Origin of the sequence: Acidovorax sp. M2(2025), from assembly GCF_049330835.1 — a bacterium.
GTDB lineage: Bacteria > Pseudomonadota > Gammaproteobacteria > Burkholderiales > Burkholderiaceae_C > Acidovorax.
This window is the reverse complement of the sequence record NZ_CP186262.1, coordinates 2,014,483-2,126,237: the sequence shown is the minus strand read 5'-3', so window position 1 is coordinate 2,126,237 and position 111,755 is coordinate 2,014,483. Positions and strand designations below refer to the sequence as shown.

At 67.9% G+C, this 111,755-nt stretch carries 100 protein-coding genes, 5 tRNA genes, 1 pseudogene and 2 riboswitches (2 of these 108 only partly in view); of the genes and pseudogenes, 27 read left to right on the top strand and 79 right to left on the bottom strand.

The window, feature by feature from the left end; all coding sequences use genetic code 11:
- Positions 1 to 235, top strand: partial view of a group III truncated hemoglobin gene (locus ACOYR3_RS09880; RefSeq protein ID WP_422846257.1) — the 3' portion only. Its footprint begins 230 nt before the window's first position; only the last 235 of its 465 coding nucleotides appear in the window; its start codon lies off the left edge, out of view; the stop codon is at positions 233 to 235.
- Positions 236 to 290: 55 nt separating this feature from the next.
- Here ACOYR3_RS09880 and ACOYR3_RS09875 read toward each other — a convergent pair whose 3' ends face one another.
- The 4 genes from ACOYR3_RS09875 to ACOYR3_RS09860 all read right to left on the bottom strand — a co-directional run bounded on the left by ACOYR3_RS09875 (position 291) and on the right by ACOYR3_RS09860 (position 1,634).
- Positions 291 to 461, bottom strand: a complete 171-nt coding sequence (locus tag ACOYR3_RS09875) for a LiaI-LiaF-like domain-containing protein (protein WP_422846256.1) — start codon at positions 459 to 461, stop codon at positions 291 to 293.
- A 118-nt stretch (positions 462 to 579) separates the two neighbouring features.
- On the bottom strand, positions 580 to 792 hold the full coding sequence (locus ACOYR3_RS09870; protein ID WP_422846563.1) for a DUF3820 family protein: 213 nt from the start codon (positions 790 to 792) through the stop codon (positions 580 to 582).
- A 15-nt stretch (positions 793 to 807) separates the two neighbouring features.
- Positions 808 to 1,170: a translation initiation factor Sui1 gene (locus ACOYR3_RS09865; protein ID WP_422846255.1), complete on the bottom strand. Its 363-nt coding sequence runs from the start codon at positions 1,168 to 1,170 to the stop codon at positions 808 to 810.
- Entirely contained in the window at positions 1,167 to 1,634 is a 468-nt protein-coding gene (locus tag ACOYR3_RS09860; protein ID WP_422846254.1) for a DUF2721 domain-containing protein, read from the bottom strand. The genes ACOYR3_RS09865 and ACOYR3_RS09860 overlap by 4 nt, the downstream gene beginning before the upstream one ends.
- 209 nt (positions 1,635 to 1,843) lie before the next feature.
- Between ACOYR3_RS09860 and ACOYR3_RS09855 the strand changes: the two genes are divergently transcribed.
- Positions 1,844 to 3,157, top strand: a complete 1,314-nt coding sequence (locus ACOYR3_RS09855; RefSeq protein WP_422846562.1) for a DEAD/DEAH box helicase — start codon at positions 1,844 to 1,846, stop codon at positions 3,155 to 3,157.
- A gap of 130 nt (positions 3,158 to 3,287) precedes the next feature.
- A complete protein-coding gene (locus ACOYR3_RS09850) occupies positions 3,288 to 4,547 on the top strand; it encodes a sensor domain-containing diguanylate cyclase (RefSeq protein WP_422846253.1) in 1,260 nt (419 codons plus the stop codon).
- A 54-nt stretch (positions 4,548 to 4,601) separates the two neighbouring features.
- On the opposite strand, the gene ACOYR3_RS09845 is transcribed toward ACOYR3_RS09850, so the two are convergent.
- From ACOYR3_RS09845 to ACOYR3_RS09835, 3 genes are all read right to left on the bottom strand, one after another.
- Positions 4,602 to 6,269 carry a methyl-accepting chemotaxis protein gene (locus ACOYR3_RS09845; RefSeq protein WP_422846252.1) on the bottom strand — a complete coding sequence of 556 codons (1,668 nt, stop codon included), beginning with the start codon at positions 6,267 to 6,269 and terminating at the stop codon, positions 4,602 to 4,604.
- Positions 6,270 to 6,374: 105 nt separating this feature from the next.
- Positions 6,375 to 6,602: a SlyX family protein gene (locus ACOYR3_RS09840; protein WP_422846251.1), complete on the bottom strand. Its 228-nt coding sequence runs from the start codon at positions 6,600 to 6,602 to the stop codon at positions 6,375 to 6,377.
- Positions 6,603 to 6,608: 6 nt separating this feature from the next.
- Positions 6,609 to 7,799: a PLP-dependent aminotransferase family protein gene (locus tag ACOYR3_RS09835; RefSeq protein ID WP_422846250.1), complete on the bottom strand. Its 1,191-nt coding sequence runs from the start codon at positions 7,797 to 7,799 to the stop codon at positions 6,609 to 6,611.
- A 108-nt stretch (positions 7,800 to 7,907) separates the two neighbouring features.
- Here ACOYR3_RS09835 and ACOYR3_RS09830 point away from each other — a divergent pair, with 108 nt between their 5' ends.
- Both ACOYR3_RS09830 and nth read left to right on the top strand, forming a co-directional pair.
- Positions 7,908 to 8,387 carry an AraC family transcriptional regulator gene (locus tag ACOYR3_RS09830; protein ID WP_422846249.1) on the top strand — a complete coding sequence of 160 codons (480 nt, stop codon included), beginning with the start codon at positions 7,908 to 7,910 and terminating at the stop codon, positions 8,385 to 8,387.
- 73 nt (positions 8,388 to 8,460) lie between these two features.
- Entirely contained in the window at positions 8,461 to 9,099 is a 639-nt protein-coding gene (gene nth / locus ACOYR3_RS09825; protein WP_422846248.1) for an endonuclease III, read from the top strand.
- Positions 9,100 to 9,503: 404 nt separating this feature from the next.
- Here nth and ACOYR3_RS09820 read toward each other — a convergent pair whose 3' ends face one another.
- The 6 genes from ACOYR3_RS09820 to ACOYR3_RS09795 form a co-directional block, all read right to left on the bottom strand.
- A complete protein-coding gene (locus tag ACOYR3_RS09820; protein WP_422846247.1) occupies positions 9,504 to 10,250 on the bottom strand; it encodes an aspartate/glutamate racemase family protein in 747 nt (248 codons plus the stop codon).
- Positions 10,251 to 10,268: 18 nt separating this feature from the next.
- Positions 10,269 to 11,033, bottom strand: a complete 765-nt coding sequence (locus ACOYR3_RS09815) for a GntR family transcriptional regulator (RefSeq protein ID WP_422846246.1) — start codon at positions 11,031 to 11,033, stop codon at positions 10,269 to 10,271.
- 12 nt (positions 11,034 to 11,045) lie between these two features.
- Entirely contained in the window at positions 11,046 to 11,939 is an 894-nt protein-coding gene (locus ACOYR3_RS09810; RefSeq protein ID WP_422846245.1) for an ABC transporter permease, read from the bottom strand.
- 1 nt (position 11,940) lies between these two features.
- Complete coding sequence (locus ACOYR3_RS09805; RefSeq protein WP_422846244.1) at positions 11,941 to 12,855, bottom strand: ABC transporter permease; 915 nt, start codon at positions 12,853 to 12,855, stop codon at positions 11,941 to 11,943.
- Positions 12,856 to 13,123: 268 nt separating this feature from the next.
- The gene (locus tag ACOYR3_RS09800; RefSeq protein ID WP_422846243.1) at positions 13,124 to 14,437 is read right to left on the bottom strand and encodes an ABC transporter substrate-binding protein; all 1,314 of its coding nucleotides are present in this window, start codon (positions 14,435 to 14,437) and stop codon (positions 13,124 to 13,126) included.
- Between the two features lie 60 nt (positions 14,438 to 14,497).
- A complete protein-coding gene (locus tag ACOYR3_RS09795) occupies positions 14,498 to 15,550 on the bottom strand; it encodes an ABC transporter ATP-binding protein (protein WP_422846242.1) in 1,053 nt (350 codons plus the stop codon).
- 210 nt (positions 15,551 to 15,760) lie between these two features.
- On the opposite strand from ACOYR3_RS09795, the gene ACOYR3_RS09790 reads away from it, so the two are divergent.
- Entirely contained in the window at positions 15,761 to 16,894 is a 1,134-nt protein-coding gene (locus tag ACOYR3_RS09790) for a GGDEF domain-containing protein (protein WP_422846241.1), read from the top strand.
- Between the two features lie 23 nt (positions 16,895 to 16,917).
- On the opposite strand, the gene cobT is transcribed toward ACOYR3_RS09790, so the two are convergent.
- The 17 genes and pseudogenes from cobT to ACOYR3_RS09705 form a co-directional block, all read right to left on the bottom strand.
- Positions 16,918 to 17,976 carry a nicotinate-nucleotide--dimethylbenzimidazole phosphoribosyltransferase gene (gene cobT, locus ACOYR3_RS09785; protein WP_422846240.1) on the bottom strand — a complete coding sequence of 353 codons (1,059 nt, stop codon included), beginning with the start codon at positions 17,974 to 17,976 and terminating at the stop codon, positions 16,918 to 16,920.
- A 101-nt stretch (positions 17,977 to 18,077) separates the two neighbouring features.
- Positions 18,078 to 18,839, bottom strand: coding sequence for a 5,6-dimethylbenzimidazole synthase (gene bluB / locus ACOYR3_RS09780; RefSeq protein WP_422846239.1), 762 nt, complete (start codon positions 18,837 to 18,839; stop codon positions 18,078 to 18,080).
- Between the two features lie 46 nt (positions 18,840 to 18,885).
- Positions 18,886 to 19,076: riboswitch (cobalamin riboswitch) on the bottom strand.
- A 22-nt stretch (positions 19,077 to 19,098) separates the two neighbouring features.
- On the bottom strand, positions 19,099 to 20,589 hold the full coding sequence (locus ACOYR3_RS09775; RefSeq protein ID WP_422846238.1) for a cobyric acid synthase: 1,491 nt from the start codon (positions 20,587 to 20,589) through the stop codon (positions 19,099 to 19,101).
- Entirely contained in the window at positions 20,586 to 20,978 is a 393-nt protein-coding gene (locus tag ACOYR3_RS09770; protein WP_422846237.1) for a DUF3037 domain-containing protein, read from the bottom strand. Before ACOYR3_RS09770 ends, ACOYR3_RS09775 begins: the two co-directional genes overlap by 4 nt.
- Positions 20,965 to 21,777, bottom strand: coding sequence for a HipA family kinase (locus ACOYR3_RS09765; RefSeq protein WP_422846236.1), 813 nt, complete (start codon positions 21,775 to 21,777; stop codon positions 20,965 to 20,967). The genes ACOYR3_RS09770 and ACOYR3_RS09765 overlap by 14 nt, the downstream gene beginning before the upstream one ends.
- Positions 21,774 to 22,853 (bottom strand): aminotransferase class I/II-fold pyridoxal phosphate-dependent enzyme, encoded by a 1,080-nt coding sequence (locus tag ACOYR3_RS09760; RefSeq protein WP_422846235.1) that lies wholly within the window; start codon positions 22,851 to 22,853, stop codon positions 21,774 to 21,776. Before ACOYR3_RS09760 ends, ACOYR3_RS09765 begins: the two co-directional genes overlap by 4 nt.
- On the bottom strand, positions 22,853 to 23,863 hold the full coding sequence (cbiB, locus tag ACOYR3_RS09755) for an adenosylcobinamide-phosphate synthase CbiB (RefSeq protein ID WP_422846234.1): 1,011 nt from the start codon (positions 23,861 to 23,863) through the stop codon (positions 22,853 to 22,855). The genes ACOYR3_RS09760 and cbiB overlap by 1 nt, the downstream gene beginning before the upstream one ends.
- Before the next feature lie 47 nt (positions 23,864 to 23,910).
- On the bottom strand, positions 23,911 to 24,480 hold the full coding sequence (gene cobO / locus ACOYR3_RS09750; protein ID WP_422846233.1) for a cob(I)yrinic acid a,c-diamide adenosyltransferase: 570 nt from the start codon (positions 24,478 to 24,480) through the stop codon (positions 23,911 to 23,913).
- Positions 24,481 to 24,509: 29 nt separating this feature from the next.
- Entirely contained in the window at positions 24,510 to 28,709 is a 4,200-nt protein-coding gene (gene cobN, locus ACOYR3_RS09745) for a cobaltochelatase subunit CobN (RefSeq protein ID WP_422846232.1), read from the bottom strand.
- A complete protein-coding gene (locus ACOYR3_RS09740) occupies positions 28,706 to 29,068 on the bottom strand; it encodes a DUF2149 domain-containing protein (protein ID WP_422846231.1) in 363 nt (120 codons plus the stop codon). Before ACOYR3_RS09740 ends, cobN begins: the two co-directional genes overlap by 4 nt.
- Positions 29,069 to 29,129: 61 nt before the next feature.
- The gene (locus tag ACOYR3_RS09735) at positions 29,130 to 29,597 is read right to left on the bottom strand and encodes a hypothetical protein (RefSeq protein WP_422846230.1); all 468 of its coding nucleotides are present in this window, start codon (positions 29,595 to 29,597) and stop codon (positions 29,130 to 29,132) included.
- Positions 29,598 to 29,614: 17 nt separating this feature from the next.
- Positions 29,615 to 30,421: an ABC transporter ATP-binding protein gene (locus tag ACOYR3_RS09730; protein WP_422846229.1), complete on the bottom strand. Its 807-nt coding sequence runs from the start codon at positions 30,419 to 30,421 to the stop codon at positions 29,615 to 29,617.
- Complete coding sequence (locus ACOYR3_RS09725; RefSeq protein ID WP_422846228.1) at positions 30,418 to 31,443, bottom strand: FecCD family ABC transporter permease; 1,026 nt, start codon at positions 31,441 to 31,443, stop codon at positions 30,418 to 30,420. The genes ACOYR3_RS09730 and ACOYR3_RS09725 overlap by 4 nt, the downstream gene beginning before the upstream one ends.
- A gap of 146 nt (positions 31,444 to 31,589) precedes the next feature.
- Positions 31,590 to 32,489 (bottom strand): annotated as a pseudogene (locus tag ACOYR3_RS09720) (ABC transporter substrate-binding protein); the annotation flags it as partial.
- Positions 32,489 to 33,091, bottom strand: coding sequence for a bifunctional adenosylcobinamide kinase/adenosylcobinamide-phosphate guanylyltransferase (locus ACOYR3_RS09715; protein WP_422846227.1), 603 nt, complete (start codon positions 33,089 to 33,091; stop codon positions 32,489 to 32,491). The gene ACOYR3_RS09715 and the pseudogene ACOYR3_RS09720, both read right to left, overlap by 1 nt.
- Complete coding sequence (locus ACOYR3_RS09710) at positions 33,088 to 34,458, bottom strand: cobyrinate a,c-diamide synthase (RefSeq protein WP_422846226.1); 1,371 nt, start codon at positions 34,456 to 34,458, stop codon at positions 33,088 to 33,090. Before ACOYR3_RS09710 ends, ACOYR3_RS09715 begins: the two co-directional genes overlap by 4 nt.
- Entirely contained in the window at positions 34,455 to 36,338 is a 1,884-nt protein-coding gene (locus ACOYR3_RS09705) for a TonB-dependent receptor domain-containing protein (RefSeq protein WP_422846225.1), read from the bottom strand. Before ACOYR3_RS09705 ends, ACOYR3_RS09710 begins: the two co-directional genes overlap by 4 nt.
- Positions 36,339 to 36,423: 85 nt before the next feature.
- Positions 36,424 to 36,661: riboswitch (cobalamin riboswitch) on the bottom strand.
- Positions 36,662 to 36,697: 36 nt separating this feature from the next.
- Here ACOYR3_RS09705 and ACOYR3_RS09700 point away from each other — a divergent pair.
- The 3 genes from ACOYR3_RS09700 (at position 36,698) to ACOYR3_RS09690 (ending at position 38,505) form a co-directional block, all read left to right on the top strand.
- Entirely contained in the window at positions 36,698 to 36,931 is a 234-nt protein-coding gene (locus tag ACOYR3_RS09700; protein WP_291484167.1) for a DUF904 domain-containing protein, read from the top strand.
- On the top strand, positions 36,928 to 37,272 hold the full coding sequence (locus tag ACOYR3_RS09695; RefSeq protein ID WP_422846224.1) for a cell division protein ZapA: 345 nt from the start codon (positions 36,928 to 36,930) through the stop codon (positions 37,270 to 37,272). The genes ACOYR3_RS09700 and ACOYR3_RS09695 overlap by 4 nt, the downstream gene beginning before the upstream one ends.
- Before the next feature lie 417 nt (positions 37,273 to 37,689).
- Complete coding sequence (locus ACOYR3_RS09690) at positions 37,690 to 38,505, top strand: sulfite exporter TauE/SafE family protein (protein WP_422846223.1); 816 nt, start codon at positions 37,690 to 37,692, stop codon at positions 38,503 to 38,505.
- 33 nt (positions 38,506 to 38,538) lie between these two features.
- Here the strand turns inward: ACOYR3_RS09690 and ACOYR3_RS09685 are convergent, their stop codons facing one another.
- The 4 genes from ACOYR3_RS09685 to hemN all read right to left on the bottom strand — a co-directional run bounded on the left by ACOYR3_RS09685 (position 38,539) and on the right by hemN (position 44,619).
- The gene (locus tag ACOYR3_RS09685) at positions 38,539 to 40,986 is read right to left on the bottom strand and encodes an EAL domain-containing protein (protein ID WP_422846222.1); all 2,448 of its coding nucleotides are present in this window, start codon (positions 40,984 to 40,986) and stop codon (positions 38,539 to 38,541) included.
- Complete coding sequence (locus tag ACOYR3_RS09680; RefSeq protein ID WP_422846221.1) at positions 40,983 to 42,290, bottom strand: HD-GYP domain-containing protein; 1,308 nt, start codon at positions 42,288 to 42,290, stop codon at positions 40,983 to 40,985. The genes ACOYR3_RS09685 and ACOYR3_RS09680 overlap by 4 nt, the downstream gene beginning before the upstream one ends.
- Before the next feature lie 212 nt (positions 42,291 to 42,502).
- Positions 42,503 to 43,231, bottom strand: a complete 729-nt coding sequence (locus ACOYR3_RS09675; protein ID WP_422846220.1) for a sulfite exporter TauE/SafE family protein — start codon at positions 43,229 to 43,231, stop codon at positions 42,503 to 42,505.
- 5 nt (positions 43,232 to 43,236) lie between these two features.
- Positions 43,237 to 44,619, bottom strand: a complete 1,383-nt coding sequence (gene hemN / locus ACOYR3_RS09670; protein WP_422846219.1) for an oxygen-independent coproporphyrinogen III oxidase — start codon at positions 44,617 to 44,619, stop codon at positions 43,237 to 43,239.
- Positions 44,620 to 44,804: 185 nt separating this feature from the next.
- Here hemN and fnr point away from each other — a divergent pair, with 185 nt between their 5' ends.
- Positions 44,805 to 45,527, top strand: coding sequence for a fumarate/nitrate reduction transcriptional regulator Fnr (gene fnr, locus ACOYR3_RS09665; RefSeq protein WP_422846218.1), 723 nt, complete (start codon positions 44,805 to 44,807; stop codon positions 45,525 to 45,527).
- 129 nt (positions 45,528 to 45,656) lie between these two features.
- On the opposite strand, the gene ACOYR3_RS09660 is transcribed toward fnr, so the two are convergent.
- From ACOYR3_RS09660 to ACOYR3_RS09620, 9 genes are all read right to left on the bottom strand, one after another.
- On the bottom strand, positions 45,657 to 45,950 hold the full coding sequence (locus ACOYR3_RS09660) for a hypothetical protein (RefSeq protein WP_291484159.1): 294 nt from the start codon (positions 45,948 to 45,950) through the stop codon (positions 45,657 to 45,659).
- Between the two features lie 53 nt (positions 45,951 to 46,003).
- Positions 46,004 to 46,285 carry a FixH family protein gene (locus ACOYR3_RS09655; RefSeq protein ID WP_422846217.1) on the bottom strand — a complete coding sequence of 94 codons (282 nt, stop codon included), beginning with the start codon at positions 46,283 to 46,285 and terminating at the stop codon, positions 46,004 to 46,006.
- 72 nt (positions 46,286 to 46,357) lie between these two features.
- Positions 46,358 to 47,803 (bottom strand): cytochrome c oxidase accessory protein CcoG, encoded by a 1,446-nt coding sequence (gene ccoG / locus ACOYR3_RS09650; RefSeq protein WP_422846216.1) that lies wholly within the window; start codon positions 47,801 to 47,803, stop codon positions 46,358 to 46,360.
- Between the two features lie 163 nt (positions 47,804 to 47,966).
- The gene (ccoP, locus tag ACOYR3_RS09645) at positions 47,967 to 48,869 is read right to left on the bottom strand and encodes a cytochrome-c oxidase, cbb3-type subunit III (RefSeq protein ID WP_422846215.1); all 903 of its coding nucleotides are present in this window, start codon (positions 48,867 to 48,869) and stop codon (positions 47,967 to 47,969) included.
- Between the two features lie 24 nt (positions 48,870 to 48,893).
- Positions 48,894 to 49,031, bottom strand: a complete 138-nt coding sequence (locus tag ACOYR3_RS09640; protein ID WP_422846214.1) for a cbb3-type cytochrome oxidase subunit 3 — start codon at positions 49,029 to 49,031, stop codon at positions 48,894 to 48,896.
- A gap of 12 nt (positions 49,032 to 49,043) precedes the next feature.
- Positions 49,044 to 49,676, bottom strand: a complete 633-nt coding sequence (gene ccoO / locus ACOYR3_RS09635) for a cytochrome-c oxidase, cbb3-type subunit II (protein WP_422846213.1) — start codon at positions 49,674 to 49,676, stop codon at positions 49,044 to 49,046.
- A gap of 19 nt (positions 49,677 to 49,695) precedes the next feature.
- Entirely contained in the window at positions 49,696 to 51,135 is a 1,440-nt protein-coding gene (ccoN, locus tag ACOYR3_RS09630) for a cytochrome-c oxidase, cbb3-type subunit I (protein ID WP_422846212.1), read from the bottom strand.
- A gap of 65 nt (positions 51,136 to 51,200) precedes the next feature.
- Positions 51,201 to 51,338: a cbb3-type cytochrome oxidase assembly protein CcoS gene (gene ccoS, locus ACOYR3_RS09625; protein WP_008906189.1), complete on the bottom strand. Its 138-nt coding sequence runs from the start codon at positions 51,336 to 51,338 to the stop codon at positions 51,201 to 51,203.
- A complete protein-coding gene (locus tag ACOYR3_RS09620) occupies positions 51,338 to 53,791 on the bottom strand; it encodes a heavy metal translocating P-type ATPase (RefSeq protein ID WP_422846561.1) in 2,454 nt (817 codons plus the stop codon). Before ACOYR3_RS09620 ends, ccoS begins: the two co-directional genes overlap by 1 nt.
- Before the next feature lie 107 nt (positions 53,792 to 53,898).
- Here ACOYR3_RS09620 and ACOYR3_RS09615 point away from each other — a divergent pair, with 107 nt between their 5' ends.
- Positions 53,899 to 54,342 carry a universal stress protein gene (locus ACOYR3_RS09615; protein ID WP_422846211.1) on the top strand — a complete coding sequence of 148 codons (444 nt, stop codon included), beginning with the start codon at positions 53,899 to 53,901 and terminating at the stop codon, positions 54,340 to 54,342.
- 123 nt (positions 54,343 to 54,465) lie between these two features.
- Here the strand turns inward: ACOYR3_RS09615 and ACOYR3_RS09610 are convergent, their stop codons facing one another.
- The 6 genes from ACOYR3_RS09610 to ACOYR3_RS09585 all read right to left on the bottom strand — a co-directional run bounded on the left by ACOYR3_RS09610 (position 54,466) and on the right by ACOYR3_RS09585 (position 60,292).
- Positions 54,466 to 55,179: an ABC transporter ATP-binding protein gene (locus ACOYR3_RS09610; protein ID WP_422846210.1), complete on the bottom strand. Its 714-nt coding sequence runs from the start codon at positions 55,177 to 55,179 to the stop codon at positions 54,466 to 54,468.
- Positions 55,176 to 55,940, bottom strand: coding sequence for an ABC transporter ATP-binding protein (locus tag ACOYR3_RS09605; protein ID WP_338794990.1), 765 nt, complete (start codon positions 55,938 to 55,940; stop codon positions 55,176 to 55,178). Before ACOYR3_RS09605 ends, ACOYR3_RS09610 begins: the two co-directional genes overlap by 4 nt.
- The gene (locus ACOYR3_RS09600; RefSeq protein ID WP_422846209.1) at positions 55,937 to 56,827 is read right to left on the bottom strand and encodes a branched-chain amino acid ABC transporter permease; all 891 of its coding nucleotides are present in this window, start codon (positions 56,825 to 56,827) and stop codon (positions 55,937 to 55,939) included. The genes ACOYR3_RS09605 and ACOYR3_RS09600 overlap by 4 nt, the downstream gene beginning before the upstream one ends.
- Positions 56,828 to 56,839: 12 nt before the next feature.
- Entirely contained in the window at positions 56,840 to 57,715 is an 876-nt protein-coding gene (locus ACOYR3_RS09595; protein ID WP_422846208.1) for a branched-chain amino acid ABC transporter permease, read from the bottom strand.
- A gap of 93 nt (positions 57,716 to 57,808) precedes the next feature.
- Complete coding sequence (locus ACOYR3_RS09590; protein WP_422846207.1) at positions 57,809 to 59,029, bottom strand: ABC transporter substrate-binding protein; 1,221 nt, start codon at positions 59,027 to 59,029, stop codon at positions 57,809 to 57,811.
- A 30-nt stretch (positions 59,030 to 59,059) separates the two neighbouring features.
- A complete protein-coding gene (locus ACOYR3_RS09585; protein ID WP_422846206.1) occupies positions 59,060 to 60,292 on the bottom strand; it encodes an amidohydrolase family protein in 1,233 nt (410 codons plus the stop codon).
- Positions 60,293 to 60,539: 247 nt separating this feature from the next.
- Here ACOYR3_RS09585 and ACOYR3_RS09580 point away from each other — a divergent pair, with 247 nt between their 5' ends.
- Entirely contained in the window at positions 60,540 to 61,553 is a 1,014-nt protein-coding gene (locus ACOYR3_RS09580) for a LysR substrate-binding domain-containing protein (protein ID WP_422846205.1), read from the top strand.
- A 156-nt stretch (positions 61,554 to 61,709) separates the two neighbouring features.
- On the opposite strand, the gene ACOYR3_RS09575 is transcribed toward ACOYR3_RS09580, so the two are convergent.
- From ACOYR3_RS09575 to ACOYR3_RS09545, 7 genes are all read right to left on the bottom strand, one after another.
- On the bottom strand, positions 61,710 to 62,459 hold the full coding sequence (locus tag ACOYR3_RS09575) for an NYN domain-containing protein (protein WP_422846204.1): 750 nt from the start codon (positions 62,457 to 62,459) through the stop codon (positions 61,710 to 61,712).
- 163 nt (positions 62,460 to 62,622) lie between these two features.
- The gene (locus tag ACOYR3_RS09570; RefSeq protein WP_422846203.1) at positions 62,623 to 64,179 is read right to left on the bottom strand and encodes a malonate--CoA ligase; all 1,557 of its coding nucleotides are present in this window, start codon (positions 64,177 to 64,179) and stop codon (positions 62,623 to 62,625) included.
- Positions 64,180 to 64,244: 65 nt separating this feature from the next.
- Complete coding sequence (locus tag ACOYR3_RS09565; protein WP_422846560.1) at positions 64,245 to 65,054, bottom strand: enoyl-CoA hydratase/isomerase family protein; 810 nt, start codon at positions 65,052 to 65,054, stop codon at positions 64,245 to 64,247.
- A 201-nt stretch (positions 65,055 to 65,255) separates the two neighbouring features.
- Positions 65,256 to 66,257, bottom strand: coding sequence for a Bug family tripartite tricarboxylate transporter substrate binding protein (locus ACOYR3_RS09560; protein ID WP_422846202.1), 1,002 nt, complete (start codon positions 66,255 to 66,257; stop codon positions 65,256 to 65,258).
- Positions 66,258 to 66,381: 124 nt separating this feature from the next.
- On the bottom strand, positions 66,382 to 67,869 hold the full coding sequence (locus ACOYR3_RS09555; RefSeq protein WP_422846559.1) for a malonyl-CoA decarboxylase: 1,488 nt from the start codon (positions 67,867 to 67,869) through the stop codon (positions 66,382 to 66,384).
- A complete protein-coding gene (locus ACOYR3_RS09550; protein WP_422846201.1) occupies positions 67,869 to 68,537 on the bottom strand; it encodes a GntR family transcriptional regulator in 669 nt (222 codons plus the stop codon). The genes ACOYR3_RS09555 and ACOYR3_RS09550 overlap by 1 nt, the downstream gene beginning before the upstream one ends.
- 450 nt (positions 68,538 to 68,987) lie before the next feature.
- Positions 68,988 to 69,920 (bottom strand): LysR family transcriptional regulator, encoded by a 933-nt coding sequence (locus ACOYR3_RS09545; protein ID WP_422846200.1) that lies wholly within the window; start codon positions 69,918 to 69,920, stop codon positions 68,988 to 68,990.
- A gap of 81 nt (positions 69,921 to 70,001) precedes the next feature.
- Between ACOYR3_RS09545 and ACOYR3_RS09540 the strand changes: the two genes are divergently transcribed.
- Positions 70,002 to 70,955 carry a DMT family transporter gene (locus tag ACOYR3_RS09540; protein ID WP_422846199.1) on the top strand — a complete coding sequence of 318 codons (954 nt, stop codon included), beginning with the start codon at positions 70,002 to 70,004 and terminating at the stop codon, positions 70,953 to 70,955.
- A 75-nt stretch (positions 70,956 to 71,030) separates the two neighbouring features.
- Here the strand turns inward: ACOYR3_RS09540 and lgt are convergent, their stop codons facing one another.
- Both lgt and ilvD (ACOYR3_RS09530) read right to left on the bottom strand, forming a co-directional pair.
- Positions 71,031 to 71,861: a prolipoprotein diacylglyceryl transferase gene (lgt, locus tag ACOYR3_RS09535; RefSeq protein WP_422846198.1), complete on the bottom strand. Its 831-nt coding sequence runs from the start codon at positions 71,859 to 71,861 to the stop codon at positions 71,031 to 71,033.
- A gap of 147 nt (positions 71,862 to 72,008) precedes the next feature.
- Positions 72,009 to 73,868 (bottom strand): dihydroxy-acid dehydratase, encoded by a 1,860-nt coding sequence (gene ilvD, locus ACOYR3_RS09530; RefSeq protein WP_422846197.1) that lies wholly within the window; start codon positions 73,866 to 73,868, stop codon positions 72,009 to 72,011.
- Between the two features lie 248 nt (positions 73,869 to 74,116).
- Between ilvD (ACOYR3_RS09530) and ilvD (ACOYR3_RS09525) the strand changes: the two genes are divergently transcribed.
- Positions 74,117 to 75,820 carry a dihydroxy-acid dehydratase gene (ilvD, locus tag ACOYR3_RS09525; RefSeq protein ID WP_422846196.1) on the top strand — a complete coding sequence of 568 codons (1,704 nt, stop codon included), beginning with the start codon at positions 74,117 to 74,119 and terminating at the stop codon, positions 75,818 to 75,820.
- A 122-nt stretch (positions 75,821 to 75,942) separates the two neighbouring features.
- Here the strand turns inward: ilvD (ACOYR3_RS09525) and ACOYR3_RS09520 are convergent, their stop codons facing one another.
- The 5 genes from ACOYR3_RS09520 to ACOYR3_RS09500 all read right to left on the bottom strand — a co-directional run bounded on the left by ACOYR3_RS09520 (position 75,943) and on the right by ACOYR3_RS09500 (position 80,367).
- A complete protein-coding gene (locus ACOYR3_RS09520; protein ID WP_422846195.1) occupies positions 75,943 to 77,130 on the bottom strand; it encodes a YncE family protein in 1,188 nt (395 codons plus the stop codon).
- Positions 77,127 to 77,891, bottom strand: a complete 765-nt coding sequence (locus tag ACOYR3_RS09515; RefSeq protein ID WP_422846194.1) for an ABC transporter ATP-binding protein — start codon at positions 77,889 to 77,891, stop codon at positions 77,127 to 77,129. The genes ACOYR3_RS09520 and ACOYR3_RS09515 overlap by 4 nt, the downstream gene beginning before the upstream one ends.
- 24 nt (positions 77,892 to 77,915) lie before the next feature.
- A complete protein-coding gene (locus tag ACOYR3_RS09510) occupies positions 77,916 to 78,746 on the bottom strand; it encodes an ABC transporter permease (protein ID WP_422846193.1) in 831 nt (276 codons plus the stop codon).
- Positions 78,747 to 78,761: 15 nt separating this feature from the next.
- On the bottom strand, positions 78,762 to 79,880 hold the full coding sequence (locus ACOYR3_RS09505) for a glycosyltransferase family 4 protein (RefSeq protein WP_422846192.1): 1,119 nt from the start codon (positions 79,878 to 79,880) through the stop codon (positions 78,762 to 78,764).
- A 244-nt stretch (positions 79,881 to 80,124) separates the two neighbouring features.
- Entirely contained in the window at positions 80,125 to 80,367 is a 243-nt protein-coding gene (locus tag ACOYR3_RS09500) for a TIGR04438 family Trp-rich protein (protein ID WP_422846558.1), read from the bottom strand.
- Positions 80,368 to 80,479: 112 nt separating this feature from the next.
- Here ACOYR3_RS09500 and ACOYR3_RS09495 point away from each other — a divergent pair, with 112 nt between their 5' ends.
- Positions 80,480 to 80,785, top strand: coding sequence for a c-type cytochrome (locus ACOYR3_RS09495; RefSeq protein WP_422846191.1), 306 nt, complete (start codon positions 80,480 to 80,482; stop codon positions 80,783 to 80,785).
- Positions 80,786 to 80,893: 108 nt separating this feature from the next.
- On the opposite strand, the gene ACOYR3_RS09490 is transcribed toward ACOYR3_RS09495, so the two are convergent.
- Together ACOYR3_RS09490 and acs are read right to left on the bottom strand one after the other, a co-directional pair.
- Positions 80,894 to 81,388, bottom strand: coding sequence for a LapA family protein (locus ACOYR3_RS09490; protein ID WP_422846190.1), 495 nt, complete (start codon positions 81,386 to 81,388; stop codon positions 80,894 to 80,896).
- A gap of 180 nt (positions 81,389 to 81,568) precedes the next feature.
- On the bottom strand, positions 81,569 to 83,563 hold the full coding sequence (gene acs, locus ACOYR3_RS09485) for an acetate--CoA ligase (RefSeq protein ID WP_422846189.1): 1,995 nt from the start codon (positions 83,561 to 83,563) through the stop codon (positions 81,569 to 81,571).
- Between the two features lie 202 nt (positions 83,564 to 83,765).
- Here acs and ACOYR3_RS09480 point away from each other — a divergent pair, with 202 nt between their 5' ends.
- On the top strand, positions 83,766 to 84,368 hold the full coding sequence (locus ACOYR3_RS09480; RefSeq protein WP_422846188.1) for a YqhA family protein: 603 nt from the start codon (positions 83,766 to 83,768) through the stop codon (positions 84,366 to 84,368).
- 393 nt (positions 84,369 to 84,761) lie between these two features.
- Positions 84,762 to 85,907: a DNA topoisomerase IB gene (locus ACOYR3_RS09475; protein ID WP_422846187.1), complete on the top strand. Its 1,146-nt coding sequence runs from the start codon at positions 84,762 to 84,764 to the stop codon at positions 85,905 to 85,907.
- 159 nt (positions 85,908 to 86,066) lie between these two features.
- Here ACOYR3_RS09475 and fumC read toward each other — a convergent pair whose 3' ends face one another.
- On the bottom strand, positions 86,067 to 87,452 hold the full coding sequence (gene fumC, locus ACOYR3_RS09470; protein WP_422846186.1) for a class II fumarate hydratase: 1,386 nt from the start codon (positions 87,450 to 87,452) through the stop codon (positions 86,067 to 86,069).
- 292 nt (positions 87,453 to 87,744) lie between these two features.
- Between fumC and ACOYR3_RS09465 the strand changes: the two genes are divergently transcribed.
- The 3 genes from ACOYR3_RS09465 (at position 87,745) to murI (ending at position 90,877) form a co-directional block, all read left to right on the top strand.
- The gene (locus ACOYR3_RS09465; RefSeq protein WP_422846185.1) at positions 87,745 to 88,089 is read left to right on the top strand and encodes a hypothetical protein; all 345 of its coding nucleotides are present in this window, start codon (positions 87,745 to 87,747) and stop codon (positions 88,087 to 88,089) included.
- Between the two features lie 135 nt (positions 88,090 to 88,224).
- A complete protein-coding gene (locus ACOYR3_RS09460) occupies positions 88,225 to 89,778 on the top strand; it encodes a fumarate hydratase (protein ID WP_422846184.1) in 1,554 nt (517 codons plus the stop codon).
- 190 nt (positions 89,779 to 89,968) lie between these two features.
- Positions 89,969 to 90,877 carry a glutamate racemase gene (murI, locus tag ACOYR3_RS09455; RefSeq protein ID WP_422846183.1) on the top strand — a complete coding sequence of 303 codons (909 nt, stop codon included), beginning with the start codon at positions 89,969 to 89,971 and terminating at the stop codon, positions 90,875 to 90,877.
- 65 nt (positions 90,878 to 90,942) lie between these two features.
- Here the strand turns inward: murI and ACOYR3_RS09450 are convergent, their stop codons facing one another.
- The 13 genes from ACOYR3_RS09450 to ACOYR3_RS09390 all read right to left on the bottom strand — a co-directional run bounded on the left by ACOYR3_RS09450 (position 90,943) and on the right by ACOYR3_RS09390 (position 103,815).
- Positions 90,943 to 91,476 (bottom strand): M48 family metallopeptidase, encoded by a 534-nt coding sequence (locus ACOYR3_RS09450; protein WP_422846182.1) that lies wholly within the window; start codon positions 91,474 to 91,476, stop codon positions 90,943 to 90,945.
- A gap of 82 nt (positions 91,477 to 91,558) precedes the next feature.
- Complete coding sequence (locus tag ACOYR3_RS09445; protein WP_422846181.1) at positions 91,559 to 92,194, bottom strand: DUF6806 family protein; 636 nt, start codon at positions 92,192 to 92,194, stop codon at positions 91,559 to 91,561.
- A 35-nt stretch (positions 92,195 to 92,229) separates the two neighbouring features.
- A tRNA-Leu gene (locus ACOYR3_RS09440) sits at positions 92,230 to 92,322 on the bottom strand.
- Positions 92,323 to 92,476: 154 nt separating this feature from the next.
- Positions 92,477 to 92,552 (bottom strand) — tRNA-Gly (locus ACOYR3_RS09435).
- A 170-nt stretch (positions 92,553 to 92,722) separates the two neighbouring features.
- Positions 92,723 to 92,796 (bottom strand) — tRNA-Cys (locus ACOYR3_RS09430).
- 57 nt (positions 92,797 to 92,853) lie between these two features.
- Positions 92,854 to 92,929, bottom strand: a tRNA-Gly gene (locus ACOYR3_RS09425).
- Between the two features lie 90 nt (positions 92,930 to 93,019).
- Positions 93,020 to 95,452, bottom strand: coding sequence for an endopeptidase La (lon, locus tag ACOYR3_RS09420; RefSeq protein WP_422846180.1), 2,433 nt, complete (start codon positions 95,450 to 95,452; stop codon positions 93,020 to 93,022).
- Between the two features lie 301 nt (positions 95,453 to 95,753).
- Complete coding sequence (clpX, locus tag ACOYR3_RS09415; protein ID WP_291484944.1) at positions 95,754 to 97,019, bottom strand: ATP-dependent Clp protease ATP-binding subunit ClpX; 1,266 nt, start codon at positions 97,017 to 97,019, stop codon at positions 95,754 to 95,756.
- A 100-nt stretch (positions 97,020 to 97,119) separates the two neighbouring features.
- Entirely contained in the window at positions 97,120 to 97,728 is a 609-nt protein-coding gene (gene clpP / locus ACOYR3_RS09410) for an ATP-dependent Clp endopeptidase proteolytic subunit ClpP (protein WP_422846179.1), read from the bottom strand.
- Between the two features lie 138 nt (positions 97,729 to 97,866).
- Positions 97,867 to 99,180: a trigger factor gene (gene tig, locus ACOYR3_RS09405; RefSeq protein ID WP_291484942.1), complete on the bottom strand. Its 1,314-nt coding sequence runs from the start codon at positions 99,178 to 99,180 to the stop codon at positions 97,867 to 97,869.
- Positions 99,181 to 99,254: 74 nt separating this feature from the next.
- Positions 99,255 to 99,341, bottom strand: a tRNA-Leu gene (locus tag ACOYR3_RS09400).
- Positions 99,342 to 99,445: 104 nt separating this feature from the next.
- Positions 99,446 to 102,616: an efflux RND transporter permease subunit gene (locus ACOYR3_RS09395; protein ID WP_422846178.1), complete on the bottom strand. Its 3,171-nt coding sequence runs from the start codon at positions 102,614 to 102,616 to the stop codon at positions 99,446 to 99,448.
- Between the two features lie 11 nt (positions 102,617 to 102,627).
- The gene (locus tag ACOYR3_RS09390) at positions 102,628 to 103,815 is read right to left on the bottom strand and encodes an efflux RND transporter periplasmic adaptor subunit (RefSeq protein WP_422846177.1); all 1,188 of its coding nucleotides are present in this window, start codon (positions 103,813 to 103,815) and stop codon (positions 102,628 to 102,630) included.
- A 371-nt stretch (positions 103,816 to 104,186) separates the two neighbouring features.
- Between ACOYR3_RS09390 and hpnC the strand changes: the two genes are divergently transcribed.
- The 7 genes from hpnC to ACOYR3_RS09355 form a co-directional block, all read left to right on the top strand.
- Positions 104,187 to 105,023 (top strand): squalene synthase HpnC, encoded by an 837-nt coding sequence (hpnC, locus tag ACOYR3_RS09385; protein ID WP_422846176.1) that lies wholly within the window; start codon positions 104,187 to 104,189, stop codon positions 105,021 to 105,023.
- Positions 105,024 to 105,416: 393 nt separating this feature from the next.
- Complete coding sequence (locus tag ACOYR3_RS09380) at positions 105,417 to 106,826, top strand: L-serine ammonia-lyase (protein WP_422846175.1); 1,410 nt, start codon at positions 105,417 to 105,419, stop codon at positions 106,824 to 106,826.
- A 117-nt stretch (positions 106,827 to 106,943) separates the two neighbouring features.
- Positions 106,944 to 107,783, top strand: a complete 840-nt coding sequence (gene hpnD, locus ACOYR3_RS09375) for a presqualene diphosphate synthase HpnD (RefSeq protein ID WP_422846174.1) — start codon at positions 106,944 to 106,946, stop codon at positions 107,781 to 107,783.
- Between the two features lie 93 nt (positions 107,784 to 107,876).
- The gene (gene hpnE, locus ACOYR3_RS09370) at positions 107,877 to 109,181 is read left to right on the top strand and encodes a hydroxysqualene dehydroxylase HpnE (RefSeq protein WP_422846173.1); all 1,305 of its coding nucleotides are present in this window, start codon (positions 107,877 to 107,879) and stop codon (positions 109,179 to 109,181) included.
- A gap of 114 nt (positions 109,182 to 109,295) precedes the next feature.
- Positions 109,296 to 110,315: a Bug family tripartite tricarboxylate transporter substrate binding protein gene (locus ACOYR3_RS09365; protein ID WP_422846172.1), complete on the top strand. Its 1,020-nt coding sequence runs from the start codon at positions 109,296 to 109,298 to the stop codon at positions 110,313 to 110,315.
- Between the two features lie 265 nt (positions 110,316 to 110,580).
- On the top strand, positions 110,581 to 111,249 hold the full coding sequence (locus tag ACOYR3_RS09360) for a response regulator (protein ID WP_422846171.1): 669 nt from the start codon (positions 110,581 to 110,583) through the stop codon (positions 111,247 to 111,249).
- A 55-nt stretch (positions 111,250 to 111,304) separates the two neighbouring features.
- Positions 111,305 to 111,755, top strand: partial view of a sensor histidine kinase gene (locus ACOYR3_RS09355; RefSeq protein WP_422846170.1) — the start only. It continues 938 nt past the right edge of the window; only the first 451 of its 1,389 coding nucleotides appear in the window; its start codon is at positions 111,305 to 111,307; the stop codon falls past the right edge of the window.

The following is a 111,755-nucleotide window of genomic DNA, read 5'->3' as shown; positions in this document are numbered from 1 at the left end:
CCGCGGCGATGTGTTCGGCAAGCACATGGCCCTGGAAGGCGTCACCCCCGCGCATTTCGCCGCATGGGTGGGGCTGTGGCAGCAGCACACGGCGCGCCTGTTTGCGCCGGAGGTGGCCCAGGACCTGCAGGTGGCGGCACATGGCATTGCCCGCAACCTGTTCCGCGGCTATTTCGGCAGCGACCCTGCCTTCGTGCGCCCCAACATGCACGGGCACGGCGCTGCGGATATGTGAGCGCATGCCGGCGCCCTGAGGGCTTCCCGCAGGCCTTGCCGGGCCTCACCGGTCCTTACCGGCCTTTGCCGGGCGTGAAGAACAAGGCCACGCCCAGGGCAATCAAGCCCACGGGCCACCACACGCGCAGCAGTTCACGCAGGCTGATGCTGATCAAGCCCAGATTGGTGAGCAGAAAGAACACGCCCAGCAGAACCAGGACGATCGCCGCAATATTGCCCCTCATGGATTTCCCTCTCGATGAATGAATAGCAGGATAGCCGTTGGTGAACCAGCGACCAGGCAGCGGGCGGTGCGCTGCGGCACCCAGCTGCCGTGGCGTGCCACCGGCGCGAGCGCGCAGCTTACCGCCGGCGCAGCGGCTCCAGCAGATGCGCCAAGCCGTTGTGGTCAATCTCGTGCATCAGCGCCAGCAACCGGCCCAGCTCGCCCCGCGGAAAGCCTTCGCGGGCGAACCATCCCAGGTAGTTGCTCGGCAGATCGGCCAGCACGGTGCCCTGGTGCTTGCCGTAGGGCATGGGCAGCGTCACCAGGCGCTGCAGGGCATCGGGGTCGATGGGCGCCATGGGCCCTCACCCCCCGGCCCGCTTGACCTGGTAACCCAGCTTTTGCAGCGCCTGCACCACGCGGTCCACGTGGTCCCCCTGCACTTCGATCACGCCGTCCTTCACGGTGCCGCCGCTGCCGCAAGCGGTTTTCAGCTGCTTGCCCAGGTGCACCAGGGCCGCTTCTTCCAGCGGTACGCCCTTGACGAGCGTCACGGCCTTGCCGCCGCGGCCCTTGGTCTCGCGAGAAACGCGCACGATCCCGTCGCCCGCCGGCGCCGGCTTGTTCTTCTTGCACTCGCACTGCGCCACCGGGCGGCGGCAGCCGGGGCACATGCGGCCCGACTCCGTGGAATAGACGAGCCCGCCGAGCTGTGCCAGCGACTTCATGAGTGCCCTTCCATTTCCTGCTGCAGCAGATGGAAATCCAGGACGCGCGTGGCCAACAGCGTCTCGGTCAGAAAGCAGACCAGCGCCAGCAGAAACGAGGCCACCCCGGCCAGAAAGCCGCCCACGGCGAGCCGGTTGGGCTGGAAGCTCGTGGTTTCGCCGAGGAACAACAGGATGATGGTGATGCCGATCAGGACGGCGCAGAACGTGAGCAGCCCGATGCAGCCGTTGGCCAGGCGCCCGCGCACGCGCAGGTCGGCCAGCTCGATGTACGCCCGCGCCACCAACTCCGGATCGCCGCTGGCCCGGGCGCGGTCTTCCACGACACGGCCGCGGTCGATGATGCGCGCCAGCCGCCCCGCCACGGCGCCGATCATCCCGGACACGGCCGTGAGCAGGAACACAGGGGCCACCGCCAGCTGGATGCCGTGGGTGATGGCGGAGGAATCAAGGGGCAAGGCCATGGGAGCGTGAAGGCGAAGGGGAATCAAGGCGGACAGCGCCGCCACAAGCGCCAATTATCGCGGTGCGGGGAATCGCCGCCATGAAATCGGGCGGAACCGGGGCGCACGGCACGCCACTGGGGCGACAATGCACGCTCGCCCATCCTTCCATCCCGTCGCCCTCCCGCGGCCCACGCAACGTTGCGCCGGCCGCGCCTCCCTCCATGCCCATGCCCTTTGCCGCCCTCGGTCTGTCCCCTGCCCTCGTCCACGCCGCGGGCGAGGCGGGCTTTACGGAGCCCACGCCGATCCAGGCCGCCGCCCTACCGCCCGCCCTGCAAGGCCGTGACGTGGTCGGCGCAGCCCCCACCGGCTCGGGCAAGACCGCCGCGTTTGTGCTGCCCCTGCTGCAGCAACTGCTGCCCGAGCCGCACGGTGGCCCGGGCGGGCGGCGGCGCACGCGCGCCCTGGTGCTGGTGCCCACCCGCGAGCTGGCGGCCCAGGTGGGCGACGTGGCGCGCAGCGTGGCCCAGCACCTCCAGCAACCGCCGAAGGTGGCGGTGGTGTTTGGCGGCGTCTCCATCAACCCCCAACTGCTGGCCCTGCGCGGCGGGGCCGACGCGGTCGTGGCCACGCCGGGCCGGCTGCTGGACCTGGTGGCGCACAACGCCTTGCACCTGGACAGCGTGCGCCACCTGGTGCTGGACGAGGCGGACCGGCTGCTGGACCTGGGGTTTGCCGACGAACTGGCCCGCGTGCTTGCGCTGTTGCCGCGCGCCCGGCAAAGCCTGTTTTTCTCGGCCACCTTCCCCCCCGCCGTGCAGGCCCTGGCCGACGGCCTGCTGAACGCCCCGGTGCGCGTGGAGGTGGCAGCCCCGCCCGCACCGGACGGTGCGGCCATCGTGCAGCGGGCCATCGCGGTCGACGCCGCGCGCCGCACCCAGCTGCTGCGGCATCTGGTACAGCAGCAGGGATGGTCCCGCGTGCTGGTGTTCGTGGCCACCCAGTATGCGGCGGAGCATGTCGCCGAAAAGCTCTACAAGGCCGGCATTTACGCCACCCCGTTCCACGGCGGGCTGAGCCAGGGCGCACGCACCCAGATACTGCGGGAGTTCAAGGAAGAGCGCTGGCAGGTGGTCGTGACCACCGACCTTGCCGCGCGGGGCATCGACATTGCCCAGCTGCCCGCCGTGGTGAACTTCGACCTGCCCCGCTCGGCGGTGGACTATGTGCACCGCATCGGCCGCACCGGCCGCGCAGGCGAAACCGGGGTGGCCGTGACGCTGGTGACGGCCGACGCCGAGGCGCACTTCCGTCTGATCGAAAAGCGCCAGCAGCTGCGCCTGCCCCGGGAGGTCGTGCCCGGCTTCGAGCCCACGGAACAGCCACCCGAGCGACCCCAGGGTGCCGGCGGCATCAAGGGCAAAAGGCCCAGCAAGAAGGACAAGCTGCGCGCGGCCCAGGCTGCCGCCGCGCCGGGCCGGCCCGAGGATGCGGCGCCGCCCCCCGCGCCCGCGAAGCGCCCGCCCGCCGCGCAGCGCTGACGGCGGGCCCACGCAAGCGGGCAGGCCCGCCTGGGCCGGGCTTGGTGCGCGCGGATGCCTGGGCGACAGCCCGGATTCCCATGCCTTCATTCCGGTGCCACAATGCGTCCTTACCTTTGGTTACCGCCCCATGTTCCACGACCTCCGTCTGTTGCAGGCGCTGCCAGCGGCAGTGCTGGTCACACAAGAAGGCGCCATCCGGTTTGCCAACGCCGCCGCCGTGGAACTGCTGGAAGCGCCGGACACCGGGGCGCTGATCGGCCGGCTGTCGGCCGACTTTGTGCACCCCATCGACAAGAGCCGCTCGTCCCGCCGGATTCAGCTGGTGGCGGGCCCCGAGCAGGCCGGGCGCCCCAACAAGTCGTCCGAATTCCGCATCCGGACCCAGGCCGGCAACCTGCGCATGGTGCTGATCAGCAGCGTGGCGGTGGACTGGGAGGGCGCGCCCGCCGTCCTGATGTGCGGGCTGGACATGACGCACCAGAGCGAAATCGAGGCCCAGCTGCGCGAAAGCGAGCAGAACTTCCGCCGCCTGTTCGACAACATGCAGGACGTCTACTACCGCACCGACGCCCAGGGGGTGGTGCAGCATGTCGGGCCGGGCGTGCGGCGGGTGCTGGGGTATGAGCCCCATGAGATCGAAGGCCGCACGGCGGAGTCCTACTACCCCCAGAGTTCCGACCGGGACGCCTTCAAGGCGGCCATCCTGGAAAAGGGCGAGGTGTCCGACTTTCCCGGCCAGATGGTGCGGCGCGATGGCACGGTGATCGACATTTCCATCAGCAGCCACGCGCTGTACGACCAAGCCGGCAATTTTGCGGGCGTGGAAGGCATCTACCGCGACGTGACGCAGCGCAAGAACCTGGAGCGGGACCTGCACCGCCTGGCCACCACCGACATGCTCACCGGCATGGCCAACCGCCGGGCCTTCCTGGAATGCGCCGAGTCGGCCTACGCCCGCTCGCTGGGCAGTGGCGAGCCGCTCACGCTGCTGATGCTGGACCTGGACCATTTCAAATCCATCAACGACCGCTTTGGCCACCTGGAGGGCGACCGGGCGCTGGTGGAGTTTTCGCGCGCCGCGCGCGGCCAACTGCGGGCCAGCGACGTGGTCGGGCGGCTGGGCGGCGAAGAGTTCGGCGTGCTGCTGCCGCTGACCACCCTGGACGAGGGGCTGGACGTGGCCCGGCGCATTCTCGACAGCCTGCGCGCACTGCAGCTGCACGGCGATGCCGGCCAAGCCTACACGCTGACCGCCAGCCTCGGGCTCAGCACCTTCGACGCCCGCGACCGCAGCGTGCGCGACCTGCTGGACCGCGCCGACCAGGCCCTCTACCGCGCCAAGCACCAGGGCCGCAACCAGATCGCGGTGCAGGAGCCGGCCGGGTAGCGGCCCGCCCGTTCTGGCCACCCGCCAGCCCCTCCGTTGGGGCCGCGCTGCGGCCTACCGGCGGGCAGCGACCGGCACGCTTGGGCCGGCCGGCAGCCGCGGGGGCGGCGGTGCCCGCAGAATACGTTCGCCGCCCGCCAGTCCCCGGGCCAGGCCCGCGGGGGCCGGCGCGTGTGCCGCCGCCAGCTGGAAGCGGTGAATCACCCCCAGCAGGCTGCGCGCCTGGTGCTTCATGCCCAGCGATGCCGAGGAGCTGTCCTCGACGAGCAACGCGTTCTTTTGCGTGGCCGCGTCGAGCTGCCGCACCGCTTCGCCGATCTGCGCGATGCCGCGGGCCTGCTCGCGGCCGGCGTCCTTGATCTGGCTGATGAGGTGCACCACATCCTCCACCCGCACCACCGTGTGGCCAAAGCGCTCGCCCGCCTGCGCCACCAGCTGCGCGCCCCGCTCGACCTCCCGCACGCTGGCGGCGATCAATCCACGGATCTCCTGCGCTGCCGCGCTGCTGCGCTGCGACAGGCCGCGCACTTCGCCCGCCACCACCGCGAAGCCGCGCCCGAGTTCCCCGGCGCGCGCGGCCTCCACCGCGGCGTTGAGCGCCAGCAGGTTCGTCTGGAAGGCGATGTCGTCCATCACCTTGATGATGTCGGTGATCCGCTGCGACTGGGCCTTGATGTCCTCCATCGTCGCGACCACGTCGCGCATCACGCCTTCCCCTTCGTTGGCCACCTTGCTGGCCTCTTGCGCCAGCTCGGTGGCGCGTTCGGCGTTGTCGGTGTTGTGCTGCACGGTCACCGTGAGCTGCTCCATCGAAGCCGCGGTCTCCTGCAGATTGGACGCCTGCACCTCGGTGCGCCGCGCCAGGTCTTCGGTGCCGCCCGCGATCAGCGCGGCCTCGTTGGCAACCGCCTCGGTGCTGGCACGCACCTCCGTGATCACGCGCACCAGCTGCTGGTTCATCTCGCGCAGCGCACCCAGCAGCTCGGCGGTCTCGTCCGCCCCGCGCACTTCGATGCGGGCGCTGAGGTCGCCGCGGGCCACCGTGTGGGCCAGCGCCACCGCCTGGCGCAGCGGGCGCGAGATGGAGCGCGTGATGACCCAGGCCATCAGGGCCCCCACCGTCAGCGCCAGCGCAGTGGCGGCCAGCATGCCGCCCACCAGCAGGCCGCTCATCGTGCGCGCCCCCTCGAACTCGGCGGCCGCCGCCGCTACCTGCCGCGCCACCAGCTGTTCGATGGCGCCCTGCACCTTGGCGGCGTTGGGCCGGATCTGGTTGATGTACAGCTCGGAGCCATCGTCGTATTTGCCCGCCACCAGGGCCTCTGCCGCGGGCACCAGTCCTTGCTGCAGGTACCGGTCGTTGGCCTGGGCGAATGCCTGGGCCAGCGCGCGCTCTTCGGTGTCCAGCGGCTTGGCGGCGTAGGCTTTCCACAACGTCTGGATGCGCTGCACGTTGGCGGACAGTTCACCGTGGCTGGCTTGCAGGTTGCTGGTGCCGGGGTCCATCAGCATGTCCATCACCAGCACGCGGTTGCGCTGCGTGAGGTGGCTGATCTCCGCCAGCGTGCCCAGCGGCACGGTGCGGTCGGCATACAGCGTTGCGCTGCGCTCCGTGAGGCGCCGGGCGCCATGAACGCCGCCGGCCGCCAGGGCCATGATCAACAGCAAGAGCACGGCAAACGCCAGCGCGAGCCGGGTGCCGATCCTGATTTTCTGAAGCATGTAAAAGCCATCTCCCTGCCTGCACACGGGCAGTCTGGGGAGATGCTATGCCCCGGCGATGACAGGGGCGTGACCCGCCGGCCCGCTTCCGCTCCTGGAGCCGGATCAGTAATGGGGCGGCAACTCGTCCCGCAGGTCGCGCGGCCCGGACAGGCCGCCTTCGGGCACCTGCTGCCGCAGCTGCAGGATTTCGCGGGTGAGGCGGTCGATCAGGCCCTGCTGCTGGTAAATGGTCATGTTGAGCTGGTCCAGCAGGTCTTCGGTAAAGCTGGCCTTGATCTCCAGGCTTTCCAGGCGCTGGAGGACGCTGTCGAGATCGGTCGCTTCAGCCATGGGCGGTCACAGCGCCTGGGCCAGGCGCGCCACGCCTTCGCGGATCTTGTCCACGTCGGCCGTGGCGAACGACAGGCGCAGCGTGGCGTGGTCGGGCTGGGCGCAGAAGAATGGCGTGCCGGGCACAAAGGCCACGCCCTTGTCGATGGCGCGCTTGGCCAGCACGTTGCCGTCCGCCACCTTGCCACCCGCACCGGTCAGGCGCGCCCACACGAACAGGCCGCCCTGCGGCTGCACGAACTCGACGGCGTCGCCCAGTTCCTTGCGCAGCGCGTCGCCCATGGCCTGGGCGCGCTCGGCATACACCTTGCGCACGCGGACCAGGGTGGCGGGCATGCGGCCGGCCTTGAGGTACTGTGCGGCCGTGGCCTGCGCAAATGTGCTGGTGTGTGCATCGCTGAACTGCTTGCACATGGTGGCCTTGGCCAGCAGCTCGGCCGGGGCAATCATCCAGCCCACGCGCAAGCCGGGCGAGAGCACCTTGCTCAGCGAGCCGCAGTGCACCAGCAGCTCGCGGCTGCCGGGCACGCTGGCCGACAGGTTGAGCAGGCTGGGGGGCGGCGCCTCGCCAAAGTACAGGTCGCCGTAGGGGTCGTCCTCGACGATCAGGGTGTTGTGCTTGACGGCCATCTCCAGCACGGCCTTGCGGCGCTCCAGGCTCAGCATGGCGCCGCTGGGGTTGCCAAAGGTGGGGATGAGGTAGACGAACTTGGGCTTGTGTTCGGCGATGAGCTTTTCCAGTTCATCCGTTTTCACGCCATTGCCGTCGATGGGGGCGCTGATCAGCTCTGCGCCGTACAGGCGAAAGCACTGGATGGTGGCCAGGAAGGTGGGGCCTTCCACGATGACCTTGTCGCCGGGGCTGATGAGCGTTTTGCCCAGCAGGTCCAGCGCCTGCTGGCTGCCGGTGGTGACGATGAGGTTGTCGGCCGCCACGCCCTGGGCGCCCTTGGCTGCCATGAAGGCGGCCAGCTGCTCGCGCAGGGGGTTGTAGCCCTCGGTGGCGCCGTACTGCAGCGCGGCGCCCGGCTCTTCGGCCAGCGCGGCATTGCTGGCGGCGCGGATGCCGTCCACGTCGAACATGGCGCTGTCGGGGAAGCCGCCCGCAAAGCTGATGATGCCGGGCTTGCCCAGCAGCTTGAAGAGCTCGCGGATGGCGGATGTTTCTACGTTGTTCAGGCGGTCGGCAAATTGCATGGCGTCAAGAGGATGGGTTGGCAACAGACGCAGCATTGTCGCCAATTGCGGCGCAGGATTCATGCGGTGTCATTAAACTGAACCTTTTCTCACCAACGGCACGCTACCATGCCCCTGTCCATCCGCACCCTGCCCCGCATGCGCCTGGCCTTCATGCGCCACACCGGCGCCTATGGCCACCCCGGGCTCACCGAGCTGTGGGAGCGGTTCGGCGCCTGGTGCGCCGCCAATCGCCTGACCGAGCCCACCCCGAAGTTCTACGGCTTCAGCCACGACGACCCGGCGTGCGCGCCGCCCGGGCAGTGCCGCTACGACGCCTGCGTGCAGATCGGCGTGGGCCTGCGCACCGGCCCGGACGTGCAGGTGATGGACTACGAGGGCGGTGACTACGCCTGCCTGCATTTCGTGGGCACGGGCCCCGAGATCGCCGCCGCCTGGGCGCAAATGAAGGCTCCGGGGCAGATTCCCGAAGGCTGGGAATGGGAGCCGCGCGCAGCGCTCGAAATCTACGAAGAGAACTTTGCCGTCGACCCCGCCACGGGCCGGTTTCCCTGCTGGCTGTGCGTTCCGGTGAAGCGCCGCCACTGAACGCCTGCACCAGGAGCCCGGGCCGCCGGGCCTGGCATGGGAGACAATCCGCCCGCCTCCCGACGAGTCCTTCATGAAAACCGCCGACATCGAGCCTTTCTTCGCCGCCCTGAAAGCGGCCAACCCCACGCCCAGCACGGAGCTGGAATACACCACCCCGTTCGAGCTGCTGGCGGCCGTGCTGCTGTCGGCCCAGGCCACCGACGTGGGCGTGAACAAGGCCACGCGCAGGCTGTTTCCGGTGGCAGGCACGCCGCAGGCCATCCTGGCCCTGGGCCTGGAGGGGCTGGAGGGCTACATCAAGACCATTGGCCTGTACCGCACCAAGGCCAGGAACCTGATGGAGACCTGCCGCATCCTGGTGGAGCGCCACGGCGGCCAGGTGCCCCGCACGCGCGAGGAACTGGAGCAGCTACCGGGTGTGGGCCGCAAGACGGCCAATGTGGTGCTGAACGTGGCGTTCGGTGAGCCCACCATGGCGGTGGACACGCACATCTTCCGCGTGAGCAACCGCACGGGCCTGGCACCCGGCAAGAACCCGCTGGCGGTAGAGCTGCAGCTGATGAAGCGCGTGCCCGCGGAATACGCGGTGGACTCGCACCACTGGCTGATCCTGCACGGCCGCTACGTATGCCAGGCGCGCAAGCCGCGGTGCTGGGAGTGCGTGGTGGCGCAGTACTGCGATTACGAGCCCAAGACCCCCGCGCCTTGAATTGGCGGGGTGATTGCTCCATTTTTGATAGCCACTCACGCTTGCCAGTAAAGCGCGAGCGGTACATTTCAATCAAAAAAAAGCAAGAGGCGTTCGAAGCCTGCGCGCTCTCAGACGCAACTGCCGCCGTCAATCGGCCAATTGCCGCAATACGTTGCTGCGCGTAGCCATGGTGTCTTGTGCCTCCCGCAACTGCGCCCCGCTATCGGGCGCGTGAGCACTTAACAGCAGGCTGCTGTCGGGACGCTCGCGCAGACAAATCGTGTCTCCGACTCCCACATGCAGGCGAGACAACAAGTCCTCCGGAAAGAGGAGCGCCACTGAATCCTCGGTCGGGACAAGGGGCAGGACGTAGTGCTTCGCTGTAGTCATGACGAGCACGCTGGCGAGACGTGTTCTGGATGTCAACCGTCCCCTCCGCGGCTCAGCGCTGCCATTTCACCCGACAGCCCCACCCACGCCACATCAAACCCCGCCCCTTTGCGTTCGGGCGGCACCGGGTGGACCCGCAGGGCCCAGTGCGCCCCTGCCACCACGCTGTCGATCACCGGTACCGGCACCTGCGGCTGCACCGCTGCAGCCATGCCGGCCAGCCCCGCCCCGCCCAGGATGACCGCCTGCACGCCCATCTGCCGCACCACATCACGGCAGGCCTGGGCCAGCAAGGCGCGCGCGGCCTCCGGGTCGGCGGCCAGCTGGGCGCCCGTGGGCGCCACGGTGTGGATGCCGGCCAGCCCGTGCGCATGCCCGAGCGCCTGCGCCAGGCGCTGCAGCATCGGGCCCCAGCGCTCGCCGCCGGTGACGATGGCAAAGCGGCCGTGGCGCGCGGCCGCGATGAACGAAGCCTCGGCCAGGCCGGTGACGGGCACGGGGCTGCTCTCGCGCAGCGCCATCAGGCCGGGATCGCCAAAGCAGCCGATCAGCACCGCATCCGGCTGCGGACCGGGCTGGGCCAGCGCGCGCGCCCAGGCGTCCAGCGCCGCGTGGGCGGCCACGGCGTAGCTGGCCTCGCAGGCGATGTAGGGCGCACCAAAACGCGCGGTGGCCGTGCGCACGGCGACGTGCAACCCGGCTGCGGCCTGCACGTGCTGCTGGAGCAAGGCGCTGACATGGGCCGACGTGTTGGGGTTGACGACGAGCAGTTGGCGCATGGGCGGAGGGCGGTGGCGTCAGGCGCCCAGCAGTTGCGCCAGGTCCGGCGCGTCCGGAGCGGGCGGCGTGAATTCGAGTTGCGATTCGATGCGCGCGAGGTGCGCCAGCATCAGCCGGGGCGCCTCGCGCGCGTCGCGCAGGCGGATTGCGTCGATCAGCGCCCGGTGCTCGCGGCAGCCGCAGGCCGTGGCCTCCTCGCGGGTCTGCGCGTGGCTGGGGCTGTAGGTCATGAGGATGAGCGAGGTGCGCGAAACCAGCTCGCGCAGGATGCGGCCCAGCGTCTGGTGCCCGGCCGCCTGGGCAATGTGCAGGTGAAAGTCGCCCGAGAGGCGGATGGCGCGGCGCATGTCGCCGCTGGCGCGGGCGGCTTCCTCGTCGTCGATGCAGGTGCGCAGCGCGGCGATGCCGGCATCCGTGGCGTTGGCGATGAACAGCTCCACCAGGCGCGGCTCCAGCAAGCGGCGGGCCTCGAACACTTCCAGCGCCTCCTGCGGCGTGGGCTGGGCAATGGAGGCGCCCCGGTTGGGCGTGAGGGTGACGACCTGCTCGTTGGCCAGCCGCACCAGCACCGGCCGCACCCGCGTGCGCGACACGCCGAAGGCCGCCGCCAGCTTGTCTTCCACCAGCTTGGTACCGGGCGGGAGCTTGTGGTCCAGGATGGCCGAGACCATGCGGTCGTACATGTCGTTGTCGCTGAGCTGGCCCGGCGCGTCAACCTGCGCGGGCGGCTCGGCGACCACAGCGCGCGGGCGCCGGGGCCGGAGGTTCGTGGTGGTCTTCATAGGGCCGCCGTTTTACCCCGAACGCCCCGCGCGGCCGCGGCCCAGCGCCCACACCAGCAGCAGCGTGACGCCCATGACCGCGAACGACACCACGGTGGTGACCGTGCCCAGCGCATAGATGGAGGGCGTGGTCACCGTGCTGGTCAGCCCTTGCAGCTCCAGCGGCAGTGTGTTCACATCGCCAATGGCTTGCGAGGTGCGGGCAATCTCGTCCCAGCTCAGCGTGAAGCCGAACATGCCAATGCCCACCACCGACGGCGCGATCAACGGCAGCACCACATGCGCAAAGCCTTGCCAGGGCGTGGCGCCGAGGTCGCGCGCGGCCTCTTCGTAGGCAGGGTTGAAGCGGTTGAACACCGCAAACATGATGAGCAGGCCAAAGGGCAGCGTCCATGTGAGGTGCGCGCCCAGGGCCGAGGTGAACAGGCCCAGCGAGGTGCCATAGCCCTCCAGCGCGCTTTCCATACCCAACCATTCCAGCGCGGCCTTGATGCCGTTGTCGATCAGCCGGAACTCCAGCCCGATGCCCAGCGACACGATGATGGACGGCATGATGAGGCTGGCCACCACGATGAAGAACAAGGTGTTGCCGCCCGCCAGCCGCTTGCGAAACGCCAGCCCGGCCAGCACCGACAGCACCACCGTGCACAGCATGACGGCCACGCCCAGGCCCAGCGAGCGCCACAGCGCCGCGCCGATGTCCACCACGCCCAGGCCCTCGGCCAGCCTGGCGAACCAGTGCAGCGACACGCCGCGCATGGGAAAGGTGAGCCCCCCTTCCGGCCCCTGGAAGCTCAGGATGAAGATGACGAACATCGGCCCGTACATGAACAGCACGAACAGCGCAAAGACGATGGCCAGGGGCCAGAAGCTGGCGGGGCGGGTTTCGCGGATGCGGGTTGTCATCTCACAGCTCCTTGCGGATATCGACGAGCCGGGTGAGGCCCCAGATGATCATGAGCACCACGGCCAGCAGGATCACGGCATTGGCCGCCGCCAGCGGGAACTGCAGGTACGACGTCTGCACCTGGATGATCTTGCCCACGGACGCAATCTGCTGCCCGCCCATCACGCCGATGGTCACGAAGTCGCCCATCACGATGGTGAGCACAAAGATCGAGCCGATGATGATGCCGGTGCGCGACAGCGGAACGATCACGTTCCACAGCGTCTGCCAGCCACTCGCGCCGCTGTCGCTGGCGGCTTCGATCAGGCTGCGGTCGATGCGCATCATGCTGTTGAAGATGGGCACGATCATGAACATGGTGTAGAGGTGCACAAAGGCCAGAACCACCGAAAAATCCGAGAACAGCAGCCACTCGATGGGCGTCTCGATGAGATTCATGCCCATCAAGGTTTGATTCACCAGCCCATTGCGACCCAAGAGCGGCACCCACGAGATCATGCGGATCACGTTCGACGTCCAGAACGGGATGGTGCACAGCACGAACAGCAGCGTCTGCATGCCCGACGAGCGCACATGGAAGGCCAGGAAATAGGCCACGGTGAAGCCGATCACCAGCGTAATGAGCCACACCAGCAAACTGAACTTGAGCGTGGAGTAATACGTCTTGAGCGTGACGCACAGCCCGTCCGACACGTCGCCGCAGCCCTCGAAGATCGAGACGTAGTTCTTGAACGCGAACCCGGGCAGCAGCTCGTAGTCGTTGAAATCCCAGAAACTGACCATCACGATCAGCAGCAGCGGAATGATGAAGAACAGCGCAAACACCAGCGTGAACGGCGCAGCCTGCCACCAGGCGGCAATGCTGCGGCCGGGGACGGCGGCAGCGGGTAAGGATGGTGTGGTGGTCGTGCTCATGGCAGTCCATTCAGGCAAGGGGGCTCATGGGAGCGTGGCGCTTCATTGGTATGGGTGTGCGGTGGTCGGGTCGATCCATCCACCCCATCCATCCGTTCGGGCTGAGCTTGTCGAAGCCTCGCGCGGCGCTTCGACTGCGCTCAGTGAACGGGTTGTAGGGTCATTGGCACGTCGACAAGCTCAGTGCGAACGGGCGGGGGAAAGTGAGCATCCATCCCCGAACCGTTCGGGCTGAGCCTGTCGAAGCCAGGGCACAGTCCTCAGCCCATCAAGCGGCCACGAATTCGTTCCATTTCTGGACCATGTAGTTGTTCTCATCCATGATCGCGTTCCAGCAGGCAATGCCGCCCATGCGCGATTCATAGCTGCCGCCGTCGCGCACCGCGCCGGCCTTGGCCAGCACGTCGCCGTTGGGGCTTTTGATGTCCTGCGTGGCGGGCTTGCCTTCCATCCAGTAGGCCCATTCGTAGGCTTCCATCTTGGCCTTGGCTGTCTCCAGCACGGCGCTGTAGTAGCCCTGGCGGTTCAGGTAGGCACCGGCCCAGCCGTCCAGGAACCAGTTGATGAACTCATACGCGCCATCGAGCTTGCGGCCCGACAATGTGGTGGGCAAACCAAAGCCCGCAGCCCAGGCGCGGTAGCCTTCCTTCAGCGGTTGGAAGTTGCAGGCAATGCCCTTCGTGCGCACAGCCGTCACAGCCGGGCTCCACATCGACTGGATCACCACTTCGCCCGATGCCATCAGGTTCACCGACTCGTTGAAGTCCTTCCACAGCGCGCGGAACTGACCCTGCTTCTTGGCTTCGATCAGGGTCTTGATCGTGAGATCAATCTCCTTCTTGGTCATGTTGCCCTTGTCGGGGTACTTGTACAGGCCCATGGCCTCGACCACCATGGCAGCGTCCATGATGCCGATCGAAGGAATGTTCAGGATGGCGGCCTTGCCCTTGAATTCGGCGTTCAGCAGCTCAGCCCACGAATTGATGGGGCGCTTGATCAGATCGGGGCGAATGCCCAGCGTGTCGGCGTTGTACACGGTGGGGATCAGGCTCATGAACTGCGTGGGCGCGGTCGCAAACTTCTTGGACTTTTCGCCTTCCAGGTAGATCACCTTCTTGGGCGCCGTGCCCTGGTCGCCCACGGCCTTGCCCGCCACCATGCCGGTGGTGAACAGCGTGGTGATCTTGTCGGCATTCTTGATGCGCTTGGTATCAATGCCCTTGAGGTTGCCCGTGGGCACGATCTTCTTGAGCGAGAAGTACTCGGTGTCGATCAGGTCAAAACTGTTGGGCGCCGTGACGGCGCGCTTGGTCACGTCGTCCGTGGTCACCGCCACGTACTGGATCTCGATGCCGGTGTCGGCCTTGAATTTCTCGGCAATCGCCTTGTCCTGGTTCACGGCCGTGCCCAGGTAGCGCAGCACGATCTTCTCTTGCGCATGCACGGCCGGGAACATGCCAGCGGCCAGGATGCCCGCCGTGCCCTTGAGCAGCGAGCGGCGAGCCACACCAGTGGCTTCACGGACAACGCCAGAGGCATCGGAGACAACGACAGGGGAATCAGCACGGGAAGCATCGGACATGGGAAAACTCCTTGGGTTGCGGAAGGGACGGGTGAAAAAGGGGGGTGCGTAGGGATACGGTCAGGCGGCTACGGACAGCGGATGCGCCTGCTCAGGCGTCCAGTGCAGCTGCACGCCCTGCCCCACCTGGTAGGGCTGCGCGGCAAAGGCGGCTTCTGACACCATCACCGAATAGGCTGCCGTGGCGTTGGCCGACAGAACTGCGCCGTGCTTTTGCAGGCCCACCAGCACGTAGGTGCCCTGGTACTCCACATCGGTCACCACAGCCTGCATGCGCTGGGCACCCCAGGGCAGCTCGGCCTGGGCGGGGGCGATCTGCAGGTGGTCCGTGCGCACGCCCACCTTGCCTTCGGGTGTGTCAATCACGTTGTGGCCGCCCATGAAGCGCGCCACAAACTCGCTGGCGGGCCGGTTGTAGACCTCGTGTGGGGAGCCTACTTGCTCGATCACGCCGTGGTTCATCACCACCATGGTGTCGGCCAGGGCCATGGCTTCTTCCTGGCTGTGGGTGACATGGATGAACGTCAGGCCCAGCTCCTTCTGCCAGCGGCGCAGCTCGGCGCGCATCTGGATGCGCAGGAAGGGATCCAGCGCAGACAGCGGCTCGTCCAGCAGCAGCACCCGCGGCTGGGTGATGAGGGCCCGTGCCAGCGCCACGCGCTGCTGCTGCCCGCCCGAGAGTTCGGCAGGCTTGCGCTCTGCCAGATGGCCCAGGGCCACGCGCTCCAGCAGGTCGCGCGCCTTGGCCTGGCGCTCGGCCTTGGCCACGCCTTTCATCTTGAGGCTGAAGGCCACGTTGTCCAGTGCCGAGAGGTGCGGGAACAGCGCAAAGCTCTGGAACATCATGGCCGTGCCGCGCGCGGCGGCGGGCAGATCGGTGATGTTGCGGTTCTCCAGCAGGATGTCGCCGCTGGTCACGGACTCGTGCCCCGCAATCATGCGCAAGGTGGTGCTCTTGCCGCAGCCCGACGGCCCCAGCAGGCAGCAATAGCTGCCGCTGGCGATGCGCAGGTTGATGGCGTCGACGGCCGGCTTGCCCTGCGCATAGCGCTTGGTCAGGGCGACGATCTCGACGGCCGCCGGGGCCGGTGGGGCGGATGGGGAGGCTTGCATGGCCACGGTGTACGCAAACCCCATGCCAGTTTGTACACAATCAAAAATCCACTTTGCATACAAAACGCACCAACACCGGGCAGCACCGCACCCACACTGTGCTGCCGGCCCCCTGCCCCCCTGGAAAGCCCCCTCCTCCGATGGCCTGCAATGGCTATACTGGGGCGGCAAGATACATTTATTTACGTCCCGCCACCCCAGCACCGACGGATGACGAACCTCGACCCACGCTCGTTGATCGCGATGGCGGGATTCATGTCGGCCGTCATGGCGGTGGTCTTGCTGTTCATGCGGCGCCACTACCCGCCGTGGATCCACGGCGTGGGCGCGTGGGCTGCCGCGCCGGTGTTGTGGCTGGTGTCCACCGTGCTGTTCGGTACGCGCGGCTTTGTGCCCGACTGGCTCAGTCTGATCCTGGCCAACCAGCTGCTGGTGCTGGGCACGGTGGTGTACTACATGGGCACGCGCCGCTTCATGGGCCAGGCCACCCCGTGGCGCCTATGGAATGCCGTGATGGTGGCGACCACGGTGGTGTTCACCCTCCTCACCTACTGGCTGCCCCACTATGCGCTGCGGGTGGGCTTCTTCACCCTGGTGATGGGCGCCATCTACGGCGCGCAGCTTCGCTTCATGCTGCGCCACGGCGGCAACGGCTTTCCGGTGCGGATGGTGGAGGTGGTGCTGGTGCTGCACATGGGCGTGCTGGCCATGCGGCTCGCCTCCATCCTGTCCGGCCATGCGGGTGAGCACCTGATGGAGCCCTCGCTGTTCCAGACGCTCTACATCGGGGCCTACGTGCTCACGGTGCTGATGCTCTCCATCGGCGCCGTGCTGATGGCCACCGACCGCCTTCGCACCGAACTGGAGCACCTGGCCACCCACGACTCGCTCACCCAGACGCTGAACCGGCGCGCGCTGCTGGAGCATTGCGAGGACGAGCTGGAACGCGCGCGCCGCCATGGCCAGGGCCCGTCCATCATGATGGTGGACCTCGACAACTTCAAGGCGGTGAACGACCACGGGGGCCATCAGCACGGCGACGCGGTGCTGGCGCATTTTGCCGAGCGCACGCGCCAGGCGCTGCGGCGCGGCGACCGGCTGGGGCGCTACGGCGGGGAAGAGTTTCTGGTGCTGCTGCCGTTCGCCGACGTCGAAGCCGCCCTGGTGGTGGCGCAGCGCATCCACGCCACGCTGGCCACCGGGCACCCGCTGGACTGCGAGGTCAGCATCGGCCTGACCAGCTGGACGGGCAAGCACGAAACGCTGGACAGCATGCTGTCGCGTGCCGACGCGGCCCTGTACCGCGCCAAGGCCCAGGGCCGCAACCGGACCTGCGTGGACTGAGCGCGCCGGGCTGTGCGGCAGGTTCAGGCCGACGCCGTGGCCACGCCGGCCGATTCAAAGCTCGCCATTTCCAACAGCACCGCGCAGGCCGACTGCAGCAGCGGCCAGGCCAGCGCCGCGCCCGAGCCCTCGCCCAGGCGCAGGCCCAGGTCCAGCAGCGGTTCGGCCTGCATCTGCGCCAGCATCAGGCTGTGGCCCCGCTCGCCCGAGCGGTGGGCAAACACGCAGCGCTGCAGCACCTGCGGGGCGATGCGGCTGGCCACCAGCACGGCCGCGCTGGTGATGAAGCCGTCCACCACGATCACGCGGCGCTCGGCCGCGGCCTGCAGCACCGCGCCCACCAGCGTTGCCACCTCGTAGCCGCCCAGCGCGGCCAGCGCCTCCAGCGGGCCGGTGGCCGCCGCGTTGGTGTCCAGCGCCTGCTGCAGCACGGCACGCTTGCGCTCGATGCCCGCGGCATCCAGGCCCGTGCCGGCGCCCGTCACCTCGGCCAGCGGCAGGCCGGCCAGGCGCGCCAGCAGCAGCGACGCCACCGAGGTGTTGCCGATGCCCATCTCGCCGAGCAGCAGCGCATTGCCGGGCAGGCTGCGCACCACCTCCATGCCGTTGCTGATGGCCTGCGCGCACTGGCCGGCGGTCATGGCGGGGCCGGCCGAGGCGTCCTGCGTCCCTGGCGCCACCTTGCGCAGCAGCAGGCGCGGCTGGCCGGGCGCCGCATCGCGCGCAGCGATCGGCCGGGCCACGCCGCAGTCCACCACCGTGAGGCCCAGGCCGTGCTGGCGCGCCAGCACGCTCACGGCCGCACCGCCGGCCAGGAAGTTCTCCACCATCTGCCAGGTCACGTCGCTCGGGAAGGCCGACACCCCCCGCGCGGCCAGGCCATGGTCGCCCGCGCACACCAGCATCTGGGGGGCGTGCAAGGCGGGGGCTTCGGTGCCAAGGATCAGCCCCAGGCGCAGTGCCAGACGCTCCAGCAGGCCCAGGGAACCGAGGGGCTTGGTCTTGTGGTCCAGCTTGTGCTGCAGGGCCTGGGTGAGCTGCGGGTCGGCAATGTCGGCAATCAGGGGCAAGTGGGCATTCATGGTGTGTTCAACTTTCAATCAAGAGGTAGCGCGACCCGCACAGGCAGGCCCGCGCGATCAATGGCGCAACGGCTGCGGCCGGTCGGCGCGCAGTGGCGAAGTCAGGCGATGGCCTCGCGCCCGCGCTGGGCGGCGGCCTGGTCGCGCTGCAGGTGGGCGATGAGGGGCTGCTGGTCGTCGCGCTGGCCCCATTGGTCGAAATACACGAGGTCCTCCACGGGCAGGCGTGGCAGCCAGCCGACGGTTTCCAGCTCGGGCTTGGCATGGAAGTGGCTCACAAAGCCCACACACAGATAGGCAATGGGCGTGATGCCTTCGGGAATGCCCAGCGCCTCCTGCAGCTCCGCCTGGTGGAAGATGCTGACCCAGCCCACGCCCAGCCCCTCGGCGCGCGCGGCCAGCCAAAGGTTCTGCACGGCGCAGACGCTGCTGTACAGGTCCATCGTCTTCATGTGGGTGCGCCCTACCACCACAGGGCCGGTGCGCTCGCGGTCGCAGGTAACGCAGATGCCCACGGGCGACTCGATGATGCCTTCGAGCTTGAGCTTCTGGTAGGTGGCGCGCCTGTCCCCCTCGAACAGGGCGGCGGCTTCGGCGTGGGCCTTGGCAAAGGCGTCATACACGCGGCGCTTGGTGTCCGGCGAGCGCACCACCACAAAATTCCAGGGCTGCATGAAGCCTACCGAGGGCGCATGGTGCGCGGCGGTGAGGAGGCGGCTCAGAACTTCGTCCGGCACGGGCGTGGACAAAAATTGCCCGCGCACATCGCGGCGTGAAAAGATGGCGTGGTAGACGGCGTCGCGGGCCTCTTGCGTAAAGGCGTGAACGCTCGGCGTGGCTTGCGCCACGGCGCTGGTATTCATGGCAGTTCCCTGTGCTTGAATAGTGGCAGCGCTGCCCGGCCTTGCAGCGCCAAGAGTGGCTCAGGCCGGTCTTCTGGCTTGGAGTCGTCTGCCTGGGCACGCCTTCCCGGCTTGGCAGCCAGTGGCATGTGTGCGCGGCATCGTCCTTACAGCGTTGGGCACGCGGCGGATTTGCACCGCCTTCCCGATTCTCCCGTTGCCATTACGGCAGCGGACACCTGAGGGGCGCGATGATAGCAGCCGGCACTCTGCGGAGTGCTTACGCGATGAGCGCCTCCAGCACGCCGGGTGCGAAATGCCGGGCCACGCCATCGGCCAGCCCATCAAACACGCTGTCCAGCGTGGGCGCCCGGGCGCCAAACAGGGCCTGCAGCACGGCGGCGTCTTCGAACAAACCGTGCAGGTACACGCCCAGCACATTGCCCGCCGGGTTCTGCCAGGCGATGCCGGGCACGATCTCCCGCGCCACGTCGCCCTTGGCGGCCATGGCGGGATGCTGGGCCGTCTGGCCGTGGTGGATTTCATAACCCTCGGCGCGCACGCCCGAGAGCGGGCCCCAGGCGCCAGTGAGCGGCCCGAACGCCGCACAGGTGCGCCGCACCGTCTTGGCGGGCTCGAACACGGTGACCAGCGGCAGCAGGCCCAGGCCCGGCGCATTGCCGTCGATGCCTGCCGTGTCGATCAGCGCCTCGCCCAGCATCTGCAGCCCCCCGCACACGCCCAGCACGGTGCCGCCCTGCCCCGCGTGCTGGGCAATGGCCTGGTCCAGGCCTTGGGCGCGCAGCCAGGCCAGATCGGCAGCGGTGGATTTGGAGCCGGGCAGCACCACCCAGTCGGTGGGCTTGAGGCCCGCCAAGTCGGCCGGGCTGCGCGCCCACAGCAGGCGCACGCCGGCCACGTTCTTGAGCGGCTGGAACTCGTCCAGGTTGCTGATGCGCGGGTAGGCCACCACGGCCACGGTGGTGTGCACGGCACCCGCCGTGGTGCTGCGGCCATCAAACACACCGTCTTCTTCGGGCAGGCCGTGGTGCCACTGCATAGGGATCGTGGCCACGGTGGGCACGCCCGTCAGCTCCTGCAGCATCTGCGGTGCGGGCGCCAGCAGGCTGGCATCGCCCCGGAACTTGTTGAGCACAAAGCCGTGGATGAGCGCGCGCTCGTCCCCGGGCAGCAGCGCCCAGGTGCCGTACAGGTGGGCAAACGCGCCGCCCCGGTCGATGTCGGTCACCAGCAGGCAGCGCGCGCCGGCGTGGCGGGCCACGCGCATGTTCACGATGTCGCTCGCGTGCAGGTTGATCTCGGCGGGCGAGCCCGCGCCTTCGATCACCACCACGTCGTTCTCGGCGCGCAGCGCGTCCAGCGCGGCGGCGATCTGCGGCCACACGCGCTCGCTGCGGCCGCGCCAGGGCAGCGCCGTCAGCTCGGCATGCACCTGGCCCATCAGCACCACCTGGCTTCGGGTGTCGGCCTCGGGCTTGAGCAGCAGGGGGTTCATGCGCACGTCGGGCGTGGCCCGCGCGGCCAGCGCCTGGAAGTACTGGGCGCTGCCGATCTCGCCCAGCGCACTATCGGAGGCGGGCACCACGCGGGCGTTGTTGCTCATGTTCTGCGCCTTGAAGGGCGCCACTTTCAGGCCCTGGCGGCTGTACCAGCGGCACAGCGCGGTGGCCAGCCAGCTCTTGCCCGCGCCGCTGGTGGTGCCCAGCACCATCACGCAGCGGGCCAGCGGGGGAGAAGTCTTTGCGGTCATGGCAGGGGCCGGACCATGCGGTCCAGGATGTGTTCCAGCGCCGCCGCCGCATCGGTGCAGCGGCCGGTGTGCACGGGCGAGGTCTGGATGACGCCGCTGCGCCGCGCCGTGAGCCAATGGAAGCGCGCGCGGTACGGCAGCTGGGCGATGGGGCCGCAGCCCGGCTCGCCCGCGCAGATGGCCACGATGGCGCCCAGGTGGCGGCGCACGGTGTCGAGGTCGGCGCGGGGGTCCAGCGCCCGCAGGCGCGCCTCGTCCAGCGCCATGGCGGCCCGCAGGAAGCCCGTGCGCTGGCACGAGACGATGGCGCCTGCGTTGATGAACTCCTCGCGCTCCACGCGCGGCACCACGCGCACGATGGCGTAGTCGTAGATCTCAGGCGCGTGCATCGGCGGCCTCCTTCAACGCACCTACCCAGGTTTCGCGCCCCGAAAGCCGCGCGCAAAAGTAGTCCACGTAGGCCTGGCGGTGGCTTGCGGGCGCCGACAGCGGTCCTTCCGCATGCTCGGCCCCCGCGAGCTGCAGGAACTCGTCGGGTACCTCGGCCAGGATGCCCGCGACCACCTCGGGCGTGAGGCGCGCGGCCAGTTCGGCATCCACCGCGGCCAGCGCCGTGGCCTGCCCCAGCAGCACGTGTTCGGCGATCGGCGCAAACGGCCGGGCCGGCTGGGCCACGGAGCCGTTCCACGCATGGTGGAAGGTGAGCGCCGCGCCGTGGTCGATCAGCCAGGGCTGGCGGTGCCACACCAGCAGGTTGGTGTTGCGGGCCGTGCGGTCCACATTGCCGACCAGCGCGTCGAACCACACCAGGCGCGAGGCGAAATCGGCAGACACCGCGTCCACCGCCGGGTCGAAGTTGAGCGCGCCCGACAGGTAGTCCAGCCCCACGTTGAGGCCGCCGCTGGCGCGGACCAGGTCCTGGATCTCGGGGTCGGGCTCGGTCTGGGCGAGCATCGGATCCAGCTGCGCCAGCACGATCTCGGGCACGGGCAGACCGAGGGCGCGGGCGATGCCGCCCGCAATCATCTCGGCCAGCAGCGCGCGCACGCCCTGCCCCGCCCCGCGGAACTTGAGCACGTACAGGCCCAGGTCGTCGGCTTCGACCACCGCGGGCATGGAGCCGCCCTCACGCAGCGGCGTGACATAGCGGGTGATTTGGACAGTTCGCACCACAGGGATGTCTTTCATGCAGAAGGGACGGGCATGTTACGGCGGCTTCGCGGCAGGGCACCCCAGGCGGCGCGCAGCGCGTCTTGCGCGGCCGGCGGCAGCACGCCCAGGCGCACCGAGCCGGCCAGGCCGAAGGAGCTGCAGTCGCGCAGCTTGATGCCGCTGCGCCGCAGCGCAGCCAGGGCCTGCTGCAGCGCGGGCAGGTCGCCGGCCGTGTCGGGCTGGGCACAGAAATAGTTGGCCAGGCTGCCGGCGTGGACCGACCAGCCCAGGTCGATGCACAGCGCCTCCTGCCGCGCCTTCCAGCTGCGCAGGGTGTCCAGGCTGTACACCCGCCACCGCTGCACGCTGGGCCGCACCCAGGCCTGCAAAAGCGCCACGCCGTGCGCGCCCACCGGCCACGCGGGCGCCAGCGCATCCAGCGCCTGCACCTGGGCCAGGGCATCGTCCCCCGCCGGCGCGATGGCATAGGCCGCGCGCACGCCCGTCAGGCCCAGCGCCTTGTTGGGGGTCCACAGCTGCCAGCAGCCCGCCCCGTGCGCCACCGGCGCGGCCGGCCACACGGTGCCAGGGAGCAGTTGCAGGGGGACGTAGGCGCAGTCCACCACCCGCAACGCAGGCGCCGCTGGCGCCGTCCAGGTGCGCACGACGGGCTCCGCCTGGCCCAGGGGGCTGGACGGCTCGCAGGCCCACTGCAGCGGCGCGGGCGCGTCCCGCCGCAACCGCTCCACGGCCAGGCCCCGCGCCTGTGCGGCCCGCGCATATTCGCCAAACCCGTGCAGCGGCACGGCCACGTGCCGCGCCCCCTGCAGCGCGGCCAGCGCGGTCATGCGGTGGATGAATTCGCTGGCACTGGCCGCCAGCACCACGCGGCCCGGCGCCACGCCGTGGAATGCGCCCAGGGCCTCGCGCAGCGCTCCGTATCCCGGGTCGGGGTAGTGCCGCGGGTCCGCCGACTGCACCGCGTGCAGGGCTTCCTCGCAGGGCCCGGCGGCGTTGCTGTTGGTGGAGAAATCGTGCAGCGGCACGCCGTGCGCATCGGGGCCGCCGTGCACGGCGTGCCCACCGGAATCCACGCCTGCATTCCCGTCCATCATGTGCCTCCTCCATAGGACCACCACGCCAGCCACAGCCCTTGCACCAGCGCCACGGCCGGCACTGCGGCCACCACCACCGCCTGGCCGATGCGGGCCGCGCGGCGAACATCCAGCGGGCCGGCGTGCCGGCCGTGCCCGTGCAGCGTGTACACGCCCGGCTTGGCCAGCCGCACGCCCAGCGCCAGGGCCATGGCCGCCATGGGCCAGCCGCTGTTGGGCGACGGCGTCTTGCGTGCCTGGCGCGCCAGGGCGCGCATCGGCACGCCGCTGGCCACCAGCGCCAGCAGGGCCGCCGTGAGGCGCGCCGGCACCCACGACAGCACATCGTCCGCCCGGGCCGCCCATTTGCCCGCCCACTGCCAGTACCGGCCGCCCCGCATGCCGGGGTAGCCCCACATGGCGTCGGCGGTATTGGCAAAGCGGTAGAGCGCGGCCCCGGGCAGGCCCAGCAGCGCAAACCAGAACAGCGGCGCCACCACGGAGTCGTTGAGGTTCTCGGCCAGCGACTCGATGGCCGACTCGCGCACCTGCACCGCGCTGAGCGCGCTCACGTCCCGGCTCACCAGCCAGGCCAGCTGGGCACGGCCGGCGGGCAGCGACTGGCCCAGCGCCACTTCCACCGCCACCACCTCGTCGTGCAACATGCGCCAGGCGAGCAGCGGCTTGAGCAGCACGCCCAGCGCCAGCCCGGCCACGGCAGGCGGCAGCAGCACCCACACCAGTTGCTGCGCGGCCAGGGCCACTATCAAAACAATAGCTGCCAGCGCACACCAGTAAAGCGCTGCAAGCCAAAAACGCTTGAAATCCTGCGCCACAGGGGCTGGGGGCGCCAGCCGGTCGCCCACCCGCTGCAGCGCCCGCCCCATCCACACCACCGGGTGCCAGGGCGCGGGCGGCTCGCCCAGCCACCGGTCCACCAGCAGGGCCAGCACTGGCGCGGCCATCCACCCCAGCGCGGCGGGCCATCCGCCGCCGCTCAGCAAGGGCGCGAACCCGTACTCAGCCATGGCGCGCCTGCGCCGGGGCAAATGGCCATGCAGGGCGCTGCTGCACGTCAGTCCTCGATGCCGCGCTGCGCGGGAATGCCCGCCTTGAAGGCGTGCTTGACGAGCTGCATCTCGGTCACGGTGTCCGCCAGCTCGATGATCTCGGGCGGGCAGCGGCGGCCGGTGAGACACACGTGCACGTCGCGGGGCCGCTCGCGCAGGGTCTGCAGCACGCCGTCCAGCGGCAGCCAGCCGTAGATCAGCGGGTAGGTGATTTCGTCGAGCACCACCAGGAAGTGCTCGCCCGAGAGGATGGCGGCGCGCGCCTTCTCCCAGCCATCGCGGGCCAGCTGCGCCGAGTGGTCGAGGTCCTTGCTCTTCCAGCTGAAGCCGTCGCCCAGGCCCTCGATGGGCAGGCCGATCTGCTCGAACATGCGGTGCTCGCCAAAGCGCGCGGTGGGCACCTTCATGAACTGGAAGATCTTGACGGCCTTGCCCCGGCCGTGGGCCCGCAGCGCCAGCCCGAAAGCCGCCGTGCTCTTGCCCTTGCCGTCGCCCGTGTTGACGATGACCAGCCCGCGGCGCTCGCCCTCGGCCTTGTCGTAGCGCTTCTCGGTGGGTGGGGTCTCTATTTGCATGGCGTCGATTCTTTCAGAGAGGCCGGGCATCACAGGCCAGCGGGTTGCAGCCAGGGCACGGAGGAGGATGGGCGGCGCGCTTGCCACGCCGCGCCCGCGAGCACCACCAGCGCCATGGCCAACGCGGCCACGATGCGGGCCATGCGCTCCACGGGGCTGCCCTCATCGACGGCGTCGGACGCATCACGTTCCGGCTGCCGTTGCAGCAAAACGCCCACGGCGGGGACGGGGGGTACTGCGGGCGGCACGCCTGCCTGCACGGGTGGCAGAGGCAAGTCCGCAGCGGGGAGCTCAGGCTGTGGCGCCGCCACGGGAGGCGATTGCGGCGTGGCAATGGCCATGCCCACAGGCGCTGCCAGGTCTGCAGGCGCACCGCCAGCGGCCTGTTCCACCCAGCGCCGCACGCCTGGCAGCTCGGCCGCCAGCGGTGCCGCACGGGTCAGTGCCTGGTACATCTGTGCGAGCTGCTGCTGCGTGCCGGCATCGGCCTGCCAATAGCCCTGGCGCTGCGCCTGCACCAGGCGCTCCAGCGACTGGGCGTAGGCCTGCGGGTGCTCCTTGAGCCACTCGGGCAGGCCCAGCTGGTGCTTGTCGCGCACCAGCACGTCATAGAAGCTTTGCCAGTGGTCGCTGCGCACCGTATCGGGCGCCACGGCCTGCCAGCCCCAGGCGAACTGCACGGCCTTGAGCACCTGCAGCGTGCCCGCATAGCCTTCGGCCTTTTGCGCCTGGAGCCAGCCTGGGTGCAGGTAGCGGGACTGCATCTCCAGCGCAATCGCGCGCTGCGCGGTCTCGGTGGTGGGCTCTCCTGCATCCTGCAGCTGGGCCACGTGCAGCTCCAGCCCCTGCGCTCGCCCGGCCACGCGGGCTGCGGCCGAGAGACCGCCCAGGTACTGGAACGGGTCGTCCGAGCTGACCATGGCGTACAGGTGCGAGCTGCGCGAGAGGATGGCGGCATCGGTGCGACGCAGGTGCGCCCCCAGCGCCTTGGCGGCCGTGCCGCCCGCCACGCCCGTCACCGGCTCGCCGTCCAGATAGGGCTGGCTCATGCGCTTCAAAAACATCTGCCCCAGGCGCGCATCGTTGGTTTGCAGCCCGTCGCTCTGCACCGCGTCCGACAGGCCGGTGCCGTAGTCGCCCACTGCGTTGCCGAACGAACGCACGCGCGCCAGCTGCTCGGCCTGGGCGCGGGGCACGCCCTGCTTGCGCAGCTCCTGGCCGATCTGGTCGGTGTTGCGTGCGATCACGTTGCCGGGCTCTGCCATGGCGGCCTGGTCTACCGCGCGGTCCAGCAGCGCCATCAGCGCTGGGAACTGGTCGCGGTACGAGCCGGTGATGCTCATGAGCACATCAACGCGCGGGCGCTTCAGCTCGTCGGCGGGAATGGTCTCGACCCGTGCCGGGCGGCCCGCGTCATCCCACACCGGGCGCATGCCCAGCGCCACCAGCGCCTGCGCCTCCATGATGCCCTGGTGGCGCAGCGTCTCGCCCGCCCACAGCGACAGCGCCATACGCTCTGGCACCCGGCCGCCGTGGCGCGCTTGGTATTCCTTGAACCAGTCGTTGAACAGCGTCTGCGCCACGGCGTAGGCCTGGCGCGTGGGCAGGCGGCTCGGGTCCAGCCCCGTGAGGTTGCGGCCAGTGGGCAGGCTGTCGGGGTTGCGGATGGGGTCGCCCCCGTAGGCGGCACTTAGGTAGCGGCCTTCCAGTGACGCCAGCAGGCCGGGCAGTTCGCCCTCGGTGGCGAGCAGGCGCTCCAGCTCTTGCGCGCGCTGGGCCAGTTGCAGCAGCGCGGGCGTGTCGATGGGCTGGCGCGCGGCGCGGTTGGGCACATGGTCTTCGGCGCGCACCACGTCGGATGCCCCCGCCGTGCCCGGCGTTGCTGCCTGTGCGGGCAGCGCGGGGCGCAGGTCCAGCACGCTCGCGGCCTGCGCATCCTTCAAGGCCACTTCCAGCCAACGGGCGGGGCGTGCGGCCAGCACCGCGTCGTGCTTGATGAGGAAAGCCTCGTCGATGTCCTCGCCCAGCGCTTCGATCAGCGGCTTGCGCAGCGCCTGCAGGATGGTCTCGCGCCGCTGCTCGGGCGCGGGCACACGGCCGAACACGGCCAGGCCCTTGGGCTGGGAGCTTTGCGCGAGCTGGTCCAGGTAGGGGTGCAGGATTTCAAGAAAGCCGCTGAAGTCGGCCGCAATGCGCTCGGCCGTCCAGCCCAGGTCGCGGTGCAGCTGGTGCTCCACAAACTGCGCGACCAATTGCTTTTCGAGCGCACGGCGCGTGGGGCCTTCGTCCACGGTTTCCCATTCGTGCATCACCTCGTGCATGTGGGCCATGCGGGCCTCGAAGCCTGCGGGGGAGAACACGGGGGTGCGGTGGCTCACCAGCACGGCGCGGCCCCGGCGCTTGGCCGTGAGGGCCTCGCCCAGGTTGTCCACGATGTAGGGGTACACCACGGGCAGGTCGCCCAGCGGCAGCAGTGCATCGTCGTGCACATCGAGCGCACGCGCCTTGCCACCGGCCCATTCCTGCGTGCCATGGGTGCCGAAGTGGATGAGTGCGTCGGCCTCCAGCTGCGCCCACAGGTACACGGCCAGGTAGTGGTGCGACAGCGGCGCCTTGCTTTTGTGCATGAAGGGGTTCTGGCCCAGGCGCAGGGTTTCCTCGCGCGGGGGCTGGGGCAGCACCGAGAGGTGGCCCACCTGCAGGCGCGGGATGGCGAACACCTTTTCGCCCTGCCAATCGACCACGTAGCGGCTTTTCTCGGGGGTGCCCCAGTGCGCATTCATGCGACCCTGGACGGCCTTCGGCAGCGTGGCCAGGTGCTGCTCGTAGCGTGCCAGCGGCAGCGCTGCGGCCTGGCCCGACTCGAGCAATTTGCGCAGATCGGAGCCAGGGTAGTAGGCAGCCAGCAAGGGCTTGAGGCCGTCGATCCAGCCCTGCTCGGGCACCTGCTGCGTGCGGTAGCCCGCTTGGGCCAGCCCACCGGACACCTGCTCCAGGCTGCGCGGCACATTGAGGAACGAGGCGCCAAAGTTGGTGCCGCCCGGCGGGTAGTTGTAGACCATGGCCACCAGGCGCTTGTCGGCGGCAGGCTTGGTCTGCAGCGCAATCAGCCGCCGCGCCTTGGCCGCCACGGCCTGGGCCTGGCGTTCGATGAAGCGAAAGTCCTTGCCCTCGGCGCCGTGGGCGGCGACCAGCACCGGATCGATGGCACCCGCCGCCTCGGGTTGCGCCAGGTAGAACGGCACATCGGACAGCGACAGGCCCGTGTCGCTGGCCTCCCAGGCGGCAACGTCGCCCGCGCGGAAAGGCTGCGTGCCCAGCAAGGGCACGCCCCAGCGCGCCAGCAGCGGCTGCAGGGCAGCGGCCTGGGGCACGAGCTGGTGCAGCACCAAGGCCGAGGCATGCAGGCGGCCGGGGCCGGAGCCCCCTTCGGCAGGCAACTCCAGCACCTCGGCCAGCGTCTGCGCCGTGACCTGCTGGCCAAAGGCCGCGTAGGCGAACAGGCCTTGCTGGCGGAAGCTGCGCAGCCAGGCATCGAGCCACTCGGTGCTGCCATCGACAAAGTGGTGGCGGTGCACCAGCACGGCCACGGCGGGGAGGCTGCGCTGCACGGGCTGGCCCTGGCGCCAGGCCTCCAGCGCTGCGGCGTGGGGCAGCAGGCGGGGGGCATCAGGGTGGTAGATGCCACGGGGGGGCAGGATGTCGGGCGCGGGCAAGGTGGGCATGGCATCGCCCGCCACCGTGGCCCGCGCCAGGGCGACGGCGTTCTTCAGGTTGCGCGGACCGCCTGCCTGCAGGTAAGCCACCATGCGGGCGGGAGCGTCCAGTGCCGCCAGATCGGCTGCAGGCGTGCCCGCAGGCACCCACACCACGCGGCCAGGGATGCGCGCGGCCCGCGCATCGAGCTGCGGCCCCGCCATGCGGCGCAAGCGCGCCTCCACACTGGCGTGGGGCGCGTCCACCCACACCATCGCAGCGCCCGCCAGCGCGCGCTCCAGCTCCTGTGCGCCTGCGGCGTCCAGCACTGCCGGTCCCGCGAGGGGGTAGTCGATGCGCGCAAAGCCCAGGCCCGCCTCGGCGGCCAGGCGTTGCACCATGGCCGTGCGGGGGGCGGGGGTGATGTCCGACGCGAGCCAGAGCAGCACCGGCGCAGACTGCGCGGCCTGCACCAGCGGCGCCGCCAGCAGCAGCACGCACCACAGCACCGCGCGCAGGGTCCGCACGCTCATGGCTTTTCAGGCACGGCCGCGCCAGCTTCTGCAGGCGTCGCACCGGTTTCAGGGATGTAGACGATGTTGCCGTCTTCGAGCTTGTAGGCCACGCCCGCACGCACGCCCTGCCCTTGTGCCGCGCTGCCCGCGCCCTTGAAGCGCACTTCCCTGCCCTGCTCGCGTACCACCACTTCCATGTCGGGCCGGCCCGCATTGCGGATGATGGTCACGCTCTCATTCGCGCTGGTCTGGCTCTGCACGGCCACGGCCGTGAGCAGCGCCACCACCAGCACCAGGAACACATCCACCAGGTTCACGGCGGACAGCATCGGGTCGTCATCGTCCTCGGCAAGGATGCTCAGGTGCTTCAAGGTCACAAAACACCTCCGCACTGCGCACTGCGGTGTACCGCTTGCTTGGGGCGGCCCGGCGCGGCGCTCATTGCGCCACCCCGAGCTCCTTGCGCACCAGCAGCAGCTCGGCCAGCAGCCAGCGGCGGCGCACCGAATACACCACCAGGCCCACCGACGCTGCGGCCAGCGCCAGCACCACGCCCGCAAAGGCGCCGCTGAACACGGCCAGGGCCTGCTGGCCATTGCCCGCCGCCACGCTCTGAAGCGCGGGGCCCAGCGGAATCATCGTGGCAATCAGTCCCAGCATGGGCGACAGGCGGCTGAGCAGGCGCACGGGCTCCACCTGGCGCACCAATTGCAGCTCCAGCTCTTCCATCGACACGCCAGAAGCCACGCGCAACGCGCGGTACTGCGGCTGGCGCCAGCGCTGCCAGGCTTCCATCAGCGTGGCCCCCCCCGTCCACAGTGCATAGACGAAGGCCAGGCCCACCAGCGCCAGCACCGGCCACAACAGCATCTGCGCAACCTGCGCAAAACCCGACTCAATGCTCATGCGTCTACTCCCTCAATTCATGTGTCGTTTCGTGGACTGCTCGTACGCAGCAGCGATGGCAGAGCCATCCACAGGCCATCGACATGCCGCACCCGGATGCGGTGGTCAAACACCTCTTCCAGCGCGGCGTGCGTGGCTGGCGCATCGCAGGCACCCTGGTGCAGCACGCGCCCGCCCGCCATCAGCACCAGCTCGTCGGCCTGCAGCGCCAGCGACACCTCGTGCAGCACGCTGACCACGGTGCCGCCGGCCTCCACCAGCGCCCGCACGGTGTGCAGCCAGTCGGTCTGGTGCGGAGGATCGAGGTTGGCCAGGGGCTCGTCCATCAGCAGCAGCGGCGCCTGCACGGCCAGCGCCCGCGCCAGCAGCACGCGCTGGCGTTCGCCGCCCGAGAGCTGCGACAGCGGGCGTTCGCGCCAGTCCCAGGCCTGCGTGGCACGCAGCGCCTGCTCCACCGCGGCGTGGTCGGCGGCACTGGGCGGGGCCAGCCAGGGCTGGTGCGGCAGGCGGCCCAGCAAGGCCACGTCGTAGCTGGACAGGTCGTCGGGCGAGCCTTCGTTCTGCCCCAGCCAGGCCAGCTGCCGGGCGCGTTCCCGCCCGGGCAGCTGCGCCAGCGGGCGGCCGAACAGCTGCACTTCACCGCGCGCGTCCGCGTGCGGCAGCAGCCCGGCCAGCACCTTGAGCAGGGTGGACTTGCCTGCGCCGTTGGGGCCGACGATGCTGGTCCACCGCCCGGCGGGCAGCGCCAGGTCGACGCCGTGCAGGATGGGGCTGTTTCCGATGCTGGCGCTGATGTGGCAAGCGCGGATAGCGATTGAATTCATAGCGCCGTTCCCCGCGCGGTGCGCCGGTGCATGAGCCACAGCAGGTAGCTTCCGCCCAGCGCTGCGGTGAGCACGCCCACCGGCAGCTCCTGCGGCGCCAGCACCCAGCGCGCCAGGATATCGGCCGCCAGCAGCAGCACCGCGCCCATGAGGCTGGCCAGCACGATGTGCCGCTCGTGCGTCACGCGCACGATGGAGCGCACCAGGTGCGGTGCGGCCAGGCCCACAAAGGCGATCAGCCCCGTCTGCGCCACGGCCGTGCCGGTGGCCAGCGCCATGGCCGCCACCAGGCCTGCGCGCATGGGCGCCAGCGGCAGGCCCAGGCTGGCGGCGGTGGACTCGCCCAGGGTCAGGCCGTCGAGTGCGCGTGCCAGCATCCATGCCACCAGCGTGCACAGCGCCAGGGCCCCGGCCATCACTGCGCAGGCCGCCCAGCCGGCAAAGGCGGTGCTGCCCAGCGTGAAGGCCTGCATGGCCTGCAGGATGTCGGGCGAGGCCAGTTCCACCAGGTCGCGCAGCGCCCCCAGCACCACGCCCACGATCACCCCCGCCAGCAGCAGGCGCAGCGTGTGCTGCACCCCGCGCGCCAGGACCAGCGTGAGCATCACCGCCCCCGCCGCGCCCAAAAAAGCCATGCCCGTGATGCCGATGCGCGCCAGCCCCTGCGCCGCCACCGGCGACACCCCGAACAGCGCCATCGCCACGGCCCCGCCCAGCGCCGCGCCGGACGCACTGCCCAGCAGGTACGGGTCGGCCAGCGGGTTGCGGAACAAGCCCTGGGCCACCGCGCCCGACAGGCCCAGCAACGCCCCTGCAAGCCAGGCCCCCAGCGTGCGCGGCAGGCGGATGTCCCACACGATCTGCCAGGCCACCGGGTCGCCCTGCATGTGCAGCACGCTGTCAAAACCCGTGCTGCCCACGCTGGCGCCGCACAGGGCCAGCACCACGCTGGCCAGCAGCAGCCACGCCGCGCACCAGGCGGCACGGCGGCCTTGGGGACGATGGGTGGGGGCCGCAGTCACGTCAAACGCTCTCCGGCGCCAGCACCGCCCGCGGCTGACGCAACCGGCGTGGCCCAGGCCAGGGCGCCCGTGGAACTGGCTTTGCCAGGCCACGGGGTGCGTCCCCCTCCCGCAGGAGAGGGGGAAGGCGCCGCAGGCGACTCAGGGGGAGCCTTTTCTCCCAGGCAACGCGCCATTATGCGCGCGGCCTCTGCCATGCGCGGCCCGGGCCGCACCACCACGTCCGACTCGCCGGGGCCGAACACGCACAGCCGGTTTTCACGGATCGCGCGCAAGGTGGCCCAGCCGGGGTACGGCACCATGGCCTGCATGCTGCGGTTGCCGATCATGATGACGTCGGGGTCGGCGCGCACGATGAACTCGGGATTCAGGCGCGGAAACGGCCCCAGCGACGCCGGCACCACGTTGCGCACGCCCAGCCGGGTGAGCGATTCGCCGATAAAGGATGCCTCCCCCGCGGCGTAGGGCCCGCGGCTGACCTCGAAATACACCCGCGCATTTCGGGCCCGGGGCGGCAGGGACTGCGCCGCCGCGAGCACGCCGGCATCGATCACGCGCCAGAGGCGGTCGGCCCCCTGCGCACGGGGCACGCCCAGCAGATCGCTCAGGGCGCCCAGCACGCGGCGCACGTCGGCATGGGTCTTGGGCTCCAGCTGCACCACGGTGAGGCCCAGCGCCTCCAGCCGGTCGCTGGCGCGCGAGCTGACGGACATCAGCACCACGTCAGGCTTGAGCGCGACGATGGCTTCGATGCTGGGGTCCAGGCCGCCGCCGACCTTGGGCAGCTTGCCGACCACATCCTCCGGCCAGTTGGTATAGCGGTCCACCCCCACCAGGCGGTGGCACTGCTCCAGCGCGCACACGCTCTCGGCCAGCGACGGCAGCAGGCTCACGATGCGCTGCGGCGGGCGCGGCAGCGCAATCTGGCGCCCCCGGTCGTCCTGCAGGCGCACCGGCTGCGCCCGCGCCAGTCCCGCCATCAGCAGGCCCAGCAGCAACAAAATGGCCACGACCCACAGGATGCGGCGCACGGGGGTTGGTTTCATCAGCAAGGTTCTTTCAACGTGAGGGGCAGGCCCGCCGCCATCAGTGTGACGCGCGGGCACACCTGGGCCAACTGCTGGTGCAGCGTGCCCAGCGCATCCACGAAGGCACGCACCTCGCGCCCCATCGGGATGACCCCCAGGCCGATTTCGTTGCCCACCAGAACAACGGGCCCGGGGGATTTCCGAACCGCTTCCAAAAACATAGCTGCCTGCGCTTGCCAGTCAAGGGCCAGGGCCTGTTTTTGCTCAAAATCCATGGTCTCGGCACCCAGCGGCATCGTCCAGTGCGTCAGCCACAGCGTCAGGCAGTCCACCACCACCAGCGTCTGGGCAGAGGCGTGCCGCGCCAGCGCGCCCGCCACATCGCGGGGCTCCTCCACGGTCTGCAGGCCGGGCACGCGCTCGGCGCGGTCGCGCTGGTGGCGGGCGATGCGCTCGCGCATCTCGTCGCCCCACGCCCGGGCCGTGGCCACCAGCACGGCCCGGCGGTCCGCCGATGCGGCCAGCCAGTCCCGCGCCAGCATCTCGGCGCGGCGGGACTTGCCGCTCTTCTGGCCGCCCAGGATCAGTTCGGTGGTGATGCGCTGCGGGGCTGACGTCATTCGCCCCCCTCGCCGCCCAGCAGGTGCGCCACCGCCCCGGGGCTGGACGGAAACCAGGCGTGGAAGTAGCTGGCATGAATGCTGCCGCGCCGGTACAGCGCCTCGCCCGCGTCCGGCGCCGCGGCCATGCCGGGGCGCGCCGTGCGGGCCACCACCGGCGCAGGGCTATCGCTGGTCGAATAGTGGAACGTGTGGCCGCGCAGGGTGTGCCCCGCCACGGTCAGTTGCTGCGGCCCCAGGGCCGCCAGACGCTTTTGCATGGCCACGCGGCCCGGCAGCAGCCCCCACAAGGGTGCAACGGCACCGTCGACCAGCGTGATGGAATCAAACAACGCCATCATCCCGCCGCATTCGGCCCACAGGGGCCGGCCGGCGGCCCCATGGGCACGCAGACTGGCCTGCATGCCGGTGTTCGCGGCGATCTGCGCCGTGTGCAGCTCGGGATAGCCACCCGGCAGCCACACGGCGTCGCAGGGCGGCAGCGCCGCATCGTGCAGCGGCGAGAAGAACACCACCCGCGCGCCCATCTGCTCCAGGCACTCCAGGTTGGCGGCGTACACAAAGCAGAACGCCGCATCGCGCGCGACCGCCACCGTGCGGCCCGCCAGCAGGGGCGGCACCGGCACGGTCTGGGCCGGCGCGGCGAATTCCACCGCCCAGCGCTGCAGGTCGCCGGCCGCCATCTGGCCCAGCGGCGTGGCCTCCAGTGCGTCGGCGGCGGCATCGAGTCGCTGCAGGCTGTCCTGCAGCTCGTGCGCGGCCACCAGGCCCAGGTGCCGCTCCGGCAGCAGGGCGGCGCCCGCGGCGGCCGCCCCCGGTGCGACACGCAGCAGCGCGCCCATCCAGTCCGACGGGTCCTGCAGGCCCTCGCGCAACATGTCGGCATGGCGCTCGCTGCCAACGCGGTTGGCCAGGATGCCCGCCCAGGGCAGGCCCGGGCGGTAATGGCGCAGGCCGAACGCCAGCGCCCCGAAGGTGCCGGCCATGGCCGAGGCATCGGCCACCGCCAGCACCGGCACGCCAAAGCGCCGGGCCAGGTCGGCGGCACTGGGGGTGCCGTCAAACAGGCCCATCACTCCCTCGATCAGGATCAGGTCGCACGCCTGCGCCGCGGCGTGCAGCCGCTGGGCGCAATCGGCCTCGCCGTTCATCCACAGGTCGAGCTGGTGCACCGCGGCGCCGCTGGCCAGCTGGTGCCAGTGCGGGTCCAGAAAATCCGGCCCGCACTTGAACACCCGCACGCGCAGCCCGCGGCGGGCGTGCAGCCGCGCCAGGGCCGCGGTGGCCGTGGTCTTGCCCTGCCCCGAAGCCGGGGCGGCGATCAGCAGCGCCGGGCAGCGGGCGGCAGCGGTGGGTGCCAAAGTCACTGCGGCGCCCACTTGATCCCGACGTACACCGTGCGGCCCGCCGTGGCGTAGGTGCGCGCGAGCTGGTAGTCCTTGTCGGCCACGTTGTCGATGCGCGCGAGCAGCGTGGTGTCGCGGGCGATGCGGGTGCTGGCATACAGGTTGAGCAGCGTGTAGCCGCCCAGCACGTTGGTGTTGGCCACGGTGTCGAAGCGGCGGGCCGAGGCCTGCACTTCAGCCCCTAGCGTCCAGCCCGCCCAGCGGGTGTCGGCGCCCAGGGTGGCGTGGCGCTTGGCGCGGCGCGCCAGCTGCTTGCCGGTGTCCAGGTCGCGCGGGCGTTGCAGGTCAACAGAGCCGTGCAGCGTGACGTCGCCCATCCGGTGCGAACCCGCAAAGGTCACGCCCTGGTACTCGGCGCGGGCGGTGTTGGCATAGCAGCCGTAGTCCGAGACGCAGGTGCCCGGCCCCGCAAACGAGATGAGGTTGGTCAGGCGGTTGCGGAACAGCGTCGCCGAGAAGGTGCTGCTGCCCTGCGCATAGCGCAGCGCCACCTCGGCGTTGCGGCTGCTTTCGGGGCGCAGCGTGGCCACGCCGTACTCGCTGAAGCGGTGGTACAGCGTGGGCGCGCGAAAGCCCGTGCCCACCGAAGCCGTGGCCCGCCACTGCGGCGTGATGGCGTAGCCGTAGGCCACGCTGCCCGTGGTCTTGCCGCCGAATTCGCTGTCGGAGTCATGCCGCACATTGAGCTGCACCGTATGCCCGGCCGCGTTGTAGCCATAGCCCAGGGCCACGGCGTCCTGCGAACGCTTGGCGTCGATGGGCGCGTTCTCCAGGCGGTCTTCGCGGCGCTCCAGCGCGGCCGTCACCAGGTGCGGGCCCTGCCGCCATTCGTTCTGGAAGTAGTAGCCGCGCAGGCGGGTGTCGCTCAGGTACGGCGATGGCCGCGTTTCGTATTCATCGCGCGAGTCGGTGATGGACAGGCGCGTCTTGTAGGCGCTGCTCCACTGCGCGCTCCAGTTCAGGCCCAGCGCGTGCATCTGGTGCAGGCTGCGGTCGTCCTTGCCCAGGCCGTTGTCGTAGCCGCTGTTGGTGTCGTTCACCATCAGCGTGCCTTCGAGCCGGTGCGCGGCATTGAGCTGCACGCCCACCCGGGCGTGGCCTGCGGTGGAGCGGTAGCTGTCGCGGTCGGGGTTCTGCGTGGACACCGTGCGGGCGTTGAAGCCCGTGCTGTTCTCGCGCTCCAGGCCCAGCGCGTAGTCCACCGTGCCGCTGGCGCCGCTGATGCCCGCCTCCACCTTGGCCGTGCCGTGGCTGCCCACACCCGCGCCCACATAGGGGGCGGTGCCCTTTTCGCCGCGCTTGGTGAAGATCTGCACCACGCCGCCCAGCGCGTCAGATCCGTACACCGCCCCGGCGGGGCCGCGCAGCACCTCGATGCGGTCGATCAGGCCCAGCGGGATGCTCTCCCAGGGTGCGCCGCCGGTGGCCTGCGAATCCACGCGCACGCCGTCGATGAACACGGCCGTGAAGCGCGACTCCGCACCGCGCAGATAGACGCTCGTGGTCGTGCCAGGCCCGCCGTTGCGCGCAAACTCCACACCCGGCAGGCGGGCCAGCAGGTCGGCCAGGCCGGTGGCGCCGCTGCTCTCGATGGTTTCGCGGTCCACCACGGAGATGTCGGCCACCAGGTCGGTCAGCGGCTGCGGGCTGCGGGTGGCCGCCACCACGGTTTCGGCCAGCGACGGCGCGCGCAGGTTCTGCGCCAGCAGTTCGCCGCCGGCGGGCGCGGTCTGGGACAAGGCGCTGCAAGCGCTGCCGGCCGCCAGGGCCAGCAGGGCCAGGCGCGGAGCAGCCGGGCGCAGCCGCGCAGCGGAGCGCGCGCGAAGGGTACGGAATTTCATGGGAATCAACGTCAACAAACAACCCGGGCCGGCCTCCCGCCAGCATGTGGGTGATACAGCCGCGAGCCGCTTCAAAAAAGAAGCGCAGGCGACCACCGTGTTGGCCGGTATCCGGGCTGGCGGAACGCCCTCCAACGCCTTCCCAAGCGCTTGTTCAAGGCACTCAGTGGCTTGTGGTTGGAGAGAGAGTCGCAAGGACTCGTCCGCTGACCGTTGCGGGGGCAGCGCAGGCTGGGCCGGCCCTGGTGGGCGAGACCTCCCTGCTTCCCGTTGAACTGCGGCATGTGAACCACACCGCGAGCACCAACGGCGGGATTTTACGGCTGTTTACAGCCCGCAACCCTACAATCGAGGGTTGTATGGCCACACCGTCCCCGTCTACCACCGACCAGATCGCCGAACGCGTGGAGCGCCTGCTGCTGCGCCACGCCGAGTTGCAACGGACCAATGCGCTGCTCGCTGAGCAGGTGGCGGCCTTGACGCAGGAGCGGGATTCGCTCAAGTCCCGCCTCAGCGCCGCACGCGCTCGGGTGGACGCCCTGCTCGAACGCCTTCCCCCGGCCGCCACCCCGGTCACGAAAGAAGCAGAATGAAGCAAATCGAGGTGCACATCCTGCAGCAAAGCTACCTGCTGTCCTGCCCCGAGGGGCACGAAAGCCGGCTGCTGGAAGCCGTGGAGCGCGTGGACACGGCCATGACGCGCATCCGCGACGCCGGCAAGGTGCGGGCGCGCGAGCGCATCGCCGTGCTGGCGGCGCTGAACCTCGCCTTTGAAGTGGCCGACCGCGAGGCCGCGGCCCCTGCGGCGCCGGCCCCCGCCGCAGTCCCGGCATCCACTCCGGAGTCCGCGCTGGCAGACGGCGACGAACAACGCCTGCGCCACTTGGTCCATCGCCTGGACGAAGCCCTGGGCGACGACGGCCGCCTGCTCTGACAGAGCCTTCGCACGGCCCGCTGTTTTTTAACAACCCGGCGGCTGCAGTCAAAGGGTGGCGCTTGCCGCACCTGGCGGCGCGGGTTTCGGCAGACCGGTTCCTGCAAGACGGCTTGCCAGCGCCTACAATGGGCAGGTCTGCGAAGCTGCTGGGCTTTATATTTCCTTGAACCAATGCTCCATGAGCTCGGGCTTGGTACATCGTCCGGTGAGCGTGATCATCTCGCGTCAGATGAACCCAACGCCAGGCTGCCCTCGCCCACCTGAACCCCCGGTTCAGGATGACGGCTCGGTGGCATTCGCAGACACCCTCTTCCTTTCCCTGCCGCCGCAGCTGCCCGGACCGCCATATGGCCCGGCCCGGACAGCGGGCGGCAGCCGATCCGCACTCTCGCAGGCCTTGCCCGTTGTTGCCCCATGCTGGACCCCTTTCTGATCATTGAACTTGGCGCACTGGGCCTGGCCACAGGCTTTCTCGCGGGCCTGCTGGGCATCGGCGGCGGCATGCTGCTGGTGCCGTTCATCACCTACATCCTGGGCGCGCGGCAGGTGGCCCCCGACCTGGCCGTGAAGATGGCCATCGCCACCTCCATGGCCACGATCATGTTCACCTCCATCTCCAGCGTGCGCGCGCACCACCGGCGCGGCGCGGTGCGGTGGGACATCGTGAAACGCCTTGCCCCCGGCATCGTGCTGGGCGGGTTTGTCGCCAGCCTGGGCGTGTTTGCGCTGCTGAAGGGCTCGTTCCTGGCGATCTTCTTCGCCCTGTTCGTGAGCTTTTCGGCCTTCCAGATGTTCCTGGACAAGAAGCCTGCGCCCACCCGGCAGATGCCCGGCGGCGCCGGGCAAGTGGCCGCCGGAGGTGTCATCGGATTTCTGTCGGGGCTGGTGGGCGCAGGCGGCGGCTTCGTGAGCGTGCCTTTCATGACCTGGTGCAATGTTCCCATCCACAACGCGGTGGCCACCAGCGCAGCCCTGGGCTTTCCCATCGCGCTGGCCAACGTGGTGGGCTACGTCGTCGGCGGCCAGCATGTCGAGGGCCTGCCGGCTGCGTCTCTGGGCTATGTGTGGCTGCCGGCGCTGGCGGTCATTGCCACCTGCAGCGTGCTCACGGCCCCGCTGGGCGCGAAGGCTGCGCACAGCCTGCCGGTCAAGCAGCTCAAGCGGGTGTTCGCGTCCCTGTTGTTCGGCCTGGCGGCGTACATGCTCTGGAAGGGCCTCGCGGCACTCTGAGCCCGGGCCGCAGCACCCGCTGCGGCGATGGCCTCACCCCTGCACGGGCCGGCGCCGCCCCTTGGCCTTCACCGGGCGGGGCTGCTGCGCCAGCAGCGCGCGGAATGCATCCGCGGGCAGGCCCGGCGCGCACAGGAACCCCTGGTAGTGGTCGCAGTGCATCTGCTGCAGCACGGCTTGCTGGGTTGGCGTCTCCACCCCCTCCGCCACCACCTCGATGTGCAGCGCGCGGCCCATGCTGACGATCGCGCTCACGATGGCGCGGTCCCCCTCGTCGTCGGGCAGCCCCCGCACGAAGGACTGGTCGATCTTGAGCTTGTGCAGCGGCAGCTTCTTCAGATAGGCCAAGCTGGAGTACCCGGTGCCGAAGTCATCGATGGCCAGGCCGATGCCCAGGCCCGCCAGCACCCGCAGGCGCTGCTCCATCTCCTGCGCGTCCTGCAGCAGCAGGGTTTCCGTCAGCTCCAGTTCCAGCAGCGTGGGGGGCAGCTGGTGCACCGCAAGCAGGCGGGTGATGCGGTCCACGAAGTCGGGCTGACGGAACTCCAGCGCCGACACGTTCACCGAGATCACGATGGGCGTGCCGCCGTGCATCCACACGGCCGCCTCGCGCACGGCCTGTTCCATCACCCAGGCTCCGAGCGTCACGATATAGCCCGACTCCTCGGCCAGCGGAATGAACTGCCCCGGCGACACCGCGCCAAACTCCGGGTCGGTCCAGCGGATCAGGGCCTCGGCCCCGGTGATGCGGCCCGTGAGCATGTTGACCTGGGGCTGGTAATGAACCGCCATGCGGCCCAGTCCCAGGGCCTGGCGCATGGCATGCTCCATCTGCATGCGGGACAGAAGATTGGCGTTCATCTGCGGCTGGTAGAAGCCGTAGCTGCCCCGCCCACGCTCCTTGACGCGGTACATCGCGGTGTCAGCCTGCTTGATGAGTTCGTCCAGCGTGGCGCCATCCTGCGGGTACAAGGACATGCCGATGCTGCACTGGATGGAAAACCCCATGCCGTCGAGCATGAACGGCTTGAGCATGTCGTCGAGAATGCGCCGCGCCACGCTTTCCGCAACCTCCGCGCCGCCACCGTGCAGGTAGATGACGAACTCATCGCCGCCGAGCCGGCACAGCATGTCGGTCTGGCGCAGGCACGCCTGCAGGCGCTCCGCCACCAGTTGCAGCACGCGGTCGCCGAAAGGGTGGCCCAGGGAGTCGTTGATGATCTTGAAGCGGTCGAGATCCAGGAACAGGATGGCGAAGCCGGTATCGCTCTGGCGCGCTCCCTGGATGGCTGTGTCCACGCGCTGCGACAGCAGCAGCCGGTTGGGGAGGCCCGTGAGCACGTCGCTGTAGGCCAGCTCCTCGATGCGCTTCTGGGCGGCATGCTGCAGAGTCAGGTCGCGCATGAAGCCGATGCTCTGCACCAGCCGGCCTTCGTCGTCACGCAGCGCCACCCAGGACAGCTGTACCGCGCAGTACGCGCCGTTGTCCCGGGGAAGCCACAGCTCTCCCTCCCAGAACCCTTCCTGCGCCCAGCCTTCCAGAACCTGTTCCATGAAGGCTGCATCCAGGTTGCCGCCGAACAGCGACGCCGCCATGCGCCCCTCGAAGGACTTGGCCGTGGGGCCGACCAGCCGCTCGCACCCCGGGTTCATCCGCAGGATGCGGTGCTGGCTGTCGGCGATGAAAATCGCGTCAAGGCTGGATTCGAACACGCGGGCGGCCAGCCGCAGGCTCGCCTGGATCTCGGCCTGGCGGGTGATGTCGCGGAACGAGAACACCCGCCCCGCGGGCTCGCCACGGCTGAACTGTGGCACCGTCCGCAGTTCCAGCACGGTGCCGTTGCGCAGGGCGACGATATCGTTGCTTTCTTGCGCGGGCTCGCGGGCCAGGGATGCCAGGCGCTCGGAGTAGGCGCGCTCGTCCTGCACCTGCGACCGCATGTACGCATAGACGGCCGCATCGTCCCGCTGCACCAGCAATTCCTGCGGGAGCCCCCACAGCTGGGCGAGGCGTTGGTTGAAGGCCCGGATACTGCCGTCCAGCCCGCACACGAGCATGCCATCGGCGGCGGAGTCCAGCGTGCCGCGCAACTCCGACAGCAGGGTTTCGAGTTCGCGCTCGGTGGCTTCCTGGACGCTGCGGTCCAGCATGGTCAGCATGAACATGGTGCCGGAAGATGCATCCATCGGCACCCGCACCACCCGCCTATCCACGGGCAGCAGCGACCCATCGGCGCGCAACAGCAAGGTGTGCGAGTGAATGCCCTGCGCAATCACCGCGGCCGGCTCGGCCCAGAACGCGTGGTCCTGCGGGGTCGCAGCCAAGCTGAGCACCGACGCCCCGGCCATGGCCGCAGCGGGCAAACCCGACAGCACCTGCGCCGCGGCATTGGCGTACAGGATGCGCAGGCTGCCCTCATCCACCAGCCACACGGCCTCCTGGAGTCCATCCAGCCAACCGGGGGCCTGCGAAGCCGTCACGGGTGCCCCTCAGACGAGCCGGTGAGGACTGCCCGCTCAAAAAAGTAGCAGATGCGCCGCCGCGGTGACAGGTAGTCCAGCGCATCGCGCGGTAGCTGCGCCGGCTTCAGGCTGCGCCGGATGCCGAGTTCCGGCACGGTCTCCAGGTCCAGGATCGGCGCCTCTTCCTTGGGAACCCGCGAATCGTGAACGATGACCTTCGGCCGCAGCGGGCGCGACGAATTCACCGACGCCACGATGGCGTACCGGTCATTGACCAGCTGGACGACAGACCCCGGTGGATACACCCCCATCATGCGGATGAAGGCCCCCAGCACCACGGAGTCGAACCGCGGCTTGAGCTGCGCAAAAATGACCGACAGGGCTTCGTGCGGCGTGAGCGCATCCACGCCGTTGGCGGGGTTGCACATGCGGTCGTAGTGGTTGACCAGGGCCAACACCTGGCTTGCGCGCGACAGGGCGGGCCCCTGCAGGCGCTGCGGGAAACCGCTTCCGTCGGCCATTTCATGGTGCTGCGCAATGGCCTTGAGCACCGGGTCGGGCAACCCCATGCGCGTGCCCAGCGCCACGGACTCTGCCACGTGGGATTCGTAGCGCGTGCGCTCCATGGGGATCATGGAGACGGTGGGGTGCCGCAGGTTCGGCGGCAGTTTCAGCTTGCCCAGGTCGTGCAGCAGGGCGGCAACGCCCAGATCCTGCAGTTCCGCGCTCTGCATGCCCAGCGCACGCCCCAGAAGCAGCGAAATCACCAGCACGTTGATGGGATGCAGGGCGCTGCACTCGCCCACCCCCTCGGACAGCAGCCGGATGACGGAGTCCCCGTTCTCGAGCAGTTCGGCCACGCAGGACGCCACCAGCGCATCGCCGCTCGCCCGCGCCTGGTCGGGATGATCGACAACGGTGCGCTCCAGCGCGTGGTACTGCCGCGTCGCCGCTCCGAATCGCTGATCGCAGACGGCCAGCGCCCGGTTCTGGGCCTCCAGCAATTCACGCCTGCGCCGGGCTTCGGGATCGGCCGCTGCGGTCGCCTGGGCCGCGGCGGCTTCATTGCTCCCGGCCGAGGCCGGCTCCGCCATGTCCGCCACATTCCATGCGGCGGGCACGATTTCCTGCAGCCCCGGATCGCTCTTCTTGGGGAAATAACGCACCTCCGCCAGCCCGAGCCCGCGCAACGTGGCAATCTGCTCTGCCGACGCGATGCGGAAACTGCTGACAGGAAACGGATGGTGCATCCAGCCCACGTCGAGCTGGATGTACATGCCGACCCGCAGTTGGCTGATGTCAATGAGGATGGAGGAGTTCACGTCCGTGCGTGTGAAACATGGCGACGCTTCTGCCACCAATAGTTACACACATTATCGCCACTTCAACGTCGGCACCAGAGCAACTCGCCACGCCTGAGGCAACCCGGCAACAGACCCTGCGGGCGCCATGCCGGGTGCGCTGCGCCACGGGGCCGGATTTCACAGGAAGGCGGGGGCTTCGGTGCGGCCGTGGGGGCCTTGCAGCAAGCTGACTACCGACACCAGAGGGAGGGCTTGTAGATCAAATCCATCCACAGCGCCCAACCCGCCACGGCGCAGAGCAAGCCACCCGCCACACGGGTTCCCCAATCGGCGCGAGAGGCATTGAGGCGCGCCTTGAGCTTTCCCCAGACCCACGGGCCGCCCACGAGCCAGACGCCGCTGCCAACGCCAAACAGCGCCATGGTCAGCGCCCCCTCCAGCGCTCCGCCGCTCAGGGCGGCCACGAGCAGCGCCGAATACAGCAGCCCGCAGGGCATCAAGGCCCACAGGAACCCTGCCGCGAGCACGCCGCCGGGTGCGCGCACCCAGGGCCGGACCCGGCTCCATACCGAACGCCCGGCCTGCTCCACCCACTGCGGTTGGCGGGCCTGGATCATCATCATCAACCCCCACGCCATGACCGCCACGTGCAACAGCGTCCACGCCGGGCGCAATGCCACCGTCTGCTGCGTCAGCCACGCCAGGCTGTCCATGGCCAGGGCCGCGAGCCCACCAGCAGCGCCGTACCCCGCCAGGCGGCCCAGGTGAAACGCAATGCCGCGGCGGACCACGCCGCCCTGCGGTACCCACTGGATGGGCTGCTCCCCCACCTCCCCACTGGACGCATGCCCACCGCCCTGCCCGACCAACGCACCACAGGGTGCGGAACACATGGCCAGGCAGTGGGACCCGCCCACGAGTCCCATCAGCAGGGCGGTGGTGGCAGTCGTAGCGTTCATGGGGCTCAGATGATGCGGGAAAAACGGGCGCGGTTGCGGTCGGCCTGCAGATAGCGGTCAAACACCATGGCGATCCCCCGCACAAAGAACCAGCCCATGGCCGTCACCTCGATCCCATCAGGGCGCATGGCCACCAGCCCCTGTTCGGCCATGGTTTCCAACTGCGTCAGCTCGGGGCCGAAGTAGCTGCGGAAATCGATGAGCCACGCCTGTTCCATGGGTTCGAACAGCAACTCGCCCTGGCACATCAATGCCATGATGACCGCACGCCGCACCAGATCATCGCGGGTGAGCGCCAGTCCGCGAACCACGGGGAGGCGCCCTTGGTTGAGCAGGTCGTAATACTCGTCGAGCGTCTTGGCATTCTGGCTGTAGGTGGCGCCGACCCGGCCGATGGCCGACACGCCCAACCCGATCAGATCGCAGTCGGGCTGGGTGCTGTACCCCTGGAAGTTGCGGTGCAGGCGGCCCTGCCGCTTGGCAACAGCCAGCGCATCTTCCGGCAGCGCAAAGTGGTCCATTCCCACATAAACGTAGCCCGCGTCCATGAAAGCATCCAGCGAGCGGGACAGCATGGAGACCTTCCCCGCGGCAGTGGGCAGCTCGGCGGAGACGATGCGCCGCTGGGGCTTGAAGCGCTCCGGCAGATGGGCGTAGGCATACAGGGCGATGCGGTCCGGACGCAGTTGCGCGACCTGGGCCAGCGTGCGGTCAAACGACTCGGGGGTCTGGCGCGGCAAGCCGTAGATCAGATCGACGTTGACGGACTCGAATCCCAGCGACCGCGCCGACTCGACCAGTGAGAACACCTGCTCGGCAGGCTGGATGCGGTGCACGGCCTTCTGCACCTCGGGATCGAAATCCTGCACACCGAAACTCAGCCGGTTGAAGCCCAGCTCGGCCAGCAGGGCAAGCCGCTGCGCGTCCACGGTACGGGGATCGACCTCGATCGAATACTCCCCCCCGGGCGCCAGCGAGAAGCTCCGCTTGAGCATCGCCATCAGTTCCCGCAGGCCATCATCCGACAGGAACGTGGGCGTGCCACCGCCCAGGTGCAGCTGGCTCACCACCTGGCCGGTACCGCAGCGGGCCGTGTGCAGATCCACCTCGCGGCTCAGGTACCGGAGATAGACCTCGGCCCTGTCATGGTGTTTGGTGATGATCTTGTTACAAGCGCAGTAGTAGCATAGCGACTCGCAAAACGGTATGTGCACATACAGCGACAGCGGCAGCGCTTTCGTCATGGAGCCCAGACGCCGTTGCTCCAGCGCGAGGGCGTAGTCGTCCTGTCCGAAAGCTTCCACGAAGCGGTCAGCCGTTGGATAAGAGGTATAGCGGGGCCCTGGCACGTCAAAACGGCGCAGAAGGTCGGGCGAAACAGCGGTCATGGGCAAATTCCTTGCGTACCTTTTCACTGTGCCGTAAGCTGCACCCAGCGTCCTTGACCTGAATCAAGCAATGACATAACGCGAACAGCGACAATTTGATGCATGTCAGTCGCTACCAGGGCCTCTGGAACCACCCGTGGGCATGCGCGACGATATGCTCGAAACTCTTATCAGCACCTGTGTCTATGAATCCGCTCACCATCAAAGTCGCCTGCTCCAACTGCAACCTGCGCGAGCTGTGCATGCCGGTCGGATTGAGCGAGGACCAACTGCAGCGAATTGATGAAGTGGTTGCCGTGCGGCGCAAGGTGAAACGCGGGGGCACCCTGTTCCGCAACGGCGAGTCGTTTACCTCGCTCTATGCGATCCGCACAGGCTTCTTCAAGACATGCGTGGCGACGGAAGATGGCCGCGACCAGGTGACGGGCTTTCAGATGGCGGGCGAGATCATTGGCCTGGATGGGATTGTCAATGACCACCACACCTGCGACGCTGTCGCACTGGAAGACGCCGAGGTGTGCGTGATGCCGTTTGACCGCATCGAGGAACTCTCCCGCGAGGTCACGGCCCTGCAGCACCACGTGCACAAGATCATGAGCCGAGAGATCGTTCGCGAACACGGCGTGATGCTGCTGCTGGGCAGCATGCGCGCCGAAGAACGCCTGGCGGCCTTTCTTCTCAACCTCGTGCAGCGGCTGCACGCCCGTGGCTTTTCCCAGTCCGAGCTAGTGCTGCGCATGACGCGGGAAGAGATCGGCAGCTACCTGGGCCTCAAGCTGGAGACGGTGAGCCGCACGTTCTCAAAGTTCGTGGAAGAAGGGACTGTCGAGGTCAAGCAGCGCCATGTGCGCATCCTCAATACCGACGCGCTCAGGCGCATCGTGAACAACCAGCAAGCCTGCCACTGACACGTTAGCGGCACTGCAGTCAGCGCGACCAAATCGCGCGGCACAACTGGCCGTTGCAATCCCAGGCGCATCCACCGCGCCACACCGTCTTTTTGACGGAGCTGCGGGGCGGTAACCCCACCCGCCCGCTCAGGGGCAGGAAGGCGTTTTGCGGCAATCGTCTGGACGGTCGCCCTCGGGCACCGGGCAGCGATTGAGTTCGAAAGGCGACATCGCCAGCAGGGTGGTCAGCGCGCTGGACACCATGGCAATTCCCCAGAACGCAAAAAACGCCAGGGTATAGACCCCTTCCCGCGAGAGCGCCAGCGGTTGTCCGAACCAGTGCAGATCCTGCGGATCCACCAGCGCAAAAACCAGCATTTCCATCACCGCCGCCATAAGAAAGGCGGGCCAGGCAATCCACATCAGGCGTTGCGTCCACATTGGTTTGTCTCCTGCAAAAACGCACAAGCAGCCAGTCGCCAGGCCAGTGTAATTCAGCGAGGCTGGTCCTGCACAGGCGTGGCTGCGTGGTTGCGGGCCTTCATGGCGGGAGCCAGGCTCTTGCTGGGTTCGGACAGCGTCTTGTTGATCTCCACCCCTTGGCGGTAATAGTCTTCCGCCACCACGGGATCAGGACGCGACAGCGCAAGCCATAGTGTGACGAAGCCGGCAATGATCACGATGACGGGGCCGGCAATGATCAGCCAGACATGGCCAAACTTCCACCACGGTGCTGTGGCGGGTGCGGCAGCGCCAAGTGCGGTGCTGGTAGACATGGGCTCACTCCTTCAAGATTGAAATGTTCTGTGCAAGGCACCAAGCGCCTTGCACCAGTATGCCTGCGTGCGCTACCGCGGCACCAGGAAGACCGACTTTTCCGACACGTGGTCTGCAGCACCCAGGGCCTGGATGTCGAAATGCACGGCGTGCGATCCTGGGGGCACAGAGCCATAGGGCACCTGAAGGCGCACGGCGACCCAGCGGGACTCGGCAGGCCCGATCTCGACTTCTGGCTCGGAAGCGACCTCCAGGCCCTCGATGCCGCGCGCCGCGATGCGGTACCGCTGTGGGCCTTCGGTGGCATTCATGATTTGCAGACGGTAGATGTTCTCCAGCTTGCCTCCCGCCACGATGCGAGACAGTGCGGCGCGATCACGCACCACGTCCACCTTCAGCGGCGTGCGGTTGACCAGGCTCACCAACATTCCGATGCACAGGGTCGCGAGCACCGCGCTGTAGATCAGTACGCGCGGCCGCAGCACGCGCCGGAATATTTGCGACTGGCTCCAGCGGTTGGCCACACCGTTCTGGGTCGAGAAGCGGATCAGCCCCTTGGGGTAGTGCATCTTGTCCATCACGGTGTTGCAGGCATCCACGCACAGCCCGCAGCCGATGCACTCGTACTGCAGCCCTTTGCGAATGTCGATACCCACCGGGCAGACCTGCACGCACAGGGTGCAGTCGATGCAATCGCCAAGCCCCTTGGCCTTGTAATCCACCGTTTTGTTGCGAGGGCCGCGGGGTTCGCCGCGCTGGACGTCATAACTGACGATGAGCGTGTCCTTGTCGAACATGGCGCTCTGGAACCGGGCGTAAGGGCACATGTACTTGCAGACCTGCTCGCGCATGTAGCCGGCGTTGCCATAGGTGGCAAAACCGTAGAACAGCACCCAGAATATCTGCCAGCTGCCCTGCAATGCCAGCAGTTCTGCGCCCAGCTGGCGGATAGGAACGAAATAGCCCACAAAGGTGAAACCCGTCCAGGCAGCGACCACAATCCAGACCAGCTGCTTGAGGAATTTCTTGCGGATCTTCTCGAACGTCCAGGGACCATTGTCCAGCCGCATCCGCGCACTGCGATCCCCTTCGATCTTGTGCTCGATCCACATGAAGATCTCGGTGTAGACCGTTTGCGGGCACGCAAAGCCGCACCACAGGCGCCCCGCCACAGCCGTGAAAAGGAACAGCGAGAGCGCGGAAATGATCAGCAGGCCCGTGAGGTAGATGAAGTCCTGCGGGTACAGCACCAGCCCGAAGATGTAGAACCGCCGCGCGCCCAGGTCGAACAAGACCATCTGGCGCTGTCCCCACTCAAACCAGGGCAGGCCGTAGAAGACCAACTGCGTCAAAAACACCATGGCCCAGCGCCACCGCGCAAACAGCCCGCTGATGGACCGGGGGTACACCTTCTTTTGCGCCTCGTACAGGGAGACGATCTCGGTGTTGGCTGACGCGTCCGGGGCCGCCGGGGCTATCGGGATGACCTTGCGCGCTGGCTCGCTGGGGGGGTTCATGGTTTTCTCAATCCCTTGAAGACTAGCAATGCCGACTCCTAGTCCAGAGCCAGCTCACAAAACCCGTCGGGCAAATGCCAGGATGGGGCCTGACGGGTTTTGTGAGCAGGTTCCAAGCACCAAGGCGGCGCCGGGCGCCGCCTTGGTGCTCAGAGGAATGCCGTCACTTGACGTTCGACAAGCCCCACACGTAAGCCGCCAGCACACTGATCTGCGCCTCTGTCAGCTTCTCGGCCTGTGCCGGCATCTGGTTCACCTTGCCGTTGTTGACCATGGCGGCCACTGCGGCCTCACCCCAGCCATGCAGCCAGATGTCGTCGGTCAGGTTGGGCGCGCCCAGTGCCTGGTTCCCCTTGCCATCCATGCCGTGACAGGCAGCGCAGGCAGCGAACTTGGGCTTGCCCAGCGACGCACGCAGCGAATCGTGCGGGCTGCCGGACAGGCTCAGCACGTAGTGCGCAAGGTTGCGAACATCTTCTGCAGAGCCGACTGCCGCGACCATGGGAGGCATGTTGCCGATGCGGCCCTTCTCGATCGTTTCACGGATCTTCTCAGGTGCGCCGCCATGCAGCCAGTCATTGTCCGTCAGGTTGGGAAACCCCTTGCTGCCGCGGGCATCCGAGCCATGGCACTGCGCGCAGTTGTTCATGAACAGGCGCTCGCCGATGGCCTTGGCTTGCGGGTCCCTGGCCATGTCTTCCGGCTTCATCGACGCAAAGCGGGCATACAGGGGCTCGAGTTCCGTCTTGGCCTTGGCCATTTCAGCGTCGTACTGGCCCTTTTGGGTCCAGCTGAGCTTGCCGGTGAACGCACCCAGGCCGGGGTAGGCGGCCAGGTAGCCCAGGCCGAAGACAATGGTGATGACGAACAGCCACACCCACCACCGTGGCAGAGGGTTGTTCATCTCGACCAGATCTTCGTCCCAGACGTGGCCGGTAGTGTTGTCGGACGTGGCCATCACCTTCTTGCGCCCTGCCATCCACAGCAGGATCGCGCAGCCGATGATGCCGACCAGGGTCAGCGTGGTCACAAAGACCGACCAGAAATTGCTAGTGAAGTCACTCATGGGGTGTTCTCGTTCTGGTAAAGGTCAATCTTGCTCGAAGGGCAACTGGGCAGCTTCGTCAAAGCGGTTCTTGTTGCGGCCCTGGTAGGCCCACACCCAGATGCCGATAAAGCAGGCCATCGATGCCAGCGTGGCGCCGATGCGCATGGTGGTGATATCCATGGCGAATCTCCTTTACTTGAGCGCACGGCCCAGCACTTGCAGGTAAGCCACCAGGGCTTCCAGCTCGGTCTTGCCCTTCACCTCGTCGACAGACGCCGCGATCTGCGCATCCGTGTAAGGCACGCCCACAGTGCGCAGGGCCTTCATGTGGGCCGGCAGCACGCTGGCGTCCACCGGGCTCTTTTCCAGCCATGGATAGGCGGGCATGTTGGACTCAGGCACCACGTCACGCGGGTTGTTCAAGTGAATGCGATGCCATTCATCGCTGTACTTGCCGCCCACGCGCTGCAGGTCCGGCCCGGTGCGCTTGCTGCCCCACTGGAAGGGATGGTCATAGACGAACTCGCCCGCCACCGAATAGTGGCCATACCGCAGCGTTTCCGCGCGGAAGGGGCGAATCATCTGCGAGTGGCAGTTGTAGCAGCCTTCGCGGGTGTAGATGTCGCGGCCTGCCAGCTGAAGGGCCGTGTAGGGCTCGACCCCCTTGACGGCTTCCGTGGTGGACTTCTGGAAGAACAGCGGCACGATCTCGACCAGGCCGCCAATGGCGATCACCAGCAGGATCAGCACGATCATCAGAAAGTTGTTGGTTTCCACCTTTTCGTGGGAGAAGCCGGTCGAAGCAGATGCGTTGTTGTTAGACATGAATAAATCTCCTTCGGGCTCAGGCGTGGGCCGCATTCACGGCGGGGATAGCCACCTTGACCGAGCGACCCGAGATCGCAGTCATCCACACGTTCCAGGCCATGACGATCATGCCGCCCAGGTACAGCAAGCCGCCGCACACACGGATCACGTAGAACGGATAGGTCGCCTTCACGCTTTCCACGAAGGTGTAGGTGAGCGTGCCGTCGGGATTGATCGCGCGCCACATCAGGCCTTGCATCACCCCGGCAATCCACATGGCGGCGATGTACAGCACGATACCGATCGTGGCCATCCAGAAGTGCAGCTCAATCGCCTTGACGGAATGCATCTTGTCGCGGCCGAAGAGGCGGGGAACCAGGTAGTACAGCGAACCCATGGAGATCAGGCCCACCCAACCCAGGGCACCGGAGTGCACGTGGCCCACAGTCCAGTCGGTGTAGTGGCTCAGGGCGTTGACGGTCTTGATGGACATCATCGGGCCCTCGAACGTGGACATGCCGTAGAACGACAGGGACACGATCAGGAAACGCAGGATGGGGTCGTCACGCAGCTTGTGCCATGCGCCCGACAGGGTCATGATCCCGTTGATCATGCCGCCCCAGCTGGGAGCCAGCAGGATCAGGGAGAACACCATGCCCACCGATTGCGTCCAGTCAGGCAGCGCGGTGTAGTGCAGATGGTGAGGACCCGCCCACATGTAGGTGAAGATCAGGGCCCAGAAGTGCACGATCGACAGGCGATACGAGTACACGGGGCGGCCGGCCTGCTTGGGGATGAAGTAGTACATCATGCCCAGGAAGCCTGCGGTCAGGAAGAAGCCCACGGCATTGTGGCCATACCACCATTGCACCATGGCGTCCTGCACACCTGCGTAGGCCGAGTAGCTCTTCATGTAGCCGGCCGGAATCGCAGCGCTATTGACCACGTGCAGCAGGGCCACAGCCAGGATGAAGGCGCCGAAGAACCAGTTGGCCACGTAGATGTGCTTGACCTTGCGCACGCCGATCGTTCCGAAGAACACGACGGCATAGGCCACCCACACCAGGGTGATCAGGATGTCGATGGGCCACTCCAGTTCGGCGTATTCCTTGCCCTGGGTGTAACCCAGCGGCAGGCTCACCACGGCCGCGGCGATGACCAGCAGCCAGCCCCAGAAGGTGAACGAGGCCAAGGGTCCGCCAAACAGGCGGACCTGGCAGGTGCGCTGCACCACGTAGTAGCTGGTGGCGAACAGCGCGCTGCCGCCGAACCCGAAGATCACCGCGTTGGTGTGCAACGGTCGCAAGCGGCCGTAGCTTAGCCAGGGAATGCCTAAGTTGAGTTCCGGCCAGGCGAGCTGGGCGGCGACGATAACGCCCACCAGCATGCCGACCACCCCCACGACCACGGCCAAGATAGAAAACTGCCGCACTACGGTGTCGTTGTAGTGTGCAGCATTAGTTTTTGAAGAATCCATCGGGCACCTCTTTTTTAATGCAGTAAGAGTTTGTTGTAGTCAGCCTTTTGGGGCATTGACACATGTCAACCGTCTCGGAGAATCCGCTCCCCCTCTTGCTCCACGCTCTCGAACTGGCCGTGGTAGACCGCCCACCACAGCCCGGCCAAGATCATCAGCACCAGCACCACGGACAGCGGAATCAGCAGATAAAGAATGTCCATCAGGCGGTCTCCAGAGTAGTCTTTGAAATGTTCGCGGCCTGCAGAGCCCCGGGGGCAGGCTCAGCCTGCCCACCCTGGGGATCGCCCGGCAGGCCCCGGGCCAGCCGTGCCGCATTGAGCACCACCAGCAGGGAACTCAGCGCCATGCCCAATCCGGCCAGCCAGGCGGGCATCCAGCCCACCACCGCCAAGGGCACGGACAGGGCGTTGTAGCCCGCAGCCCACCAGAGGTTCTGGCGCACCACGCCCAACGTGGCGCGCGCCAGCAAGGCGGTCTGGGGAACCAGCGCCAGGTTGTCTGCCAGCACCACGAAATCCGCCCGCGATTGCGCCAGGGGAACGGCCCGCCCGAACGCAAACGACACATGGGCACCCGCGAGCACTGGTCCGTCGTTGAGGCCGTCGCCCACCATGGCGACACAATGCCCCTCCGCTTGCAGCGCGCGCAACGCGGCCAGCTTGTCCTGCGGGGTGCACTCGCCCACCGCGAGGCCGATGCCCGCCTGGGCGGCCACGCGCTGCACGGCTTGCTGCCGGTCCCCCGAAAGCAGCCGCACCGCCATGCCTGCCTGCTGCAACGAGGCCACCACCCCGGGCGCCTCCGCGCGCAGGTCTTCCACCAGATCGAAGCGGGCGACCTCGGACACCGCACCGTCCGCCCCCTGCTCCGACAGCACGACCTGCAGGCCCTGCCCCGCGCCGTGGACTGGCACGCCGGCATGCGCCGCGGACCCCAGGCGGAACTGCCGCGGCAGCGCATCGCGGGCCTGGCGGTCCTGTACCGTGGCCACCAGGCCGAACCCGGCTTCTTCGCGCAGGTCGGCGACCCGCCAGCGCTCGGCACGCGCGGCCTGGGCAGCGTCCGCCGCGACGCTGGCAGCCACCGCGCGCGAGGCAGGATGCATGGAATGGCCGGCCAGCACGGCGGCCAGCCCCAGCGCCTGCGCACCATCCCAGCCCGCTGCAGGATGGACCGCCCGCAGCGCCATGCCATCCCGCGTGAGCGTGCCGGTCTTGTCGAACACCACGGTATCCACCTGCGCAAGGGCCTCCAGGCCCTGCAGATTGCGCACCAGCACACCGTGCCGCGCCAGGGTGCCGGCGGCCGTGAGCATGGCCACGGGCGTTGCCAGCGACAGCGCGCAAGGACAGGTCACGATCAGCACCGCCACGGCCACCATCAGTGCGCGCCCCGGATCGGAGGGCCACCAGTACACCGCCGCCAGCAGTGCCGCCACCAGCACCGCCACCAGGAACGGGCGGGCGATGCGGTCGGCCAGCTGGGCCAGGCGGGGCTTTTGCAGGGATGCGCTCTCCATGAGCGCCACGATGTGCGCAAAGCGCGTCTGCGCCCCGAGGCCCTCGACCAGCACCTCCACCGGAGCCTGCAGGTTGTAGCTGCCCGCCGTGACCAGGCTGCCTTCGCCACGCGCCACCGGCGTGGACTCGCCGGTGAGCAGCGATTCGTCGGCGTGGGTGTTGCCGCGCAGGATGCGACCGTCGGCAGGAAACGCCTCGCCCGGCAGCACGCGAATGGTGTCCCCCACCGCCAGGCGCCGCGTGGCCACGCGCTCGAAGTCCCCTGCGGGCGTGCGCCGCTCCACGCTGTCAGGCAGGCGGTTCATCACGGCCTCCAGCGCCCCGGCCGTGCGGTCGCGCAGCCGCAGCTCCAGCCAGCGGCCCGTCAGAAGGAAGAAGACGAACATGGTGAGCGAGTCGTAGTAGACCTCCCGCCCGAAGATGCCTGAGGGATCGAAGGTGCCTGCAGTGCTCACCACGAAGGTGATGGCCATGCCCAGCGCCACCGGCAGATCCATGCTCACCCGGCGCTGGCGGATATCCCGCAGCGCGCTGGCAAAGAACGGTCCGCAGGAAAACACCACCATCGGCAGCGTGATGACCCAAGACGCCCAGCGCAGCAGCCGCTCCATCTCGGGCGTCAGGTCGCCCGGCTGCGCCACGTAGGCGGGCCATGCGTACATCATCACCTGCATCATGCAAAAGCCCGCCACCAGCCAGCGCCACAGGGCGCGCCGGCTTTCCTTCAGGCGCTGCTCGCGGGCAAAGGCGTCCATGGCAGGCATCGCGCGGTAGCCGGCTTTCTGCACGGCCTCGATCCATTGCGACGGGCGCACCTGGGCGGGGTCCCACACCACGCGGGCACGGCGGGTGGCCGCGCTCACATCGGCCTGCCGCACGCCGGGCACGCTGCGCAGCGCGTCTTCGATCGTCAGGGCGCAGGCCGCGCAATGCATGCCCTCCAGCACTACCTGCGAATCCCAGGTGCAGGCGGCGGGGTCTGCGGGTGCCGCGCCCGCCGCGTCGCGGGGACGGCCGAATGCCGACCATTCCTGCGGATCATCCAGCAGCGCGGCCTGGGCGGCCGGCGCCACCAGCGCAGCCGCTCCCGCGGCAGGCGCCGACGGCGCTACCGGCTGATCGGGTCGAAACATTGACATGGTTCAAGCCTATCTTTGCGACATGACATGCACATTGACCTGCATCAAGTCCGTGGACATGATTCATCCTAAGCTTGTTGCATCACTTGGAGGACCTTTTTATGTACAAACGCATCCTGATTGCAACAGACGGCTCCCCTCTTTCGGACAAGGCGGTGGAGCACGGGCTCTCCATCGCCACCCTCACCGGCGCCAGCGTGGTGGCCCTGAAGGTGGTGCCGCGCTATCCCCGCAGCTATTTCGAAGGCGGCATGCCGGTGGACGCCAATGACGTCAAGCGCATCGAGTCGCAGTGGGGCAGCGCCGCCCAGGCGATGGTGGACGGCGTCAAGGCCCAGGGCGACGCGCAGGGGATCGCCGTCAAGCCCATCATTGCCAAGTCGGACCTGGTGGCCGAGGCCATCATCTCCGCCGCCAAGAAGCACAAGTGCGACCTGATCGTAATGGCCTCGCACGGCCGCAAGGGCCTCAAGCGCCTGCTGCTGGGCAGCGAAACGCAGCATGTGCTGACGCACTCGCACATTCCGGTGCTGGTGCTGCGCTAAGCATAAAAGCAGGCTCTAGCGCTTATCCAGAAAGCGCCAGCAGCTATATAAACCATAGCAAAACACCGAGAAGGCTCCAGGCTCTCTCGGTGCTTTTTCATTCCCGGCCGGGTTGCGGGCGGCTCAGTGGTTGCCCAGATACAGCTGCGCCATGCGTTCATCGGCCAGCAGCCCCTGCGCCGGGCCTTGCAGCACGCAGCGCCCCTGGTCCAGGATATAGCCCTGCTGGCTGATCTGCAGCGCCTGGCGCGCGCGCTGCTCCACCATCAGCACCGCCACGCCTGCGGCGGGCAGCTTTTGCACCATGTCGAACACCTTGCCCACCAAGGAGGGGGCCAGCGCCGCCGTGGGCTCGTCCAGCACCATGATGCGCGGCGACGGCATGAGGGCGCGGGCAAAGGCGAGCTGCTGGCGCTCACCACCCGAGAGGTTGCTGGCGGGCTGCGGCAGGCGCTCCACCAGCGCCGGGAAGTCCGCCAGCACCTCGTCCATGCGCTGCTTGAGGTGCTTCACGCCCCGCACCACCTGCAGGTTCTCGCGCACGGTGAGCGACGGAAACACATTCGCCACCTGCGGCACATAGGCCAGCCCGGCGTCAAAACGGTCTTCGGCCGACAAGGCCGTGATGTCGCGCCCGCCCAGGTGGATGGTGCCTGCCACACGCGGCAGCAGGCCCAGCAGCGCCTTCACCAGCGTGGACTTGCCTGCGCCGTTGGTGCCCGCAATGGTCACGATCTCGCCCGATGCCACGGCCAGATCAATGCCGTGGATGATGTCCACCTCGGAATACCCGCCGCGCAACTGCGCGATCTGCAGCAAGTTGTCTGCGCCGCTCATACCACCCCTCCCATGTAGGCTTCCTGCACGCGCGGGTCGTCCAGCACGGTGTGCGGGTCGCCCTCGGCCAGGATGGCACCCCGGTCCATCACGATCATGCGGTGCGACAGCGACTTGAGCGCCTGCAGATGGTGCTCGATCACGATGAACGCAATGCCCTGCCCGTTCAGCTCGCGCACGCGGTCGCAAATCTCTTCGATCAGCACCGGGTTCACCCCGGCAAACGGCTCGTCCAGCAAGATGCAGCGCGGGTCCAGCATCAGCACGCGGCCCAGCTCCACCAGCTTCTTCTGCCCACCCGAGAGGCCGCCGGCCTTCACATCGCGCACCCGCGCCAGGTTCAAAAACTGCAGGATGCGGTCGGCCTTGATGGAGAGCTGCGCCTCATGCTCGCGGCGGGCGCGGGTCTGGAAGAAGGCGTTCAGCAGCCGCTCGCCCTGGGGGTTAGCGGCGGCAGCCATCAGGTTTTCGTGCACCGTGAGGCTCTTGAACTCGCGCGGGATCTGGAACGTGCGCACCAGCCCCAGCCGCGCGCGGCGGTAAGGCGGGATGCGCGTGATGTCCTGCCCATCAAACTGGATCTGCCCCGCGTCCGCGGGCTGTTGCCCGGCAATGGCCGCAAACAGCGTGCTCTTGCCCGCACCGTTGGTGCCTGCAATGCCCAGAATTTCGCCCGCCCCCAGTTGCAGCGACACACCGTCCACCGCCTTGAAGCCCCCGAATTGCCGCGTGACGGCATCGACTTTCAGCATCGTTGTCATTTGGCACTCCCTGCCGAGCCGCCGAACAGGCCGTTGGGCTTGTACAGCGTGACCAGAATCAGCGCCAGGCCCACCGCCGCCAGGCGCAGGCTTGCCATGCCGACCTCAGACACGCCCGGCACCCAGTCTTTGGCAAAGCGCGAGCCTTCCAGAAACACCATGAGCAGCAGGGAGCCAAACACCGCGCCACGCACGGTGCCCGAGCCGCCCATCACCAGCCCCATCCACACATAGAAGGTGATGAGCGGGATGAACTGCTCTGGCGTGATGAAGGTGATGAAGTGCGCGTAGAACGCCCCCGCCACACCAGCCAGTGCGGCCCCCAGCATGAACACCTGCACCTTGAACCAGGCCGGGTCCTTGCCCAGCGCAGACAAGGCGGCTTCGTCATCGCCAATGGCTTTGAGCAAGCGGCCAAACGGGCTGGCCGCCAAACGCACCGTGCCCCAGGCCACCAGGGCGACCAGCGCCAGCAGCGTGGCAAATATCGCCATGTCCGACACCCCACTGCCCCACGACGCAAACAGCTTGGGCAGGCCAGGCAAGCCCTGTACGCCTTTGGTGAGCCAGCTTTCTTGCTGGATGGAAATGCGCACGGCTTCCGAAAAACCCAGCGTGACGATGGCCAGGTAGTCATCCCGCAGGCGCAGCGACAGCAAGCCGATGGGCAGCGCCAGCACACCGGCCAGCACGCCCGCTGCCACAAAGCACAGCACCAGCGGCACGCCTTGCAGCGCCAGCAATCCCGAGGTGTAGGCGCCCACGGCAAAGAACGCCACCACGCCAAAGTTGACCAGCCGGGTCAGGCCGAACTGCAGGTTCAGCCCCAGCGCCAGCAGGCAGTAAATGAGGGCAACGATGCCAATGGCACAGAGGTAAGCAATCATGAATCGGACTCCTTACCGCACCAGTTGCACGCGGCCCATGATGCCCGCCGGGCGCACCAGCAGCACCAGCGCCAGTACTGCAAACGACAGCACCAGCTTGTACGACGGGCCCATCAGCGGCACCGCCAGCTCTTGCGCCACGCACAGCAGCAGCGCGCCCAGCACCGCGCCCACCGGGCTGCCAATGCCGCCCAGCACCATGGCCGCAAACGCGGGAATCAAACTCTCCCACCCCATCTCGGGGCTGACCACGGCCTTCATGCCCAGCAACACGCCGCCCAGCGACGACAACGCCCCCACCAGCAGCCACAGGCTCAGCATCAGCCCCCCAGCGCGGATGCCGCTGGCGCGTGCCAGGTCCGCACTGTCGGCCACGGCGCGCAACTGGCGGCCAAAGCTGGTGCGGTAGATCAGCACAAACACCACCAGCAGACACGCTGCCGCCACGGCCGCAATCGCCAGATCAGTGGGCAAGATGCGAATGCCGCCGAAGTTCCAGGCGCGCACCAGGGGCAAATCAAAGGTGCGCTGGTCGTGCCCGGCAAAAAAGCCGATCAGGCTGCGCAGCAAAAAGCCGAGACCAATGGCCGCCAGCATGGACGACACCATGGGCCGCCCGGCCAGCTTGCGAAAAATCAGCTGGTATGAGCCCGCCGACACCGCTGCAGTGGCCGCCATGCTGATGAGCGCCGCCGCCCACAACGGCCAGCCGCCCAGCAACTGCACGGCCACTGCCGCATAGGCCCCCGTGGTCATCATGTCGCCCGCAGCGGCGTTCGGAAACCGGTTGACGCCCATCACCAGGGTCATGGCCAGGGCGGGCAATGCCACCACCAAGCCTTCGATCAATCCATTGATCAGCAGGTTTACAAAATCGATCCAGGTCATTGCGTCATTCCGTCATCCCATGCACATCTACGCTGCGCAGTCCTCAAAAACAAAGGCCCGGCGCCCTCCCCTGCGGCGCGCCGGGCACGTTGATTACATCGTGATAGACACCACGTCGCGCCGCACCAGTTGGCCCTTTTCGATGACGAACACGCCAAAGTCCGGCGTCACATCGCCCGCCTTGTCAAAGTCCAGCTTGCTCGATGCGCCTTCGTAGTTCACCTTGGCCTTCTTGGCCAGTTGCGCCTTGCCTTCGGCAAAGGTGAAGACGGCTGTGCCGGGCGCGTTGGAGACATCGCGCATCTTGGCGTTGATCTGCTCCACCGTGGCCTTGGGGCCTGCGGCTTCCATGGCCAGGGCCAGCGAGATCACCATGTCATACGCCATGGCGGCATAGATGTTGGTGGAGGCAGCCTTGCCCGTGGCCTTGGTGAAGGCCGCGTCAAACTGGGCATACGAAGCGCTCTTTTCGTTGGACACGGTGTCCACCGAAATGATGCCCTCGCACACCTCAGCGCCCAGCGCCTTCACCAGATCGGGGTTGGCAGCCCAGCCGGGGATGATCCACTTGGTATCCGCACCCGACTGGAACCACTCGCGCAGGATGATGGTGGTGTCGGGCAGGTACGAGCCCATCACGATCACATCGGGCTTGGCGGCCAGAATCTTCTGCAGCTCGCTGCGGTAGCTGGGGCGGCTGGGTTCGTACGTGACGTGCGCTGCCACCTTGCCACCGCGCTTTTCCCAGGCCTTGGTAAAGCCTTCCACATTGCCCAGGCCCGATGCGTTGTTGAACGCCATGGTGGCCGGGCGCTTGAAGCCCCGCTTGGTGCAGATCTCGGCAAACGCCGCGCCAAAGCGGTCGTTGGTGGCCTGAAAGCGCCAGACCAGGTCTTTGGTGTCCAGCGTAGAGATGGTGGGCGCGCCCGACACGTTCATCTGGATGATGCCCGCCGCATCGGTCAGCGGCATCACCGCCAGCGTCACGCCCGATGCCCAGGTGCCCAGCACGGCCTGCACCTTGTTCACTTCGATCAGCTTCTTGGCGGCCAGCACGGCGGCGTCGGGCTTGGTCTGGTCGTCTTCGGTGTACAGCTCCAGCTTGCGGCCACCTGCGCCGCCAGCGGCGTTGACCTCGTCCACCGCCATGCGAATGGCCTGCTGCATGCCGGGGCCGTAAGGGCTGCCTGCGCCGGTGATGGGCGTGAGCGAGCCGATGCGGAACACATCGCCCTGCTGGCTGAAGCCGATGGAGGGAAGGAGCTGCAGAGCCGCTGCGGCGCCGCCGAGCTTGACGAAATTTCTACGTTGCATGGTGATCTCCGGTCAGGTCAGGGTTGGAATTCAGAGGGTGTTCTTGACGAAGGCGCCGTCCTTGACGATGGCGCGGATGTGCTCGCCCTGGCCCAGCAGGCAGGCGATGTCGGCGAGCGGGTCGCCATCGACCAGCAGCAGGTCGGCAATGGCGCCGACCGTGACTTCGCCCAGCTGGCCTTGCTGGCCCAGAATCTCCGCGCCAATCAGCGTGGCCTGCTGCAGCACCGGGCCGTTGCCCAGAATCTCGGCACGCAGGCGCAGCTCGTCAGACTGCAGGTAATGCGTTTCGGCCAGCAGGTCGCTGCCCAGGCCCATCTTCACGCCCGCCTTGGCCAAAATCTTGATGGCCTCTTTGCCCTGCCCGCGCACGCTGTCAATCTTGGCGACGGACGCAGCGGGCAGGCCATAGCGCTCGCCCTCGTTGGCCAGGCCTTCGTAAGTGATGAGCGTGGGCACCATGAAGGCACCCAGCTCGGCCATCAGCTCGGCCGTGGGCGCATCCACCAGATTGCCGTGCTCAATGGTGCGCACACCGCAGCGCACAGCGCGGGCAATGGCGCGCGGCGTGTAGGCGTGGGCCATCACATAGGTGTTGGCGTTGGAGGCCTCTTCCACAATGGCGCGCAGCTCGGCTTCGGAGTAGCCCAGGTTGCCAATCGGGTCGTTGGGCGATGCCACACCGCCCGAGGCCATCACCTTGATCTGCGTGGCGCCCTTCAGGATTTCTTCGCGCACCGCCAGGCGGCAGGCGTCCACCCCGTCCACCACGCGGCCAATGTTGCCCAGCTTGTACGCGCACGAGCACACATCCAGGTCATCGTTGCGTTGGCGAAAGTCCGCATGCCCACCGGTTTGCGACAGCGCCTTGCCCGCGGGGAAGATGCGCGGCCCCTGCACCAGCCCTGTGCGCACCGCCTCGGCCAGAGACCAATCGGCACCGCCCGCATCGCGCACGGTGGTAAAGCCCCGCTCCAGCATGCCCTTCATGATGGGCAGCGAACGCAGCATGGTGAACACATTGGGCATCTTGGCCACCGTGCCCAGGTTGAACGACGAGGCCACCACATGCACATGGCAATCGATCAGGCCGGGCATCAGCGTCATGCCCTTGGCGTCGAAGGTGGTGGTGCCCTCGGGCACCTGCAGGTCGGCACCCACCGCAGCAATGCGCCCGTCCTGCACCAGAACGGACAGGCCCGTGCGCAAAGTCAGGGCATGCACATCCAGAACGCGGCTGTTTTCAATCAACAAAGTGGTCATGAGCAAGGTCAAGAAGGTGGCTAGAACGCGGTGGAGGACTTCCGAAATACTCATGGCCCACAAAGTGCAAGCCACGGGTTTCAGGGGTTAATGTCATGGCTTCAAACTGGTGCAACGCACCATCCCTCAGAGGTAAATCCATGACATCGATATGTCACAAGATGCATTTATCAGGCCAATCGCCCTTGGCCGCAACGCCTAAAATCTCACCCACCCATGATCAGCACTCATACCGAGGGATAACCCTATGCGCCGCCTCTGCCCCACGATTTCAGAGTTGAACGCCTTTCACTCTGCCGCCAAGCACCTCGCTTTCACTATGGCCGCGCGCGAGCTGTGCGTGACGCAAAGCGCCATCAGCCGCCACATTGCGGCGCTGGAGGACTACCTGGGCCAGAAGCTGTTCATCCGCAAGGCCACGGGGCTGGAGCTGACCGAGGCGGGCGCCACCTACCTCAACGCCACCCGCCCCGCCATGGCCGCGCTGGAATCGGCCACGGCCCAGCTCATGTCCTATGGGGGCGATGGCGGCTCGCTCAACCTGTCGGTGCCGCCCACGTTTGCGGCGCAGTGGCTCTTTCCGCGCCTGGGGCACTTCAAGCGCACGCTGCCGCAGGTGTCGCTGAACTTTGTGCGCTACCAGCACGCGCACGACTTTGCGACGCCGCACGAATTCGACGCCGCCATCCAGTACGGCTACGGCAACTGGCCCAGCGCCAACGCGCGCTACCTGATTGGCAAAGAAACCAGCATCGTCTGCAGCCCCCAACTGCGCGATGCCCTGCCCCTGCGCACCCCGCAAGACCTGCTGCGCGCCACGCTGCTGCAACACATCGAAGTGCCCTTGGCCTGGCAAGACTGGATGGAGGCGAACGGGCTGGACACCAGCGCCAGCCGCTTCGGGCCGGGCTTCAACCTCTACTCGCTCATCATCCGCGCCGCGGTTTCAGGCTTTGGCGTGGGCATCGTGCCCACCTGCCTGGTGGAAGACGAACTGGCAGCAGGCTCTCTGGTCGAGCCCCTGAAAGACCGCTTTGACAGCCCGCTGGGCTACTACCTGTGCGCGCCCACGGCCCGTACCAACTTATCGGTATACCGGCTGGTGGCGGGGTGGCTGGAGCATTGCTGCAACCATACAGAAGGGGCTGCTGCGCCCGCGACTGCTGAGGCTGGGGCGGTCTGTATTTTTTGCGCGCCGCAGCAAGGTTCCAATGGGTCAACCACAACAGAAGCAACTGCAACCGCCACTGCAGCAGGCTGACTAGACGAGTGTGACTACGGCCAGAATATGCGGCGGGGGCTGCGCGCTTTACACGAACAACCGCTTGCACAGGTCGTGCAGCAGGCGCACTCAGTTAACCGACAAGTTAGGCGGCGCCGTGGTCAGAGTTAGGCGGCGCCGTGGTCAGCAGGTGAGTCACTTGCGACGTATTCCAGAGTCACGTAGATAGACCGCCGACCCCTCACGGACTTCCATATCAAAAAGTTCGGTTGCGGCAATCAGCTTCCCAAATGTCGCGTATCCGTAGTTACGAGGATCAATGGAAGCTTGATTCTTTACCACTTTCACAATCTCCCCGAGATAAGACCAGCCGTCTTCCTGAAGGCAAGACTGCGTTGCATCCCGCAGCAGACGGGCCAACCTAGTGTCCATTCTGAGTTCGTTGCGCGTCTTTCGAATGGCCGCGTCAAGGGGAGTCTGCTGGTCCGGCAGATTTTCAAGAGTAGTCGCTCCGAGTTGCTCCAGAAACAGAAATTTTGAGCAAGCATTGACAAACGGCTCAGGCGCCTTCTTCTCACCGAATCCAAAAACCCGGTGCCCATTGGCGAGCAGTCGCATGACTAAGGGAGTGAAATCAGCATCGCTTGAAACGATGCCGAAGCTATCGATGCGCTCCGAGTACATCAGATCCATGGCATCGATCGTCATAGCCATATCCGTAGCGTTTTTTCCTTTGGCGTAGTCGAACTGCTGAATTGGTCTGATCGCGTACTCATGTAGCTGCTTCTCCCAGCTTACGAGGTGAGGGCTCTTCCAATTCCCGTAGGCGCGACGAATGTTCGCGACGCCATAAGTTGAGACTTCAGCTAACACCTTATCGATGCGGCTGGCTGGGGAATTGTCTGCATCGATAAGCAGGGCAATTCGGTGATCCTCAAGGGCCATAAAAATCCTTGTCGAGAGTAAAGGTGCGCCAGTGCTGCTTACGCTGAAAGTAAGCACGCTCAATCACAGAAGTGAAGAGTCTCATGTTCAGCCGACATGAGCCATCACACGCAATCGGGCTCGCACGCGCAGGCCTGCAGGCGGCCACAAGACCCGCCTCCACCTATTGCACAAACAACCCCTTGTACTGCTCCCGCAGCAGAGTCTTCTGTACCTTCCCCATCGTATTGCGCGGCAACTCAGCCACCACAAAACACTTCTTCGGAATCTTGAAGTTGGCCAGTTGCGACTTGAGCTGGGCCACGATGGCATCCGCATCCAGCTTGGCGCCGGGCTTGGCGATGACCACGGCCACGCCCACTTCGCCAAAGTCGGGGTGGGGCACGCCCACCAAGGCGCTTTCGGCTACGCCGGGCATGTCGTTGATGTAGCCCTCGATCTCTGCGGGGTAAACGTTGTAGCCGCCGCTGATGATGAGGTCTTTGCTGCGGCCCACGATGTGGACGTAACCGCGTTCATCGACCTTGCCTACGTCGCCGGTCTTGAAGTAGCCGTCTTTGGTGAACTCTTCGGCCGTCTTCTCTGGCATGCGCCAGTAGCCCTTGAACACGTTGGGACCCTTGACCTGGATGCCGCCGATCTCGCCCACGGGCAGGTCTTTGCCGTCGTCGCCCTGCACGCGCAAGCTCACGCCCGGCAGGGGGAAGCCCACGGTGCCGCCACGCCGTTCGTCCTGACCTTGGTAGCGCTGGTCCGCGCTGTAGGGGTTGCTGGTGAGCATGATGGTTTCGCTCATGCCATAGCGCTCCAGAATGGTGTGGCCGGTGCGTTGCTGCCATTCCTTGAAAGTCTCGATGAGCAGTGGCGCAGAGCCTGCAATGAACAGGCGCATGTTCTTCACCGCCTGCTTGTTCAAGCCGGGCTCGGCCAGCATGCGCACGTACAGCGTGGGCACGCCCATGAACACTGTTGCGCGCGGCATGGCGGCGATGACGGCCTTGGGGTCGAACTTGGCCATCCAGATCATCTTGCTGCCGTTGATGAGCGCGCCGTGGATGGCGACAAACAGGCCGTGCACGTGGAAGATGGGCAAGGCGTGAATCAACACATCGCCCTTCTTCCACCCCCAGTAGTCCTTGAGCATCACCGCGTTGCTGAGCATGTTGCCGTGCGTGAGCATGGCGCCCTTGCTGCGGCCGGTGGTGCCGCTGGTGTAGAGGATGGCGGCCAGGTCGTCGGCGCTGCGGGGCACGGCCTGGTGCGTGTCGCTGTGGTGGGCGGCGCGCTCCAGCAGGCTGCCGGTGCGGTCGTCGCCCAGGGTGAACACATGCTGCGTGCCCAGGGTGAAGGCCAGCTTGGACACCCAGCCAAAGTTGCCGGGGCTGCACACTACCACGGCGGGCTCGGCGTTGCCGATGAAGTATTCGATTTCGGCGCTCTGGTACGCCGTATTGAGCGGCAGGAACACGTAGCCGGCGCGCAGCGTGGCCAGGTACAGCGCCATGGCTTCGACAGACTTTTCCACCTGCACGGCAATGCGGCTGCCTTCGGGCAGCTTGAGCGATGCGAGCAAGTTGGCGATGCGGGCGCTGGCGCGGTCCAGGTCACGCCAGGTGTAGTACAGCGGCGTGCCGTCGGCGGCCGTGGTCTCCACGGCGGTGCTGTCCAGGTCTGCAGGAAAGGCTGCGCGCAATGCGCTGAAGAGGTTTTGCTGGCTCATGGCGTGAGGTGAGGGGCAGTGGGTTCAACAAGGAAAACAATCAAAGGAGCGGCCGCACCGGCGCTTCAGAACACGGGCGCACGCTTTTGCAGGAAGGCGTTGATGCCCTCGCGGTGTTCGGCGCTGGGCGCATAGGCGTAGGGGTCGGTGGCCGCCGCATAGGATGCTATATTTTTAATAGCTTCTTGCGCTTGCCCAGCAAGCGCTGGAGGCACTTTCAATGCCCGAAGCGTCTGCTTGTTCATGCGGGCGGCCTGGGGCGCCAGTGCCGCAAGGCGGGCGGCGCAGCCTTGGGCCTCGGCGGCCACTTGGTCGTCGGGCACGACCCGGCTCAGAAAGCCGCGGGCCAGCATGTCGGGGGCGTTGAAGGTGGCGGCTTCCAGCAGCATCTGGCGGGCAATGACCTCGCCGACCGCGCCGGCCACCAATTGCGCCTCGCGCGGGGCCATGGGGAAGCCGAGCTTGGCAATGGGTGCGCCAAAACGCGCCCCCTGCCCCGCAATGCGGATGTCGCAGCAACTGGCAATCTCCACCCCCGCGCCCATGCAGGCCCCGCTGATCTGGGCCACGATGGGCACGTCGCACTGGAGCATGGCGCTCAGCCCGCCCCACACATCGTTCTCGTGGAAATCGCGCAGGCCTTCCACGTCGAAGCGGAAGCCGGGGTACTCCGAGATATCGCCCCCGGCGCAGAAGGCCCCGCCCTCGCCCGCGATGACCACGCAGCGCGCATCGCTGCGGTGCTGGATGCCCTCAAACACCGCCCGCAACTGCCGCCACATGGGCCGCGACATGGCGTTCAGCCGCCCCGCGTGGCGCAGGGTGACATGCACCACGCCGCCCTCGCCAGCATTCATCAACACTTCACCCGACATCTTGGTATCCATTCCGTCCTGCACTGCTCGACACTTGCCGCCCTCGAAACCCGCACGGCCCCATCGCCGGCGCCACCGTGGAACTGGCTTTGCCAGGCCACGGGTGGCATCCCCCTGCAGGGGGAAGGCGCGAAGCGCAGGCGGCGCGAATAAGTCCGGCGCGCTCGGGCATAGTGGGTTTTATTCGCACCGTCTCGGGGGTTAGTCCAATTTGGCGCCCGACGCCTTCACCACCGCCGCCCAGCGCTTGACCTCGCTGCTGACCATGGCCGCAAATTGCTGCTGGGTCATGCCGCCGAACTCGGCTCCGTTGCTGGCCCAGATGGTCTTGAGCTCCTCGGCCGTGCCCAGCTTGCGAACCTCGTCCACGATCCGTGCCTGCACATCGGCGGGCGTGCCCTTGGGCGCCCACAGGCCGTACCAGGTGGTGACGGTGTAGTCGGGCAGCCCGACTTCGGCCGCGCAGGGCACGTCCGGAAAGGCCGGGTTGCGCTTGCTGCCGGACACCATCATCGCCTTCACGCGCCCGGCCTTGATGTGCGCGGCCGACGAGCCCAGGCCGTCGAACATCATGTCCACCTGGCCGCCGATCAGGTCTTGCAGCGCCGGGCCCGCCCCGCGGTAGGGAATGTGCGTGATGAAGGTGCCCGTCTGCTGCTTGAACAACTCGCCCGCCAGGTGGTGCGAGGTGCCCGCGCCCGCCGAGCCGTAGTTGAGCTTGGCCGGGTTGCGCTTCACGAAGTCCATGAACTGCTGGAAGTTGCTGGCCGGCACGTTCCTGGGGTTGACCACCACCACCTGCGGCACGTTGGCCAGCAGGTACAGGGGGACAAAATCCCGCTCCAGGTCGTAGTCCAGCTTGGGGTACATCGACGGCGCAATGGCGTGGTGCACGGCCCCCATGAAGAGGGTGTAGCCGTCCGGCGCGGCCTTGGACGCAAAGCTGGCTCCCACCGTGCCGCCGGCGCCGCCGCGGTTGTCGATCACCAGCGTCTTGCCGGTGGCCTTGGAGAACTGTGCCGCCAGGGGCCGCGCAAAGGCGTCGGTTCCGCCGCCGGCCGGAAACGGCACCACCAGATTGACCGGCTTGGTGGGCCAGGCAGAGGCCTGCGCCTGGGCGGGGCCGGCGGCCCAGCCCAGGCTGGCGCCGGCAGCGCCCAGCAGCACCGTGCGGCGACGCATCTGCGTGAGGTGTTCTTTCATTCCTTGTCTCCTGTCGTCGTTGTAAAAAAAGGAAATCGGGCGGCAACCCTGCCGAAGGCATGCCCCAGGGGTACCCGCCGGCATTGTCGCTGCCCCGCCGGACCAAAAGACCACGGCGGACGCATCATCCCCGGCACAGGCTCTCGATCTCGCCCGACATGGGCACCTTGCCCTGCGCCAGCAGGCTGCGGTGCTTGTCCAGGCGCTTGAGGTCGTACAGATAGTTCACCATCAGGCCATACGATTGTTTCAGGCCCTTGGCGGACGGATCGCCGCCCCAGTTCAGCCGCTCCACGCGGGCGCCGTTGCCCAGGTGGAAACGGGCCACGGGGTCGGCAGGCTTGCCATCGGGCAGCTCGCGGCCCAGGTAGTAGGCCGCGCACTCCAGCAGCACCTGCCGCACGGGCGACCGGGCATCGAGCTCCGCGGCCTTGTCCAGCGCGGCCAGCAAATGGGTGGCCTGCGGCGGCTCAAAGCCCACGGCGCGGCCCAGCTCGGCGCGGCGCTTGTCGTCCAGCCGCTCCAGCATGGCGCCCGCGTGCTTGCCCAGCCAGGGCCGGAGGCCGGGAATGGGCGAGAGCGTGGCAAACGTGCGCAGGCGCGGGAACTCGGCCGTGAGCGTCTCCACCACGTGCTTGATGAGCGAATCGCCAAAGCTCACGCCGCGCAGTCCGGTCTGCGTGTTGCTGATGGAATAGAAGATGGCCGTGGTGGCCCGCGAGATGTCCACGGGCGCGGCGGATTCGTCCAGCAGCGGCGTGATGCTGGACGACATCTTGTCCAGCAGCGCCACCTCCACGAAGATCAGCGGCTCGCCCGGCAGGCGGGGGTGGAAGAAGCCGTAGCAGCGGCGGTCGCTGTCCAGGCGGTTCTTCAAATCGGCCCAGCTGCGGATGTCGTGCACCGCCTCGTACTTGATGAGCTTTTCCAGCAAGGATGCGGGGGAGTCCCAGGACAGGCGGCGAAGCTCCAGGAACGCCACGTCGAACCAGGTCGAGAACAGGTGCTCCAGCTCGGCGTCCAGCGGCAGCAGGCGCTTGTCGCCCTTGAGCTGCGGCAGCAGCTCGGCGCGCAGGTCTACCAGGAAGCGCATGCCCTGCGGAAACACGGCGAAGCGCTGCAACAGCCGGGTGCGCGGCGACACCAGCGCGCGGCGCAGGCTGATCTCGGCCTGGCCCTCTTCCTCGGTGCCGGCGGCGGCCTCGTAGCGGGCGCGGGCCGACTTGAAGCGCGAGGCGTCGGGCGCGAACTGCTCGCACATCAGCAGCCACATGTCGCGCCGCTCCTCCGGCTCGGCCTTGGCGTACCAGTCGGCCACGGCCTGCGCACGGCGACCGCCTTCGATCTCGCTGACCTGCGGCGCCACCACCTCCTGCAGATCGGCCAGCAGGCGGCGCAACGCGCGCGGAGACAGCGCCTCCTGCCCGCGGCGCAGCGTGGCCTGCAGGCGCTCGTGGGTGCCGCGCGGCTGGGGCGTCTTGGGCACCACGTCGGTGACGGTCTTGTCGAGCACGGCACGGGCCGGCTTGTCGGCGGCCTTGGTGTCCGCGGCGGGCGCGGCGGTGCGCAGGCGGGACACGCTGCGGGCGATCCACTCGGGGGTGCTGTTCATCATGGTGAGAGCCTCGATTGCTGGTTGCGGGCAATGTCGCGCAGCGCATCGCGCTGGCGCAAAAGGTGGTTGCGCATGGCCTCTTCGGCGGCATCGCAATCGCGCGCCTTCAGGGCCGCAAACACGGCCAGGTGCTCCGCCAGGCTTTGCTGCAGGCGGCCCGGCACGTGCAGGGTCTGCGCCCGCGCCAGGCGCAGGATCTTGCGCAGATCGCCGATCACCTGCGCCAGCCAGCGGTTGTCAGCCAGGGTGATAAGCGCCTCGTGGATGGCGTAGTTGGCCTCGTAGTAGTCGGTGATGCGGCCCTGCTGGGCGCATTCCTGCAGGCGCTGGTGCAGCGCCGTGAGCGCCGCCACGTCCGCCGCGCTGGCGTTGCGCGTGGCCTCGTGGGCGGCGCGGCCTTCCAGCAACGCAATCACCGGAAAAATCTCGTCCAGGTCCCGCTCGGTCACCTCGGCCACAAAGCAGCCGCGGCGCGGCTCGTGGCGCAGCAGGCCTTCGGCCACCAGCACCTTCAGCGCTTCCCGCAGGGGCGTGCGCGAAATCGACAGCCGTTCGCACAGCGCCCCCTCGTCCAGGAAGCTGCCCGGCGGCAGCGCGCCCGCGAAGATCTGCTCGCGCAGCCGCGCGGCCGCTTCGTCATGCAAAGAGTTAGGAACGGGGCGCATGGGCAGCAGAGGCAATCAAGGTGAGCGGCACGCCGCGGCGACAAGCCAGGCCAAAGCGTGGGCGGCGGCCCCAGCGCCCGCAACGCGGAGCCCTCCCTGCCGACACGGCTGTAGAGCAGCCACCCCGGCAAGACACGCCCCGCCGCGCGCACGATTTGCAGCCATCGGCACGCAACCTGCCGTCTTTCCATGGGGTGAGTGCGTGAACTTGCATAATTTTCTGTAATTATGGGCAGCACGGCCGCAAAAGGCCAGCATCCCGCGATCGCGTACGAAACTCAGGGGCAAAAGCGCGCCAACGGCTCCCCGATTGCGGCATAAAAGCGACAGCGAACGGCCGGGAGCAGGCCGCGCGAAGGCGAACGAACCCTGGGGAACAAGCAACGCGAAGGGCTAACGAACCTGCGTGCCCCCCTGCCGCACTCCCCCGCCCCGTGCGCGCGAGGGGTTCTAGCTCTTCAACTGCGCAAGCCCCTGCACCACGTGGTCGATCCACGCCCGGGTCTTTGCGGCCAGGAAGCGGTTGGGCGGGTACAGGAGCCAGGCCGTCCCGGCGTAGCTGGTGCGGTGCTCCCAGTCCGGCAGGACCTCCACCAAGGCGCCGCTGTGCAGCGCAGCCTGGGCGGTAAAGCCGGGCAGGCTGGCGATGCCCAGGTGGGCCAGCGCCGCCTCCAGCCGCAGCTCACTATGGTTGGCCACGTAGCGGCCGTGCACGGTAACGGTGGCGGCCTCCGGTCCGCGCACAAAACGCCAGTGCCGGTCGCGCTCGTCTTCGCCCAGGTAGATGCAGGCGTGCCCGGCCAAGTCGCGCGGGTGGGCGGGGTGGCCGTGGGCCGCCAGGTACGCCGGGCTGGCGCAGATGCGGTGGCGCACCGTGGCCACCGGCCGGCCGGCCAAGCCGGGCGGGGGCGCGTCGGTGATGCGCAGGGCCAGGTCGATGCCCTCCTCCCACAGGTCCACCACGCGGTCTGTCACCACCAGCTGCACATCCACCGCCGGGTACTGCGCCAGGAACGACAGCACCAGCGGGTGCACCACCTGGCGCCCCACGGCCTTGGGCACGCTCATGCGCACCAGGCCGGATGGCGCGCCCGTGTGCGTGTCGCACAGCGCCCAGACCTCGCGCGCGGCGGCCACCAGCGCCTGGCAGCGGCCGTAGGCGGCGGTGCCGGCTTCCGTCAGCCGTACCTTGCGGGTGGTGCGCTCCAGCAGGCGCACACGCAATGCGCCCTCCAGCCGCGCCACCTGCCGGCTGACGGCCGAGGGCGTGGTGCCCAGCTGCCGCGCCGCGGCGGAAAACCCGCCCGCCTCCACCACGCGGGCAAACACGGCCATGTCGTTCAGGCTGTCCAGCGGGTTTGTGACGGATTGATTGGTGCTCATGTGGAACAGATGTTGTGCACAGGCAGAGATTATCAATTTTTGCGCACAGGCCAACAATGCAGGGCTTTCAAGGAAATCCCCATGACCCAGCCCACGGCCTCCCTCGCCTCACCTGACACACCCTCTTCTGTGGCCGCCTTTGCCGCGCGCTGGGCGGACGCCGCCCTGCTGCTGGTGGCCGTGGTGTGGGGCACCAGCTATGGCGTGGCGAAGGGGGCGCTGGAGTTCTACCCGGTGCTGGGCTTCCTGGCCGTGCGCTTCGGGCTCACGCTGGCGCTGCTGCTGCCGGCGTGGTGGCGCGCCAGCCCGGCACAGCGCCGCGGTGCGCTGCGTACGGGGCTGCCGCTGGGGCTGCTGCTGCTGGGCATCTTTTTGTGCGAGACCTGGGGTCTGGCGCACACGCAGGCCAGCCATGCCGCTTTTCTCATCAGCCTGTGCGTGGTGTTCACGCCGCTGGCCGAATGGGCCCTGCTGCGCCAGCGCCCCGCGCCGGCCATGCTGGGGTTTGCCGCGGTGTCGCTGCTGGGCGCCGCGCTGCTCAGCGGCGGCGTGCCGGGCCTTGGCGATGGCGGCGGGGCCTGGGGCTGGGGCGATGCGCTGGTCCTGGCCGCCGCGGTGCTGCGCGCCATCACGGTGTGCGCCACCACGCGCCTCACCCGCGGCGGCGGCGACAGCGCGGCGCCGGTGATGGCGCTCACGGCGGTGCAGGCTGCCGTTGTCGGCGCGGGGGCGCTGGGGCTGGCGCTGGCCCTGCCCGGCGGGCTGCCGCAGCTGCCGCGCGAGCCCCAGTTCTGGTGGGCCAGCCTGTACCTGGTGCTGGGCTGCACGGTGTTTGCGTTCGGGGTGCAGAACTGGGCGCTGCGCCACAGCTCGCCCACCCGCGTGGGCCTGCTGATGGGCAGCGAGCCGGTGTTTGGGGCGCTGTTTGCGGTGGCCTGGTTGGGGGAAACCCTCAGCCCCACGGGCTGGGTGGGCGGCGCACTGATCGTGGCAGCCGCGCTGCTGACCGTGCGGCGGCGGACAGCTTCGCGCTGAAGCAGAACGCTATCAATTTTATAGCTTCCAGCGCTTACCCATCAAGCGCCAGAGGCCATTTTTACCAATAATCCCTCAAGCGGGCACGCGCCGCGCTGCCGGGGGCTGCCGCTGCGCCCACAGCCACAGCGCGATGCCGCCCACGATCATCGGCAGGCACAGCCACTGGCCCATGCTCATGCCCAGCGACAAGATGCCGAGGAAGGCGTCGGGCTCGCGGAAGTACTCGGCAATGAAGCGGAACACGCCGTAGCCAAACAGGAACGCCGCCGCCACCTGGCCCTGCCGGCGCTCCTTGCGCGCATACAGCCACAGCAGAATGAACAACAGCAGCCCTTCCATCAGGAACTGGTAGACCTGCGAAGGATGGCGCGGCTGCAGCGAGCCGCTGTGCGCAAACACCATGCCCCAGGGCAGGTCGGGGCTGGCAAAGCGGCCCCACAGCTCCCCGTTGATGAAGTTGCCCACACGCCCGGCCGCCAGGCCGGTGGGCACGCAGGGCGCCACGAAGTCCGCCACCTGCAGCCAGGGCCGCTGGCGCGAGCGGGCAAACCAGATCATCGCCACGATCACGCCCAGCAAGCCGCCGTGAAACGACATGCCGCCCTGCCACACCGCGAAGATCTCCAACGGATGGCTAAGGTAGTAGCCCGGCTTGTAGAACAGGCAGTAGCCCAGGCGCCCCCCGGCCACCACCCCGGCCACGCCCAGGAAGAGGATGTCCTCCACGTCCTTGCGCGACCACGCGGCAGAGCCGGTCAGGGAGGCAAACGGCTCGTGGCGCAGGCGCAGGTTGCCCAGCAGCATGAACAGGCCAAAGGCCGCGAGATAGGTCAGCCCGTACCAGTGGATGGCCAGCGGGCCGATCTGAAGGGCGACGGGGTCGATATGAGGATAGGTCAGCATGGTGGCCGGTATTGTGCCTGCCCTGGATTCGCCCCCGCCGGTGTGCGGCCACCCCGGCCGCCGCCCCGGGGCGGCGTAAAAAAAGCCGCGCGGGCAGCGCGGCTTGCGGGGGGACGCAGCTTGCGCAGCGCGCGCGCCGCGGCCCGCTCAGTCGTCGAGCAGCGACAGGTCGCGCACCGCGCCCTTGTCGGCCGACATCACCAGCTTGGCATACGCCTTGAGCGCGGCCGACACCTTGCGGGGCCGCGGCATGGCGGGTTTCCAGCCCTTGGCGCTTTGCTCCGCGCGGCGGCGGGCCAGTTCCGCGTCATCCACCAGCACGTTGATGGTGCGGTTGGGGATGTCGATGCGGATGCGGTCTCCGTCGCGCACCAGGCCGATGGCTCCGCCCGCTGCCGCCTCGGGCGAGCAGTGGCCGATCGACAGGCCCGAGGTACCGCCCGAAAAACGGCCGTCGGTGAGCAACGCGCAGGCCTTGCCCAGGCCCTTGGACTTGAGGTAGCTGGTGGGGTAGAGCATCTCCTGCATGCCGGGGCCGCCCTTGGGGCCTTCGTAGCGCACGATGACCACGTCGCCGGCCTGGACCTTGCCTTCCAGGATGTGCTCCACCGCCTCGTCCTGGCTTTCGGTGACATGGGCCGAGCCCTCGAACACCAGGATGCTGTCGTCCACCCCGGCGGTCTTCACCACGCAGCCGTCCAGCGCGATGTTGCCCGTCAGCACGGCCAGGCCGCCCTCCTTGGAGAAGGCGTGCTCGTACGAGCGGATGCAGCCCTCGGCGCGGTCCAGGTCCAGGCTGGGCCAGCGCGTGTTCTGGCTGAACGCCACCTGCGTCGGCACGCCGGCGGGGCCTGCCATGTAGAAGGTGCGCACGGCCTCGTCCTGCGTGCGGGTGATGTCCCACTGCGCCAGCGCGTCGCCCAGCGTGGGCGCGTGCACCGTGGGCACATCGGTGTGCAGCTTGCCGGCGCGCTCCAGCTCGCCCAGGATGGCCATGATGCCGCCGGCGCGGTGCACGTCCTCGATGTGGTACTTGTTGGTATTGGGCGCCACCTTGCACAGCTGCGGCACGGCGCGCGAGAGGCGGTCGATGTCGGCCATGGTGAAGTCGATCCCGGCTTCGCGTGCAACGGCCAGCAGGTGCAGGATGGTGTTGGTGGAGCCGCCCATGGCGATGTCCAGCGTCATCGCGTTCTCGAAGGCCTTGAAGCCCACGGAGCGCGGGAGGATGCGCTCGTCGTCCTGCTCGTAGTACTGGCGGGCCAGCTCCACGATGCGGCGGCCGGCGCGCTTGAAGAGCTGTTCGCGGTCGGCATGCGTGGCCACCACCGTGCCATTGCCGGGCAGGGACAGGCCCAGCGCCTCAGTCAGGCAGTTCATGGAGTTGGCGGTGAACATGCCCGAGCACGAGCCGCAGGTGGGGCAGGCCGAGCGCTCCACCTCGGCCACGTCGGCGTCGGAATAGGCCTGGTCCGCGGCGATCACCATCGCGTCCACCAGGTCAAGCTTCTTGAACTCGATGGTCTTGGTGACGGGGTTGGCCAGCCGGGTCTTGCCCGCTTCCATGGGCCCGCCGGAGACGAAGATCACCGGGATGTTCAGGCGCATGGCGGCCATCAGCATGCCGGGGGTGATCTTGTCGCAGTTGGAGATGCAGACCATCGCATCGGCGCAATGGGCGTTGACCATGTACTCGACCGAGTCCGCGATGATGTCGCGGCTGGGCAGCGAATACAGCATGCCGTCATGGCCCATGGCGATGCCGTCGTCGACGGCAATGGTGTTGAACTCCTTGGCCACGCCGCCCGCGGCCTCGATCTCGCGCGCGACGAGCTGGCCCAGGTCCTTCAGGTGCACGTGGCCGGGCACGAACTGCGTGAACGAGTTGACCACGGCGATGATGGGCTTGGAAAAATCGTCGTCCTTCATGCCGGTGGCGCGCCACAGCGAGCGGGCGCCGGCCATGTTGCGTCCGGCGGTGGAAGTCTTGGAACGGTATGCGGGCATCGTGGAGAGAAAAGAAGGATTGAGGGAGGAAGAGGAGGAAAACGATCGAATCGCAGAAGGGGAGCGGGCCGCGCCGTAGCAGCCCCGTGCGCGCCCGTGCGACGCGCAACCTCTTGAGCCGCGCCCTGGGCAAACCCTGCAATTATGGCCGACGCATCCCAGGGCCTGCAGCGCCTTGCGTATTCCCACCGATGGACAGCGCCGCCGCCCCGGCGGACACTGCGGCATCCCCCACAGGAGTACCGCCAATGACCGACCCGACGCGCCCGCCCCTCGCCATCAACCGCCGCAGCGCCCACATCACCGAGGGCAAGAGCCGCGCGCCCAACCGCTCCATGTTCTACGGCATGGGCTACCAGGAAGGCGACTTCGCCAAGCCCATGGTGGGCGTGGCCAACGGCCACAGCACCATCACGCCGTGCAACAGCGGCCTGCAGAAGCTGGCCGATGCCGCCATCGCCGGCATCGAGGAAGCGGGCGGCAACGCCCAGGTGTTCGGCACGCCCACCATTTCGGACGGCATGGCCATGGGCACCGAAGGCATGAAATACAGCCTGGTGAGCCGCGAGGTCATCAGCGACTGCATCGAGACCTGCGTGCAAGGCCAGTGGATGGACGGCGTGGTCGTCATCGGCGGCTGCGACAAGAACATGCCCGGCGGCCTGATGGGCATGCTGCGCGCCAACGTGCCCGCGATCTATGTCTATGGCGGCACGATCCTGCCCGGCCACTACCAGGGCCGCGACCTGAACATCGTGAGCGTGTTCGAGGCGGTGGGCGAGAACGCCGCCGGCAAGCTGAGCGACCACGATCTGCACGAAATCGAGAAACGCGCCATTCCGGGCACGGGCTCGTGCGGCGGCATGTACACCGCGAACACCATGAGCAGCGCGTTCGAGGCGCTGGGCATCAGCCTGCCCTACTCCTCCACCATGGCCAACCCGCACGACGAGAAGATGAACTCCGCCCGTGCGTCGGCCCAGGTGCTGATCGAGGCGATCAAGAAGGACCTGAAGCCCCGCGACATCGTGACCCGCAAGTCCATCGAGAACGCCGTGGCCGTGATAATGGCTACCGGCGGCTCCACCAACGCGGTGCTGCACTTCCTGGCCATCGCGCATGCGGCCGGCGTGGACTGGACCATCGACGACTTCGAGCGCATCCGCCAGAAGACCCCCGTGCTCTGCGACCTCAAGCCCAGCGGCAAGTACCTGGCCGTGGACCTGCACCGCGCGGGCGGCATCCCGCAGGTGATGAAGATCCTGCTGAACGCCGGCCTGCTGCACGGCGACTGCATCACCATCACCGGCAAGACGGTGGCCGAAGTGCTCCAGGACGTGCCCGCCGAGCCCCGCGCAGACCAGGACGTCATCCGCCCCATCGGCAACCCGATGTACGCGCAGGGCCACCTGGCCATTCTCAAGGGCAACCTCAGCCCCGAGGGCGCGGTGGCCAAGATCACCGGGCTCAAGAACCCCGTCATCACCGGCCCGGCGCGCGTGTTCGACGACGAGCAATCGGCCCTGCAGGCCATCCTGGACGGCAAGATCAAGGCCGGCGACGTGATGGTGCTGCGCTACCTGGGTCCCAAGGGCGGCCCCGGCATGCCCGAGATGCTGGCCCCCACCGGCGCCCTCATCGGTGCAGGGCTTGGCGAAAGCGTGGGCCTCATCACCGACGGGCGCTTCTCCGGGGGCACCTGGGGCATGGTGGTGGGGCACGTGGCCCCGGAAGCCGCCGCAGGCGGCACCATTGCCTTTGTGCAAGAGGGCGACAGCATCACCATCGACGCGCTCCAGCTCAAGCTGGAGCTGAACGTGCCAGCGGCCGAGATCGCCCGGCGCCGCGAAGGCTGGACGCCACCGCCCCCGCGCTACACCCGCGGCGTGCAGGCCAAGTTTTCCTTCAACGCGGCCAGCGCCAGCCGGGGCGCCGTGCTGGACGCGTACTGAAGAAGCGCGGCACGGCCCGCGCCAGGGCAGGCTCAGCACAATGGCACGGACGTGCGGCCTGCGCGGCCTCTCCGTGATTGCGGGGCCGGCTCACGGCCTCCCCGGGGCCGCAACCCCGGTGCTCAGGGCTTGCCGCGCCCCGCGTACCGCCGCATCCAGCGGCCGGCCAGCGCCCTGAGCGGCGCGGTCACACGCCAGGACCAGCTGGAACGCATCTGCTCCAGCTCCTTGCGGACGGCGGCGGTCACTGCGGCCTCCCGGGCCGCCACGCCACGTGCCAGACGCAGGATGGTGGTGCGTGCCGGGTCGGTCGGCGGGCAACCGCCCACCGCTGCGGGCTGCGCCCGCGCCACCAGCGGGTCGGCATCAAAAAACGCCAGGGGCTGCACCGCGCAGGTGGTGACCACCACACCCCACGGCTCATGCACGTCGATGCCCTTGGGCCCGCCTTCGCGCGGGTTGTAGTGGCCCTGCTGGAAAGCGCCGTCCTCCAGCACGCGCACCAGATCGTCCGGCGACGCGCCGCCGACCCAGCCCTGGGCGGGCCGGAAAAAAACGGCAAAGTGGGGCGCCCCCGCATCCGCCACCAGCAACATCCGCCCGTCGGCAAGAAAGCACAGCCCGTGGGGATAGGTCACCCCCTCCAGCTGGGCCGCAGGCGCCCGGCCCGCCGCAAGCAACTCGTCGTTCCGGTACAGCGCCACGGCATGCTGGTCGTGGTTGCTGATGGCCACCCAGTCGCCCCGGGCGTCCACGGCCACGCCGTCGGGCAGGTCCAGGCCTTGCTGCATGAACACCTGCGCGTCCAGATGGGCCAGGCCGGCCCGCGCATCCAGCAGGTGGTGGGTCACGTAGTTTGAAAAGCCGTTGCAGACCCACAGTTCCACCAGCCCGGCCCCCAGGTCCCGCGCGCACAGGCTGCCAGGCGTGCTCACCAGCTCCGTCTCGCGCTTGCTGATGACGGCGATCGGCTGGAGATGGCACACCGAAGTCAGCCCGTCGGGCGCGGGAACACCGAAGATCGACACCATGCCCTCCCGGTTGGCGACGGCCAGCCGATCGTTGCCGATCCAGCTCACCCCGTGCGGGCGCTGCAGGCTGTCCGAGGCGATCTCCACGGCGTCCGTCAGGAACAGGGTCTTGCGGCCCTCGACGGTCCGGCAGTCGACGCCGACCACCAGCAAGCGGTCCAGCGTGATGGCGGCAAGCGCCAGCCGGCGCCCGTCGGGGGACCAGGCGACGTCTTCGGTGCGCCCCATGGAGGCGATGGCTTGCTGCACTTCGGCAGGTCCTGCGGACATCAGCCTCATGGCGTCACTCCTTGCTGCGCGTTGTGGAACGCCAACGCGTCCTCCACGCTACCGTCGAACACCACACGGCCTTCCTTCAAGACCAGCGCGCGGTTGCAAAAGCTCCTGAGAATGAGTTCGTTGTGCGAGGCAAGCACCAGGATGGAGACCTTTTCAATCAGGCCGTTGATGCGCCCTTGTGCCTGGCTGAAGAACTTGGCATCGCCCGCGCCAATCATCTCGTCCATCAGCAGAATGTCGGGCACGACGCTGGTGGACACCGCAAACGCGAGCCGCAGCAACATGCCCTGCGAGTAGGTCCGGACCGGCAGCTGGAGATGCTCGCCCAGTTGCGTGAAGGACTCCACCGACGGGATCAACTCCATCGCCTGCCGGCGCGTGAGGCCCATCACGATGCCCCTCATGATGATGTTGTCGTAGCCCGTGGCGTCGGCATCCATGCCGAGCATGATGTCCGTGAGGGCCGCGATCTTCCCCTGGAAGCTGCACTCCCCCTGCATGGGCTCGTACACGCCGGACAGCACGCGCAGCAGGGTCGTCTTGCCGGCCCCGTTCGCCCCCACCAGTCCGACCCGGTCGCCGGGATTCAGCTGCAGGCTTACATCGCGCAGGGCATGCACGCTGACCCGCCGCAGGCCGCTGGCCTCCACACGCGCCTTCTCACGCTGCGGCAACCCCAGCATGGTGTTGAGCAAACCACGCGACCGTGACGTGAACACGGGAAAATCGATGGAGACTTGGTGCAACCGGATGTGTGCCATGGTGGTCTGCGGCCTTTGGCCGTGTCACAGCCAGTACACGATCCGCCGCCGGACCATGACGTACTGGAAAAAGAACACCACGCCCAGCACCGCGACCACGCCGGCCGCCGCGAGCCATGCCTGCGGGTCCGGCGCCGTGCCCATCAAGGGGTCGCGCACCAGGTCCAGAAACAGCGCCAGCGGGTTCAGGCGCACCACCCAGCGGGCCCGCTCGGTCAACTCGTCGGGCACCCACAGCACGGGCGTGACAAAGAAGCTCAGCTGCATCAGGCTGCCCATGGCAACGGTCACGTCCCTGAAGCGCGTGGCCAGCGCGCCCACGATGGCGACGGCGAAACTGGCGGCCAGCAAGGTGAGCGCCATGGCGCCCAGGAAGGCCCCCCAGTGCACGGCCCCCAGCCGCCCGGACCACCACAGCACGGCCAGCACGATCACCGCGCTGTGCAGCATCAGCACCGTGCAGCGGAACACGGTGCGAAAGACGAACGCCGTCTTGGGGTAGGACATCTGCTTGAGGAAAGCGTCCGAGCCGGTGTAGGTGAGACACCCTTCATTGAGCAGCGCGCTGAAATACCCGAACAACACGTGCCCGGCGCAGAAATACGGCAGGTACCAACCGGCCGGGTACTTGAACAGCTGGGCGCCAATCAGGCCGAACGCCACGATGAAAAGGGCCGTGTTCACGGTGATCCACACGGGACCCAGGAACGTCTGCCGGTACCGCTTGGCCACATCGTTCCACCCCATGAAGCACCAGAAGCGCCACGCCGCCAGGGCGCTGGCGATGTCCCGCGCGAGCAGCCGAACCTGGTGCCCAAAGGCACCGGCGGGCGCAGGAAGGACCGGGTTTGCCATGGCAGCCCCCGCCCGTCAGAGAACCGACTCGTAGACCTGCGCGGTCTTTTCCGCGCACGCCTGCCAGGTGAAGCTGCGCACGCGCTCGCGGCCCCGGGCCGCCAATTGGTGCGCGAGCGCCGGCTGTTCCACGATCCGCGCCATGGCCTGCGCCATGTCGTCGGTGCGCAGCGGGTCAAACAGCAACGCCGCATCGCCAGCCACCTCGGGAATGGACGTGGCATGGGAGGCGGCCACCGGCACGCCGGCCGCAAAGCCCTCCAGCACCGGCAGTCCGAACCCTTCGTGGAGCGAAGGAAACACCAGCGCGGTCGCGCTCTTCACCAACACCCGCAGGTCGGCGTCGGGCAAGTGGCGCAGCCAGCGGACGTTGGGGAGGCTTCCGTCGGCAAACCGCGCCACCACATCCTCGCAGCCCCAGCCGGGCTTGCCCACGACCAGCAGCGGAAACTCGCGCTGCAAAGGCAGCGGCAGGCTGCTGTGCGCCGTCAGCAGCCGGTCGATGTTCTTGCGCGGCTGCAGCGTGCCGACACTGACGAAATAGCGCTCTGGCAGCGCGTGCCGCGCGCGCACGGCGGCGGTCTGCGCTGCGTCCATCGGATCAAACCACGACGGCCCCACGCCCAGCGGAATGGCAGTGATGCGCTCCACCGGCACGCGGAAATGCTCGGCAATCTCTTGCCGGGAATAGTCTGAAATGGTGATGATGCGCTGCGCCCAGAACGCCGTCCGGCGCCACATCTCGTTCTTCAGAGTCTTGAAGCGGTACCGGATCCACTCCGGATGGGCCAGCGGTATCGCGTCGAAAAAAGTGGCGACCACGGGAATGCCCCTCATCCGTGGCACCAGGTGATCGGTGGCATGCACCAGATCGATCCCCTCCCCCAGCGCACGGCGCATCTCCCGGAAGCTGCCGCCAGGCCAGTTGGATATGAGGGCCTGCGTGCCAAACCGCCCAGCAGCCACTGCGGGATCCGCACCCGTCCACAGGCTCGCCGGACCGAACACGTAAGGCTGCAGCTGCACGGCCTGCGGCATGGCCGCCATCAACTCCCGGGTGTAGGTCCCGATGCCATCCACGCCGCCCTGCTGCACGGAGCGCGCAAGCACGCTGACCCCAAACGCCACCTTCATTCACATACTCCCTTGACCCACTGGTGCTTTGTAAAACCGCGCTGCCTCTGCCGCGGTGGCCGCCCTGCCCGGGCGTTCAGCACGTCAATGGACCATGGCGCAAACAGCGCTCCTGCCAGCGCTTACTCCCGCTTACGTTAGTTACCCACCGGGGTGTCCGGTGCTCGCGGAAGGATCTCCCACCTGGAACCGGGACCGCAACGCCCCTGGACCGCTAACGCCGGTGTTCTGGGGGCCAGAGGAGCTACCGCGGCTTGCGAGGCCGCATGCCGAGAGCTTCCTTGTGCTTCTCGATGCGCTCCCGTTTGCGCTGCTCCATCTTTTCCACGGCCTTGCGCTTGGTGTAGCCGGTCGAGTCCGCCCAGGCCCACCACGCGGCGGTGGCGCCAAACGGCGCGACGATCCACCACCACGACCAGGCCGCCACCGGCCCGATCTCAAAATATTTCAACGCAAGAAGCAACAGGGAAAGGCCCAGCAAATACATGGCGATCTCCAAAATAAGGGGGCTGGCGGCTTGATCACGGGCAAGACGCGTGTCAACCCAAGCCACTACAATCCCATTAAAGAACTGTAACTCAACCACAGGAAATCCCACCATGAAGCGTACCCTGATCACCCTTGCCATGACGCTGTCGGTCGCTGCACCGGCCATGGCCGATCTGGCCCTGGCCACCTCCAAGAACTGCATGGCCTGCCATGCCGTGGACAAGAAGCTGGTCGGTCCCGCATACAAGGATGTGGCGGCCAAGTACGCCGGCCAAAAGGATGCCGCCGACAAACTGGCTGCCAAGATCATCAAGGGCGGCTCTGGCGTGTGGGGTCCCGTGCCCATGCCCGCCAACACCCAGGTCAACGAAGCGGAAGCCAAGAAGCTGGCCGCCTGGGTTCTTACCCAGAAGTAATCCCCGTTCGCCAGAACGCGACGGCCGTGCCCCTGGGGCACGGCTTTTTTTTGCCCGGCGCAAGCTCGCCGGGCTACGCGCCAGCGCACGCCGCAGCGCAATGCGGCGCTATACCAACGGGTGCGCCACGGGCGGCACGGCCTGCGCCGTGGGTTGGCGGGTCTGCAGCTGGTGCTCCAGCTGTCCGATGTAGGCGGCCGTGGCGTTGTGGGACTCTTCGACGCGGGTGGCCAGCTGCTTTTCCAGGCTGTCCAGGCGCGCCAGCAGGTGGGCATGGGCCTGGGCCTGCTGTATTTCCAGGAAATGGCGCAGTTCGGTGAACCGCGAGGCCTCGGCCTTGTCGGCCAGGTCGCGCTGCGCCTGCAGCTCCTTGGTGTGGCGCCGGGTTTCCAGCAGCACCGAGCCCTGCAGCGACAGGACGTAGGCCACGAACACTATGGCCAGCACGGTGGTGAGCCCCAGCATGAGAAGGCCCAGGGGCGCCTGGACGGACGTGAGCCCCAGCGAGACGACCGTGGGCTGGGCCAGGGTTGGCCAGTTCAGGGCGGCCAGCGCGGCAATGGCCAGCACGATAAGAAGCAAGACGAAAGAGCGCAGCTGCATGATGGTCACACCTCCGGTAGACCGTGCTGCGGCGGGCCCGGACGGGCCGGCCGGCTCACGGCGGACCATGGTTGTAACGCATGCGCAGCGCCAGCGCGCCGTTGGGCGCGCGATTTCCGGCGGCGTCCTACAGCGGCCCGAGCCCGGCGTGAGGCCGGGCCCGTCCGCGTGGTGGATCGATCAGTTGGCCTTGGCCAGCTGGTCGAGAATGGCCGGGTTCTCCAGCGTGCTGGTGTCCTGGGTGATGGCTTCGCCCTTGGCAATGGAGCGCAGCAGGCGGCGCATGATCTTGCCGCTGCGGGTCTTGGGCAGGTTGTCGCCGAAGCGGATGTCCTTGGGCTTGGCGATGGGGCCGATCTCCTTGGCCACCCAGTTGCGCAGCTCGTTGGCGATCTGCTTGGCTTCGTCGCCGGTGGGGCGGGCACGCTTGAGGACCACGAAGGCGCAGATGGCCTCGCCGGTCAGGTCGTCGGGGCGGCCCACCACGGCGGCCTCGGCCACCAGGTCGGTCTTGGCCACGAGGGCGGATTCGATCTCCATGGTCCCCATGCGGTGGCCCGAGACGTTCAGCACGTCGTCGATGCGCCCGGTGATGCGGAAGTAGCCCCGGTCGGCACTGCGCACGGCGCCGTCGCCGGCCAGGTAGTAGCCCTTGAGTTCTTCGGGGAAGTAGCTCTTCTTGAAGCGCTCGGGGTCGTTCCAGATGGTGCGGATCATGCTGGGCCAGGGCTTCTTGATGACCAGGATGCCGCCCGCGCCATTGGCCACGTCATTGCCGGTCTCGTCCACGATGGCCGCGGCAATGCCGGGCAGCGGCAGCGTGCAGCTGCCGGGCACCAGCGGCGTAGCGCCGGGCAACGGGGTGATGACGTGGCCGCCGGTCTCGGTCTGCCAGAAGGTGTCCACGATGGGGCAGCGCTCGCCGCCCACGTTCTTGTGGTACCACATCCAGGCTTCGGGGTTGATGGGCTCGCCCACGCTGCCCAGGATGCGCAGGCTCGACAGGTCGGAACGCGCCGGGTGCACGCTCTCGTCGGCTTCCGCCGCCTTGATGAGCGAGCGGATGGCCGTGGGCGCCGTGTAGAAGATGGTGCACTTGTGGCGCTCGATCATCTGCCAGAAGCGGCCCGCGTTGGGAAAGGTGGGGATGCCTTCAAAGATGATCTGCGTGGCGCCGGCCGCCAGCGGGCCATAGGCCACGTAGGTGTGGCCGGTGATCCAGCCGATGTCGGCCGTGCACCAGAAGATGTCGTCCGGGCGCAGGTCGAACGTCCAGTCCATGGTGAGCTTGGCCCACAGCAGGTAGCCGCCCGTGCTGTGCTGCACGCCCTTGGGCTTGCCGGTGGAACCGCTGGTGTACAGGATGAACAGCGGGTGCTCGGCGCCCACCGGCTCGGCGGGGCATTCGGTGCTCTGGCCGGCCAGGGCTTCCGCAAAGGTCTTGTCGCGCCCGGCCACCATGTTGCAGGCCGTGGCCGTGCGCTGGAAGACAAAGATGTTCTGGATGGACTCGCACCCGCCCATGGCCAGGGCTTCGTCAATGATGGCCTTCAGCGGCAGCTCCTTGCCGCCGCGCATCTGGTAGTTGGCGGTGATGACCGCCACGGCTCCCGCGTCGATGATGCGCTCCTGCACCGCCTTGGCCGAGAAGCCGCCGAACACCACGCTGTGGGTGGCGCCGATGCGTGCGCAGGCCTGCATGGCCACCACGCCCTCGACGGTCATGGGCATATAGATGAGGACGCGGTCGCCCTTCTTGACGCCGTGGGCCTTGAGCGCGTTGGCGAACTGGCCCACCCGCGCCAGCAGTTCCTTGTAGGTGACCTTGGTCACGGCGCCGTCGTCCGCTTCGAAGACGATGGCGGTCTTGTTCTCGGTGGGGGTGCCGATGTGGCGGTCCAGGCAGTTGGCCGAGGCGTTGAGTTCACCGTCGTCAAACCACTTGAAGAACGGGGCGTTGGAGGTGTCCAGCGTGCGGGTGAACGGCTTGGTCCACTGCACGTTCTCGCGGGCCAGGCGGGCCCAGAAGCCCTCGAAGTCCTTGTCGGCCTCGGCGCACAGCGCCTCGTAGCCCGCCATGCCCGACACGCGGGCAGCCTTCACGACCGCATCGGCGGGCGGGAACACGCGGTTCTCAACCAATACGGACTCAATCGCGGATGTGGGCGCACTCATGGTGTTGTCTCCTGGTCTGATGGAATTGGAATTGGGCGGTACTGTCGGACGCGGCACTTACAGGCCACTGACTGGCGCCAAGCTTACTCACTTGTTGACACACGGCCTACCGCGCCCTGGCGATGCCCATGCCCGCGACGCCGCAAGGTTGTCACGCAGCGCCCCTAAAATCGCCCGTCCCCAATCTCCCTGTCGCACCTTCATGACCCGTCCCAACGAACCCGTGGCCTCGTCGCCGCTGCGCCCGCTTCCCTCGCTGATCTTCGCCAGCCGCTGGCTCCAGCTGCCCCTGTACCTGGGCCTGATCCTGGCGCAGGCGGTCTATGTGTTCCATTTCTGGGTGGAACTGGTGCACCTGATCGAGGCAGCCTTCGGCAACACGACGGCCCTCAAGCAGCTGGTGTCGAGCATCGGCTACAAGAGCGACCTGGAGGTGGTGGCGCTCAACGAGACCATCATCATGCTGGTGGTGCTGGCGCTGATCGATGTGGTGATGATCTCCAACCTGCTCATCATGGTGATCGTGGGCGGCTACGAGACCTTTGTCTCCCGCCTGCACCTGGAAGACCATCCCGACCAGCCCGAGTGGCTCAGCCACGTGAATGCCTCGGTGCTCAAGGTGAAGCTGGCCACGGCCATCATCGGCATCAGTTCCATCCACCTGCTCAAGACCTTCATCAACGCCGCCAACTACGACCTGAAGGTGCTGATGTGGCAGACCATCATCCACGGGGTCTTCCTGCTGAGTGCGCTGGCCATCGCCCTCACGGACCGGCTGATGTCCCGCCCCGGCGACGGGCACTGACCGCAGCAGCCCGGCCCCCACGACGGGCCACAGCACCCTGGCAAGGCCGGCGATCTTCGCCGGCCTTGTTGCATTGGGGCAGCAGCACCGCAGCGCGTGGTGGCGGCAACGGGCAGTGCTTGCCCACCGCAAATCATCAAAAATGATAGCTTCCGGCGCTTTATAGACGGGCGCTGGAGGCCGATTTTCTGCAAATTCGAGCGCCACGATACGCCTCCCTGCCGCTGCGGCCTCGGCCCCCAAGCCCCTCCACCACCATCCCCCAGTCCCCTTGCCGCCCGGCTCACGGCCCCCTCCCACACGCAGCGCCAGGGGCCGCCTACAGCCCGGCGGCCGGCGCGCAGGTGTGATAGGTGCATTGCTGCACCTTCGCCCACAACGGCCTTGCCTGGCATGCCCTCCGCTCCGCCCTCACGCCCTGCCCCGCCCTCTTCCGCCCAGCCCAGCCTGCCGCCGGGGCTGGTCTACGTGTCGCCCGACATGCCGGGCCTTACCCGCGTGCGGCGCGGCCGGGGCTTTGCCTACCGCCACGCCGACGGCCAGCGGGAAACCCGGCCGGAGGAAATCGACCGCATCCGCCGCCTGGCCATCCCGCCGGCCTACAGCCAGGTGTGGATCTGCCCCCTGCCCCACGGCCACCTGCAAGCCACCGGGCGCGACGCGCGGGGCCGCCGGCAGTACCGCTACCACCCCGCCTGGCAGCAGCAGCGCGACGCCGCCAAGTTCGACCGGATGCAGGCCTTCGGCAAGGTGCTGCCCCGTATCCGCGCACGCGTGCAGCGCGACCTGGCCGCGGCCACCGGCACCCCGGGCGCCCGTGCCGTCACCCGGCCGGTGGTGCTGGCGGCCATCGTCCGGCTGCTGGACACCACCTTCCTGCGCGTGGGCAATGAGGAATACGCCAGCAGCAACGGCTCGTACGGCCTGACCACGCTACGCAACCGCCACGCAGGCGTGAAGGGCCACACGCTGCGCCTGCGCTTTCGGGGCAAGAGCGGGGTGCAGCAAGAGGCGCACCTCAGCGACCCGCGGGTCGCCCGCGTGGTGCGCCGCTGCCAGGAGCTGCCGGGGCAGGAGCTGTTCCAGTACCTCGACGACGACGGGAGCCTGCGCACCGTGGGCTCGGCCGACGTGAATGAGTACCTGCGGGAGATCACCGGCACCACCGACGAGGGCCACCACTTCACCGCCAAAGACTTCCGCACCTGGCACGGCAGCGTGCAGGCGCTGGAGCTGACGCGCCAGGCCTGCAGCGCCCCGCCCGGCCCCCAGGCGGCCACTGCCAAGCACATCCTAGCCGAGGTGGCGCGCCAGCTGGGCAATACCCCCGCCGTGTGCAAGAAGGCGTATATCCACCCCGCCGTGCTGGGCCTGGGCGAGCAGCTGGCGGCCGACACCGGCCCCGGGCTTCAGGCGGTGTGGGACCGGCTGGGCAGCGCCGGCAGCGCGCCGCGGGGCCTGAGCGCGGCCGAACGGCGGCTGCTGGCGTTTTTGCGGCGCCCCGCCCGGCGCTCAAGGCGCGCACCCCAGGCGGCATGAACCGTGCCGGAGGGTCAAGGCGAAGGCAGGGCGCAATGCTATAACAATCATAGCTTCTCGCGATTTATCCATAAGCTCTAGAGCCGTATTTCTCTCAAACCCGGGGACTGCCGCCGCCACCCATTGCCCGCCGCCAGTGCGGCAGCGTTGTCAGCGCAGTCAGCGCCCCACCATGTTTTCCGGCACCACCCACTGGTCGAACTGCTCGGCCGTGAGGTGGCCCGAGGCAACGGCCGCCTCGCGCAGGCTGGTGCCTTCCTTGTGCGCCTTCTTGGCGATGAAGGCGGCCTTGTCGTAGCCGATGTGGGGGTTGAGCGCGGTGACCAGCATGAGCGAACGGCCCACCAGCTCGGCAATGCGCTCGCGGTGCGGCTCGATGCCCACGGCGCAGTGGTCGTTGAAGCTCACCATCCCGTCGGCCAGCAGGCGCACGCTTTGCAGGAAGTTGTGCGCCACCATGGGCCGGAACACGTTCAGCTCGAAATTGCCGCTGGCGCCCCCGAAGTTGATCGCCACGTCGTTGCCGAACACCTGGGCGGCCAGCATGGTCACGGCCTCGCTCTGCGTGGGGTTGACCTTGCCCGGCATGATGGACGAGCCCGGCTCGTTCTCGGGGATGGTGATTTCGCCGATGCCGCTGCGCGGGCCGCTGGCCAGCCAGCGCACGTCGTTGGCAATCTTCATCAGGCTGGCGGCCAGGGTCTTGAGCGCGCCGTGGGCGTGCACCAGGGCGTCCACCGAGGCCAGCGCCTCGAACTTGTTGGGCGCGGTGACCAACGGCAGACCCGTCAGCCGGGCCAGTTCGCGCGCCACGCCCTCGGCATAGCCTTTGGGCGCATTCAGCCCCGTGCCCACGGCCGTGCCCCCCAGGGCCAGCTCGCACAGGTGGGGCAAGGCGGCGCGCACATGCCGTTCGCCATGCTCCAACTGCGCCACCCAGCCGGAAATCTCCTGGCCCAGCGTGAGGGGCGTGGCGTCCTGCAGGTGGGTGCGGCCGATCTTGACGATGCCGTCAAACGCGCGGGCCTTGTCCGCCAGCGTGCCACGCAGCCGGGCCAGGGCCGGCAGCAGGCGGTGCGTGAGGGCGTCCACCGCCGCCACGTGCATGGCCGTGGGAAACACGTCGTTGCTGGACTGGCTGCGGTTCACGTCGTCATTGGGGTGCACCCGGCGGCCCTCGCCGCGCGGGCCGCCCAGCAGTTCGCTGGCCCGGTTGGCCAGCACCTCGTTGACGTTCATGTTGGTCTGCGTACCCGAGCCCGTCTGCCACACGACCAGCGGAAACTCGCCGGCATGCCGTCCGGCGATCACCTCGTCGGCGGCGGCGATGATGGCCTGGGTCTTGGCCGCGTCCTGCAGGCCCAGCGCATGGTTGACCTGGGCCGACGCCCGCTTCACCTGCGCCAGCGCACGGATGATCTCGCGCGGCTGCTGCTCGCCCGAGATGTCGAAGTTCTGCAGCGAGCGCTGGGTTTGCGCCCCCCAGAGCCTGTCAGCCGGCACCTCGATGGGGCCAAAGGTGTCACGCTCTGTGCGAGTGGTCATGGGAAAGCCTCCGGATAAGCGCCAACAAAGCCGGGCCGTGGCGTTGCCAACGGCTCCGTGCGGTGCGGCAGAGCCTAGCAAACGCTGCCGCAGCCTGCGCAGTCTGCAGCCCAAGGCCCTGCTGGCGGCGCGTGCAGCCTGGCGAACGGCGACGACAGCGGCTGTCAGCGATGCCTGACGCCGGCCTCCGGCCTGGCGCCCGACCATGGGTTCGCAGCCGCCCGGGTTGCAGCGGCGCCAGCCCTTGCCGCGCTGCGCGGCCCGCAGCGCATCCACCACCAGGAGTTCCACCATGGCAACCAGCAGCCTTCTCGGCATCGACACCGACCTTCCGCCCCCGGGCCACCGCTCTACCGGTATCGACAGCCTGGGCCCCAGCGACGCCTCTGATTCCGGCAGCGACAGCGCAGGCGCCTACAGCGACGAGCCCGGCAGCGACACCGACCGGTTTGGCACCGGCGAGCGCCGCAGTGCCGAGCCCCACGAGCCCCCGAATGCCCAGGACATCCTGCCCGACCATGTCGAGTCCCTGGCCGACGACGCCAGCGCGGCAGAGCCCGACGAGGGCACCACGTCCGGCGGAGGGCAGCGCCAACGATACGCCGGAGGCCGGCGGTTGAAGAACCGGCGGGCGTAAGCCGCCCGTAGCGGGGGTCTGTCAAAATACGGCCCGCTGGACCGGCAGGCCGGCACGGCAGCGCATGGGCGGCAACGCAGTGCGCGCGGTGCTGCGCAGCGCCGGACCTGCGCCACCAGACTCCCACGACACGCCATGACCACCTCCATCCGCCAGGCCGACCTGATCGAATCCGTTGCTGCCGCGCTGCAGTACATCAGCTACTACCACCCCGCCGACTACATCGCCCACCTGGCCCGCGCCTATGAGCGCGAGCAGAGCCCGGCCGCCAAGGACGCGATCGCGCAGATCCTCACCAACAGCAAGATGAGCGCCACCGGCCACCGCCCCATCTGCCAGGACACAGGCATCGTCAACGTCTTCCTGAAGGTGGGCATGGACGTGCGCTGGGAAGGCTTTACCGGCAGCCTGGACGACGCCATCAACGAAGGCGTGCGCCGCGGCTACAACCACCCCGACAACACGCTGCGCGCCAGCGTGGTGGCCGACCCGCAGTTCGACCGCAAGAACACCAAGGACAACACGCCCGCGGTCATCTTCACCGAGATCGTGCCGGGCAACACCGTGGACATCACCGTGGCGGCCAAGGGCGGCGGCTCGGAGAACAAGTCCAAGATGGTCATGCTCAACCCCAGCGACAGCGTGGTGGACTGGGTGCTCAAGACCGTGCCCACCATGGGCGCGGGCTGGTGCCCGCCCGGCATGCTGGGCATCGGCATCGGCGGCACGGCCGAAAAGGCCGTGCTCATGGCCAAGGAAAGCCTGATGGACGACCTGAACATGTACGAGCTGCAGGCCAAGGCGGCCTCGGGCGCCAAGCTCGACAAGGTCGAGGAACTGCGCCTGGAGCTGTACGAGAAGGTCAACGCCCTGGGCATCGGCGCGCAGGGCCTGGGCGGCCTGACCACCGTGCTGGACATCAAGATCAAGATGTACCCCACGCACGCGGCCAGCAAGCCCGTGGCCATGATTCCCAACTGTGCCGCCACGCGCCACGCGCACTTCGTGCTGGACGGCTCCGGCCCGGCCTACATCACCCCGCCCAGCCTGGACCTGTGGCCCAACGTGGACTGGGCGCCCGACTACAACAAGAGCAAGAAGGTCAACCTCGACACCCTCACCAAGGAAGAAGTGGCCAGCTGGAAGCCGGGCGACACGCTGCTGCTCAGCGGCAAGATGCTCACCGGCCGCGATGCCGCGCACAAGCGCATCCAGGACATGCTGGCCAAGGGCGAGAAGCTGCCCGTGGACTTCACCAACCGCGTGATCTACTACGTGGGCCCCGTGGACCCGGTCAAGGGCGAGGCCGTGGGCCCGGCCGGCCCCACCACCGCCACGCGCATGGACAAGTTCACCGACATGATGCTGGAGAAGACCGGCCTGATCGCCATGATCGGCAAGGCCGAGCGCGGCCCGGTGGCCATCGAGTCCATCAAGAACCACAAGAGTGCCTACCTCATGGCCGTGGGCGGCGCCGCCTACCTGGTGAGCAAGGCCATCAAGACCGCCAAGGTTGTGGGCTTCGAGGACCTGGGCATGGAAGCCATCTACGAGTTCGACGTGGTGGACATGCCCGTGACGGTGGCCGTGGACGCGGGCGGCACCAGCGCCCACATCACCGGCCCTGCCGAATGGCAAAAGCGCATCGCCACCGGCGAGTTCAAGGGCATTGAAGTCGCCGCCGCCTGAGCGTGCGGCGCTGCCTCCGGCCCCGCTGGGGACGGAGGCGGGCAAAGCCCCACCCAGCCAGCCAGCCGCCTTCGGGCGGTTTTGTTTTTTTGAAAGCCCGCGGGCGATGCCTTCCTGCCAGGCACCTATCGGCCCGGCGCCGCGGCCGCGCATTTCCTACAATCAGCGCTTTCCAACCTCCGCGATTGCCATGCTGCCGGCCTCCTCTTCTCCCATTGGCGTGTTCGACAGCGGCGTGGGAGGGCTGAGCGTGCTGCGCGCCCTGCTGGCCGCCCTGCCCCATGAGCGGTTTGTCTATCTGGCAGACAGCGGCCACGCCCCGTACGGAGAGCGGGGCGACGCCTACGTCAGCGCGCGCACCCACGCCATCACGGACTACCTGTGCGAGCAGCACGGCATCAAGGCCCTGGTGGTGGCCTGCAATACGGCCACGGCGGCCGCCATCCATGAGGTGCGCGGCAGCCGGCCCGGGCTGCCGCTGGTAGGCCTGGAGCCCGCCATCAAGCCAGCGCTGGCCGTCACGAAGACCGGGCACATCGGCGTCATCGGCACCCGCGGCACGCTCACCAGTGCCAAGTTCGGCAAACTGATGGCGTCTTTCGCCGGTCAGGCGCATTTTGTGGTCCAGCCTTGCGACGGCCTGGCCCATGCCATCGAACGCAGCGTCGCCCTGCCTGTGCCGGCCGCCGCAGGCCCGGTCAGCGCTACCGAGACCGGCGCGCTGTGCGAGCGCTACCTCCACGCCATGGGCGAGTTCGGCACCGGCCCGGGCCAGATGGACACTCTGGTGCTGGGCTGCACGCACTACATCTTCGTGGCCGACGAACTGCGCGCGCTCACCGGGCCCGCCGTGCAGTTCATCGAGACAGGAGAACCTGTGGCACGCCAGACGCAGCGCCTGCTGCAGACGGCCGGGCTGCTCAACACCGCCCCTGCGCTGGCCGCCAGCGCATCAGGCCTGCGGCCCATCCGCTTGCTGACCACCGGCCCGGTGGAGATGCTGCAGGCGGCCGCGCAGCGGTGGCTGGACCTGCCCACCCACTGGTGCGAAAGCGTCAGCATTCCCTCGGCCCAAGAGAAATGGGCCGCCAGCGCTTGATGCGCCTGCGCAAGAAGCTATTAAATCGATAGCATCTTCAACAGAAGCCGGCGCTTTTGCCGCGGTCAGTCGCTGCCGCCGTCCGTGCCCCACAGCCGCTCCCCGGTCCGCTCCAGGTGGGTGAGGTACAACCGCACATCCAGCTCGTACTGGTGGTAGTTCGGCTCCATGTGGGTGCACAGCTGGTAGAAGGCCTTGCCGTGGTCCTTCTCGCGCAGATGGGCCAGCTCATGCACCACGATCATCTGCAGGAATTCCACGGGTGCCTGCTTGAACAGGGCCGCCACCCGGATCTCGTGCTTGGCCACCAGCCGGCTGCCCTGCACGCGCGAGACGGCCGTGTGCAGCCCAAGGGCGTGGCGCACCACATGGATCTTGCTGTCAAAAAGAACCTTGTTGACCGTGCCCGCATTGCGCAGGTAGCGGTTCTTGAGTTCCTGGGCATAGTCGTACAGCCCGCGGTCGCCGCGTACCGCATGGGGCTCGGGGTACTTGCGCCGCAGCAGCGCCCCCAGCTGCCCCTGCTCCAGCAGGGCCAGCGCCTGCTCCTGCAGGGCCAAGGGGTAGGAGCGCAGGTAGGGAAGCAGGTCGGGGGTCATGGACCAGTGCAGAGAGCCCGCAGCGCCGGCTGCGGCGCGCGCGCCAGCCGTCCTGCTGCGCAGCCCCCTCCGGACGGCCGTGTCAGTGCAGATGGCGGGGCCGGCGTCCGCCGCTGCTGCCGCCATGCCCGCCCGTGGGGCCGCCCGGCCCGCGGGGCGGCTTGCCGATTTCCAGCGAATTGACCAGGGCGTCGAAGCGCTGGCTGAACAGTTTGTCGATTTCCGCGACCACCCCGCCCAGCTCGGCGCCGTCGAAGTGGCGCTCCATCATGTTCACCACGTCCTGCACCAGCAGATCGCGCTGCACCTGCATGATGGCCGCGGGCGTCGGGCCGACGAACAGCATCACGAAATCGTCGCGCGACTCGGCCCCCTCGTCTTCCTCTTCCTCGTCGAAATCGGTGTCGTAGAAGGTGACCTCGATCGCGGCGCCCTGTTCGGCCAGCTCATTGAGGCTCATGCACATTTCGTCCAGCGATTGGCGAAAGTCCTCATCGCCCCGCACCGTCCAGCACATCTGCAGCAAGTGCTCCTGCGCGTCGAAGCGGATACCCGGCTCTTCCTCATAGGCGCTGGCGGCGCCGTCCGCCAAGGACCGTGCGCCCGCATATTTCCACAGCGGCTTGAGTGCCTCCTGCAGCTGCTCGAAGCTCGCATCGGCACGCAGCGGCACCTGCCCGTGGACATGTATTTCAAAGGGAGCGTTGTAACTTGACATGATTGAATCCTGGAGCCTGCTGCACAGGCTCTTCGTGGTGCCCCGAGCCGGGGTCGAACCGGCACGCCCCTTTTCAGGAAAGCGGCGGATTTTAAGTCCGCAGTGTCTACCAATTTCACCATCGGGGCGCCAGCCGCAGAGCGCATAACCGCGCTGCAGCGTAACCCGGGCAGCTTGCGCGTGCAATGCCCTGTCGTATCTCTGGCCCGAAAGCAGCAGGGCGCCCCGCTCGGCTTCGGACCACCAAGAAAAAAGGGAAGCCGAAGCTTCCCTTGCGAATATTGGAGCGGGAAAAGAGTCTCGAACTCTCGACCTCAACCTTGGCAAGGTTGCGCTCTACCAACTGAGCTATTCCCGCATTTCCTGCTCAACCAGTGCCTTTCAGCACTCATCAGCAAGACTCAAATTATAGCGCAATTTTTAGCATCATCTCAACAGATTCGCCAAAAATTACCCAACACCACCGACCTGCTCTTTCCGACCCCTGCAACTTGATTACCGCAGGGCAGGCACGGCGCAGACCGTATCTGGAGGCGCGGTCCGGAGTCGAACCGGACTAACCGGATTTGCAATCCGGGGCATAACCGCTTTGCTACCGCGCCAGGAATTCGCATTCCTTTGACAAAAAAGGGAAGCTACTGCTTCCCTTTTGTGGAAATTGGAGCGGGAAAAGAGTCTCGAACTCTCGACCTCAACCTTGGCAAGGTTGCGCTCTACCAACTGAGCTATTCCCGCAATTTACCGAAGCCTCACATTGTACAACGTTTGCTGCGATGGAATGAATTGTAGCGCATTTTTTGGCCCTTCCAAAAAATTTTTAACCCATCAGTGCTTCAGCCCGTCCGAAGACACCGCTGGCACCGCCACCTTGTCCGACACAGGGGCCGCCACTTCCGCAGCTTCCTCGTCGGACAGGGGCACGGGCTTGCTAGCCAGGGCCACTTCCAGCACCTTGTCGATCCAGCGCACCGGCACGATTTCCAGGCCGCTCTTCACGTTGTCCGGGATCTCGGCCAGGTCCTTGACGTTCTCTTCCGGGATCAGCACCGTCTTGATGCCGCCGCGCAATGCTGCCAGGAGCTTTTCCTTGAGCCCGCCGATGGCCGTCACCTCGCCACGCAGCGTGATCTCGCCCGTCATGGCCACGTCGGAGCGCACAGGGATACCCGTCAACGCCGACACAAACGCGGTCGTCATGGCAGCGCCGGCGCTCGGGCCGTCCTTGGGCGTTGCACCATCGGGCACGTGGATGTGGATGTCCCGCTTCTCGAACACCTCGTCCTTGATGCCGAGGATGCGCGAGCGGCTGCGCACCACCGTGCGAGCGGCCTCCACGGACTCCTTCATCACGTCGCCCAGCGAACCGGTGCGGGTGATCACGCCCTTGCCGGGCATGACGGCGGCTTCGATGGTGAGCAGGTCGCCCCCCACTTCGGTCCACGCCAAGCCCACCACCTGGCCCACCTGGTTCTGCGTCTCGGCCCGGCCGTAGGTGTACTTGCGCACGCCCAGGAAGTCGGGCAGGTTGTCGGCCGTCACCACCACCTTGGGCTCCAGCTTCTTGAGCTGCAGGCCCTTGACCACCTTGCGGCAGATCTTGGACAGCTCGCGCTCCAGGGAGCGCACGCCGGCCTCGCGGGTGTAGTAGCGCACCATGTCGCGCACCGCCGCCTCGGTCACTTCCAGCTCTTCGTCCTTCACGCCATTGTTCTTGAGCTGCTTGGGCAGCAGGTACTTCATGGCGATGCTGGTCTTCTCGTCCTCGGTGTAGCCCGAAAGGCGGATGACCTCCATGCGGTCCAGCAGCGCCGGCGGAATGTTCATCGAGTTGGACGTGGCCACGAACATCACGTCGCTCAGGTCGAAGTCCACCTCCACATAGTGGTCCCCGAACGTGTGGTTCTGCTCCGGGTCCAGCACCTCCAGCAGCGCGCTCGAAGGGTCGCCCCGGAAGTCGGTACCCAGCTTGTCGATCTCGTCGAGCAGGAACAGCGGGTTGCGCGTGCCGACCTTGGCCAGGCTCTGCAGCACCTTGCCCGGCAGCGCGCCAATGTAGGTGCGGCGGTGGCCGCGGATCTCGGCCTCGTCGCGCATGCCGCCCAGCGCCATGCGCACGTACTTGCGCCCCGTGGCCTTGGCAATCGACTGCCCGAGCGAGGTCTTGCCCACCCCCGGTGGGCCCACCAGGCACAGGATGGGCGCCTTCACCTTGTCCACGCGCTGCTGCACCGCGAGGTACTCAAGAATGCGGTCCTTGACCTTGTCGAGGCCGAAGTGGTCTTCGTTCAGCACGCCCTCTGCGTTGACCAGGTCGTGCTTGATCTTGGTCTTCTTGCTCCAGGGCAGGCCCGTGAGCACGTCGATGTAGTTGCGCACCACCGTGGCCTCGGCCGACATGGGCGACATGAGCTTGAGCTTCTTGAGCTCCGCGTCGGCCTTCTTGCGGGCTTCGGCCGGCATCTTGGCGGCCTTGATCTTCTTCTCGATCTCCTCGATGTCCGCGCCTTCGTCGCCCTCGCCCAGTTCCTTCTGGATGGCCTTGACCTGCTCGTTGAGGTAGAAGTCCCGCTGGTTCTTCTCCATCTGGCGCTTCACGCGGCCGCGAATCTTCTTGTCGACGTTGAGGATGTCCACCTCGCGGTCCAGCTGCTCGAAGAGGTTTTCCAGGCGCGCCTTCACGTCCGAGAGGTCCAGCACCACCTGCTTGTTTTCCAGCTTGAGCGGGAGGTGCGCCGCGATGGTGTCCGCCAGGCGGCCCGGATCGTCGATGCTGGAGATGGACGTGAGGATCTCGGGCGGGATCTTCTTGTTGAGCTTGACGTACTGGTCAAACTGCTGCATCACCGCACGGCGCAGCGCCTCGATTTCGCTGGGCTTGTTGGCCTCGGGGTGCACCTCCACGGGGGTGACCGTGGCGGCGAAATGCGTTTCCGAATCCTGGATGGCAGTCACCACGGCGCGCTGCTGGCCTTCGACCAGCACCTTGACGGTGCCATCGGGCAGCTTGAGCATCTGCAGGATGGTGGACATGCAGCCGACGTCGAACATGTCGGACACCGACGGCTCGTCCTTGGCGGCGGCCTTCTGCGCCACCAGCATGATGCGGCGGTCGGCCTCCATGGCCAGTTCCAGCGCCTTGATGCTCTTGGGGCGCCCCACGAACAGCGGGATGACCATGTGGGGAAACACCACCACGTCGCGCAGGGGCAGAAGCGGCAGTTCAACAGGGGTGGCGGGGAGCGGGGTATGTCCGGACATGGGAATCCTCAGTTAACTCTGTGGCAGATGGTCCATCTTGCAGGGATTTTCAACCCCTTCTTCCGGCCGCACCGCAAAAAGGGTTGAAAGGCTGCACAGACGGCTGCGCGGTGCGGTGCATGCAGTCGTCGCGTGCACCGTTGACACATCTCAGAAGCCCAGGACGCGAAGCGTCATCCAAAACGCGGAGGGCCCGCACGGCCCAGGCCGGCGGCTGCCGCGCAAGCGCCGCCCCGCCGTGCCGGCGCCACCTCCTTGCGGAGGAACGGCGCCAGGCAGCTCCGGGGTAGCGTCATCGCTTTCACGCCTTCTTGGCGGCCTCGCGGTACACGAGCAGCGGGGGCTTGGTTTCTTCGATGGTGGATTCGTCCACCACGACCTTCTCGACATTCGTGGCGTTGGGCAGATCGAACATGGTGCCGATCAGCGCCTGTTCCAGGATCGAGCGCAGGCCGCGGGCACCCGTCTTGCGGGCCAGGGCCTTGCGCGCGATGGCCTTGAGCGCCGCCGGGCGGATTTCCAGGTCCACGCCCTCCATCGCCAGCAGCTTGCTGTACTGCTTGACCAGCGCGTTCTTGGGCTCCGTCAGGATCTGGACCAGCGCGTCCTCGCTGAGCTCGGCCAGCGCCGTCACCACGGGCATGCGCCCGACCAGCTCGGGAATCAGGCCGAACTTGATCAGGTCCTCCGGCTCGATCTCGGAAAACACCTCGGTGAGCGAGCGCTGCTTCTTGCTCTTGACCGACGCGCCGAAGCCGATGCCCGAGGCCTCGGTGCGGTTCTCGATCACCTTCTCCAGACCGGCGAACGCACCGCCGCAGATGAACAGGATGTTGGTCGTGTCGATCTGCAGGAAATCCTGGTTCGGGTGCTTGCGCCCGCCCTGCGGCGGCACGCTGGCCATGGTGCCTTCGATCAGCTTGAGCAGCGCCTGCTGCACGCCCTCGCCCGACACGTCGCGCGTGATGCTGGGGTTGTCGGACTTGCGCGAGATCTTGTCGATTTCGTCGATGTACACGATGCCGCGCTGGGCGCGCTCCACATCGTAGTTGCAGCTTTGCAGCAGCTTCTGGACGATGTTTTCCACGTCTTCGCCGACATAGCCGGCTTCCGTCAGGGTGGTGGCATCCGCCATCACGAACGGCACATCGAGCATGCGCGCCAGGGTCTGGGCGAGCAGCGTCTTGCCTGACCCCGTGGGGCCGATCAGCAGGATGTTGCTCTTGGACAACTCGACATCGTCCTTGCTCGCCTTGTCCTTGTGGCGCAGGCGCTTGTAATGGTTGTACACCGCCACGGCGAGCGTACGCTTGGCCACGTCCTGGCCGATCACGTAGTTGTCGAGGTTGGTCTTGATCTCCGCCGGCGTGGGCAGGTCGCTGCGGGCCTCGCGGCCCACGTCGCCCGCGGGCAGCTCGTCACGGATGATCTCGTTGCACAGGTCAATGCACTCGTCGCAGATAAAGACCGACGGACCGGCGATCAGCTTCTTCACTTCATGCTGGCTTTTGCCGCAGAAAGAGCAGTAAAGGGTTTTTTCGCTGGAAGAGCCTTTTTTCTCGGCCATGGGGGCAATGCCTTGCTGTTACGGAAAGTTGTCGGGATGATAACCAAATAAAAAACGGCGCTTTCCCCCAGGGAAAACGCCGCTGCGCGATCCGCGTCGCTCAGGAGCGCTGGGTGATCACCTGGTCCACCAGGCCATAGTCCTTGGCCTCGTCCGCCGACAGGAAATAGTCGCGTTCGGTGTCGCGCTGGATCTTCTCCAGCGGCTGGCCCGTGCGCTCGGCCAGGATCTTGTTGAGCTGCTCGCGGGTCTTGAGGATCTCGCGGGCGTGGATCTCGATCTCCGTCGCCTGGCCCTGCATGCCGCCCAGCGGCTGGTGGATCATGACCTTGGAGTTGGGCAGCGCAAAACGCTTGCCCTTGGCGCCGGCCGCCAGCAGGAAGGCGCCCATGCTGGCCGCCATGCCCGTGCAGAGGGTGGAGACGTCCGGCTTGATGAAGTTCATGGTGTCAAAGATCGCCATGCCGGCGCTCACCGAGCCGCCCGGGGAATTGATATAGAACGAAATGTCCTTGTCGGGGTTCTCGCTCTCCAGGAACAACAGCTGCGCCACCACGAGGTTGGCCGTCTGGTCGTTCACGGGACCCACGAGGAAAATCACGCGCTCCTTGAGCAGGCGCGAATAAATGTCGTAAGACCGCTCGCCGCGGCCGGACTGCTCGATGACCATGGGGATCATGCCCAGGCCCTGTGTTTCCAATGCGCTCATGTTTCTCTCCTGACAAGCGGATACTGTACCCAGAAATGACTTGGGGCTTGCGCGCGAAAGCACAAGCCCCCAATGTAAGTCTGCGACATCCCGCTGCGCCGTTCAAGACGGGCCGCCAGCGGGATGGCTGGACGCCGATCAGCCCTGCTGGGCCATCAGGTCGTCAAACGAGACGGCCTTTTCCACGACCTTGGCCTTGGACAGCACGAAATCGGTCACGTTGTTTTCAATCACCACGGCCTCGACCTCGGCCAGGCGCTGGCGGTCGCTGAAGTACCAGCGCACCACGTCTTCAGGCTTCTCGTAGCTGGCAGCCAGCTCGTCGATGTGGGCCTTGAGCTGCTCGGGCTTGGCCTGCAGTTCGTTGGCGCGCACCAGCTCGGCCAGCACCAGGCCCAGGCGCACGCGGCGCTCAGCCTGGGGACGGAACACGTCCTCGGGGATGTCGGCCTTGTCAGCGTCCTTGATGCCGCGCTGCTTCAGCTCGGCACGGGCGCCGTCGCGCAGGCGGGCGATCTCGGCTTGCACGCTGGCGTTGGGCAGGTCCAGTTCGGCCTTGGCCACCAGGGCGTCCATCACGGCCTGCTTGTTGCGTGCCAGCAGGCGGAACTTGACTTCGCGCTCCAGGTTCTTCTTGATGTCGGCGCGCAGGCCTTCGACGGTGCCGTCGGCAATGCCCAGCGACTTGGCCAGCTGCTCGTTCACTTCGGGCAGGTGGGCGGCTTCGATCTTCTTCACGGTCACCAGGAAGTCGGCCGTCTTGCCAGCCACGTCCTTGCCGTGGTATTCGGCAGGGAACGCCAGCGGGAACGTCTTGCTTTCGCCGGACTTCATGCCGCGCACGGCGTCTTCGAATTCCTTAAGCATCTGGCCTTCGCCGACCAGGAACTGGAAGTCTTCGGCCTTGCCGCCGTCAAAGGGCTCGCCGTCGATCTTGCCTTCGAAGTCCACGGTCACGCGGTCGCCGTCCTGTGCGGCGGCGTCCAGCCCGCGCTGGGCGAAGCTGCGGCGCTGCTTGCGCAGGATGTCCACCGTGCGGTCGATGGCAGCGTCGGTCACTTCGGCCGACAGCTTCTCGATCTCGGCGCCCGTCAGGTCGCCGATCTTGACTTCGGGGAACACTTCAAAGACCGCGTCGAACGTGACCTGGCCTTCGGGAGCGCCTTCCTTTTCGGTGATGCGGGGCTGGCCGGCCACGCGCAGATTGGCTTCGTTGGCAGCCTGGGCAAAGGCTTCGCCGACCTTGTCGTTGAGCACTTCGTACTGCACCGAGTAGCCGTAGCGCTGGGCCACCACGTTCATGGGCACCTTGCCGGGACGGAAGCCGTCCATCTTCACGGTGCGGGCCAGGCGCTTGAGGCGCGAGTCGACTTCGGACTGGATCAGGGTGACGGGCAGGCTCAGCGTGATCTTGCGCTCGAGCTTCTCAAGGGTTTCAACAGTAACGGCCATGGCTATTCCTCTTATGAATGTGGATCGTGCTGGCTGCAGCGCAGCGGCGCCGTGTTCCGCAAAGTCTCACAGGGTGGTGCGCGGGGGGGGACTCGAACCCCCACACCATTGCTGGCGTCAGGACCTAAACCTGGTGCGTCTACCAATTTCGCCACCCGCGCGGTTCTACAAACAAACAGGCGGCAACCTGGGCTGCCGCCTGCATGAAATCGGTCAACCTTCTATTTTACCCTGATGCGGGCAGGGTGGGAACCAATGCCCTCCCCTACGCCAGGTCCGGCGCCGGCCGCTTCACGCGGAACCAGGCGGCGTACATGGCCGGCAGTGCCAGCAGGGTCAGCACCGTGGCGACGATCAGGCCGCCCATGATGGCCACGGCCATGGGCCCCCAGAACACGCTGCGCGACAGCGGGATCATGGCCAGCACGGCCGCAGCTGCCGTGAGCACGATGGGGCGCAGGCGCCGCACGGCGGACTCCACGATGGCGTCCCAGGCGGGCACGCCGCGCCGGCGGTCCTTCTCGATCTGGTCGATCAGGATCACCGAGTTGCGCTGGATCATGCCCATGAGCGCGATCACCCCCAGCAGGGCCACGAAGCCGAACGGCCGGTTGAGCACCAGCAGCGCCGCCGCCACGCCCGCCATGCCCAGCGGGCCGGTCAGGAAGACCAGCAGGGCACGGCTGAAGCTGTGCAGCTGCAGCATCAGCAGCGTGAAGGTGATGAACAGCATGATGGGAAGGCCCGCCGCGATCGAGGCCGAGCCCTTGGAGCTTTCCTCCACCGCGCCGGCCACCTCGATGCGGTACCCGCCCTGCCCCGCCGCCCAGCGCGTCTCGATCTGGCGCAGCCCGGGCAGCAGCGCGGCCGTGACGGTGGCGCCCTGCAGCCCCTCGGTCACATCGCCCTGCACGGTGATGGCGTAGTCGCGGTTTTCGCGCCACATCACGCCCGGCTCCCAGGTGAAGGTGGGCTTGGCGATCTGCGTGAGCGGGATGGACCGGCCCGAGGCCGTGGGCAGGTAGGCATTGGCGATGTCGGTGATGGCGTTGCGCTCGTCCAGCGGCTGGCGCAGCACGATGTCGATGAGCTTGTCGCCCTCGCGGTACTGCCCCACCTGCGTGCCCGACAGAATCGTCTTGGAGGCCTGGGCGATGGACTGGCTGGTCACGCCCAGTGCCCGCGCCTTGGCCTGGTCCACTTCCAGGCGCAGCACCTTCACGGACTCGTTCCAGTTGTCGTTCACGCCCCGCATGTCGGGACTTTGGCGCAGGGCGGCCTTCACCTCGTCGGCGCGCTCGCGCAGCACCAGCGGGTCCGGGCCCACCACGCGGAACTGCACCGGGTACGGCACCGGCGGCCCGTTGGGCAGCAGCTTGACGCGGCCGCGCACTTCCGGAAACTCCTGCGCCAAGAGCGCCGGCAGCTTGACGCGCAGCGACTCGCGCAGCTTCAGGTCCTGCGGCAACACGATGAACTGCGACACGTTGGTCTGCGGGAACACCTGGTCCAGCGGCAGGTAGAAGCGCGGCACGCCCGAGCCCACCCAGGTGCTGACGGCCGTGACGCCGGGCTCGGCCAGCAGGCGCTGCTCCACGCGCTTGGTGACTTCCTCATTGCCGGCGAACGAGGTGCCCTCGGGGAACCAGATGTCCACCAGGATTTCGGGCCGGCTCGAATCCGGGAAGAACTGCTGCTGCACCTTGCCCATGCCGACGATGCCCAGCGCAAAGGTCAGCAGCGTGGCGCCGATGGTGATCCAGCGGTGCTGCACGCACCAGTCCACCAGCCGGCGGAAGCTGCGGTAGAACGGGCTGTCGAACACCTCGTGCGGGTCGTCCGTGACGCCCTTGGTGGCCTGCGCAGCCAGCACATGGGGCGGTACCTTCAGCAGCAGCGTGCCCAGGTAGGGCACGAAGTAGACCGAGACGATCCAGCTGAGCACCAGCGCGATCACCGTCACCGCGAAGATGGCGAAGGTGTACTCGCCCGTGGTCGACTTGGCGATGCCGATGGGCAGGAAGCCGGCCGCGGTGATCAGCGTGCCCGTGAGCATGGGCATGGCCGTGATCTCGTAGGCGAACGTGGCGGCGCGCACCTTGTCGTAGCCCTCTTCGAGCTTGAGCACCATCATCTCCACGGCAATGATGGCGTCGTCCACCAGCAGGCCCAGGGCGATGATGAGCGAGCCCAGCGAGATCTTGTGCAGCCCGATGCCCCAGTACCACATGGCCAGGAAGGTGACGGCCAGCACCAGGGGGATGGTGATGCCCACCACCAGCCCGGGGCGGGGGTCGATGTACCAGCGCTTCCACAGCGGGTGGTTGCCCGGCCGCTTGTGAAAGCCCAGGCTGATGAAGCTCACGGCCAGCACGATGACCACGGCCTCGATCAGCACCTTGACGAATTCGTTCACCGAGGTGGCAACGGCCTTGGGCTGGTCCTGTACGTTGACCAGCTTCACGCCCGCCGGCAGCGCGGCGCCGATGCGCTCAGTGGCTGCGTGCAGCGCCTTGCCCAGCGCAATGATGTCGCCGCCCTTGGCCATGGAAACGCCCAGCGCAATCACCTCGCGCCCCTGGTGGCGCACCTTCACGCTGGCCGGGTCCACGTAGCCGCGGGTGATGTCGGCAATGTCGGAGAGGCGCAGCTGCGCGCCCGAGGGGCCGCGGATCGGCATTGCCCGCAGGTCTTCGATGGCATTGAACTGGCCTTGCACCCGCACCTGCACCTGGTCTTGCGGCGTCTGGATGGCGCCTGCGCTTTCCACGGCGTTCTGCTGGCCCAGCTGCGCCAGCACCTGGTTCATGTCCAGGCCCAGCTGCGCCAGGCGCTTTTGCGAGATCTCGATGAACAGCTTCTCGTCCTGCACGCCGAACTGCTCGACCTTGGCCACGTCGGGCACCCGCAGCAGCTGCTGGCGCACGTCGTCGGCAAATGTCTTGAGCTCGGCGTAGCTGAAGCCTTCGGACTCCAGCGCGTAGATCACGCCGTACACGTCGCCAAAGTCGTCGTTGAAGAACGGCCCCTGGATGCCCTGCGGCAAGGTGTAGCGCATGTCGCCCACCTTCTTGCGCACGCTGTACCAGACGTTGGCCACCTCGCCGGGGCGGGAGGAGTCCTTGATCTGGAAGATGATCTGCGACTCGCCCGGCTTGGAGTAGCTGCGGATCTTGTCCGCATAGGGCACCTCCTGCAGCGTGCGCTCGATCTTGTCGGTGACCTGCTCGGCCACCTGCTGCGCGGTGGCGCCGGGCCAGTAGGTGCGCACCACCATGGCGCGGAAGGTGAAGGGAGGGTCTTCGTCCTGCCCGAGCTGGAAATAGGCCGCAAAGCCCAGCAGCATCAGCACCACCATGAGGTAGCGGGTCAGCGCCGGGTGGTCGAGCGCCCACTTGGAGAGGTTGAACCCCTCTTTGGGTTGGATCTGCGTCATGGCAACGGCCTTCAGTTGGCAGCGGAGGCCGGGGTGGCCGCTACATTATTCGTAGCTGCTTGCGCAGGACTGGCGGGCGCTGGGGCCGTTTTTGGCTGATATACCGTGACCTTCTGCCCGGGCGAGAGCACGTGGACGCCGGTGGCCACCACCTGCATGCCCGGGGTGAGACCGCCCGCCACCACGGCCTCGTTGCCGTCGGCCGTGGCGATCTGCACGGGCTGCGACTTCACGGTGCTGCTGGCCGGGTCGTACACCCACACGGCCGTGGCCTGCCCCTCCTGGCGCAGGGCGCTGGTGGGCAGCTTGATGGCCTGCTGGCCGGCGTGGCTCAGCGCCTTGGGCGTGGCATACACCGTGGCGCCCAGCGGCGGCAGCTGGCTGCCCTCGATGGCCACCTTGACCTGGAAAGTGCGCGTGGCCGCATCCGCGCTGGCTGCCACTTCACGCACCGTGCCGGTGATCGGCGCGCCGCCCGACCAGCCGCGCACCGCCACGTCCGAGCCCACCGCAATCTGCGCCACCTTGTCCTCCGGCACCGCAAACACCACGTCGCGCGGCCCGTCCTGCGCAATGCGCACCACCGGCGTGCCGGCCGCCACCACCTGGCCGGGCTCGGCATCGATGCCGGTCACCACGCCCGAGACATCGGCCACCAGCGTCGTGTAGGCCGCCTGGTTGCCCTGCGAGGACAGCTGGGCGCGGGCCTGGTCCAGCGTGGCCTGCGCGGCCTTGAGCGAGGCCTCGCGGCGCTCCAGCTCGGCGCCGCTGATGAAGTTCTGGTCCTTGAGCGCCTGGTAGCGCTTGAGGTCGGCGGCCGCCAGGTCGCGCTGCGTGGTGGCAGAGGCCACCTGGGCGCGCGCGGCATCGGCCGCCAGCTGGTAGTCGCGCGGGTCCAGCTGGGCCAGCACCTGGCCCGCCTTGACGCGCTGGCCCAGCTCGGCCTGGCGCTGCACGATCTTGCCCGCCACCCGGAAGCCCAGGCGCGATTCCACCCGGGCGCGCACCTCGGCCGAATACTCCAGGCTGGATTGCAGCGACCCCACCCCCACCGTCAGCAGCTTGACGGAGCGCACCGGCTCTTCGGGCGGCGCGGGACGCGAGCAGGCGGCCAGCGCCAGCACGGCGGTCAGCAGCAGCAAAGGCCGGGACAACCTGGACGCAGGTTGCACGGGCCGCAGGGCGGAGGGTGTACGCATGGAAATATCCGGTGAGTGAAACAGGAACGCAGGAAAACAACGGTTAAGCCGCCACAGGCATGACAGGCAGGACGGGCATGCCGTGCATGCCACGCAAGACGCGGGCCCGCACACCCCCGCAAGCCGGGCTGGCACCGGCCCGCCCCGGCGGGAGCACCTTGCCCCGGGTGCTGCACCACGCCGCCTGACGCGCCTCAAACCAATTAATGACTGACTGGTTAGTAATCTATGAGAAGCCCCCCCAGCTTGTCAAGCACAATGCCGGGGTGAACCCGCGCCCAGCTTCCCCAACACCTTCCCCGCCCCCCGCCTCGACGAGCGCTGGCGCGCCCGCGCCGGGCGACTCCCCCGACACTGCTGCTGCCCCGACCGTGGCGGCCCCGGTCACGCACTACGAGAACTTCCCGGTGGCTTCGGTCCTGTGCCCGCCCCACCTGCGCCAGCCGATCGCCGCCCTCTACGCCTTTGCGCGCACGGCCGACGACCTGGCCGACGAGGGCACAGCCCCTGCCGCCGAGCGCCTGGCCGATCTGGCTGCCTACCGGGGCGAACTGCTCGCCGTGGCGCAAGGCCAGCCGCCCGGCCCGTGCTGGCCTGGCGTGTTCGGGCCGCTGCAGGCCGTGCTGCGCAGCCACCCGCTGCCCGTGCCGCTGCTGCTGGACCTGCTCAGCGCTTTTGCGCAGGACGTTGAAAAGACCCGCGACGGCGCCGGCTACGCCGACCGGGCGGAATTGCTCGACTACTGCCGCCGCTCCGCCAATCCTGTCGGGCGGCTGCTGCTGCACCTGTACGGGGTGTCGGATGCGGCGTCGCTGGCGCAAAGCGACGCCATCTGCACCGCCCTGCAACTCATCAATTTCTGGCAGGACCTGAGCGTGGACATTCCGCGCGGCCGCTACTACCTGCCGCTAGCCGACTGCGAAGCCCATGGCGCGCGCGCCGCCGAGCTGCTGGCGCTCCAGTCCACGCCGCAGAACGCCGCGCTGATTGCGGACTGCGCCCGCTGGGCCCGCCAGACCATGCTGAGCGGCGCCCCGCTGGTGCACCGCCTGCCCGGCCGCGCGGGCTGGGAGCTGCGCCTGGTCGTGCAGGGCGGACTGCGCACCCTCGACAAGGTGGACGCCCTGCGCGGCGCCAGCCTGTACACCCGCCCCAAGCTGCACGCCGGCGACTGGTGCCGGATGCTGGTGCGGGCGCTGGCGATGTGACCGCCGCCCGGGCCACGACCGCGGATAGAAGAAGAATTCATGGGCAGCAAGCCGGTGCGCGTGGCCATGGGCCTGGGCCGGGGAATTTCAGTAAAAATGCCCGCTAGCGCTTATCCACAAAGCGCAAAAAGCTATCTTTTTAATAGCAAAATAGCACACAACAACACCGGCCAACGGAGAGCGCGGCCCGGCATGCGCCCGTGGGGCAGGGATTGCGAGCATGCCCGCCGGCCCGCGCGCGGCTAGCCTCGCCCGGTTTGCGTTCGATTCGGTTCGGCGCGGTGCGCCCAGCCGTCCAGGCCGCTGCCGCTGCGTGGGGCGCAAGCCACTGCCCCGTCTTCGTCTTCCCCGTCCTCGTCTTCCTTTGCACTGCCCCAACCTGCGCCGCCCGCCATGTCCGTCAGCGTTTTCGACCTTTTCAAGATCGGTATCGGCCCTTCCAGCTCCCACACGGTCGGCCCCATGATCGCGGCCCGGCACTTTGCCTGCCGCCTGCAGCAGCAGCCGGGGTGGAGCCGGGTGCACGGCGTCTGTGTGGAGCTGTTCGGCTCGCTGTCGGCCACCGGCGTGGGGCACGGCACCGACCGGGCCGTGCTGCTGGGCCTGGCCGGCCACGAGCCCGACCGCATCGACCCCGACACCATCGAACCCACGCTGGCGCAGGTCCGCGCCCAGCGCAGCCTGTGCCTGCTGGGCGAGCATGCCGTGCCGTTCGTGGAAAAGGAGCATGTGCAGTTTCGCCGCCGCAGCCTTCCGGCGCACCCCAACGGCCTGTGCTTTCACGCCCACGACGCCGACGGCAACGCCGTGGCAAGCGCCACCTATTACTCGGTGGGCGGCGGCTTCGTGGTGGATGAACACGGCCAGCGCGTGCTCAGCCACAGCACGCCCCCCGCGCCGGACACCCTGGGCCACGGCCGGGGCCTGCCCCACCCGTTTCGCACCGGCGCCGAACTGCTGGCCCAGTGCCGCACCACGGGCCTCACGCCCGCTCAGCTCATGGCGGCCAACGAGGAGCACTGGCGCAGCGCGGCCGAGGTGCGCCGCCAGTTGCTGGCCGTCTGGCGCACCATGGCCGGAGCCGTGCAGCGCGGCTGCGCCAGCACGGGCGAACTGCCCGGCCCCCTGCACGTGCGCCGCCGCGCGGCCGAACTGCACCGCAAGCTCAGCAGCGCGCCCGAGGCCGCGCTGCGCGACCCGCTCTCCATGCTGGACTGGGTCAACCTCTACGCCATGGCCGTGAACGAGGAAAACGCCGCCGGCGGCCGGGTGGTGACCGCGCCCACCAACGGCGCGGCGGGCGTGATCCCGGCCGTGCTGCACTACTACGTGAACTTCCTGCAGGGCCCTATTGCGCCCAATGACGACGGCATCGCCACCTTCCTGCTCTCGGCCGGCGCCATCGGCCTCATCTACAAGGAAAACGCCTCGCTTTCGGGGGCCGAGGTGGGTTGCCAGGGCGAGGTGGGCGTGGCCTGCTCCATGGCTGCGGGCGCCCTCGCCGCCGTCATGGGCGGCAGCCCGGGGCAGATCGAGAACGCCGCCGAGATCGGCATGGAGCACAACCTGGGCATGACCTGCGACCCCGTGGGCGGCCTGGTGCAGATCCCCTGCATCGAGCGCAACGCCATGGGCGCCATCAAGGCCATCAACGCCGCCCGCATGGCGCTGCGCGGCGACGGCACGCATGTGGTCTCGCTGGACAAGGTCATCAAGACCATGGTGCAGACCGGCGCCGACATGAAGGTGAAGTACAAGGAGACCTCGCGCGGCGGCCTGGCGGTGAATGTGGTGGAATGCTGACCGTAAAGCTACTATTTTTATAGCTGCCGGCGCTTTCCCACAAAGCGCCAGAGGCCAAAAACACTTCAAACGCCGCCTGCCTGCCCAGGGCGGGCCGCCATGGGACAATCCCGCCCCATGACCCCACAGCAATACGTACAGCAAAAGGCCGTGGCCTCGGGCAGCAGCTTCTACTACGCCTTTCTGTTCCTGCCGGCGCCGCGCCGCGCGGCCATCACGGCGTTCTACGCGTTCTGCCGCGAAGTGGACGATGTGGTGGATGAGGTCAGCGACCCCGGCGTGGCCCGCACCAAGCTGGCGTGGTGGCAGCAGGAGGTGGCCAAGGCCTACGCCGGCCAGCCCAGCCATCCGGTGATGCAGGCACTGATGCCGCACACGGCCGATTACGGCATCGAGCAGCGCCACCTGCAGGCCGTCATCGACGGCTGCCAGATGGACCTGGAGCAGACCCGCTACCTCGACTTTGCCGGCCTCTCGCGCTACTGCCATCTGGTGGCCGGCATCGTGGGCGAGGTCACGGCCCGCATCTTTGGCCAGACCGACGAGCGCACCACGCAGTACGCGCACACGCTGGGCCTGGCCTTCCAGCTCACCAACATCATCCGCGACGTGGGCGAAGACGCCATGATGGGCCGCATCTACCTGCCCGTGAGCGAACTGCAGCAGTTCGACGTGAAGGCCCACGAGATCCTCAAGCGCACCTACTCCGACCGCTTCACCGCGCTGATGCGCTTTCAGGCCGAGCGCGCACACCGCCTGTACGACGAAGCCCTGGCCCTGCTGCCCGATGCCGACCGCCGCGCGCAAAAGCCCGGCCTGATGATGGCCAGCATCTACCGCACGCTGCTGCGCGAGATCGAGCACGACAACTTCCAGGTGCTGCACCAGCGCATCAAGCTCACGCCGCTGCGCAAGTTCTGGCTGGCCTGGAAGGTGCAGGCGCTCGGCAGAATGTGAATGCATCTCCCTGCGCGGCGGCTCCGGCCCGGGGGCGCCTGGCGCATGCGTCGGGATCCTTTTGGGGAGACTTAGCTGGATATGAAAGTGCCCGTGAACGTAGCGGTCATCGGCGGCGGCTGGGCCGGCATGGCCGCAGCCATCGAGCACCTGCAGGCCGGCCGGCAGGTGACGGTGTTCGAGGCCGCCCGCACCGTGGGCGGCCGCGCGCGCGCCGTGCCCGCCGCGCTGCCGGACGGCACGGTGGCCGCGCTGGACAACGGCCAGCACATCCTCATCGGAGCCTACGCCGAAAGCCTGCGACTGATGCGGCTGGTGGGCGTGGACCCGGCGGCCGCCCTGCTGCGCCTGCCGCTCACGCTGCAGTTCCCCGACGGCCAGGGCCTGCGCCTGCCCGACCTGCCCCCGCCCCTGGACGCGCTGCTGGGCATCGCCCAGGCCCGCGGTTGGAGCTGGCGCGACAAGCTGGCCCTGCTGCGCACCGCCACGGCTTGGCAGGTGCGCGGTTTTCGCTGCGCGCCCGGCACGTCGGTGGCCGCGCTGTGCGCATCGCTCACGCCCCGGCTGCTGGCCGAGTTCATCGACCCGCTGTGCGTGTCGGCCCTGAACACGCCGGCGCACGAGGCCAGCGGCCAGGTCTTCCTGCGCGTGCTGCAGGACAGCCTCTTCAGCGGGCGCGGCGGTTCCAACCTGCTGTTGCCCCGTGCCGACCTGGGCACCCTGTTCCCCGGGCCGGCCGCCCGCTGGCTGCAGGCCCATGGCGCCGCCGTGGTGACGGGGCTGCGCGCCCAGCGCCTGGAGCCCTTGCCCGGCGGGCGCTGGCAGGTGGTGTGCAGCCCGGGCGATGACGCCGCCGACCGCGCCTTCGACCACGTCACGCTGGCGTGCCCTTCCTGGGAGGCGGGCCGGCTCGTGGCAGGCCTCTCGCGCACCGCCGGGCTGGCCGGCGCCGCGCCCTGGAGCGCCCAGGCGAGCGCCCTGCGGTTTGAAGCCATCACCACCGTCTACGCCCATGCACAGGGCGCGCGCCTGCCCCAGCCCATGCTGGCGCTGCGCAGCACGCCGCAAAGCCCGGCGCAGTTTGTCTTCGACCGCGGGCAGCTCGGCGGCCACCACGGCCTGCTGGCCTTCGTGGTGAGTGCCAGCACCGGCGAACGGGCGGCCCTGGAACAGCAGGTGCTGCAGCAAGCGGCGGTCCAGCTGGGCATTGCAGCGCTGCGCCCCGTGCAGACCGTGGTGGAAAAGCGCGCCACCTTTGCCTGCACGCCCGGCCTGCAACGGCCCGCCCCGCAGGTGCTGCCCGGCCTGACGGCCTGCGGCGACTACGTGGACGGGCCCTACCCGGCCACGCTGGAGGGGGCCGTGCTCAGCGGCACGGCGGTGGCCCGCTGGGCCTGACGGCCCCGCCGCCCTCGGGAAAACCCCAGTCCGACTGACAGCATTCCGAAAGCCCGCCACGCGCACCATGGCGGCCACCGTTCCTGGATGGATCGCTTTCGCGGAGACAACGACATGCTTTCAGACCCCTACACCTCCCTCTTGCATTCCGCCACGCCCACACGCCGCCACCTGCTGGGCGCCGGCGGCGCGCTGGCCCTGGCGGGCCTGCTGCCGGCCACGGCCTCAGCCCAGGGCGCATGGCCCACCAAGTCGGTCCGCTTCGTGGTGCCCTTTGCGCCCGGCGGCAGCTCCGAAATCGTGGCCCGCTCCACAGCGGCGGAGCTGAGCAAGACCCTGGGCCAGAGCGTGTACGTGGACAACAAGCCCGGCGCGGCCGGCAACATCGCCATGCAGGAAGTGGCCCGTGCCGACGACCAGCACACCCTGATCCTGGGCCACATCGGCACGCTGGCCGTGAACCCCTACATCTTTGACAAGCTGCCCTACGACGCCAACAAGGACTTCAAGCCCGTGAGCCTGCTGGCCAAGGTGCCCAGCCTGTACGTGGTGCACCCCAACGTGCCCGCCAAGAACCTCAAGGAGTTCATCGCCTACGCCAAGAAGAACCCCGCCAAGCTCAGCTACGGCTCAGCGGGCAACGGCAGCGCGGGGCACCTGGCGTTCGAATACCTCAAGATGACGGCCGACATCTTCATGCTGCACGTGCCCTACCGCGGCACCGGCCCCATGATGACCGACCTGCTCTCGGGCCGGCTCGATGCCGCTGCCGTGGGCGCGGCCGCGCTGCTGCCGTTCATCAAGGCGGGCAAGGTGCGCTGCATCGCCACCGGCTCCACCCAGCGCCTGCCGCAGCTGCCCGACGTGCCCACCGTGGCCGAGCAGGGGTTCCCCGGCTTCGAAATGACGCAGTGGTACGGCATGCTGGCCCCAGCCAACCTGTCGCAGGACCACCTGGACAAGCTCGCCGTGGAAACCGCCAAGGCGGTCAAGGCGCCCGATTCCCTCAAGCGCCTGCAGGGCGACGCGGCGGAAGCCATCGGCGGCACGCCGGCGCAGTTCGCGCAGTTCATCGCGGCCGAGCAGGCGCGGTGGCAGAAGGTCATCAAGCGGGCGCAGGTGAAGCCGGACTAGAAAGCCCCCCTGAGCCGCCTCGCGTCTTCCCCCCAGGGGGACGCCGCCGGTGGCCGGGCGGAGCCCGCTCCACGGCGGCCCTGGCCTCTGGCCGCGCCAGTTTCAGCCGCCCGCGGAGCTGCGCAGACTGGCCGCCGTCCAACGGCAGACCCGCGCGTCTTTTCCCCTCCGGGACTTCGCTGGCCGCCCGGCGGAGTCCGTTATGCGGTGGCCCCCGGGCCGGGCCGCGCCAGTTTCAGCCGCCCAACGGCAGTAGCATCCTTCCATGCGCATCCTTCTGGCCGAAGACGACCACAGCCTGGGCACCTGGCTCAGCCGGGCGCTGGAGCATGCGGGCATCCAGGTGGAATGGGTCAGCGACGGCCGGCTGGCCGACCGGGCCCTGCAGGAACACGGCGACCACGACGCATTGGTGCTGGACCTCGGGCTGCCCGGCCTGGACGGTCTCACGGTGCTCCAGCGCCTGCGGGACCGCGACCAGCGGCTGCCCGCGCTGATCCTCACCGCCCGTGACTCGCTCGACGAGCGGGTGCGCCTGCTGCGCGCCGGAGCGGACGACTTTCTTGCCAAGCCGTTTGAGCTGGCCGAACTGGAGGCCCGCCTCCACGCACTGGTGCGCCGCGCCCGCGGCACGGAACATGCGCGGCAAGCATGCGGACCGCTGGTGTACGACAGCGCCCGCAAGCAGTTCTTTCTGCACGGCGACGCCCTGGCGCTGTCCCCGCGCGAGCAGGCCGTGCTGCGCGTGCTGGTGCAGCGCAGCGGGGAGCCGTTTTCCAAGCAGCAGATCCTGGACCGGGTGTTCGTCGGCGACGAGGACGTGCACCCCGAAGCCGTGGAGGTGTTCGTGCACCGGCTGCGCAAACGGCTGGAGGGCAGCGGCGTGCGCATCGTCACGCTGCGCGGGCTGGGCTATGCCCTGGAGGCCGAGTGATGGGGATCCTCCACGAGACGCAGCGCCCCGGTCCCTTGCAGCGGAGTCCACGCCCATGCGTTTGATGCAGCGCCTGCGCCGCGCCAGCCTGTGGCGGCTGCTGGCCCTGTTGCTGCTGCCGCTGCTGGCCGTGGTGACGGGCGTGGAGCTGTGGATGACGCGGCACGACGCGCTGGAGGCCGCCAACACCGCCTACGACCGCTCGCTGCTGGGGGCCCTCAAGGCCATCGACGCCAATGTTTCCCACGCGTCCGGCGGACTGTCGGTGGAGCTGCCCTACACCATGCTCGAGTTCTTTGAGCTGACGGCCAGCGGCAATGTGTACTTCCGGGTGGCGTCGTCCGATGGCCTGGTGGAGCTGGGCAATGCCGACCTGCCCGCACCGCCGGCGCCGCTGGTGCCGGGCGTGCCGCAGTTCTATGACGCGGTCTACTTTGGCGAATCGGTGCGGCTGGCAGCCTACCAGCGCGCCGCCAGTGCCGACACTCCCGCCCCGGCCGTGCGCG

Excerpts from the sequence above, each read along its gene's own strand:
- ACOYR3_RS09450 (WP_422846182.1), bottom strand. The coding sequence starts at position 91,476 with ATGACCCCCGACCTGCTTCCCTACCTGCGCTCCTACCCCTTGGCCCTG.
- ACOYR3_RS09490 (WP_422846190.1), bottom strand. The coding sequence starts at position 81,388 with ATGCAGCTGCGCTCTTTCGTCTTGCTTCTTATCGTGCTGGCCATTGCC.
- ACOYR3_RS09830 (WP_422846249.1), top strand. The coding sequence starts at position 7,908 with ATGCCCCTGTCCATCCGCACCCTGCCCCGCATGCGCCTGGCCTTCATG.
- tig (WP_291484942.1), bottom strand. The coding sequence starts at position 99,180 with ATGGCCGTTACTGTTGAAACCCTTGAGAAGCTCGAGCGCAAGATCACG.
- ACOYR3_RS09735 (WP_422846230.1), bottom strand. The coding sequence starts at position 29,597 with ATGAGCATTGAGTCGGGTTTTGCGCAGGTTGCGCAGATGCTGTTGTGG.
- ACOYR3_RS09575 (WP_422846204.1), bottom strand. The coding sequence starts at position 62,459 with ATGGCCCTTGAGGATCACCGAATTGCCCTGCTTATCGATGCAGACAAT.
- ACOYR3_RS09550 (WP_422846201.1), bottom strand. The coding sequence starts at position 68,537 with ATGCGCCCCGTTCCTAACTCTTTGCATGACGAAGCGGCCGCGCGGCTG.
- ACOYR3_RS09505 (WP_422846192.1), bottom strand. The coding sequence starts at position 79,880 with ATGAAGGTGGCGTTTGGGGTCAGCGTGCTTGCGCGCTCCGTGCAGCAG.
- ACOYR3_RS09860 (WP_422846254.1), bottom strand. The coding sequence starts at position 1,634 with ATGGCCTTGCCCCTTGATTCCTCCGCCATCACCCACGGCATCCAGCTG.
- fumC (WP_422846186.1), bottom strand. The coding sequence starts at position 87,452 with ATGACCACTCGCACAGAGCGTGACACCTTTGGCCCCATCGAGGTGCCG.
- ACOYR3_RS09360 (WP_422846171.1), top strand. The coding sequence starts at position 110,581 with ATGCGCATCCTTCTGGCCGAAGACGACCACAGCCTGGGCACCTGGCTC.
- ACOYR3_RS09585 (WP_422846206.1), bottom strand. The coding sequence starts at position 60,292 with ATGACCACTTTGTTGATTGAAAACAGCCGCGTTCTGGATGTGCATGCC.
- ccoS (WP_008906189.1), bottom strand. The coding sequence starts at position 51,338 with ATGGACATTCTTTATCTGCTGATTCCGCTGTCCGTGGTGCTGGTGCTG.
- ACOYR3_RS09640 (WP_422846214.1), bottom strand. The coding sequence starts at position 49,031 with ATGGATATCACCACCATGCGCATCGGCGCCACGCTGGCATCGATGGCC.
- ACOYR3_RS09875 (WP_422846256.1), bottom strand. The coding sequence starts at position 461 with ATGAGGGGCAATATTGCGGCGATCGTCCTGGTTCTGCTGGGCGTGTTC.
- ACOYR3_RS09495 (WP_422846191.1), top strand. The coding sequence starts at position 80,480 with ATGAAGCGTACCCTGATCACCCTTGCCATGACGCTGTCGGTCGCTGCA.
- ACOYR3_RS09460 (WP_422846184.1), top strand. The coding sequence starts at position 88,225 with ATGACCACCTCCATCCGCCAGGCCGACCTGATCGAATCCGTTGCTGCC.
- ACOYR3_RS09700 (WP_291484167.1), top strand. The coding sequence starts at position 36,698 with ATGGCCACACCGTCCCCGTCTACCACCGACCAGATCGCCGAACGCGTG.
- ACOYR3_RS09500 (WP_422846558.1), bottom strand. The coding sequence starts at position 80,367 with ATGTATTTGCTGGGCCTTTCCCTGTTGCTTCTTGCGTTGAAATATTTT.
- ccoN (WP_422846212.1), bottom strand. The coding sequence starts at position 51,135 with ATGGATTCTTCAAAAACTAATGCTGCACACTACAACGACACCGTAGTG.
- cbiB (WP_422846234.1), bottom strand. The coding sequence starts at position 23,863 with ATGGCTGAGTACGGGTTCGCGCCCTTGCTGAGCGGCGGCGGATGGCCC.
- ACOYR3_RS09520 (WP_422846195.1), bottom strand. The coding sequence starts at position 77,130 with ATGAGGCTGATGTCCGCAGGACCTGCCGAAGTGCAGCAAGCCATCGCC.
- ACOYR3_RS09620 (WP_422846561.1), bottom strand. The coding sequence starts at position 53,791 with ATGTTTCGACCCGATCAGCCGGTAGCGCCGTCGGCGCCTGCCGCGGGA.
- ACOYR3_RS09605 (WP_338794990.1), bottom strand. The coding sequence starts at position 55,940 with ATGACAACGATGCTGAAAGTCGATGCCGTCACGCGGCAATTCGGGGGC.
- ACOYR3_RS09840 (WP_422846251.1), bottom strand. The coding sequence starts at position 6,602 with ATGGCTGAAGCGACCGATCTCGACAGCGTCCTCCAGCGCCTGGAAAGC.
- ACOYR3_RS09475 (WP_422846187.1), top strand. The coding sequence starts at position 84,762 with ATGCCCTCCGCTCCGCCCTCACGCCCTGCCCCGCCCTCTTCCGCCCAG.
- ccoO (WP_422846213.1), bottom strand. The coding sequence starts at position 49,676 with ATGTCTAACAACAACGCATCTGCTTCGACCGGCTTCTCCCACGAAAAG.
- ACOYR3_RS09465 (WP_422846185.1), top strand. The coding sequence starts at position 87,745 with ATGGCAACCAGCAGCCTTCTCGGCATCGACACCGACCTTCCGCCCCCG.
- ACOYR3_RS09800 (WP_422846243.1), bottom strand. The coding sequence starts at position 14,437 with ATGTCCGATGCTTCCCGTGCTGATTCCCCTGTCGTTGTCTCCGATGCC.
- ACOYR3_RS09675 (WP_422846220.1), bottom strand. The coding sequence starts at position 43,231 with ATGAACGCTACGACTGCCACCACCGCCCTGCTGATGGGACTCGTGGGC.
- ilvD (WP_422846197.1), bottom strand. The coding sequence starts at position 73,868 with ATGCCCGCATACCGTTCCAAGACTTCCACCGCCGGACGCAACATGGCC.
- ccoP (WP_422846215.1), bottom strand. The coding sequence starts at position 48,869 with ATGAGTGACTTCACTAGCAATTTCTGGTCGGTCTTTGTGACCACGCTG.
- ACOYR3_RS09510 (WP_422846193.1), bottom strand. The coding sequence starts at position 78,746 with ATGGCAAACCCGGTCCTTCCTGCGCCCGCCGGTGCCTTTGGGCACCAG.
- cobO (WP_422846233.1), bottom strand. The coding sequence starts at position 24,480 with ATGCAAATAGAGACCCCACCCACCGAGAAGCGCTACGACAAGGCCGAG.
- ACOYR3_RS09595 (WP_422846208.1), bottom strand. The coding sequence starts at position 57,715 with ATGACCTGGATCGATTTTGTAAACCTGCTGATCAATGGATTGATCGAA.
- clpX (WP_291484944.1), bottom strand. The coding sequence starts at position 97,019 with ATGGCCGAGAAAAAAGGCTCTTCCAGCGAAAAAACCCTTTACTGCTCT.
- cobT (WP_422846240.1), bottom strand. The coding sequence starts at position 17,976 with ATGAATGCCCACTTGCCCCTGATTGCCGACATTGCCGACCCGCAGCTC.
- ACOYR3_RS09365 (WP_422846172.1), top strand. The coding sequence starts at position 109,296 with ATGCTTTCAGACCCCTACACCTCCCTCTTGCATTCCGCCACGCCCACA.
- clpP (WP_422846179.1), bottom strand. The coding sequence starts at position 97,728 with ATGAGCGCATTGGAAACACAGGGCCTGGGCATGATCCCCATGGTCATC.
- ACOYR3_RS09695 (WP_422846224.1), top strand. The coding sequence starts at position 36,928 with ATGAAGCAAATCGAGGTGCACATCCTGCAGCAAAGCTACCTGCTGTCC.
- ACOYR3_RS09600 (WP_422846209.1), bottom strand. The coding sequence starts at position 56,827 with ATGATTGCTTACCTCTGTGCCATTGGCATCGTTGCCCTCATTTACTGC.
- ACOYR3_RS09810 (WP_422846245.1), bottom strand. The coding sequence starts at position 11,939 with ATGACAACCCGCATCCGCGAAACCCGCCCCGCCAGCTTCTGGCCCCTG.
- ACOYR3_RS09730 (WP_422846229.1), bottom strand. The coding sequence starts at position 30,421 with ATGAATTCAATCGCTATCCGCGCTTGCCACATCAGCGCCAGCATCGGA.
- bluB (WP_422846239.1), bottom strand. The coding sequence starts at position 18,839 with ATGAATACCAGCGCCGTGGCGCAAGCCACGCCGAGCGTTCACGCCTTT.
- hpnD (WP_422846174.1), top strand. The coding sequence starts at position 106,944 with ATGACCCCACAGCAATACGTACAGCAAAAGGCCGTGGCCTCGGGCAGC.
- lon (WP_422846180.1), bottom strand. The coding sequence starts at position 95,452 with ATGTCCGGACATACCCCGCTCCCCGCCACCCCTGTTGAACTGCCGCTT.
- fnr (WP_422846218.1), top strand. The coding sequence starts at position 44,805 with ATGAATCCGCTCACCATCAAAGTCGCCTGCTCCAACTGCAACCTGCGC.
- nth (WP_422846248.1), top strand. The coding sequence starts at position 8,461 with ATGAAAACCGCCGACATCGAGCCTTTCTTCGCCGCCCTGAAAGCGGCC.
- ACOYR3_RS09770 (WP_422846237.1), bottom strand. The coding sequence starts at position 20,978 with ATGCACGCGCCTGAGATCTACGACTACGCCATCGTGCGCGTGGTGCCG.
- ACOYR3_RS09555 (WP_422846559.1), bottom strand. The coding sequence starts at position 67,869 with ATGAACAGCACCCCCGAGTGGATCGCCCGCAGCGTGTCCCGCCTGCGC.
- ACOYR3_RS09590 (WP_422846207.1), bottom strand. The coding sequence starts at position 59,029 with ATGCAACGTAGAAATTTCGTCAAGCTCGGCGGCGCCGCAGCGGCTCTG.
- ACOYR3_RS09655 (WP_422846217.1), bottom strand. The coding sequence starts at position 46,285 with ATGTCTACCAGCACCGCACTTGGCGCTGCCGCACCCGCCACAGCACCG.
- lgt (WP_422846198.1), bottom strand. The coding sequence starts at position 71,861 with ATGCTGACCTATCCTCATATCGACCCCGTCGCCCTTCAGATCGGCCCG.
- ACOYR3_RS09835 (WP_422846250.1), bottom strand. The coding sequence starts at position 7,799 with ATGCAATTTGCCGACCGCCTGAACAACGTAGAAACATCCGCCATCCGC.
- ACOYR3_RS09480 (WP_422846188.1), top strand. The coding sequence starts at position 83,766 with ATGACCCGTCCCAACGAACCCGTGGCCTCGTCGCCGCTGCGCCCGCTT.
- ACOYR3_RS09815 (WP_422846246.1), bottom strand. The coding sequence starts at position 11,033 with ATGAAGACCACCACGAACCTCCGGCCCCGGCGCCCGCGCGCTGTGGTC.
- ACOYR3_RS09865 (WP_422846255.1), bottom strand. The coding sequence starts at position 1,170 with ATGAAGTCGCTGGCACAGCTCGGCGGGCTCGTCTATTCCACGGAGTCG.
- ACOYR3_RS09845 (WP_422846252.1), bottom strand. The coding sequence starts at position 6,269 with ATGCTTCAGAAAATCAGGATCGGCACCCGGCTCGCGCTGGCGTTTGCC.
- ACOYR3_RS09805 (WP_422846244.1), bottom strand. The coding sequence starts at position 12,855 with ATGAGCACGACCACCACACCATCCTTACCCGCTGCCGCCGTCCCCGGC.
- ACOYR3_RS09855 (WP_422846562.1), top strand. The coding sequence starts at position 1,844 with ATGCCCTTTGCCGCCCTCGGTCTGTCCCCTGCCCTCGTCCACGCCGCG.
- ACOYR3_RS09565 (WP_422846560.1), bottom strand. The coding sequence starts at position 65,054 with ATGTCGGGTGAAGTGTTGATGAATGCTGGCGAGGGCGGCGTGGTGCAT.
- ccoG (WP_422846216.1), bottom strand. The coding sequence starts at position 47,803 with ATGAACCCCCCCAGCGAGCCAGCGCGCAAGGTCATCCCGATAGCCCCG.
- ACOYR3_RS09390 (WP_422846177.1), bottom strand. The coding sequence starts at position 103,815 with ATGCGTACACCCTCCGCCCTGCGGCCCGTGCAACCTGCGTCCAGGTTG.
- ACOYR3_RS09660 (WP_291484159.1), bottom strand. The coding sequence starts at position 45,950 with ATGTGGACGCAACGCCTGATGTGGATTGCCTGGCCCGCCTTTCTTATG.
- ACOYR3_RS09795 (WP_422846242.1), bottom strand. The coding sequence starts at position 15,550 with ATGCAAGCCTCCCCATCCGCCCCACCGGCCCCGGCGGCCGTCGAGATC.
- cobN (WP_422846232.1), bottom strand. The coding sequence starts at position 28,709 with ATGAGCGTGCGGACCCTGCGCGCGGTGCTGTGGTGCGTGCTGCTGCTG.
- ACOYR3_RS09850 (WP_422846253.1), top strand. The coding sequence starts at position 3,288 with ATGTTCCACGACCTCCGTCTGTTGCAGGCGCTGCCAGCGGCAGTGCTG.
- ACOYR3_RS09570 (WP_422846203.1), bottom strand. The coding sequence starts at position 64,179 with ATGAGCCAGCAAAACCTCTTCAGCGCATTGCGCGCAGCCTTTCCTGCA.
- ACOYR3_RS09765 (WP_422846236.1), bottom strand. The coding sequence starts at position 21,777 with ATGAAAGACATCCCTGTGGTGCGAACTGTCCAAATCACCCGCTATGTC.
- ACOYR3_RS09580 (WP_422846205.1), top strand. The coding sequence starts at position 60,540 with ATGCGCCGCCTCTGCCCCACGATTTCAGAGTTGAACGCCTTTCACTCT.
- ACOYR3_RS09540 (WP_422846199.1), top strand. The coding sequence starts at position 70,002 with ATGACCCAGCCCACGGCCTCCCTCGCCTCACCTGACACACCCTCTTCT.
- ACOYR3_RS09760 (WP_422846235.1), bottom strand. The coding sequence starts at position 22,853 with ATGGACGGGAATGCAGGCGTGGATTCCGGTGGGCACGCCGTGCACGGC.
- ACOYR3_RS09610 (WP_422846210.1), bottom strand. The coding sequence starts at position 55,179 with ATGAGCGGCGCAGACAACTTGCTGCAGATCGCGCAGTTGCGCGGCGGG.
- ACOYR3_RS09690 (WP_422846223.1), top strand. The coding sequence starts at position 37,690 with ATGCTGGACCCCTTTCTGATCATTGAACTTGGCGCACTGGGCCTGGCC.
- ACOYR3_RS09445 (WP_422846181.1), bottom strand. The coding sequence starts at position 92,194 with ATGTCAAGTTACAACGCTCCCTTTGAAATACATGTCCACGGGCAGGTG.
- hemN (WP_422846219.1), bottom strand. The coding sequence starts at position 44,619 with ATGACCGCTGTTTCGCCCGACCTTCTGCGCCGTTTTGACGTGCCAGGG.
- ACOYR3_RS09775 (WP_422846238.1), bottom strand. The coding sequence starts at position 20,589 with ATGACCGCAAAGACTTCTCCCCCGCTGGCCCGCTGCGTGATGGTGCTG.
- acs (WP_422846189.1), bottom strand. The coding sequence starts at position 83,563 with ATGAGTGCGCCCACATCCGCGATTGAGTCCGTATTGGTTGAGAACCGC.
- ACOYR3_RS09395 (WP_422846178.1), bottom strand. The coding sequence starts at position 102,616 with ATGACGCAGATCCAACCCAAAGAGGGGTTCAACCTCTCCAAGTGGGCG.
- ACOYR3_RS09615 (WP_422846211.1), top strand. The coding sequence starts at position 53,899 with ATGTACAAACGCATCCTGATTGCAACAGACGGCTCCCCTCTTTCGGAC.
- ACOYR3_RS09715 (WP_422846227.1), bottom strand. The coding sequence starts at position 33,091 with ATGACGTCAGCCCCGCAGCGCATCACCACCGAACTGATCCTGGGCGGC.
- ACOYR3_RS09820 (WP_422846247.1), bottom strand. The coding sequence starts at position 10,250 with ATGCGCCAACTGCTCGTCGTCAACCCCAACACGTCGGCCCATGTCAGC.
- ilvD (WP_422846196.1), top strand. The coding sequence starts at position 74,117 with ATGACCGACCCGACGCGCCCGCCCCTCGCCATCAACCGCCGCAGCGCC.
- ACOYR3_RS09380 (WP_422846175.1), top strand. The coding sequence starts at position 105,417 with ATGTCCGTCAGCGTTTTCGACCTTTTCAAGATCGGTATCGGCCCTTCC.
- ACOYR3_RS09705 (WP_422846225.1), bottom strand. The coding sequence starts at position 36,338 with ATGAAATTCCGTACCCTTCGCGCGCGCTCCGCTGCGCGGCTGCGCCCG.
- ACOYR3_RS09560 (WP_422846202.1), bottom strand. The coding sequence starts at position 66,257 with ATGAAAGAACACCTCACGCAGATGCGTCGCCGCACGGTGCTGCTGGGC.
- ACOYR3_RS09790 (WP_422846241.1), top strand. The coding sequence starts at position 15,761 with ATGACGAACCTCGACCCACGCTCGTTGATCGCGATGGCGGGATTCATG.
- ACOYR3_RS09515 (WP_422846194.1), bottom strand. The coding sequence starts at position 77,891 with ATGGCACACATCCGGTTGCACCAAGTCTCCATCGATTTTCCCGTGTTC.
- ACOYR3_RS09545 (WP_422846200.1), bottom strand. The coding sequence starts at position 69,920 with ATGAGCACCAATCAATCCGTCACAAACCCGCTGGACAGCCTGAACGAC.
- murI (WP_422846183.1), top strand. The coding sequence starts at position 89,969 with ATGCTGCCGGCCTCCTCTTCTCCCATTGGCGTGTTCGACAGCGGCGTG.